The following is a 114,697-nucleotide window of genomic DNA, read 5'->3' on the forward strand; positions in this document are numbered from 1 at the left end:
GGTCGCGATCCTGATGCATAATTCGCCCGATCAAGTGCGTCTCACCTTCGCGCTGTCGTGGTTGGGCGTGACGGTCGTGCCGGTCAACACGCGGCTTGGTGCTGACGATATCGGTGCGCTGATCGAACTGGCGGACGTCGACATGCTGTTCTGGGATGGCGCGAATGCCGAGCTCGCTGCCGTTGTCGCATTTGGATGGTCGGTTTTGGTGGATACCGCGCTGCTCGATGCACTGTCCGAAGCGCAGCCTGCCAATCGCACCGCCTGGATGGACGATGATGTCGCCGCGCTGGTCTTCACTGGCGGCACTACGGGCCCGCCCAAAGGCGTCATCCTGACGTCGCGGGTGATCCACGGCATGGCCCGGCTGTTCGGTGCCGAAATGGGCTATGATACCGACACCGTCTACCTGAACGTCATGCCGATCTTTCACGTCGGCGGTCTGGGGCAATTGCTCGGCGTGACGGCGAAGGGCGGCTGTCATGTGTTCGATACCGAAGCGGGGCCACCTGCGATCTATCGCGCGATCGAGCGCGAGGGCGTGAACACGATCGTCGCAGTGCCGACGACACTCGCGATGTTGCTGGAATCGCCGTTGCGCGACGATGCGCTACTCGCCCGCATTCGGGCGGTCGGCTATGGCGCGGCCGGCATTTCGGTGCCGCTGCTCGAGCGGCTGTTGGTTGCCATGCCGAACGCCGGCTTCCGGCAATTCTACGGTCAGACCGAGACGGCGGGCTACGGCACCGCGCTGCGCCCCGAATATCATGTGCTGAGCGGCCCGAAGGCCGGCCATCTGGCGAGTTGCGGGCAGCTATGCCCCGGCATGGTGGTCGAAACGCACGATGCCGACGGCCATGCGACGCCGGTCGGCGTGCCGGGCGAGGTGGTCATACGCGGCGATGCGCTGCCGCCGGGCTATTGGCGCGATGCAGACAAAACTTGGGCGCTGTTTCGCGGCGGCTGGCTGCACACTGGTGATGTCGGCGTGTTCGATGCCGATGGTTTCCTGACGATCGTCGATCGCTTGAAGGACATGATCATCACCGGAGGCGAAAACGTCTACTGCAAGGAAGTGGAGAACGTCATCGCGCGTCATCCGGATGTGGCAGACTGTGCGCTCATCGGTCTGCCCGATGACCGTTGGGGCGAAGCGGTGCACGCAGTCGTCGTCGTGCGGCCGGACGTAACCATCACTGAAGCGGAGCTCAAGGTTTTTTGCGGCCAGACGCTCGCCCGCTTCAAATGCCCGAAGAGCTTCGAGATCACCGCGGAGCCGCTGCCACTGAGCGGCGTCGGCAAGGTGATGAAGACGACCCTGCGCGAACGCTGGCTGGCCAAGCGATCCGCACAATCAAATCCCCTGGAGAATGATCATGCCGCATGCAGCCTTCATCTTTGACGCCCTTCGAACGCCGCGTTCAAAGGGCAAGGCGGACGGCGCGCTGCATTCGGTGAAGCCGGTCCGGCTGATCGCGGACGTGCTGAGCGAACTTCAGTCGCGCCACGACCTCGATACGTCGATGGTCGATGATGTCGTGCTGGGATGCAGCCAGCCGACGGGGGAGCAGGGCGGCGCGATCGGCAAGAGCGCGGCGCTGCTGGCCGGTTGGGACGACCGGGTCGCGGGATGCCAGGTCGACCGCTTTTGTGGCTCCGGCCTGGAAGCCGTGAATATGGCGGCGGCGCGCGTCATGAGCGGGACCGAGGATCTGCTGGTCGCGGGCGGCATCGAATCCATGTCCCGTGTACCGATGGGGGCGGCGGGCGGATCGCTGTTCTTCGACAGCGAATTGATGACCAAGACCGGCTTCGTTTCGCAGGGTGTGTCGGCGGACCTGATCGCCACGCTGGGCGGCTATTCGCGCGAAGACGTCGATGCATTCGCGTTGCGCTCACAGAAAAAGGCGGCCGCCGCGCGCGAGGCCGGCCATTTCGCACGCAGCGTGGTGGCCGTGCGCGATGCCGCAGGCAGCGTGATCCTGGATCAGGATGACTTCATCAAGCCGGCGACCACGATCGAGGCGCTGGGCGGACTCAAACCATCCTTCGCCAAGCTGGGCGAGATGGGCATGGATGCGGTCTGCCTGTCCAAATATCCGCAGATCGCGAGTATCGACCACGTTCATACGCCGGGCAATTCGTCCGGTATTGTGGATGGCGCAAGCGCGGTTCTGATTGGATCGGCAGCGATCGGCGAGCAGTTGGGCCTGACGCCTCGCGGCCGCATCACCTGCATGGCGACGATCAGCACCGAACCGACCATCATGTTGACCGCGCCTGGCCCTGCGGTGCGCAAGCTGCTCGATCGCGCAGGATTGAGCGTCGAGGACATCGACTTGTTCGAGGTCAACGAAGCGTTCGCGTCCGTGGTGCTGCGTTTCCGTGACGAACTGAATGTCCCCGAAGAGAAAATCAACGTGAATGGCGGTGCGATCGCGCTCGGTCATCCGATCGGCGCGACCGGCGGGATGCTCGTCGGCACGCTGCTGGACGAGCTTGAGCGGCGTCAGCTCAAGCGTGGCGTGTGCGTGCTGTGCGTCGGCGGCGGCATGGGCGTCGCGACGCTGATCGAACGCGACTGATAGAAGCGGAGTTACAACATGGAAAATGCCATTTACGACCTCCGCCCGGATGGTGTCGCGCTGGTCACGATCGACATTGCGGACTCGCCCGTCAATGCGATGAATGATGCGTTCTCGGTGATGCTGGACGCGATTCTGGCCCGGCTTGAGCAGGACAAGGCGCGACTATCGGGCGTCATCCTGACTTCAGCCAAGGGTGTCTTCGTCGCGGGCGGGGATGTCGCCAAGGTACTTCAGCTACGCCGTGACGGCGCCGATGCCGGCTATCGCTTCGTGCAGGGTCTGAAGGCGCAGTTCCGCAAGCTGGAGACGCTGGGCGTGCCGGTCGTCGCCGCGCTCAACGGCAGCGCGCTGGGCGGTGGGCTGGAACTGGCGCTGTCGGCGCATCGCCGCATCGCGCTCGACAATCCTAAAAGCCAGTTCGGCTTTCCCGAAGTCGGCCTGGGCATCCTGCCGGGCGGCGGCGGCATCGTCCGTTCGGTTCGCATGCTGGGGCTGATGAAGGCATTGCCACTGCTGACCGAAGGGCGTCGCCTGAACCCCGCCCAGGCGCTGGCGGAGGGGCTGGTAGATGAACTCGCCGCCTCGCCGGCCGAGATGATCGAACGCGCCGAAGCGTGGATCGCCGCCAATCCCGATGCGACCCAGCCGTGGGATCGCAAAGGGCACCGCATCCCGGGCGGCGACATGTTCGCGCCCGCTAACGCCGGATCGATGGCGGTGTTCCCCAGCATGATCTTTAAGAAGACCAAGGGGCTGCTGCCGGCCGCTCAGCGCATCCTGAGCGTCGCAGCGGAAAGCACGCAGGTCGGCTTCGATGCGGCGAGCGAGATCGAGAGCCGCGGCTTTTGCGACCTGTTGATGACGCCGCAGTCGGAAAATCTGATCCGCACGATGTTCCTGCAAATGGGTGAGGTCGCGTCGGGTGCCAGTCGTCCGGCGGTGTCGGACAAAGCGAAAGTGGCGGTCCTGGGCGTCGTGGGCGCCGGCATGATGGGCCGCGGGATCGCCTATTCGGCGGCAGCGGCCGGCATCAAGGTCTTCCTCAAGGACCTGAACGTCGAGGCAGCGGAGCAAGGGAAAAGCTACAGCCGCGACGTCCTGGAAAAGGAAGTGGCGCGCGGGCGGCGGACGCAGGAACAGCGAGACGAGATTCTCGCGCGCATCGTGGCCACCGCCGACATGAGCGATCTGGCGGCCTGCGACCTTGTGATCGAGGCGGTGTTCGAGGACGTCGACCTGAAGCACGCGATCTTCCGCGATATCGAAGCGGCGCTGCCGGCTTCTGGAATCCTCGCGACGAACACATCGACGCTGCCGATCTCGCTCCTTGCCAACGGGTCGCAGCGCCCGGCCCAGTTCATCGGGCTGCACTTCTTCTCGCCGGTGGACAAGATGCACATCGTGGAGATCATCTGTGGCGAGGCGACCAGCCCTGAGACGCTGGCGAAAGCCTATGACTTCGTACAGCAGATCAAGAAGACGCCGATCGTCGTCAACGACAGCCGTGGCTTCTTCACATCGCGCGTGTTCAGCGTCTTCACCGACGAGGGCGACCGCCTGCTGAAGGAAGGCATCGATCCGGTCCTGATCGAAAATCTGGCGCGCCAGATGGGCATGCCGGTCGGGCCGCTTGCCGTTCAGGACGAAGTGATGATGGACATGCTCCTGCGCTCGTTCCGGGCCAACCAGTTGCTCGATGCCGAGCTAGGCGACGACTATGCGCGGACGTACGAGGTGTGTGGCGATCTTTGCGACATCATGTCGTCGCGCGGGCGGCCGGGACGCAGCGCTGGCGCGGGCTTCTACGACTATGCCGCCGATGGGTCGAAGGCGATCTGGCCTGGTCTGGCCGAGTTGTTCGGCGGGCAATCCCAATTGCCGACAGACGATATTCGCGACCGGATGATGTTCCGCATGGTGGTCGAAGCGGCGCGCTGCCTCGACGAGGGCGTCATCATGAACGTGCGCGACGGCAATATCGGGTCGATCCTGGCGTTCGGTTTCCCAATGCACACGGGCGGCGTGTACCAGTTCGTCCATTCGATGGGGCTGGATGCATTCCAGGAGCGCGCCGCTGAATTGGCCGAAACATATGGCGAGCGCTTTGCGGTGCCAGACAATTTCGGGGCCACGCTTAGCGGGGCGACGACGGCGAAACTGGCAGCGTGAAGGACGAAGCGATGACGGGAACGATCGAAACTTCGCTGGCGGACCGCATCTGTCGGATCACGATCAGCGACCCCCAGCGGTTGAACGCCATGACCCCTGCGCTGGCCGACGAATTGCGTGCGGCGCTCCGGATGGCAGAGGCGGAGGCGCGCGTCGCGATCCTGTCCGGCGCGGGCCGGGCATTCAGCGTCGGCGCTAATCTGGACGACGTCATGCAGGACAAGGCGGGGTTGGCCGATGGCGGCATCATCCTTGAGCGGCACTATAACCCGCTGATCCGCACGATCCGCGATCTGAAGGTGCCGCTGATCACCTGTGTCAGGGGCCCTGCGGCCGGCGTCGGCGCATCGCTGGCCTTGCTGGGCGATGTCATCATGGCCGGCGAAAGCGCCTATTTCATCCAGTCTTTCCGTCGCGTCGGGCTGGTCCCCGATGGCGGATCGCCGTTCATCCTGTCGCACGCGGTCGGACGTGTGCGCGCGATGGAGATGATGCTGCTGGCCGAAAAGCTGCCCGCGGCCAAGGCGTTGGAATGGGGCCTGGTGACACGCGTCGTACCGGATGAGCAACTCGATGCGGCGGTCGATGCCGTTGCGAGCGAGCTTGCCACAGGGGCGGGGTTCGCGATCCGGCAGATCCGCAAGATGGCTTGGGCTGCGCTGCACTCCTCGCTTGAGGAAGCGCTTGACCTGGAAGTCGCGACGCAGCGCCGCACAGTTGCGACCCGCGACTTTCACGAAGGCGTGCAGGCTTTCATGGAAAAGCGCCCGGCCGTCTTCACCGGCAGTTGAGAAACAGGAGCGACCTGATGACCGAACTGGTGCAACGCGAGGATCGCGAAGGTTGGACGCTGCTGACGCTCAACCGTCCCGAAAAGTTTAACGCGCTGTCCGAGGTGCTGTTCGCCGAACTGCGCGCGCATGTCGAGGCACTCGGGCAGGACGAAGCGATCGCCTGCGTGGTGCTACGTGGCGCGGGCAAGTGTTTTTCGGCCGGGCATGACCTGACCGACATCGCGGCGGGCACGGAAACCGCGCCGGCGGGGTGGCACAGCGAAACGCTGCGCATGATGGAGGTCTTGCCGCAACCGGTGATCGCTGCCGTCCACGGGCATTGCTATACCGGCGCGCTCGAAGTGGCGTTGGCGTGCGACATGATCGTCGCGGCCGACAATGCGCGCTTTGGCGATACGCATGCCAAATTCGCGCTGGCCCCCTTATGGGGCATGAGCCAGCGGCTGCCGCGACGGGTCGGCACGGCGACGGCCAAGCGGCTGATGTTCACCGCAGACATCATCGACGCGGCGGAAGCGGTCCGTATCCGGCTCGCCGAATACAGCGTTCCGATCGACGCCTTCGATGACGAGATCGAACGCCTGGCCACGCGGATCGTAGCCAACTCCCGCTTTTCGCATGAAGGGAACAAGCGCCTGATCGATGGCAGCGACGCGATGACGCTGGAGGAAGGGTTGAACTGGGAAACCGCAAACAGTCCGGTGGAAGGGCCCGATATGCTCAAGCGCATCGAACGTTTCAAAACCAAGTCGAAATAATGCCACGGTTGGCGAAATATCTTCACCTGTTTCCGCAAGCTATTTGCGCTTATCGGCGAGCGGGGCGAACGGCTAATCCTACCATCACATACTGTCGTCGGACATCTTTCTTGACGACCGATCGGAAGGGGCGATCCTGTAATGAATAGCTTGGTGAACGACGCGGACATGTCTTTATGGCAAACTGCCGATCGTACGCTCTTGCGGTACATGGGTGTCGGTGGTCAGTTTGCCCCGTTCGTGCCGGAACGCGCCGTCGGCTCCTGGCTTTACGATGCCTCGGGCCGCAAGGTGCTCGATTTCACGTCGGGTCAAATGAGTTCGGTGCTGGGACATGCGCACCCCGATCTGGTCGAGGCGTTGCGCGATGCCGCGGGCACGCTCGACCACCTGTTCAGCATGATGCTGTCCAAGCCGGTCGTCGATCTGGCAGCAAAGCTGGCCGAATTGCTGCCGGGCCTGCCGCGCTCGATGTTCCTCTCGACCGGCGGTGAGTCGGTCGAGGCGGCGATCCGTCTGGCGAAGGTGGTCACCGGCAAGTGGGAAATCGTCGGGTTTACCCAGTCCTATCATGGATCGACCGGCGCGGCTGCTTCAGCGACCTATTCGATCGGCCGCAAAGGGCATGGGCCGCTGATGCCGGGGTCGTTCGCGATCCCCGCCCCCAACGCCTTCCGTCCGCGCTTTCCGGGCGTCACCTGGCAGCAGGAACTGGACGACAGCTTCAACCTGCTCGACCGCCAGTCGACGGGCAATCTCGCGGCATTCATTGCGGAGCCGGTATTGAGCACGGGCGGTATCCTCGATCTTCCGATCGGCTATCTCGCCGCGCTCAAGGCGCATTGCGAGAAGCGCGGCATGTTGCTCATCATCGATGAGGCGCAGACCAGTCTGGGTCGGACGGGCGAGATGTTCGCGTACGAACGCGACCAGATCAAGCCGGACATGCTGCTGTTGTCCAAGACGCTGGGCGCGGGCATGGCGATGTCGTCGCTCTCAACCACCGAGGCGATCGCCCAAGCGGCCGAAGAACTTGGCTTCATGTTCGTGACGACGCATGTCAACGATCCGCTGCCGGCCGCGGTCGCGCTGAAGGTGCTCGAAGTGATCGAACGCGACAATCTGATCGAGCATGCGCAGCTGTTGAGCAGCCGGTTGCTCAAGGGACTGCAGAACTTGCTGCAGAAGCACCAGTGCGTGGGCGACGTGCGCGGGCGCGGCTTGCTGATGGGGCTGGAGTTCGTTCCGTTCGGCGGCCAAAGCGCCGTCGACATTACCTCGAAGGTAACGTCGCTTGCGCTCGAGCTCGGCGTGTCGGCGAACATCACGGGCGCCTATTCGGCGGGCACGATGCGCCTCGCGCCGCCGATCACGTCCACGGTGGAAGAAATCGATTTCGGCCTTGAGGTGCTGGACACCGCGATCACGCGCGTGGTGGAAACCATCGACGCCTGATACACCAGTCAGGAACTCGGGAGAGGGGCGGCCGCAACGATTGTTGCGGCCGCATTTTTTTGTGGCGCTCAGGTCGTCGCATCGCCGGCCGTCATCGCGACCAGCCAGTCACGCACCGCCTCGACGCTGGGGCGCAGGCTATGGGCCGCGGGAGTGTAGATCCAATAGCCCAGCCCCGGCCGGGCCAGGTCGGCAAAGACCGGTACGAGGTTCCCATCCTTCACTTCTTGCGCGACGAGCACGTCGCTTTCCAGGATCGCGCCGGCGCCGTTGCGCGCCGCGCGGATCGCAAGGTGGGAGGGGTCCATCTGGATCGATCCGATCGGCGTATCCGTCACATCGATGCCCTGTGTGTTCAGCCATTCCTCCCAACTCACCACATTTTGCGCAGTGTTGATCAGCATCTTCAGCGGCAATTTGTCTGGCGTGTCGATCGCATGTTCTTTGAGAAACGCGGGCGAGCAATAGGGCTGGATCACTTCCGAAAGGATCAGCGACGCGCGATCCTCCCAGATATCGCGATCGCCATAGACGATCTGAATGTCCGCGGGCGCATCGGCGAGCTGCTGGAAAGGCATCCGGTCACCTTGCAGATGGCTGCCCTGCGCGTTGACGCGGATATCGATGTCGGGATACTGCGCGACCAGGTCGGTCAGGCGCGGGATCAGCCAACAATGAGCGAAGGACGGCGGCATCTCGATCCGCACCACTTCAAGGCTCGCCCCCTTCTTGCCGCGTGCGCGTATTTCGCTGGTCGCGCTGCGCAGCTTGCGAATGCCCTGTCGCACCGAGCGCGCATATTCGGCCCCCTCCGGCGTCAGCGTCACGCCACGACCAACGCGGTCGAACAGGCGCACGCCGAGAATATCCTCGAGCAACCGTATCTGATGGCTGATCGCCGATGGCGTCAGGTTTAATTCGTCAGCCGCAGCCTGAAAACTCGACGATCGCGCCGCCGCCTCAAATACGGCGATCCCGCGCAGGGGCAGCACACGTTCCGACATCCAATTATCTCCGATTACTCCTCGCTCGCCGACCTGGTGAGCGGCAAGGCATTGCGGCCGAAGAAAAGGGAAAAGCGCAAGAGCGCAAAAGCGTCAAGAGCAGGGGCGGCGCACTTACTCGCCTGATGACGGTCCAAGGCGGGCTCTCACCACGGCCGCAGCACTCGTGAAGAATTTTCGCCGGTTCCATCGAGTTCTTTGAGCTTATCTGGGTTCAGCGTCTCGCTATTATCGATCTACCATGTGACCCTAGCAATGTTAGGAGCTGCGATGGAACGAGGACGGCCTGGAGTTGAGACAGCGGCGTATCGCGCGGGGTTTTGCGCGGGCGAACCTGTCAGGCCGTCGCGGAGCGCGTCCCTACCTGAAGGACCATTCGGCATGAACAAGGTGGCTGCGATCAGTGGGGAGGGATCGGCGAAGTCTTCAGGACTTCAAAAGTCAATCAGCCCCGCCCAGTTCGCGGTCTTCGGCTTTGGCAGCGTCGTCGGCACTGCATGGGTGCTGCTGGTGGGCGGATGGCTGTTTCGCGCCGGTCCGATCGGTACGTTGATCGGCATCGCGCTGGCCGGCACCGCGATGGTGCTGATCGCCGCGATGTATGCCGAGCTGGCGTCGCGCTTCCCCCGGACCGGCGGCGAGATCACGTTCATCAACGCGGTGTTCGGCAAACCGGCGGGGTTCGTCGTCGGCTGGTTGCTGACACTCGCTTATCTCAGTAATCTGGTGTTTGAAGGGGTCGCGCTCGCCTGGCTGGTCGGGATCCTGTGGCCGCCGCTGACCGGCCCTACACTCTACGTCATCTTCGGCGAGCCGATCGGCGCTGGCGGACTGTTGCTTGCGCTCGCGGCCAGCCTGACGATCGCCGTCCTCAACTATCGCGGCGCGCGCTCCTTCGTGCTGTTCCAGAACGCGCTGACCGTCACTTTCCTGCTGATCGTCGCGGTCGCGGTGATCATGGAATTGTCGTTTGGATCGGCCCAGAACATGCGCCCCTTGTGGCAGGCCGGAAATGGCGAGTCGTGGGCCGTCGGTATCCTCTGGGTCTTCGGATCGGCGCCGATGATCTTCAACAGCTTTCAAAGCGTGTTGCAGACGATCGAGGAGCGGTCGCCCACGACGTCGAAGGAAACGGTGGTGCGTATCTGCTTCGCCGTCGTCGGCGTCGCCGCGCTGTTCTATCTGCTGATCGTGGTTGCCGCGATCCAGGCGGCGCCGTGGATGCGCCTCGCCACCAGCGGGCTGCCCGCCGTCGATGCGCTGGCCGATCTGCCGGGCGCGCGCATCCTGACGGTCGCCTTGCTGATCGCGCTGATCGCTTCGCTGCTGAAGGCCTGGAACGCGGTGTTCATGACGAGCGTGCGCTTCCTGTTCGCGCAGTCCCGCGACGGCATGATCCCGCCGATCTTCGCCAATGTGAATCCGGCAACGGGGGCGCCGGGCAAAGCCGTGATCGCGGTTGCCCTGTTCAACTTCGTCGGCATGTTCCTGGGAAAGGGCCTGCTGGAGCCGATCGTCAACATTATGTCGGTCTGCGTCGCCTCGACCTTCGCGCTGATCTGCACGGCGACGCTGGTGATGCGGCGGCGCGATCCTGGGCATGACGGTTTTCGGCTCGCGGGCGGCACGCCGGTCGGGCTGATCGCCCTGGCGTCTGCGGTCGCCATGATCGTCTTCGCGCTGGTCCAGCCCGCCGCGACGCAGGCCGCCAGTGCTTTCAAATGGGTGTTGCTGATCTCGTGGACCGTGCTCGGCCTCATTCTCTACCTCTCGCAAAACTCGAAATTGCCTGTGAACGGCCACATGGGAAGCAGTTCAGCGGCAGAACCCTGACCGCTCAAGACCAAGTCAGATTGTAATCCGCCACGAGCGTGTCGCTTCGGGCCGTGGTGACGTGCGTCCACAAAAGATGAAAACTAGAACCGATGGGGAGTTAGCATGACGTATCGTAAGACCTATGCCTCGGCGATCGCCTTGGCCGTGTGTGCCGTGTCGCCGGCCATCGCGCAGTCGGCACCAGAGCGCAGCGAAGCTCCCGCTGCGGACGCGCAGTCGGGCGACATCATCGTCACCGGCACGCGCCAGACCGGCATCACTGCCGCCGAAAGCGCGGCCCCGATCAAGCTGGTCGGCAAAGAGGCGATTTCGCACGTTGGCCAGCCCAACCTCAATCAGGTGCTGACCCAGCTTGTCCCTTCGTTCCGGACTGCCGCGTTCGGTTCCGACGCGGCGCAGTTGACGCTCAGTTCATCGTTGCGCGGGCTGAATCCCAATCACACGCTGGTGCTGGTGAACGGCAAGCGTCGCCACGGAACGGCCAACCTGCAGGTACAGGCAAGCGCCTCGCAAGGCGGCGCAGCGCCCGATCTGGACTATCTGACGCCCGCATCGGTCGATCACATCGAAGTGCTCGAGGACGGCGCGGCGGCGCAATATGGATCCGACGCGGTCGCCGGGGTGATCAACATCATCCTCAAAAGGCGCGCGGGCGGCGACATTTCGGTGACCGGGGGGCAGAATTACACCGGCGGGGGCCGCACCGTTTCGGGTAGCCTCAATTACGGGATCGAGGACGAGCGCGGCTATCTCAACTTCACCGCCTTTTATCGCGATAACGAAGCGACGCGCCGCGGCCTTCAGGACATCCGCGTCCTCGGCCCGAACGGCGAAACGCCCGCCAATCTCTATGGCGCGCTGTTGACGGACGTGCGGGGGGCGGTGAACTATCCGTTCGTCAATCCAGCCTATGGCCGAGCAAAGTCGCAGTTCGGCGTGCTGTCGTTCAATGCGGGCCACGACCTGACCGATGGCATCGAACTGTACAGCTTCGGTACGGTGGGCTTCCGAAACGCCAAGTCACGGGCCAATTACCGCACGCCGAACGTCGCGATCGCCCAAGCCAACAACACCTATACCGGGCCGGTCGGGACCGACCAGTATAATGCGATCGTCGCGGCCGATCCCTCGCGCATCTTCGCGCGGAACGGGTTCGCGCCGATCCTGTCCTTCCGCGAAGTGGATACCGCCATCACCGGCGGCCTGCGCGGCACCTTGGCCGGATGGCGCTGGGATCTCAGCACCACCTATGGCGAGGACCGGATTCGCTCCTATACGCTGAATTCGGTCAATGCTGACCTGTTCGGCGAGTTCCGCAATCGTCAGACGGACTTCTATAACGGTGCGTTCAGCGCGAGCGAATGGACGAATAACCTCGACGTCTCGCGCGACTTCGGCGAGATGGCGACAATGTCGGTCGGTGCCGAGTATCGCGAAAACACCTATGACCTGACCGCGGGCGAGCCGAACTCCTATTACAAGAGCGGCGCGCAATCCTTCCCGGGCTTCAGCCCGCGTACCGCGCAGGATCGCGGACGGCATAACTACGCATTTTACGGGGATCTGGCACTGACCCCTGTCGAGGGGCTTAAGCTGGATGGTGCAGTCCGGTATGAGGACTATTCGGACTTCGGCAGCACGACCAATTGGAAGATCACGGGTCGCTACGACTTCTCGCCGCAGTTCGCCGTTCGCGGCACGGCATCGACCGGCTTCCGCGCGCCGACTCTGGCCGAACAATATTACACGCAGGTCGGCGTCGGGCCGGGGATCGCCATCGTGCAGCTGTCGGCCAACTCGGCCGCCTCAAAGATCCTGGGCATCAACGACCTGAAGCCGGAAAAGTCGAGGAGCTTCTCGGCCGGCTTCGTGCTGCGTCCGGTGCCCAGCCTGACGGTCACGATCGATGCGTATCAGATCGAACTGCGTGACCGGATCGTGGGGACCGCGTTCATCTTCTCAAAGAACACGGCCAATCCCAACGACCTGATCCTGCGATCGATCACGACTGCGGGCCTCGGTATCGACGTGGTTCCGCTCATCGCCGCGTCGACCTTCATCAACGGGCCGACCACCCGTACGCGGGGCGTCGATGTGACCGCCAGTTACAACACCGACCTTGGCGATTTCGGGCGTGCCAGCTTCACCCTTTCGGGAGCGTACAACAAGACCGAGATCACGCGCGGAACGCCGACGCCAGCTCCGCTCGCGGCCTATGGTGCGACGCTGACCGATGCGCAGTCGGATAGCTTCCTGACTACGGTCAATCCCGAGCTGAAGGTCATTGCAGGGATCAATTGGAACCTGGGCGACCTGTCGCTGACCGCGCGGGAAACTTATTTCAGTAAGTCGAAGGCGGTTCTGAACGGCGGCGCGCTGACTCCGACCGAGATTCATGCGGCTGCGATAACCGACCTGGAGCTCGGCTATAAGTTGACGCCGAAGATCAAGCTGGCGATCGGCGCGCAGAACCTGTTCGATATCAAACCGGACAGGGTCGCGCTTGGGCCCAACGGTCTGTCGGATGGCGGCGCAGTAATCGGTGCGCCGCTGACCTACGGACCTTACGGCATTGATGGCGGCTATTACTACGCGCGCGTCGACGTGAGCTTCTGAGTCTTTCGTCCGCCCGGCCTCGCGCTTTCGCGGCGCGATGCCGGGCATCTTTTTTGCAAAAATCACATGACCATGTTGCATGAAGGTGCTTCATCGGTTTGCAGCAATTCTATACGCTTGTTATTAGCTCCGGGCGCTCGGTAAGATAAAATTCTACGAAATTGAGAACAGTGCGCGATTATCGTCGCGGATTTGGCGTTCGCCTGTAATCGAGTGATGCGATGGTCGAGGTGGATATCTAACCGCGGTCGCGATGAATGCTTCGGGCCCGTCTCAAGGTCGTCAATGAACGAAATATATTAAGGGATAGGATCGTGACGGCTGCACCCAGGATCGAACCGCACAAGATCAAGCAACGCTACGCGCAGGAGCGGGACAAACGGATGGCGGCGGCTGGGCGCGGGTATCGGCTCGCGAAAGACTTTCACGATGCAGTGATGAAGGATCTGTGGACCAAGGACGCGGTCGCGCGCGATGCGCTGAACGAAGAGTTGGACGTGCTGGTTGTCGGCGGCGGCATGTCGGGCATCATGACGGCCGGGCGGCTGGTGCGGCATGGCATCACCAATCTGCGCCTGATCGAACGCGGCGGCGATTTTGGCGGGACCTGGTATTGGAACCGCTATCCCGGTGCCGCCTGCGACACCGAATCCTATATCTACATGCCGTTGCTGGACGAGACCGGCTATATCCCCTCGCGCAAATATGCCGGCCAGCCGGAGTTGCAGGGCTATCTCAAGCAGCTCGCCGATCAGTTCGGAGTGACCCCGCGCACGCTGTTCAATACCAAGGCGGACAGCTTCGTCTGGGACGAGGCGAGCCAGCGCTGGATCGTCAAGACAGACGAGGGTGACACGTTCCGCGCGCGCTTCATCGCGCTGTGCGCCGGTAGCCTGTCGCAGCCCAAGCTGCCTGCAATCGAGGGAATCGAGAGCTTCAAGGGCAAGATCTTCCTGAATTCGCGCTGGGATTATGACTATACCGGCGGTTCGGCCGCCGATCCCCAGCTCACCAAATTGCGCGACAAGCGCGTTGCGATCGTCGGTACGGGCTGTTCGGCGGTCCAGGCCGTGCCGCACCTCGCCGAAGGGGCGCAGCTGTTGTACGTGTTTCAACGCACGCCATCGATGGTCAACTTCCGCGGCAACGGCCCGACCGATGCGGACTGGGCTAAGTCGCTCGAGCCCGGCTGGCAAAAGGCACGAATGGACAATTTCGAGGATTGTCTGTTCAAGCCGCGCGACGTGGCGCAGGATCTGGTCGCGGATGGCTGGACCGCAATGGCGCGCTCGATGACCGATTTCGACGCTGCCAAGGCCATTCTGGGCGAGACGGTCGAGGATATCGCACAACTGCTGGAAGTCGCCGACTTCATGACGATGGACGAGTATCATCGCCGCATCGACGGCATCGTGGCGGACCCCGCGACGGCCGAGGCGCTCAAGGCCTACTACAACGTCAACTGCAAGCGGCCAACCTTTCACGACGAGTATCTGCCGGCGTTCAACAAGCCGAATGTGCAGTTGATCGACGTGTCGGACGGCGGGGTCGAGCGTATCACCGCGGAGGGGATCGTCGCGGGCGGCGAAACCTATCCAGTCGATTGCATCATCTTCGCGACCGGGTTTGAAGCCTTTTCGTTGACCTATGTGACCGGCGAATACAGCGTCACCGGGGCCGGCGGGCAGACGCTTGAGGACAAATGGTCGAACAACTTCAAGACGCTACATGGCGTGACGACGCACGGCTTCCCCAACATGGTGCTGGTCGGTCACATGCGTGACGGTGGCGGCAGCACCAATGCGAACTTCCCGCTGACGCATCAGGCGACCTATGCTGCCGCGCTGATCAAGAAAGTGATGGACAGTGGCGCGGCGAGCTTCGACGTCAAGGAGGAAGCCGAACGAGGCTGGCGTGAAACGATGCGCGCCAAGGCACCGCCGATCCACGACTTTCTGGCCGAATGCACGCCGGGGTATCTGAACAACGAAGGGGTGGTTGACGACAAGGCGCTACGCCTCAGCATCTATGGCGGCGGATCGATCGAATATGCGGAGATTCTGAAGGATTGGCGCGAAGGCGACGGCGTCGAGCGCGACATGGAATTGCGTCCCGGGCAGCCCTGATGACCGGGTGGGAACGGCAATAGGCCGCGGGACCGGCGGAAGACCGGACGGCGGATCGGGCAGTGGCGCGGCGTCAGCCTGCCCTGCCCCTGTTTTGGAGGTACGGATGCTCGAGACGCGCACCAAGAGCTGGACGCAGCGCGCTGCCCCCCTGATGCCGAGCAATGCGGCTTGTGTCGCGGCACTGGGCACGCAGCGCTTTCACATCGCCTTTCGCGAATACCTCCTGTCGGTATGCGGCGCGGACTATTTCGCGCTTTATCATGCCGCCGAAGATGAATTGCATGACATTTCGGCCGGCGGGGTAGGCCAGGGCGATGTCGCGCCGAAACAGGCGCGGCTCTACGCCAATGGCGGTTTCTGGCGGCACGATCCCTGGCTCGCGCCGCTATGGCAGCTGGAACCGACCGGACGCCCGACGATCGCGCATATGAGCATCGATCGCATCGAACATGCCGAAACGCGCGAGCGCATCTATCGACCCTACCTGGTACGTGAACGCGTGGTGATCAGCGCGCGGACATCCGGCCCAGCGGTTGCGATCAGCCTGATGCGGACTGAGCGCAAGGGGCCGTTCTCGACCGAAGATCTGGCGGCGCTCGACCATATGGCGGATGACATCGTCGCGCTGGCGAGCAAGCACGTCACGCTCGAGAAAGTCGTTGCCGAGCCGCTGCAGGCGCTCACCTCGCTGCCGACCATTAAGGCCTGTCTGGCGAGAACCGCGCCGATGCTGACACGGCGCGAGGCGGAGGTCTGCGCGGGTGTACTGTATGGGATGACGTCGATGGGCATCGCGCTGGAACTCGGCATCACCGAGGAAAGCGCGATGACCTATCGCAAGCGGTCGTACAATCGCCTGAAGATCGGCAGCCAGCGCGAACTGCTGCTCTGGTATCTCGATCGCTGGTCGCGCGACCGAGTGGAAGCGGACCGCCTTAGCTGACTGTCAGCCCTGATAGGGACCGATGATCGAGATAGCGCAGACATTCTGTGACGGCTGCCCGCCCAGATTGTGTGTCAGGCCCAGGGTCGGTGACCTCAGCTGACGCTCGCCCGCACGGCCCTGTAGTTGCAGATACATCTCGTACAGCATGCGGATGCCACTTGCCCCGATCGGGTGCCCGAAGCATTTGAGGCCGCCATCGATCTGCGCCGGCAGCTTGCCATCGGCGTCATAGAAGCCGTCGAGCACGTCACGGATCGCGCCGCCTTCGCCCGACAGGAACAGATCCTCGGTCGTGACCAGCTCGGTGATCGAGAAACAGTCATGCACCTCAATCATTCCAATCTGTTCGCGCGGGACCGTAACGCCGGCTTCGGCATAGGCGCGCTTGGCGGCAAGCCGGGTCGTTTCGACGTAGCTGCCGTCCCAGGCGTTGCCGTGCATCTCCCACCCGTTCGAGGTGGCGACTTGCAGCGCCTTGAACGTAACGAGGTCGGTCTTGCCCAGAGCCTTGGCGACCTCCGGTGTCGTGACGATGCACGCCGCCGCGCCGTCCGACACACCGCAGCAATCGAACAGGCCAAGCGGTTCGGCGACGATCGGTGCCTTCAGCACCTGTTCCTCGATGATCCGTTTGCGCAGATGCGCCTTGGGATTGAGCGCGCCATTGTCATGACTCTTGACCGAGACATGCGCGATCGCACGCTTGAGGTCGTCGCGATTGACCCCGTGCTTTGCCATATAGCCGCTGGCCAACTGCGCGAAGTTCGCCGGCGCGACGGCATTGGGATACCATTGCGGGATCAGCGTGCCGCTGGACGGCAGCGGTAGCCCGGCATAGCCTGTGTCCTTCAGCTTCTCGACTCCCAGCGCCAATGCAATGTCGCACGCGCCGGAAGCGACCGCGTACACCGCGCCACGGATCGCCTCTGATCCCCCGGCGCAGAAGTTTTCGACGCGTGTCACGCCGATGAACGGCAGGCGTAGCGCGATCGCCATCGGCGTACCGCCACGGCCGACCCCGACATCGTCCATGTGCGTTGAAAACCACGCGGCATCAATCTGGTCCGGCGTGATGCCGGCATCGCCCAGCGCCTCGGTGTAGGCTTCGACCATCAGGTCTTCCGCGCTTGCATCCCAGCGTTCGCCAAAGCGGCTGCATCCCATGCCCAGGATCGCAACCCGGTCCTTGATCCCCGTCGGCATCAGTCGGCTCCCTTCACCGTCGCGGCGACGGCCTTCCAGAAATAGCGGGTAAAGCCGCGCACCGGGTCCCGGTCCTTGACGCGGAACACCAGTTCCATCTCGGCCCCGGTTTCGATGTCGCCCGGGAACACGTCGGTGAATTCCATCAGGATTCGCCCGCCGCCCTCGAAATCCAGTTGTCCGTAGTGATGCGGCGGGGCGGGGTAGGCGGACAGGCGCTCGGCCGACCAGCTGACGATCGTCGCCTTGCGGTCGGCCATCGGATAGGGATCCTGCGTATCCAGTGCCGCCCCTTGCGGGTCATAGCTGAACCGAGACGGCGGATAGTGAACGCTGCCGGTGACGCGGCACTTGCCGCCGACCAGCGCCATGATCGCCTGACGATGGCGGTAGAACGTCGACAACGCGGTCTTCTTGTCCTGCTCACCGCGCATTCCCTTTTCCAGTTCCAGGACGCCGCGATAGGCGAGCAGGCGCGTGTAGTTCTGATCCTCGCGCCGTCGCGTCAGCCATTGGGCAAGGCCCCGGCGCGGCTTGAACCGGGCGATCCGGTCGGTCGTGCGAAACACCGTCGCTTGCGCGCCCGCACCGAATTCGACCATCAGCACGACCTGGTTGGGCTGGGCCTCGGCAAGGACACGGCCCAGCATCAGCAGGCCATGACCCGCACCGGTATCACCGATCTGCCCCGCCAGATTGTCCGCTACGGCCTCGGCACGGATCCCGACGGCCTTGGCGATCTGCGTGTCGACGCCATTCAACGTCGTGGGGAAGATGAACCGATCGACCGCTGCTGCCCCGATGCCGGCCTGTGCCAATGCGGCTCGTATCGCGCGGGGCGCGATCTTCGAGACGCCCTCATCCCGGATCCAACGCTCTTCCCAGCCATAGTCGACTTCGGCACCCGCTGCGCGAAAGTGATCGACGAAATCGACCGTAATGGTCGCTGTCGCGAGATGTTCGGCGAGGACGTCGTCCGTCCCGATGATGACCGCCGCCGCGCCGTCGCCAAAGTCGAGCTCCGCACTGCTGGCCGGTCGCGCCTGACGCAGGTCGGAGGCGACGACGAGCGCGCGCCCGCTCTCGGCACGACAGCGCAGCACGGCCTGATCGATCGCGCTCAGCGCTGCGCGGCGGCTGCCGGTCACGTCGCCGGCATGTATGGCTTCATCAAGGTCGAGCGCGGCCGCGAGGATGCCGGCATTAAGCCGATCGGCGAAGGGCAGGGTCGTGGATGCGAGATAGATGCTGGTCAGGTCGGGACGCGCGTGCGTGACTGGCAAGCTGTCGCGCGCGGCGGCGACGGCCATCGTGATCGCATCCTCGTCCCAGCAGGCGAGCGAACGGGTGCCGACCGCTTTCAAACCCGGCGCGTACCAGGCGTTGGCGGCATGAATCGCCTGCCGGCTGAGCCGCAGCAAGGGGACGTAGGCGCCATAGCCGACGATACCGACGGTCATCGTAAACTCCCCGATCGTTCGAATGCGCTGGACAGGAAGGCGCCGATCGCGGCGATGGCGTCGCGGGCTTGCGGCAGTTCCTGCGCGAATTGCTGGAAGACGTGAATCATGCCGGGCCAGACCGTAAGCGCGGCTTCGACACCTGCCTTCGCGGCGCTGGCCGCCAGCGTATCGGCATCACTCAACAGGATCTCGTTGTCACCGACCTGGATGAGCATGGGCGGAAAACCGTGCAGGTCGGCGTTGATCGGTGAGGTGAGGGGGCCTGCCGCATCCACTTCGCCCACATAGCCTTGCGCCAGATTGACGAGCATTTTCCGGCGATGAATGGGATCGGCAGTCTTGCGCGTCTCGTAGCTGGCGCCGCTCATCGTCAGGTCCAGCCACGGCGATAGCAGGACAAGCGCGGCGGGCAGGAGCGAACCACGGTCACGCAGCGCCTGGGTTACGGCAAGCACGAGGTTGCCGCCGGCGGAATCGCCAACCAGACACGTCGTGTGCAAATCGACGCCACGGGCTTCGAGCGCCGTACAGACCGCAAGGATCGCCTCGATCTGCGCTGGGTAGCGATGCTCGGGTGCCAGCGGGTAGTCGATCACCAGGGCGGTGGCATTGCTCGCTTTCGCGATCCGCTCGATGAGGTCGCCATGCGACCGGAACGACCCGATCTGAAAGCCGCCGCCATGAAGATAGATGAACAGGCGCGCATCGTCGGATCGACACTCGCCGACCCATTGGACGGAGATGCCATCGAGCACATCTGCTCGAGTCGGGGCTGTGGGGGCAGGAAAGAGGCCATCCCAGTCTTCCCGCATCTGCTTGACCGGTGTGTCGCGATTCCAGCCACCATAGACAGCGAGGACCCTGGCCGCCACCTGCTCGACGGCGCTCATGACATGCCGGCTTGCAAGGCTTCGTCCCACGCGAGATCGACGAAGGTTTCGAGCACCGGCGCAACCTTCTCGGCGCGTTCCGCCGACGCGGTACCGCGCAGCGCGCGCCCCTTGATGCCGTGAATGATCGCCGCGAAGCGATAGAGATTATAGGCCAAATGGAATTGCAGGTGCGGAATGGCCGTGCGCCCCGTCCGCTCGCAATAGGCGGCGACATAGTCGGCCTCGCTCGGAATGTCCGCGGCCGCGAGATCGAAGCCCTTGATCCCGCCGCCCTCGATGCCCGGGGCTACGCGGTACATCATCATGTGGAAGGCGAAATCCGTGATGGGGTGGCCGAGCGTCGACAGCTCCCAATCGAGGATCGCGGCGACCGCCGGCGGATCGGCATCGAAGATGAGGTTATGACTGCGAAAGTCGCCATGCACGATCGCGACTTCATCGTCGTCCGGTATATTGGCGGTCAGCCATTCGCCCAGACGATCCATCCGGGGATAGCGACCTGCGTCAGGATCCGCCTCATATTGCCGCTTCCAACGGCTGATCTGCCGGCTCAGATAACCGCCCGGTTTGCCATAGTCGCCCAGACCAACGCGCACTGGATCGATACGATGCAGCTTGGCGAGCGTGGCATTCATCGCGTCGAAATATTGTGCACGGTCGGCGCGTGGCACGTCGGGCAGGTCGGCCTGAACATGAATCGCGCCCGGCACGAAATCCATGATGAAAAATGCGCGGCCGATGATGGTGTCGTCGTTGCAAAAGACACGCACCGTCGGGACGGGCACGTCACTGTCGCCCAGCGCCTTAAGCACCTTATATTCGCGATCGATCGCGTGCGCGCCGGCGATCAGCGGACCGGGCGGCTTGGTCCGCATCACATAGGCACGGTCGCCGACTGACAGCTTGTATGTCGGGTTCGACTGGCCGCCGGCGAACCGGTCGATCTCGATTCTCGTGTCGATGCCCTCGATATGGTGCGACAACCAATCGGTCAGGCGATCCCTGTCGATCACGCCGTTGGCGCGGTCTGCCATTGCTTGGGTCATTCGCGCTTGTCGCCTGCTTCTCTCGCGCGTGCTGTCCCCCCGTGCGGAACAGGCGCGCGGGCCGCGCGCAACTGCTGGAACCGCAGGACGTGCGTTTCGGACGATCCGAACTGCGCCTCAATGGCGACGGCGCGCTTGAAGAGCTGGCCGATCGCCAGTTCGTCGGTAACCCCCATGCCGCCATGCAATTGTACAGCAGCCTGCGCAACGCGATGCGAGGCGCGACCAACAAATGCCTTGGCCGCCGAAATGACGAGCGCCCGGTCGCCATCCCTGGAATCGAGCGCATCTGCCGCCCGGAAGACCTGTGCCGCAGATAGTTCGATCGCGACCAGCATGTCGGCGATTTGGTGCTGTAGGACCTGGAAGCCTGCGAGCGCCGCGCCGAATTGCTTGCGCGCATCCAGGTGCGCGCTCGTTTCGGCCAGTAGACGCCGCATCAGGCCGACCGCCTCGGCGCAGATCGCGACCGTGGCATGCGCTTGGGCTTCGTCGATGGCGGTCTGGGCATGCTCCCCGCTCAGCAGCAGCGCGTCGCCGTCGAGCACGACATCTTCGAACTCGATGTCTGCCGCGCGGCGACCGTCGATTGTTCGATAGTCGCGACGGGTCATGCCTGCTGCTTTCGTCGCGACCAGGAAAACGGCGCGGCCCTGCGTCGTCGTGCGGGCGATGACGAGCAGGCGATGCGCCCAAGGCGTCGCCATCACGACTGCGGCGCGCCCGCGCAAGCGCCATCCGGCCCCATCGTGCGGCGCTGCGCTGATATCATCGCGGTCCGCGCGCGTCACGGCGAGGCGAAGCTCGCCCGCTATTATCGATGCGATCAGGTCGGCAGCAGCGGCCTTATCGGAATGCCGGAGCAGCCGACCGGCCAGGATCACCGTCTCAAGATAGGGTTCGACGACGAGCGCGTGTCCGAACGCTTCCATGATCGGGATCTGGTCCAGTGCTCGCCCGCCATAGCCGCCTTGCGCTTCGCTGAACCCCATGCCCATCAGGCCCAGTTCATTGGCCATCTTGTGCCAGATATTGGCAGACATACCGGGATCGCATGCGATGATCGCGCGGCGCGAGTCGTCGCCATAGTCCTTGCGAAGGAACCCCGCGATCGCATTCCGGAAATCGAGCTGGTCGTGCGTGAGATCCAATATCGCGTCCTTCATGCCTCGTTCGATACCGGTTGCAACTGCGCCCGACACGTCCCCACGGCGGGGACGTCACCGCGCGCGAAACAAGGGTAACATCGTGCCCTGACAAGCCTGCGGGAGCGCGCGATTGGGCACGAACGACCATATCGTTGAACAGCAAGAAGCCGGCATGACGAATTTTCGTGCGATGGTCCGCGCCTTCCTGGCCGCGGAACTCACCCCCGACCTCGCCAACGCGCCCCGTACCAGCCAGCTGATCAGTGCCGAGCCGCAGCAGCGATGGCACCGAATTCTCGCACGGCGTTGCTGGGCGGTGCCGAGCTGGCCAGTCGAATTTGGCGGTACGGGTTGGAGCGTGAACGAGCGTGCGATCTTTCGGCAGGAACTGGACGCCGCCAACGCCCCGCCCTTGAGCCCGTTCCTGGAAATGCTTGGGCCGGTCCTGTACAGGTTCGGCACGGCGGAGCAGGTCGAACGCCATCTCGCGCCGTTGCGCGACGGGGCGGTGCTTTGGTGCCAGGGATTTTCCGAACCCGGTGCCGGGTCGGACCTCGCCGCGCTCGCGACGCGGGCAGTGCGGGACGGCGCCGATTATGTCGTCAACGGGCAGAAGATTTGGACGACCAATGCGCATTGGGCCGACTGGATGTTTGCGCTGGTCCGCACGAGCAGTGAGGGGCGCCTTCAGGCCGGAATCAGCTTCCTGTTGATCGACATGCGCTCGCCCGGCATCGAGATTCGCCCGATCCACTCGATCGACGGTCTGCACCATCTCAATGAAGTGTTCCTGACCGATGTTCGGGTCCCGATCGCCAATCTGGTCGGACAAGAGGGCGAGGGCTGGGCCATCGCCAAGTTCCTGCTGGAGCATGAACGCAGCGGCAGCGTCGGTTCGCCCGCGACCCTCGGCAAGCAGATCGCGCAAGTTCGCCGGATCCTCGACACCGAACTCGACGCGAGCGATCCCGAACAGCGCGATGCGCGAAACGCGATCGATTTCGCTCTGTGCGAAGCGGAGATCAAGCTACAGGGCCTGGACGCGCTCGAGCGGCGGCAAGCGGTGCTGGCGGTGCGCGGGGCCGCACATCCCATGAATGCATCGATCATGAAGCTGCTGCTTACCGAGCTTCAGCAGCAAATCGCCGAGCTTGGCGTGCGAGCGTTGCGCGAGGATGCGTTACGTGACCAGTCCGGTCTGCTGGAGGCGGATCGCCTCGATCAGACGCAGGGGGCGGCGGACGGACCGCAGGTCATGCTCAACTATCTGTTCGGGCGGGCGTTCACCATCTTGGGCGGTTCTAGCGAAGTGCAGCGCAGCCTGATTTTCCGTGGCCGCGCTGCCTCCTTTTGGGCGCCATGAGCCATGCTGCCTAATCCCTGCAGACGCTTTGTGAGCGTAAGAACTTCCGGCGCTGGAGGCGGCAGTTGTTGCCAGGTCGGTTCGCCCTATGCGGTGAAGACCGAGGCGGACGACGCAAACGCGACCGGCGAGGGTGGCAAGGATCGCAAGGGAGGCCGATGACCATTGCCCTATACGATGCGGCGGCGGTTCATCGCCTGCTCGATTACCCCGGATGCATCGCTGCGATGCGTGACGCGATGCGCGCGCTCTCGCAAAGCGGTGACGCGCAGCCGCTGCGCCAGATCCTTCGCATTTCGGACCAGATGCTGTTCGGACTGATGCCAGGCAGTTTGCGCACGATCGACAGTTTCGGTGCGAAGCTGGTCAGCGTCGCGGGTGATCCGGCGCGGCCGGGACGATCGCGACATCGCGGTGTCGTCGCGCTGTTTTCGGGGGACCAGGGAAAGATCGAATGTGTCGCCGATGCCGAGGCGGTGACGGAAATCCGCACCGCCTGCGCCACGGCGGCGGCGACTGATGCGCTCGCCCGCGCCGACGCGGAGACGCTGGCCGTGTTCGGCACCGGCACCCAGGCCGATGCGCACGTCAGGGCGCTGGGCCAAGTGCGCAACTTTCGGCGGGTTCTGATCTGGGGCCGATCGCCGGCCGCTGCCGAGGTGCTCGCGTCGCGGCTGTCGTCCGACCTGGGGCTGTCGATCGAAGCGGAGCCGGACGGACAGCGCGCGGCGCGCGCTGCGGATGTCATTTGCACGGTCAGCGGGTCGGTCGAACCGATCCTGTTCGGCAACTGGGTGCGCGCCGGTACGCACGTCAATCTTGTCGGTTCAAGCTATCTTGGTCCGGTCGAAGTGGACAGCGCACTGGTCGTCGCGGCGCGGTATATTGCGGACTATCGCCCAGGCGCGCTCGCACAAGCTTCGGAATTGCAGGCCGCGCAGGAGGCGGGGCTGCTGTCCGACGCGCATATCGCGGGCGAGATCGGCGAGGTGTTGGCCGGCACGATCGCCGGTCGCGAACGGGCTGATCAGATCACGCTCTACAAGTCGCTCGGCCATGTCGTGCAGGATCTGGCGGCGGTGGCGTATCTGCATGGACAGAGCTTGAAGCTCGCGGGTGACGCGCGTTGAGCAACCGCAAATTTTGCAGGCAATGATGGCGAACGCATACGATCTTTCCCTAAACGCGTTCACGAACGCCGCGCAGCGCATCCGGGGACTGGCGATCCGCACGCCGCTGCTGCGGCTGCAGGTGGACAGCCAGCATCCGATCTATCTGAAGCTTGAAAGCCTGCAACCCATCGGGTCGTTCAAGATTCGGTGTGCCGCGAACGCCCTGCTGGCTCGCCGGCACGCGGTCCAAGGCCTAGTCTCGACGGCGAGCGCCGGCAATTTTGCACAGGGTCTGGCTTATGCGGGCCGCCAGCTTGGCATTGCAATCCGCACCTTCGTTCCGGAAACGGCAGCCGGCAGCAAGCTGGACGCGCTTGAGCGGCTCGGCGCGACGGTCAAGCGCATTCCGTACGCCGAATGGTGGGCGATGATGGCGCAGCCGCCGGCCGACCCATCTTTCATCCATCCCGCCGCCGCGCCCGAGGTGCTTGCCGGCAACGGCACAATCGGCCTGGAAATCCTGGAAGACTTGCCGGAGGTCGAGACGGTACTGGCCCCCTATGGCGGGGGCGGGCTTTCCGTGGGGATCGCCGCAGCGCTGCGGGCCGCCGGTTCGAGAGCGAGCACGATCGCCAGCGAGAGCGAAGCCGGTGCGCCGCTGCTTGCCGCCTTCGAAGCCGGCGAGCCAGTGCGGATCGACTTCAATGACACCACCTTCGTTACCGGCATGGGCGGCCCAGAAGTGCTACCCGTCATGTGGCCGCTCGCCTGCGACTATATGGCCGGTTCGCAACAGGTCACGTTACGGCAGGTAGCTGATGCGATCGACCTGCTGGCCCGGCGCCATCACGTCATCGTCGAGGGTGCAGGCGCTGCGCCCGTCGCTGCGGCGATCGCGACCCCCCGCGAAGGCGCGACCGTTTGCGTCCTATCGGGCGGCCATCTAGACCCCCAGCATCTGACGACGATTCTACAGGGCGGGGTGCCCTGATCGGCGGCTTGCTCACTCCTGTCTTCGAAATGACAGGTGGCTGTTCTCGCATCTGTTGTTGGCCCAGCGTCCCACCTCCTGCTTCTGCGATTGCCTAGTTCGTTCATCGCCGCACTATTGCTGCGCAGGCTGGTTTAAGTCGCTCTGGAGCGATTCTCACGAACTGAGTTGAAGGAGCGGAACGGGCTATACGGCGTGCAGGGACGGGACATTCCGTTGCCATATCGTGCGCCCATTAACGGATGTTGCAGTTGGTTTGACGGGGTGCAATTATATACGGAAAGACGTATTAAACGTAAAAATACGTTTTTCCGTATAAGTCCACCTTGCTATGGAAATGCATCAGATCATTGCTTCTTGCTTGCTGATGGCCGTTTTTGTTTTTGTTTGATCAGCGAATTTGGCTTGCGTCCCAGCCCAATCTTCTTCGCAAAAGCGCTCCTTGCCTCAGCGTAGGAGGGGGCAACCATCGGGTAATCGGCTTTGAGCCCAAATCGCTCTCTGTATTCCTCAGGGGTAAGCCCGTTGGTTGAGAGATGGCGCTTCAAGGTCCTGTAGGGCTTGCCATCCAGCATCGAGATGATGTGATCCTTGGAGGCAAGGGACTTCCTGACTGAAACGGCAGGGGTGAATTCGGGCCGAGACTCAGTGGCAGCCTCACCTGATGACGTCACACCTGTAAGGTCAACGACTGCCCCATGCATGGCTTTGAGGGCCGCTGGAACGTCATCAGCGTCTACTCTCGTATTCGGATTGCTCAGCCATGCCATGACAAGCTCAGCAGCTAATTCGACGGGGCTAAACCCCTCATCAACGTCAACGATCATGATCAGTACTCCAGAGCAGCGCGCTATGCCTGCATCCATAGAGGCCTGCTTGCAAGCTCTAGAGGGTCAAGCTGTCGTGTATGTCTGGATGGGTGAAGTCCTGGAAGAATCCTGAAGTGCTGATTCCAGCCGATTTACAGTGATCGATCTTGAATAATCACGAGCAATTGTGAAGAAAAGTAGCACCAGTGCCGAGACGTTTTGCGTCGCGCTCGTTGCCGTGCGGTCCCGTGAGCGAAACCCCGCTGCCGGGAAAATCACACAGCTCCAAGCCGACCCAACGATCGACATGCACGCTGCGATGCAAATCTATCTGGAATGGATGAGCTGATGGATACGCGCTCGCCGGGCAAGCGCTTTATCGACAGCTTCGCCGAAGAAATGGGTCGCTGGTCAGCGGACGTCTGCGCTGCGAGCGTCACGCTGATATTCGGTCTGCTGCCCGCGTGCCTCATCAGATAGCATCGGCAGCAACGTGCCGTGCAAAGGGCTCGCTAGTCGAGCAGCCCAACGCCCGCGATCTGTGCTCAGTAGGCACTGTGTTCGTATCGCAAGATACGCGAATCCGCTCAACCGCTTCACTCTTAGCCCGCGGGACCCGCTCAAATACAATAGCGATGGTTTCTTGACGATCTATCTGCAGAACCGGTCGCCGGGCCGGGACACAGAAGCGAACTGGCTTCCCACGCCCAAGGGTTTCGTTCCGATACTGCGGATGTTCCAACCGCGCGTAGCGGCGCCCTCGGTGATCGCCGGAAGCTGGCAGCCGCCTGCAATCGTGCGGCACGTCCCGTCGAAACTCCCGCCGGACGCGGCGGGCCTTCGAAAGTGAGGTGGCAGACGTCCGGCAGCGGTCCTGCAATGCCTGCTCAGCCTGGTGGCAAACTTGCGGCGCCCGCATCGCGCAGAAAGACCGTCAGGTCGTTCGCGGGCGAGACGGCGGGCACCTGATACAGCATGTCTCCCACAAAGCCGCGATGATAGGTGCCGTGATTGACGACATGCAGGAGGATTTCCTCGCGCGTCATTGCGCCCGGGGTGCCGTCGACGAACTGGAAATGGACAATTTCGCGGAGCGCCGATTGCGTTAATCCATCGGCATAGGACACATACCAGCGGTCCATTGCCTGAACCGCCTCCCACAAGTCCATCAGCTCGGGCGGATGCTCTGCATTGCGCGCGGTGTAGCCGTGAGGACGGCCCTCAAGATGGGCCCGGAAGATATCGTCCACGACATAGACATGGTTCAATGTGTGGACGATGTTCCCGAACCGCGTTGGCCGCGGGCGCGTGGCCTCGCCCTCGGGCAGCGCGATAACCGTTTGGAAGGCAATATTATTTGCCCACGCCTTGTAGCGTGTCAGCAAGCGCACGCTGGCGCTCGCGGCTCCGTCTGTTGCGCTTTGAGCGTGGTGGGGCGGGCATAAGCGAGTCATCGGGATGCGCGCGCGTCGAGCTTCGCCGCGACTTCCGCGATTGCCTCGACAATCGCCATCGGTTTGTCGATCTCGATATTGTGGCTCGATCCTTCGATTACGCGCTGGGTGCCTATGCGCGAGAGGTGGGCGGTCGCCTGGTGAAAATAGATGCCCACGGCCTGGTTCATTTCCTCGAGCCGATCGCGCCTGTCATAATCGCCATGCGTCAGGACGATGAGGGGCTTGCTGCCGAAAATCCCGGGTCTGAACAGGGCCGCATAGACGGGATCTCCTGCCGGGTCGCCATAGACGCTGTAGAGGATCTCCGACGCTTGCGCGCGCTGATAGCCCGGCATCACCTGGATGCGTTGCCGTTCGGCGGCGATCAGCGGGCCGAGTTGGGGGCGGACGGGGTCCGAACAGCGGCGATAGGTCGTCGAAGCAGGATCCATCACCGTCTCGTCGCCGAGACGCGCGCATTCGCGGTAGCGATCGAGCAGCCAGCCGAGCCAGGCCTTGTCGAGCAGTTCGCTTCTCGCAACCAGCAGCCGGTCATATCTTGCCGCGAGAAAAGCCCGCCCCCGTTCGGACTGCCGTTCCTCGGCAGGGTCGATGAGCACGAGTCCGGCGACGTCCTCGGGATAGAGCGCGGCATAGAGTTTCGCGTTGAATCCGCCGAGCGAGTGGCCGACGAGGATCAGCGGCTTCGGTAATTTCGCTGCGGCGATCAGGGCATGCATGTCCTCGACGATGGCCGCGGGCGTGCGCGGAAGCATCGCGGGATCGCTATAGCCGAGACCCGCGCGGTCATAGGCACAGGCGCGGAGATTTTCCGCGACCTTCGGCTGCACCAGTGCCCAGATCACCGACCAGTCGCTGCCCCCGGCATCGAACAGGACCGTTCGGTTGCCCGATCCCATGCAATGGAGGTTGAGTACCCGGCCGCCGATATCGACCCGGTCGTGGGGGATGACGAACTGGCGAGCCATATCGTCGGAGAGAGGCGGGGCTTCATCCGCCGCTGCCGAAACGGGTGGCAAGCCGGCAAGCATGAAAATACCGAAAGACCGCAGTGCCGTTTTCCAAAATCTGTCTCGGCTTGCTCCCATCGACTTGTGCCCTTGTCCGTTGCCGGCCCAAAGGGTCGCCGATGGTCGTTCGCTCGAACAGTGGCTTATCGGTCAATTCCAATGGCGTTTTCGCCAAATATTGGCGAATTAGCCTCTAAACTTGTCATTCTGGACACTGGTCACAGGTGGTGAGCGCCGTAAGAAGCCGGAGGAGACACGCCGATGCTGGCAACGACGATACTCGCGCTCGACGGCGCGCTCGCGTCGAGTGTGACACTCACGATCGACGTTCTCGCAATGGCAAATCGAAGCTGTGCTACCCTTGGGCGGCCGCCCGCGTTCGACGTCCGCCTTGCCGGGTCGGGGGCCGCGCTGTTCCGGCCATTTCTCGCCTTTCCCGAAGCGCGGCATGAAACGCCATCGCTGTTCATCATCCCGGCACAGGGCTTTTCGAAAGCGACGTCCTACAGGGACCGGCTTGCGGCCGCCGATGCGGAGAAGGCTCGCGAGTGGGTCCGCACGGCAGCGTGTGCCGGAGCGGAGATCGCGAGTTCCTGCACGGGAACGCTGCTGCTTGCGAATAGCGGTCTGCTCGACCAACGGCATGCAACGACAGCCTGGTGGCTCGCGCCGGACTTTCGCGAGATGTTTCCGGACGTTCTGCTCAACAGCGAAGACTTGGTGGTGACCGACGGAGCATTCACGACGGCGGGCGCTGCGATGGCGCAGATGGATCTGATGGTCGGCATCGTCGCAAGGCACGCGGGTGCCGAAATCGCCCAGGCCTGCGCGCGCACGATGGTACTCGACGAGCGGCGTTCCCAGGTCCCCTATATGGCGATCGGCCTGCTTGCCGCGGCGAATGAGAGTGTCGCTCGCGCCGCTGCGTGGGCCCGGCCGCGCCTTCATGACGAACTGACCGTGCGCGAACTCGCCGCCGCCGTGGGGCAAAGTTCGCGAACTTTTGCGCGCCGGGTCCATGGCGCGACAGGACTATCGCCGATCCAGTTCCTGCAGCAGCTCAGGGTGGAGCGGGCGGTCGAGCTTCTGGAAACCACTGCGCTGCCTTTCGAGGAAGTCGCTTTCCGCGTAGGCTATCGCGATCCCTCGACATTGCGGCTTGTCATTCGCAAGCGTCTGGGCGTGGGCCCCCGCGAGCTGCGAACGCGCGCGGGGCCCGTCAAACCCTCACCTTTCCCCGCCTGGCGTCGCGGGTGACCTTGCAGGCCGATTGGCGAATTCGGCCCGGAATTTGTCCATTGCGATGCTGGTATCCTCGCCTGGCGCCGCCATCGTGAGCGGCGAGGAGGAACTGATGAGCGAGCGATCCGGATCCCGCGATCTTGTGGGCAGCTGTCTCTGCGGCGCCGTCACCTATTCCGCCCGCGGCCGGCCCGACCGCGCCTATGCGTGCCATTGCCGCGACTGCCAGAAGCGCAGCGGTAGCGCCTTTGCGATCATGTTGCCCGTTGCGATGGCCAGCTTTCATATCGAAGGTGAAACCTTTGTCGTCGATCGGCAGGAAGCGAACGGTGTCGCCGCGAAACTGCATCTCTGCGGCCGCTGCTTTACGCGGCTCTATACGATCAATCCCATCTGGGGCGGTCTTGCCGTCCTGCGTGCGGGCACTTTGGCCGACACATTCGAGGTCCGCCCCGCCTTTCATATCTGGACGCAAAGTCGGCAGCCTTGGTTCGCGCTGCCCTCCGATGTACCGCATTTCGAAACCCAGCCGGCATCGCCCGAAGAATGGCGGGCGTTGCTCGGCTGACAGGGCAGGATAGCGGCGCGTGTAAAACGGTCCAAACGGCGCTAGCGAATGCCGATTGCGCTCGAAATGGCGAGGGCGGATGCCGGCGATGCGGACTCGGTAAAAAGAAGTGGTTTTTGACCGCAGACGCCTGCGCCGGTGTCAGGGTTGGACAACGGCTTGTCTGCGGGCTGTGGGCGAAATGACGTTTGATCGGCGCGCGATGTTGAAAACCGGCCTGGGGTTTTCCTATCTTCAGGCCGCATCCCACACGGATGCTCACATCCTCACTTGGCATGGAGATGACGATGTCCAATCACATGAACTATCTCAGGCGCGAGCATGCCCGCCTCGACGCTGAACTCGCCCGGATCGCGCGAGAGCGATGCCCGGACGAAATCCTGGTCGCGCGGCTCAAGAAGTTGAAGCTGGCAGTAAAGGACCAGATGTCCGCGTATCGCGACATCGGCGGCAGCCGGGCCGCCTGATGGCAGCGGCGAAGCCAGTACGGCTTCGCCGCTTTCTGCCACACCATATCTTGAATCAATCGGTCGGACGTCCATCTGGGCGCCGATCAACAGGGGAGATCATTGGACCCGCCCATGACGACGACCGTCACCAACGCACCCGACGCCGCCGCGTCCGAACCCCGGTCCTTCGAGGCCGACGTCGCGAAATTGCTGCACCTGATGGTGCACTCGGTCTATTCGGACAAGGACGTCTTCCTGCGCGAGCTCGTCTCGAACGCCGCCGACGCGGCGGAGAAGCTGCGCTACGAAGGATTGAGCGACCCGGCGTTGCTCGGCGACGACGGCCAGCCACGCATCACCGTCACTCTCGATCCGGAGCAGCGCCGGCTGACCATCGAGGACAACGGTATCGGCATGAGCGAGGCAGAACTCGGCGAGGCGCTGGGCACGATCGCACGCTCGGGAACCAAGGCGTTCATGGAGCGGGTCGCCGGTTCCAAGGATGCCGAGGGCAGCCAGCTCATCGGCCAGTTCGGCGTGGGCTTCTATTCGGCCTTCATGGTCGCCGATCGGGTCGAGGTCACCTCGCGCCGCGCGGGAGCAGACAGTGCCGCGACCTGGTCGTCCGACGGCCTTGGCACCTATACGATCCAGCCCGCCGACCTCGCCGACGCGCCGGCGCGGGGCACCCGCGTCGTGCTCCAACTAAAGGAGGATGCCGTCGGCTACACCGATCGCTTCACCGTGGAGCGCACGATCAAGGCGCAGTCGGGCCATGTGCCGGTGCCGATCCTGTTGAGAGAGAAGCCGGACGCCGAGCCCCAGCAGGTCGCCGACGGCGCCGCGCTCTGGACCAAGCCGAAGTCCGAGATCAGCGCGGAGGATTACAGGGATTTCTATCGCACCGCGGCCGGCCAGTTCGACGAGCCCGCTCTGACCCTCCATTACCGCGCCGAAGGCCGGCACGAATATACCGTCCTCGCGTTCATTCCGGGCATGAAGCCGTTCAACCTGTTCGACCCCGATCGAGCCGGGCGGATGAAGCTCTATGTCCGCCGGGTATTCATTACCGACGAAGCGCAACTCCTGCCGCGCTATCTCCGCTTCGTGCGCGGACTGGTCGATTCCAGCGACCTGCCGCTCAATGTCTCGCGGGAGATGATTCAGGAGAGTCCGACGCTCGCGGCGATTCAGAAAGGCGTGGCGAACCGGGTGCTGGGCGAGCTTGAGAAGCTCTCAACGAGCGATGCCGATGCGTATCTGAAGATCTGGGACAATTTCGGCGCCGTGCTGAAGGAAGGCCTTTACGAGGATCCCGGCCGGCGCGAGGCGCTGCTCGGCCTTGCGCGCTTCCGCAGTTCCGCAGTTCCGGGCGAGTGGCGCTCGCTCAAGGATTATGCGGCTGGGCTCAAGGAAAACCAGACCGCAATCTATTATGCCACCGGCCCCGATCTGGACCGGCTGGCATCCTCGCCGCAGCTGGAGGGGTTCCGGGCCCGGGGCATAGAGGTGCTGTTGCTGACGGACCAGGTCGATAGTTTCTGGGCCGGGGCCGGAGCCGAATATGAAGGCAAGCCGTTCAGGTCGGTCATGCAGGGCCAGGCCGATCTGCAACTGATCCCCCTGGCCGAGGGGGAGAAAGCGCCAGCGGCCGCCTCCGAGACTCTGGAGGCCACCATTGCCTATCTCAAGAGCGTGCTCGGCGACGCGGTCTCCGATGTGCGTGCATCCCAGCGGTTGACCGAAAGCCCGGTCTGCCTGGTCGCATCCGACAATGCGATGGACCGCCAGCTCGAAAAGCTGCTGGCGAGTGCGGGACAACTCGGCACTGTCTCCAAGCCGGTCCTCGAGATCAATCCGCGGCACCCGCTGATCGTGCGGCTGGGCGAGGGTGGGGATGAGCGGGCCGCGCTGCGCGAGGATGTCGCCCACCTGTTGCTCGATGAGGCGCGCATCGCGGATGGAGAGCTGCCCGCCGATCCGCGCGCCTTTTCCGCGCGGCTGGCGCGCATATTGGAACGCGGGCTGGACTGAGGAATGGTCCGGCCTGTCCGGTCGGGGAGGGATGAATGATGCGGAATGCGGCATTTGCACTGGCGGCATTGCTCGGCGCTACCACGCTAGTGCCCGCCTGCGAGAGACTGGGCGGCAGCAACGAAGCGCAGAACGGCGTTGCGCTAGCCGCCTCCGGCGAGCCTGTACCGCTCGACCGCCTGAGCGTGGCGCCGTTGGTCCGCCGGGTCTCGCCTGCGGTGGTCAATATCGCGGTCGCCCATCCATCGCCCTATGCGCAGAACCCGTTGCTGCGCGATCCATATTTCCGCCGCTTCATGGGGGTGCCGGACAATGCGGTTCAGCCACGGCTCTCCGCCGGATCGGGCGTGATCGTCGATGCCGCGCGTGGGCTGGTCCTCACCAACAATCATGTGGTCGGCGAAGGATTGGCGATCATCGTGGTCCTGCAGGACAAGCGTCAGTTCAAGGCGGAGTTGGTGGGGGTCAGTCCCGGAGCGGACCTGGCGGTGCTGCGCATTCCGCCCGAGCGACTGACCGCGGCGCCGCTGGCAACCGCCGACAATGCCCAGGTCGGCGATTATGTTGTCGCGATCGGCAACCCTTTCGGCCTTGGCCAGACGGTGACCGCAGGTATCGTCAGCGCCTTGGGGCGCGGACTGACTCCGGAAAGCGGCATGGGCCTGATCCAGACCGACGCGCCGATCAATCCCGGCAACTCGGGCGGGCCGCTGATCAACATGCGTGGTGAGGTGATCGGGATCAACACCGCGATCCTGGCACCGGGCGGAGAAGGCAATGTCGGCATCGGTTTTGCGGTCCCCGCCAGCGTGGTGCGCGCCGTACTGGCGCAAGCCGATCGCGCGATCTGAGCCGATCATGCGATTGACAAATCCAAGACCGATGGCAGGAGCTGCGCTGGACTGGCAGCCCTGATCGCACCGACCGGTAAAACATGGCTTTAGGGGCAATGGGGACCGCTCGCGCCCTATTTTGCTGGACAAGCCTCTCCTGAGCGAAGTTCGAAACGGTTGAAGCGCAGCTGCCTCAGCGCCTCTCTCTGCCTGTTGAATATGCGCATTTTCTTTTCAGATAATTGGCGCTGCGACCCAGGTCATCGCATCTTCAACTGCCGGCTTCGATATTGATGGGGGGCGCCAGCGGGTTGACGTCCTTCGCCTTGGGATCGCCTTTTTCGATCCGCTGTGTGGCATTGGTGGATGCGGTTCCGGAGGCGTCCCGATCCTCGTGATTGTCCTTGGCGGTTTTGGAAGCACTCTTTTCGGGCTCAGTTGCGCTGCGATCATTCATATCGGTCTCCATTGGTGCGCTGCCGGCCGGAGCGCCGGCAGCAACGCAATCATCGAGCCCCACCGTATCGGGCCGGAATCGCTCATGGCGGGGAAGCGTGTCATCAGCGTCGAACCAGCTGATGCGGCTGCGTGTCCAGATATGAAAACCTGGTGCTACGAGCCCGGGATCATCGAGCGTTGCGATCGCAAAATCGAGAGTTTCGGGCTGATGCTCGACGAGCATCGCGATCGGACTGCCGCAGTCGTGGCAGAACCAGCGCTCGCCAAAATTTGAGGAGGCCCGGTGCCTGGGCTCGCCGCGGAGCATGACGAAATCGCCGCGCGGGACGGTCGCGAAGGCCATGACGGGACTGCCGCTCGTGAGCTGGCAGATTCGGCAATGGCAATAGCCCGCGTCCGATGGCGGCGAAGCCAGGCGATAGCGGATCGCACCACAGGCACAGCCGCCTTCGAGGCCGGTCGCCGTTTCGGAGGGCTGCCGTGTCAGCGCACCGACCCGCGCCGGACCAGATTGACGATGCCGAGCAGCACCACCGCGCCGACGAAGGACGCGATCAGCGAACGCGCATCGAAACCGGCATTATTGATCGACCCGCCGCTAATGACGAGGCCGGCCAGGAATGCGCCGGCGATACCCACGACGATGTTGAGAAAAATGCCCTGCTGAGCGTCGGTCCGCATGACGATGCTCGCGAGCCAGCCAAGCACGCCGCCGACGGCAAGCCAGATGATCAGATTCATGAGATCCTCCCGGTATTTGTGGGTTATGCGATGGTCATGATACCGATGGCCGAGGTCATTGGTTCCATCCATGAGGCGACGATCGCCGTTCAGAGGAAATCGCGGCTGCGGATCCGTATGCCCCTTGCACCAGCTGCACATTGATCCACCTGGGGTCGGGGTATGCGGAGGCTGGGAGAAAGCTCTCCACCTCTTGCTGCAAACGGGTTCAAAAAGTCGCTATACCGTTGATCTGGATCAATGATTTCGGTGCTGCGCCGAGCTAGATGATTTGCGCCCATAGCCGGGGGGGAACCGGAAATGGAGACGCACCATGACAGAAGATGATGTGAGATATTTCCAGCGGCGGGCGCAGGAAGAGCGCCAGCGCGCCCAGGAGGCGGCAGACAAATGCGCCAAGCAGGCGCATCTTCGCATCGCCAACGAATATGAGCGGATCGCCCGCGAGGGAAATCCTGTCGAGCTGCGGGTGGTGGCGTAATGACAGATGTGACGCCGATCCGTGAAACTCGCGATGTGCTGATTATGCGTGCCAAGGAAGCGATGCGTCGTGCGGAAGCTGAACCATTGCCGCAGCGCGCCCGCGTCCATGTCCAGGCCGCCGAGACGTGGTTGAGGCTGGCTGCACGAAGGCCGAAAGGCGAGACTGCCAGAGCGTAAGCGGCCACCTCGAATGCGGCGCCGAATGTGCGCCGGAAACTTCCGGCCTCCTTGAGCGTATCGCCTGCCTCCCTCGATCTGTTTGCGCATACAGATCGAACTTGGCCCCGGATTGTCACGCGATCCGGGGCCTTTTTCGACACTGCAGGTAAAAGCGCCCAATCTTCGGGATCGGCGTCATTGCTGGCGACGCTCACCGACGATCCGCCGCAATGCTGCTGGTCTCGGAGGAGTGGTCGGCGGCGGCCGTACGATGAGCACTGGCCTCTTTTGACTGTCGGAATTCATGGCGGCCCTCGCGCGACCTCGCCAGACCTATGCTCATAAATAATTGTACATGTTGGATTTTACGTGCAAGTTCTCCTTTTGTTCTCGATCAAGAGGACAAGGAGAATATCATGTCCGCTGAAGGTGAAATCATCGTCATCGCCAATCTTGGCTGGGTCGCAGCCGGAAATGTTGACTCGCCCTCGGGCGCCGTCGGCACACAAACCCAGGTCACGCAAATCGCAGCCGCCTTCAACTCGCAGACTTCGGTGACGCAGGATGCCGATGTGACCGATCCGGAGATCGTGGTCATTGGGCAGCGCCTGAAGGACATCATGACCCAGGCCTATGTGAACATGGCACTCAGTTCGTCCTCCTCGACGAACCTTCCATGCATCGGCCTGACGAGCCATGGCGAGATTGCCGGTATCCTCTGGAACATGTGCTTCAACGCGACCAATGCCGATTTCGGACCCGGACGAGCGGGCGAAAACCTTATCAGTCCCGTCAATTCGACAGTCGTGGTCAATGTGAACGCGGCGTCCCTCAAGGGGTATGACGCCTTGAGCGGTGGCCTGGCCTATCTCGTCGCTCATGAGGTGGCTCACGCCCTCGTCTCGATGCAGGCCTATGACAAACTCATGTGGGAGAATTACATCGCCGGTCCCGGCGCAGGTCTTCCGCCGGCACAGCAGCGGGCCGAATATCCGAACAGCGTGCAGTTCACGCAGAATGAAGCCCGCGCCAATACCGTTGCGAACGCACTGGTTGCAATGTGGCTCCTGCCGCCCCTGTCGGTCGATCCGCTTCACGGTTATCAACCTTGTTCCCTGATATGATCGGGCACCCCGGGCCCCAAAAATGTGTGCCGGGGGTGTTTGAAAAACATGAGCGGTCGGGAGCGGTGGCATGAATCGGAGGCATTTCGCGGCCTGCGTCGCGGCGGTGGCAGGCGGTTCATCTGCCAATGCGGCTCCACCCCCGCCGCCGTCACCGACGGTCGTGCGGATCTCGCATCAACTGGCGGAAGCCTATGACCGGAGAGATGTGGGAAAATACCTGTCCTTGTTGTCACCCGAACTCGTCGTCTCGGTTGACGGCAAGATTGTTGCCTCAGGCAAGAGGGCATATTCCAGGCGCGTTGCTGAGGAATTTCCACGGCAGGTCGTGAGCTACATTGCTGACTCTGTCAGTTTCAACGTGATATTGCGGGCCGAAGCAGTCGATACGAGGGGATTGGGGTCAAGTAGCGGCAAGCCCCAGGACTGCTGCAAATGGGCGCGCATGGCCGCTTACAAAATTGGTAAGGACAATCTGATCCATTCCATTGAATTCGTGTCCGGCCAATCGGATTGGAAAGTAAAGCAAGGGCGATAGTAAACTCCTTTTCGCTGGCCGCGCGAGCCGCGTCGCGGACGCGCGATGTTCGAGAAACTGAAGGACGCCTATGTGAAGGCGCGCTACTCGAAACATTATCGCATCGCCGGGAGGAGCGTGCTCTGGCTTGGCGAGCGGGTCGAGGCGCTTGGGCAGATCGTACATACCATTTGCAGTGAACGGATCGCCGAGCTCGAAAAGGCGGCATCTTGAACATGTGTCTGCGTCGGCTGACCAATTGCGCGCATGTCAGCCTCTTACGTCCGGTGGCCCTGCATCGAAAAAGCTCAGCGCATAGGCGCGTTCGATCTGCTCGATCTCGTCGGCCTCGAGTGCCGCGAATTCGCGTGCGTGCGCGCGCTGCGAGAGCCGTCCGTCATTTTGCGCGAGAAAAGCACGAAGGAGCTCGACCTGGGCATTGGGCATGTCGATGATCTGCTGGACGCGCTCGTTGAACGCATCGAAAGCGACGAGGAACCGGATTTCGCCAGGCATGATCCGCTCGACGGTCTGCTCCACACAGGCATAGAGAAATTCGGTATGCGCGGTCGCATCGAAGAAGCGGTAGAAATCCGCGGTGTCGTTGAGCACCTCGACATTGCCCGCCGGTGTCGGCCGCCATTCGATCAGCGGCAGCAAGGGGGCTGAATAGGTTTCGAGCACGAGCCGGTAAGCATCCATCATCTGGTGGATGGCGACGCTGATTGGAAAGATCACTCCGGGCGGATTGAAGCGGGCGAGTGCGAGGGCATGATGGAACAGCCAGCGGTGCAGGCGTCCGTTCCCGTCGATATAGGGGTGGATATAGACGAAGCCGAACGCAATCGCCGCCGCGGCGGCGACAGGGTTCATGCCGCCGTCGATCGCGCGTGCGGTATAGGCGATCAGGCCGTCGAGCAGTGAGCGCAGATCCTCGGGCCGGGCACTGATATGATCGGGTACCGGCATGTTGGTGTCACGGTCATGCACGCCGACAAAGCCGCCTTCGTCGCGCAGTCCCAAGCGCACGAAACGGGCATCGCCGATGACCAGACGCTGTAGCCTGTCCAACTCCTCGATGGACAGCGGGCGTGTACCGGCCTGTGCGATCGCCTGTCCCCAGCGCGATGCGCGGGTGCCAGAAGGGCGTTCACCTTCGATCGCGAAGGAAGACTTGGAATCGTTCAAAAGGAGAAACGCGGCGGCTCGCGCCATGAGATCGGGGCGGACATGTCCGACAGCGGCGCGCGCTTCTTCTTCGAATGCCCGCTCACGATATGCGTCGATCGCGGCGGTGCGACGAACCATCGGGCAGAACAGGGGGGTGCCGGGCAGGTTGTCGGCGACCCTGTGCCGGGCCGATACCGTGCCAGTGGCGAGCGTGAGTTGGAGCATGGGATCCACAGCAAGGACAGCGCGGACCGTGCCGGCATCAGGTAGGTCGAGTCGTTGTCCGCCCAGCCATTCATAGAGAAACCAGATGCGCCGCGCATAGGCTCCGGTGGGGGTTGCGCGCACGATGTCGGAGATCGTTGCCGGCGCGGCCGTCCTGAACAAGGGGGCCAGGATCGACAGGTCGACGCCTTCGTAACGCAGCGCGAATGTGAGCTGTGCCGCCAGGCTCTGTTCGGGCGCGTGCCGCGGCGTCAACATATGCCATTCGTCATTCGAGACCGGATGATGGCGCCCGGCGATCGCGGCGAGACGCGCGGGAAGTGGTACGGCAAGATCGTAGCGGTGGATCAGCGCGGCATAGCCGGCAGGGATTCCGGGCTCGGGAAGCGGACGGGTGTGAAACTCGGTCAGCGGCTGTGAAATCCAGTCAAGCATGCCGATTCCTGTGAAAAGCTGTAAGGCGACCTTTGGCTGCTGTGTGAAAACAGGTCAGGTTTCGCGAATTATTATCACGGAATATGATTTTTGTGAAATTTTGTCTGCGGACGGGGTTGTTTCCAGGCATCGTGCGCTATGCGGACCGCCTGACAGCTCTTGAAGAAGCCTGCGCTATCGCCCCCGGCGCTTGTGCTCCCTCGATCTCGGTCAACTATCGCAGACCGTCCATCGGACTAGGCAGCATCCATCCGCTCATTCGCGCAAACGCAACTTCCATGAGTTTCATGAATCGGCGGGGATGGTCAAAGCTGATTCGAGAGCGACTCGCGCCACATCGCGGATTGTCGGAGCGGTTATGCCCGTCGACGATGATGGCAAGCGGCTTCTTGGTCGCCTCCTGCGCATCGAAAACGCCGCCGGTCGGATGGCCTTCATTCCGTTTTGATGATGACGCCGGGCCAGGATATCCGAACTCCCAAACCGGCCAGGTGCGCCGCACGTAAAGCTTTGCGGTCCGTCACCAGAGATTCTTTCCGTCGATCACGGCGACGGGCCAATCGGCAGCTTCGAAATCATCGATGAGGCGGGCGTTGAGCGCGATCCGGCGGGTCTGGCCATCCCATGATCCGTCGAGCTCGAACGCCGGGCTGTCGGCGTAGGTGTCGCAGCCGCAAGCACTGCAGAAATGATTGGCCACCTGCCTGGTGTTCCAGCGATAGATGCCATCGCTGTCGGCCTGCTTCACCGTGAACTTCTCGGGCGCGAAATAGGCAAAAAGATGCCCCCGCTTCGAACACAAGGAACAGGTGCATCGGGTCAGCTCTGCGGGAAGTTCGCCATCGACCTCGAGTATCGTGCGGGCACAATGGCATCGTGCGGTAATCGCCATGATCGCTCCTTTCCGTCAGACGGATCAGACGCCTCCAACGCAGCAGGGCGACCAACGCTCCCATCAGCGGGTCAGGCGAGGAATTCGCCGAGCAACCGCGCGATCAGGTCAGGCTGCTCCTCGGGAAAGAAGTGGCCGCCCGCAATCGCCTGCCCGCACACATCGTCGGCCCAGCGGCGCCATAAGCCCAGGGGGCCACCCGCGTCGTCGTACCAGCTCGCCAATCCACCGCGATCACTCCACAGCGCCATTAACGGGCAGGCGATGCGGCGCCCGGAAGTGAGGTCGGCACGATCGTTCACGCGGTCTATCCCGGCGGCCGCGCGGTATTCTTCGCAGATCGTGTGTATATGCGCCGGATCGCGGAGCGCTGCGACATAAGCCGCGCGTAGCCAGTCAGGGAATGTTTCCGGCGGCGATCCCCAATGCATCAGCGCGTTGTCGATCACCGCCTGGGGATCACCCGCGATCAAGCGTTCGGGAAGCGGCGCCGGCTGGGCGAGCAACGAGAACGGCCAGAACGATAATGCCAGACGCGCATCGGCGCGCTCCCACACTTCGGCGGTCGGCACGATGTCGAGCACCACCAATTTAGCGACCTTGGCCGGCGCGTCGAGCGCAGCGCGGTAAGCGACCCGCCCGCCGCGGTCATGTCCGACGATAGCGAATCTGTCATGGCCGAGCATGTGCATCATCACGGTCAGCGTGCGCGCGATCTCGCGCTTCGACATGGCGGCATGATCGTCGCTATCAGCCGGACAATCGCTACTGCCATAGCCTGGCAGATCGGGAACGATGACTTTGAAGTCGACCGCCAGCAACGGCGCGACCGCGTGCCACATAAGGCCCGTTTCGGGGAAACCGTGCAGAAGCAGCACGGCACTTCCCGACCCGCCTTGCCGGACGAAAACTGAACCGCGTTCGGTTGGTATGGAGCAGCCGTCGAAGTCGGCGATGCCGGGATCATCGATCGCAGACGGCTCCGCCGACACTATGAACGCGCCACGAGTTCGCGGATATATTCCTCGAGCGTCGTCTCGCCCCGAACCGGCTCCTCGTCATAATCGAAACCGCTGTCGAGGCTGACCGCGGTCATCCGCGCGTAGGAATTGGCGGCGGGTGCCGAGAAGCCGAACTTGCGATACGCTTCTTCCCACTCTCCACGCGCCGTCACGACAACCTCCACCGTGCGGCCGAGAGCATGCGAAAAAGCCTTGGCCACGTCGGCCGAGGAGTAGCGTTTGGGGCCTTCAAGATACCGAACACCGGCATCATCGACCGGCGACAGCAGCCGTTCTGCAGCTATCCTGCCCAGGTCGCGCGGCGCTGCCATCGGCAACGACAGATCGGCAGGATACATGGTCTGCAGTTTTCCGGTCTCGCGTACCGCATCGAGCTGCTCGTCCCAATTGCTCATATAATAGGGTGCGCGGTTGATCGCAGCTGGAATGGTCTGGCCGCGCAGGCCTTCCTCCAACTCCCATAGGACATTCAGGTCACCAATGCGCTCGCCCGATTGGGCCCCGGCGGTTGACTCCGCGACCACCTTGGTGAGGCCAGAACCTTCGAGCGCCGCGAGGATGTTGGCCACTGTTCGCCGCTCGACAACATCGGTATCCGTCTTCGTGTCGGCAGGTGGGTTGAGGAGGAAGGCACGGCGTCCGCGGCGGAATGCCGCTCGCAGCGACGATACGTCGTTCACGTCAGCTTCGACGATCTGGGCATTCTTTCCCCGCCAGGCGTCGGCATGGCGAGGATCGTGCGTAACGATCGCGACTTGCTGGCCACGCGCAATCAGCGTTTCGGCCACCGCCGATCCGACATGCCCGGTAGCGCCCATGACGACATGCATCGGCCTGCCTCCAATCTTCGGCGTCAACGAATGGAGGCGGATTGGTTTCCCTGCGTTGAGGGCAGGAGCCGACGCCCTTGGAATATCGGGTTGGAATGCCGCTCGCGATCGCACAGCTTGAGTGTGAGCTTATAGGCGTCCGCGGTTTGAGACCGGTCCGGCCGAAGACAGCAGAAACCACCTCGGAACTCTGCCGATGTCCATCAATCTGGCGGATTGTCCGATAATCCAAAAGTCTCCACGTCCTGGTTGGGATCTCGGGGGCCGACGTGGATCGGCCTCGACAGCCGAGGCTACAGGGTGTTTCCGACTGTCGCACAGTGCGTCGCGTCCAGAAACGCGGCAAGGCTCGTCCCGCCTGTGCCATTTGGCGGGCTGGAGCCGACGGCGATCCTCGTGATATAGCGTTGCGCCATATCGCCATGTCCGCGCCGAAATTCAGCGACCTGGTTCAATGCCGCATTATATGCCGATCTGAGTTCGGCCGAACCGTTGCGCGCGCGTTCACGCACGCATGAGCATCGTTCGACGTCCTCGACGAAGCGCCGATGCTCAACGGGCATGTAGCGCCTGAGCATCCGCAGATAATCCCGCGTATCACCGGCGTGATGCGCAATGCCGAGCACGGCATCCACGGCCTGGATCAATGAACTCTGACCCGCACTGCCGCCGACATATTCACGCGGTGTCGCCGAGACACCCTCATAGATGACGCCCGGCGATGGCCAGCCGGTCAGGAACGGGCGAACGCGGTGGTAGAAGATATGCGGATCACACCATTCTCCCATTCTGTGCAGCGCCGCGATTACCTGCTTCATTGCGGCTGCGATCGCGCCCAGAACGGCCGCCAGTTCACCGTCCTGCACTGTTCGGGACGCGATCGCGGCCATCCGGATCCGGTCGAGCAAAGGCGCGCCCGCCAGTTCGACACCCAAGGACGCGATGAAGAACCAGTCCTCATCCACGCCGCCGAGAAACTGGACCTGCATCCGCATATTTTCGGTCGACAGGGGACCTTGGGGATCGATGCGCTGCCAGTTGTGAAGCGCCATCGAGGCATAGTGGACGATCGGCGGCCGATCCATCGCCTCGGCCAGAGCGCAGAGCGGTCGGGCCAGCTGGTGCGGAATCACCAGGTCGGGCGCATCGCCGCCCCATACCCAGGCATTGGCGAAAACGCTCAGCAACAGCAGCGCGCGTTCACGCTCGGCCCGCGTTTCGAGCATGATGGGATCGCACGACGGCAATCGCTTGATCGCCGAACGGATCCGGCGTGATCTGATCGCCGCGGACAGGTCGGGGACGAGTGCTTCCCAGGCCGCATATCTTTCGTCGAGTCGTGCGAGAGGATCGCAGCCGGGCACGAAACCTGTCAATTTATCGATATCGTAAGCCACGAGCGGCTGTAGCGCTCCCGGCTCGGGCGCACTCGTTGCGACTGGATCAGCAGTGACCACGAGATTTCCCCTCATGACAGAGGCGCCGCGACCGACATAGTCGAAGCCGGTCTGGTTCTGTTGCCGGCGTGAAGCCCGATCGCTCCGGCCGTGCAGTCTGGAGCGACATTGGGGCTGATTGACGGCTGCGATTCACCATGCTCGTCCGACGGTGCTGAAACTGCATGGACTGTCGGTGCAAATCATCTACCCCACGCCATCCACCACACCCATAGCAGCAGAGCGACAAGCACACCCGTTCCGAGCCCGGCCGCGAATTGCTTCACGGGCAGCGTCGCCCGCGCCAATACCGATCCCACCGCAGCGCGAAGCCGCTCTTCACCATCGCGCAGGACAGGTCCATGCGACCGACGCTGCACCAGGCCGCGGTCCGATCACCTTTGCCGGAGCCATCCGACCGGCAGATCAGCGCCGGTCCACTGACGAGCACATGTCCTTCGCGCGATCGGCCCCGGGCACCGCCCAGGAGCCTGACCAGATGATCACGCGCCTCTTCGCCATTCGCCGACGGGCATGGATGACCGGGTCGGCATGCACCGTCGATCTCGCGCGCAGCGATACCCGCCAGGCGGATCTTCGGGCCTTCGGCGCACCAGATCGGCCCGTCGCCGTCCCAAACCCGGGTCGGGGTGCATGTGAAGGTCGATCCGACCGCCATATATGCCAGCATCGCCAATATCATTGTGTCCAGGCCCCTTCGTCCGGCCCGAACAACTGCATCACTTTGTCGGCGATCGCGACCCAAAAGCGTACGCCGTCGTGATCACTGGCATCAGTCAGCTCGGAAATCCGGCGCATGACATAGGTGCCGACGTCATCGCCGTGCATCTCCAGCAGTTTCGACGCGAACGCCCATTGCTCCTGCTCGGGCGTCACAAGAGCGCGCCTCAAGACGCTGTGGCGAGCTTTGGCCCTGAGCGGTCGGAATGCATTTTCTCTCCGTAGCATGCGCTCAGGGTTTCCGCCTGAAAGCCGAGACCAGCGTTGCGACGCTGCCGTTCGGGAGAGAGAAGGCGATTGGCAATGAGGAAGCGAGATGGATCATGAGGCGACTCCATCGTGTTGGTGCTGGTTCGCTGCAGGATAGCGCCGGCTTGCCGGCTTCATGCGCTACCGTGGCAGGGTGACCGCCAGCATGGCCCGCTTGCGCGCTCACCCAGCAAACTCTTCGTCAGGCTCGAACGCCCGATCGCGTTGCATGTGTTGCCCACTTGACGGCGGGCCCGCTGCTGGCGACTCTATTGGAGGTGAGAGACAAGCCGTGATTCTGGGTTCGGACCGCGCAATATGGTTGTCGCGCAACGTGGTGCCGCATGAGCCGGCGCTGCGCTTATGGCTACGTCGTTGGCGCGGCCACGGCATTGAAATCGACGATATCGTTCAGGAAACCTATGCGATTCTGGCGGCGAAGGAGTCGGTCTCCGACATTCGCGATACGCGATCCTATGTGTTTCAGACCGCACGGTCGATTATCCTGACGCAGACACGCCGTGCGCGGATCGTCTCGATTCAGGCGGTGGAAAATCTCGAGCGCCTGAAAGTCGCCTCGCAGGAGCCGAACCCGGAAGAGCAGGCGTCTCATCGCGATGGCCTCAGGCGTTTGGCCACCCAGATTGCGAACCTTCCGGATCTTGCCCGCCAGGCACTCACCCTGCGGATTATCAGCGGCCTCTCGCAGCGCGAGATCGGCGAGCGGATGAGTATTTCGGAGAATGCGGCGCAGAAACACATCTCCAAAGGCCTTCAATACCTGATGAAATATTTTGCCGAAGGCGGATATGAGGCTCCCGGCGCGTCTACAGAGGCGCAAGACCGGACCAATGAGGCAGATGAGCGGCACACGGGCAAATATGGAGATTGACGCGCAGGCCGCCGACTGGGCGACCCGCATCGATCTTGGCCCTTTGTCGCCGGCCGATAACGATGCGTTCAACGAATGGGCTGCCGCCAATGTGCTGCACCGCGGTGCCTATGCGCGCGCTGCCGCAATGCTCGAATATGCAAAGCGGGCAAAAGCGCTCGGTGACGATTATGATCCGGCCGAATTTCGCGAGGAAGAGGCGGCGCAGGAAGATGCCGTGCCGATCGATCGCCCGACGAAATTTTATGCTCGCCGAGGTTTTCTGGCCGGTGCTGCCTCGATGGCGGCGGCCGGCGTCGCGGTGGTACTGGGGTACGACACCCTGTTCAAATCGAGCGACTATCAAACCGCCACTGGCGAAATGAAACGCATCTTTCTGGACGATGGCTCGGTGCTGACTCTCAACACGGCGTCCCGGGCAAGGGTCGCGTTCAGCAAGGCCCAGCGCCGTGTCGAACTGATCGAAGGCGAGGCATTGTTCGACGTCGCCAAGGACGCGGCGCGCCCGTTCACAGTCACCGCCGGCCCAACCAGCGTGACCGCGGTCGGCACCAGCTTCACGGTGAGAAACCTTGCCGATGCAGCCGTCGGCATCATCGTGCGCGAAGGTGTCGTGAAGATCGGCGGCAGCGACGGGGGCGGGCGAACGATCCTGGCGAAGGCCAACACCCGCATCATCAAGCCGAGCGGAACGGCTGCGGAAGTGACGCGGCTCGATGAATCACAGGTGACGCAGCAACTTGCATGGGAAACCGGCATGTTATCGTTCGAATCCGTCCCGTTGAGCGAGGCGGTGGCAGAGTTTCGCCGCTACAGTGTGACCCAGATCGCGATACCCGACAGTGCCATCGCGAAGGAATCGGTAACCGGCCGTTTCGCCGCGAACGATCCGGAAGGCTTCGCGACTGCCGTGGCGACCAGTCTCGGCGTCCGTGCCGAAAAGCGCGATGGCCAGGTCTTCATCGAGCGCTGAGCGCAGTGTTTCAAATTTATTTCTAGCCCGAAGGCGACTTTCCGAAAACCGTACGTCTACCCTCCAAGGCCACGCGGCCGAACGATGGAGGGGGACTTATGAAACATCTCACGCGGAAGGCATTGTTGGCTGGCGTCGCGGTGCCGCTCGCGCTCCTTTTGCCTGCCACAGCGCAGGCCCAGACGCGCAACTTCAATGTGGCCGCCAAGGATGCGGCCAGATCGATACCGGAGTTCAGCCGCCAGGCCGGCGTCCAGATCATCGTGGCGGGTGGACAGCTTCGCGGTGTCATCACGCCGACGATACGCGGCCGCAAGGACGTGCGCGCGGCATTGCGGGAACTGCTGGCAGGAACCAATCTCGTCATCGCCAGCGACAACGGGAGCGTGATCACGCTTCGCGCCGGGGAAGGGGAAGCGGTCCCGCGGCCTTCCACGGTCGTAAGCGACACCGCGGACGCCGCCCAGGGTGACGACACGGACATCGTCGTCACCGCCACCCGGCGCGCCGAAACCGTGCAGAATGTGCCGATCAACATTGCTGCCGTCACCGGCGCTCAGATTGAGCGCGAAGGACTTCGGACATTGTCGGAAGCGACGCGGTCGGTGCCGGGCGTCAATGTCATCGATCAAGGCGGGCGCGGCGGTAGCCAGATCGTCGTTCGCGGCCTCAATGCCGAACCGCTCGTCAACAATGACAACAGCAATGACGGGGGCGGTACCGTCGCCACCTATCTTGGCGAAACACCTGTCTTCATCGAGCTCAAGCTCAACGACATGGAGCGGGTCGAAGTACTGCTGGGCCCGCAAGGGACGCTATATGGCGCGGGAACGCTCGGTGGGGCGATCCGCTACGTGCCGCGGCGGCCGAAGTTCGACGCTCTTTCGCTCGAGGTGCGCGGCGATACCTATCGCTACGACGCGGCCGGAAGCATGAGCTTTGACGGAGGTCTGACGCTCAACCTGCCGATTACCAGCAATTTCGCGTTGCGCGCATCCGTCGACCGGCTCGATGATTCAGGCTTTATCGATCAGAATTATGTGCTCAAACAGCCCGGCGTTTCCCTGCCCAACGCCTTGAACAGCCCGGCAGCCATTGCGGCGAACTTCCGGCAGGTCAAAGACGTCAATTTCGAAAAGGCCTGGTCCGGTCGCGTCGCCGCGCGCTGGCAGCCGAGCAATGCCGTCGACCTCAATCTCACTTATTATTTCCAGTTCCAGGACGTTGGCGGCCGGCAGGCATCGTCAGCCCGGCTCGATCATCTGCCGGTCTCGATCGGTCGCTACGAGTCTGCGCTGCGCGTGCTCGAGCCCGCCAAGCGCGACAATCAGCTCATCGCCCTTGAAGGTACGTTCGACCTCGGCTTTGCCGAGCTCACATCGGCGACCAGCTATTCCAAATATTCGCAGCGGAGCCGGCGGGACCAGACCGACCTCGCGATCGAGCTTGGCTTTGGCTATGAACAGTTTCCCGCTCTTGTCGATTTCACCGATGAACGGGTCAAGGAAGAGCGGATCAACCAGGAAATCCGCCTGGTCTCGCGCGGCACCGGTCCATTCAGCTGGACCGTCGGCGGCTTCTACAACCACTTCAAACGGCGGGTCGAATATACCGAGTTCACGCCGGGCCTGCATGATTTCTTCGACTTCGACACCGGCGACGACGATCGTGATTTCCTGTCGGTCGACCGGGCAAAAAGATCGGAATATGCTTTCTTTGGCGAAGCCTCCTATCGGATCACCGACGCTTGGCAGCTCACGGTCGGCGGCCGTTACTTCAACTATGATCTGAAGATCGGATCCGCCTACGCGTTCCCGCCCTATCCCGCGGCTGGGCCGGCGCTGGTCTTCACGCCCGGTGGTCAGAAGGACGATGGCGTCCTCGGCAAAATCAACACATCCTATCGGTTCTCGCCGGACGCTCTGGCGTTTGCGACGATCAGCCAGGGTTATCGTGGCGGCAATTCCAACGCGGTGGCGCCATGTCCGGTGCCATTGACGCCGCAAACCTTTGTCTGCGGCCAGCCCAATGAACTGCTCTACAAGCCCGACAAGACGACCAACTACGAAGTCGGCGTCAAAACCCAATGGTTCGACCGGCGGCTGACCGTCAACGCATCCGTTTTCTACATCGATTGGAAGGATGTGCAGCTCGCCTCGTCCACTCAGGTCGGGGCCGTGGGAATTACCGTCAACGGCGAAGGCGCTTCGAGCAAGGGCGTCGAGCTTGGTATCGACGCGAAGCTGACGGACAAGCTCCGGTTCCAGGGTAGCTACGCCTATACCGACGCCCAGCTCGACGAGCGTTCGGTGGATCTCATTCGCACGATTGTCCCGCCGGGTTTCTCCGGCGTCTATGTCGATGGTGAGGCGGGTGACCGGCTGCCGGGATCACCCAGGCATCGCGCCAGCGCTACGCTGTCCTATCTGCAGCCGGTGAGCGACACTCTCGATCTCGACCTGGGTTGGAGCACAATCGTCTCCGGCAATGTGCTCAGCACCGCCGGCGCCCGCGGCGACAGCCTGACACTTCCAGCCTATTCGCTGAGCTTCGCGCGCATCGGTCTGGTCAATGCCAAAGACCGATGGTCGGTCACGCTCTACGCGGACAATGTCTTCAACGAATTCGTCGAGGTCAGTACGCGCGGCACGGCGCTCTACAATCAGAGCGTACCCGACATAAACGGCGATCCGGTCTATAATCGCCGGTTCTCGACGGGCGTCGCCGCGCCTCGCCGGGTCGGCTTGCGCTTCACCAAAACCTTCTGACCTAGCCATGAGCCGCATTGCGCGACCGACCCCGGAACCGGCGGTCGAACCCCGGGCGGAGGCGCCACACCGGATGAGACGTGTCGGTCGCGCATTGGCGGCTTTGATCGGGGGCGCCACCATTCTGGCGGCGGCTACCGGCCTGTTCGCCCCTTATGTCTATTCCGAACTGACGCCGTGGCGGAAGAGCTACGACCTGGTTTCCAAGGCACCGGCCAAACTGGCCAAAGGCCGGATGTTCGACAGCTATTTCGCGGTGGAGGATCTTGGCGCCGATACTTATGCGATCGGTGAACCGCGCTACTATCAGGCCAATTACGCCTATCTGATCGTCGGCCGGAAAAGGGCTCTGCTCTTCGACGCGGGATCTGGCACGCGCGACATGCGACCGGTGGTCGCATCCCTCACGTCGCTCCCGGTCACGGTGCTTCCGTCGCATCTACACTATGATCATCTGGCCGGCGCGAGCGTGTTCGAACGCCTGGCATTGCCCGATGAGCCGGGCATCCGCGCAGAAATGGCCGATGGGCGGTTCACCCCGGGGCGCTATGAATTTCTGGGCATGTTCGATGGCCTGAAAACGCCGTCGCTGCGTGTGTCGGAGTGGATCAAACCGGGGCAGGAGATCGACCTGGGCGGCCGATCGCTGACATTGCTCGCCACGCCCGGACACACACCCAATTCCGTCGCGCTGTACGACCAAAAAGCACGGCGCCTGTTCAGCGGCGACTTCATCTATCCGACGATGCTTTACGGCTTTTTGCCGGGAGCGAGCCTGTCCGCTTACAGGCAGACCGCATCGCGACTGAATGCCGAGCTGCCGCGCGATACGGTCATTTGGTCTGCGCATTGCTGTCGGCGTGGCGAAGGCTTTGCTGCGCCGTGGCTCACCATGCGCGACGTCGATGACCTCGCTTCGAGCCTGACGAGGATTCAGGACGAGCGGCCGGATTCAGTCGGTTTCTTTCCCCGCCGATTCCCGGTGAACGCCCAAATGGAATTTGCCGCGGGTTTCCCGTGGAACAATCGATGACCGAGCCGATGAACATGCACCGCCGTGCGCTCCTCAGGAACGGCGTAGCCACGATCGCTGCTACCGCCATTCCGTCGGCGTCGATGGCCGCTCCCCGGACCACAGGGAGCGGTGACGCCCGCGCCAACGCTGCTTTTACCGATCGGCTCCACGCGATGCGGGTGGCGACTGGCGTGACGGGCGCCTCCTTCGCCTATTGGGACGGTGCGACATTGCACACGGCCGTCTCCGGACTGCGCAACAGCGTGACCGGCGATCCAGTCACGCCCGATACGGTCATGCATGTCGGGTCGATCACCAAGCTGATGAACGCGGCGCTGCTGATGCAGCTGGTGGATGATGGGAAGATCGCGCTCGACGATCCAGTCCTGCATCATCTTCCGGACCTGCGCCTGCGCGACACCGATGCGCTGAAGAAAATCAATTGCGCGATGCTGGTCAATCATACCAGCGGCATCGATGGGGAATGGTTCCCCGAATATGGCCCGGACCAGGAGCGGATCCTCGATACCGTGATCCGCAGCGCGGATCTCGGCCAGCTCTTTTCGCCGGGCACGGAAACGTCCTACTGCAACGTTGCGACAGTGATTGCCGGCCACCTCACTCAGACGGTGCGCGCCAAGAGCTGGTACAGCCTGGTCAAATCCCGCCTCTATGAGCCGCTCGGCATGCGGCACGCATTGGTCGATCCCCTGGAACTGCCGCGCTTTCGCGTCAGCATCGGCGATCTGACCAATTCCGCGACAGGCAAGATGGTGCAGACCACGCGGCCTTTCCTCGCGCCGAGCTTTGCCCCGGCGGGATCGACTCAAATGACCAGCGCCGCCGATCTTGTGACATTCGCACGCGCGCTGATGGAGGGCGGTATCGGTCCGAACGGGGGGCGGATATTGTCCGGCGGATCGGCGCGACGCATGTTCCAGCCGACGGCGTCGTTCGTCCCGGTTGGCGGCATCGAGACCCGCGTCGGCCTTGGCTGGATGATCATGCCCGGCGGGCTCGTTGGCCATGGAGGAAGCGGTCCGGGCGTGCGGTCGAACCTGTTCGCGCATCCGGCGAGTGGCCGCGCCCTGGCCCTGCTCACCAATTGCGACAAAGGCGAGGCGCTAAGGGCCGCCTTCGTCGATCCGATCCTGCAATCCTGGACCGGCCTTTCCCCTGTAATGCCTCCACCGCGCAGGAGCGTCGCCGATCTGGAGCCTTATCTCGGGGTCTATGAGACCAATGCCGATCGCTACACGGTCGTCGCTCATGGCGGTCTGTTGAGCCTGCAGGTCCAGGACAAGCTCAGCACCTACGATAATAGCAACCAGGATGTGCCGCCGCGTATTTTCTATCCGCTCGGCGACGACAGTTTCGAGGAGGGCGCCGATAGGGTCGGCGGTCAGCCGCAAACGATCCGTTTCATCCGGCCGGGTGCCGGTGGGAAGATGCATTTCCTGTCGAGCGGCAATCGCCTGCTGGCGCGCATATCATGAAGGATACCAGCCGGCGCGCCTTCATTCGTGACACCCTGGCGCTCTGCGCGACAGCCGCCATCACAGTCCAGGCGTCAGCCCAGGACAAGGTCGCACCGGCGACGGGGCGGGACGACGCCGTGCGAAGAGTCCAGAAGGGGGCCCTGGTCGTGAACGGGCTCGATCCGTCCAGTCGCTCCGAAAGCTATCTCGACATGCTGGAAACGGGCGGAGTCGATTGCTGGCACCAGACTGTCGATGGCGATTTTGCAGGCTTTGCGTCGCTGCTGAGCTTTTGCGACGCGAACAAGGCCCGGATCGGTCGCGCGGGGACCGTCCGGGAAATCCGGGAGCTCCGTCGACAGAATAGGATCGCGCACATTGCCGGCTGGCAGTCCGCCGAAGCCCTGATCGTCGATGGCGAACCGACACCGACGAACCTGCGCGCCTATCATGAGCTCGGGCTACGCATCTGCGGCATCGCGTATAACGATGTCAACGAGTTCGGTGGGGGATGTTTTGATCCCGACATCGGTCTGACGCGCGCCGGTCACCGCCTGGTGGAAGAGATCCACAGGTCGCGTATCCTGCTCGATGTCGGCGGCCACACCAATGAGAAAACCTCCTTCGAGGCCATCGCGCTTTCCTCCGGCGTGCCGGTGATCTGCAGTCACACCAATCTCCGCGCGTTGAACGACAATCCGCGTTGCTCGACCGATCGCCTCCTCGAAGCCATCGCTGCGACCGGCGGCGTCATCGGCTTGTCGGCATTCAATGATTTCCACGCGCGCCGCGCGCAGGACCGTAATGTGCCGCGCACGCCCCAAATAGGCTTGGAGCGCCATCTCGACCAGTTCGATTATCTCAAGCGCCTGGTGGGTGCCGATCATATCGGGCTCGGCCCCGATTTTATCGAGGGACGCAATACACCCGGGTCCTTGTCCGCCAGCGATCGGGTCCTGATGGCGGCGGAAGCCTACAGTCAGGAGATGCCCTGGTTCTATGTGAAAGGCTTCGAAAATATCGGCGAATTGCCCAACGTCACGCGCGGCCTGATCCGGCGGGGCTGGTTGGAGGCTGACATACACAAGGTGCTCGGCGGCAATTGGCTGCGGGTCTACGAAACAGTCTGGGGAGCTTGAAAAATGGGTGTTGCGAACGCCACCGGGTCGAGTGGCGGGGCGGTGCCTGCCGGGCTGCCTCGTCGCCAGATATTCGCCGTCGCGTCGGGCAATGCGATCGAGTTTTACGATTTTGTCAGCTATGCCTATTTCGCGGCTCAGATCGGCCGAACCTTCTTTCCGTCCGACATTCCTGGGATCAGCTTGCTGGCGTCGCTCGCGACCTTCGGCGTGGGCTTTCTCGCCCGGCCGCTCGGCGCGCTGGTGCTGGGCCGGCTTGGTGATCGGGTCGGGCGCAAGCCGGCGATGCTCCTCTCCTTCGGCCTGATGGGGCTCGGCTCGGTCGGGCTGCCACTCATTCCTTCCTATGCCACGATTGGCGTCGCAGCGCCCATTCTCGCCGTCTTGTTCCGCCTCATTCAAGGCTTCGCGGTCGGCGGTGAGGTCGGGGCCAGCACGGCATTTCTGATGGAGGCAGCGCCTCCGTCCAGACGTGGCTTCTATGTCTCGTTGCAAGCGATGAGCGCAGATGCGGCGGCACTCGTCGCCGGCCTGGTCGGCGTCGCGCTGGCGAGCATGCTGGATGCGCCGGCACTGGATGCCTGGGGCTGGCGCGTGGCGCTGTTGCTGGGGGCGATCATCATCCCGGTCGCGCTGGTCTTGCGCCGGACACTGGTCGAGACGTTGCAGCGGTCTTCGGAGGAAGGCTCGCCGCCGACGATCGGTTCCTATCGCCGCATTGCCGTGGCCGGCATCGGCCTGATCGCTGCTGCGACCACCACTAACTACCTGCTCAAATATATGACGACCTACGCCAATTCGACGCTCGGCATGTCGGCCAAGGTTGCTTTCGGCGCGACAGCCATTGTCGGACTGTGCGGCGTCCTATGCGATCCGCTCGGTGGATGGCTGTCCGATCGATACGGACGAAAGCGGGTCATGTTGTTCCCCTGGATCGTGTTGGCCCTGCTGGTCTTTCCGTGCTTCTTCCTGATCGAACGGGAGCGAACGGCGGCGGCCCTCTATATCGGCTGCGCAAGCCTTGCCGCAATCTCGACATTGTCGACCTCCGTCTCCCTGGTCGCGATCACCGAGGCTTTGCCGCAACGCGTCAGGTCTGCGGCATTGGGCCTGATCTATGCCTTGGCGGTGTCGGTCTTCGGGGGCTCGGCCCAGTTTCTGGTCGCCTGGATCACGCGGATGACCGGCGATCCGCTGACACCTGCCTGGTATATGATCTGCGGGGTGGTCGTCGGCCTGATCGCAATTCGCGCGATGCCTGAAACCGCACCGATCAAGCTTGGTACCCTTGCGCCGAAGTCGAGAGGATAGTTCGCCATGAGCCGATGGACCACTCCCGTGTTGCTCGGCGCCCTGGCCATGTGCGCCCTGGGGTTCTGCATAAGGTGGTGGTGGGTGGAGACGCGCCCGCCCAGACCCGGTGAGGGCAAGAGCCTTTGGTCGCCGGTCGACACGGTGATCGGCTTCGTCACCAACTTCCTGGACACTCTCGGGATCGGGTCGTTCGCGACCAGTACCGTGTTGTTCAAGCTGAGCGGCCGTGTTGCCGACGAGCAGATACCCGGAACCCTCAATGTCGGGCATGCGCTGCCAACGATCGTCCAGGCATTGATCTTCATCACGATCGTAAGCGTCGACCCGATCACTCTCCTCGGCATGATCGGCGCAGCGGTAACCGGTGCCTGGACTGGCGTCGGCTTCGTCTCGCGACTGCCGCGCCGCGCAATCCAGATCGGCATGGGAAGCGCGCTGTTGATCGCCGCGGGGTTTGTCTTCGCGAGCCTCTTGCATTGGATGCCGGGCGGCGGCGAAGCACTCGGTCTCGACGGTGCGAGGCTGCTCGTCGCCATCGTCGTCAGCTTTTTCCTTGGGGCAATGATGATGCTGGGTATCGGGCTCTATGCCCCGTGCCTGATCCTGGTCAGCTTGCTCGGCATGAATCCGCTTGTCGCCTTTCCGATCATGATGGGCTCCTGCGCCTTTCTGATGCCGGTTGGCGGCGCGCGCTTCATCGTGACCGGACGCTATAATCTGCGCGCCTCGCTCGGGCTTGGTCTTGGTGGCGTCCCGGCCGTGCTGATCGCTGCCCTGGTGGTGAAGACATTGCCGATCGATTGGCTGCGCTGGATGGTCATGATCGTCGTCATCTATGCCGCCGCGACCATGCTCGCCTCCGCATGGCGCGGCCCCGCCGCCGCTCGAGGCGATGCGACACCGGCCTCCAGCTGATCCTGGCCTCATCCAGCATTTGAACCACACAGGAGCGGAAATGCGCGACTATCTGAAATTCTACATTGGCGGCGACTGGGTCGATCCGTTGGAGCCGCAATTCATCGACGTGATCGATCCGGCGACCGAAACGGCGTGCGGCCGGATCGCGAGCGGCGCGGCTGCCGATGTGGACAGGGCCGTAATGGCGGCTCGTGGAGCCTTTGCCGAATGGTCTCGCACCACGCGGGAAAATCGCCTTGAGCTCCTTGAGCGCATCGTCACGATCTATCGCCGCCGTGAGCCGGAGATCGCCGATGCGATCAGGGAGGAGATGGGCGCGCCGAACGCGCTGGCGCGATCGGGCCAGACGAAGAGCGGACTTTCCCATCTCGAGGCCGCGATCGAGGTGCTCAAGCGCTATGACTTTGAAGAGCAGCGCGGACCGACGCGGATCGTGAAGGAGCCGATCGGCGTCTGCGGCCTCATCACTCCCTGGAATTGGCCGATGAACCAGATCGCCTGCAAGGTCGCGCCTGCGCTCGCAACCGGTTGTACGATGGTGCTGAAGCCGTCCGAAATCGCGCCTTTCTCTGCCTGGCTGTTCGCCGAGATACTGGATGAGGCGGGCGTCCCGGCTGGTGTCTTCAACCTCGTAAATGGCGGCCCCGTTGCCGGCGCAGCACTCTCCTCCCATCCGGAGGTCGATATGGTTTCGTTCACCGGATCGACCCGCGCTGGCGTCGAAGTGGCGATTGCTGCCGCGCCCACCGTCAAGCGGGTGGCGCAGGAACTCGGTGGAAAATCGCCTTTTCTCATTCTTGAGGGCGCCGATTTCCCGAAAGCCGTCGCAGCATGCGTGCGGCATGTGATGCTCAATTCCGGGCAATCCTGCAATGCGCCGACGCGGATGATCGTCCCGACGGAAAGGATGGATGAGGTCGTCGCGTTGGTCGAACAGGCGGTCGGCACTATCGTTGTTGGCGATCCGCAGGGAGAGGCGACGATGGGGCCGGTCGTTTCGTCGGTCCAATGGAACCGGATTCAGGACCTTGTCGGACAGGGCATCGATGAAGGCGCGACACTGGTCTGTGGCGGTCTTGGCCGGCCGGACGGGCTCGATCGCGGCTATTATGTCCGGCCGACGGCATTCGCCCATGTGACGAGCGAGATGGCAATCGCGCGCCAGGAGATATTCGGCCCGGTCCTCTCCATCCTTAGCTTTCGTGACCTGGACCATGCCGTGACGATCGCGAACGACAGCGAATACGGGTTGGCGGCTTATCTCTGGGGGGAGGAGTGCGACCAGCTCCGCGAGACCGTCGCACGGCTGCGTGCAGGTCGCGTTGTTCTGAATGGCGCCGCCGGCGACATCATGGCCCCCTTCGGCGGATACAAGCGCAGTGGCAACGGTCGCGAGTGGGGCGAATTTGGCTTCGATGAGTATGTAGAAATCAAAGCAGTGCTGGGCGATGCGCCGAGTAAGTGACGAACGCCGCCGAGAGGCCCGCTCGCGATACGCTCGGGTGAAAGACCGCGGGAAGATCCATAGTGCGATCTTGCAACGGGCACCCTGGCGAGACCGACGCGGAAACTTCCAGTCGAATCTAGTTGCCGCAGGCAAGGGATGAAGTCGGACGTCATCGTCGTCGGAGGGGGCGTAATCGGTCTTGCCTGTGCGTTTGAGCTGCAGCGGCGTGGTCGCACTGTCATCCTCATGGACATGGATGAACCAGGCCGCGCTTGCTCCTATGGCAATGCTGGCATTATCGCGACATCCGAGATCTTTCCGCTCATCACTGCCCGGCGGGTGTTGTCTTTGCCGGGAATGCTGATCGACCAAGCCGCACCGGCCGCAATCCGCGCCTCCGCGTTCCCGAGCCTCTTGCCATGGCTTGCGCGCGCGGCTGCCACGCTTCTGCCATTGGCGCAGGACCGGATCATCAGCGGACTCGCCGCGCTCAATCGGCGTGCATTGCCGGCCTGGCGTGAATTGCTCGACTCCTGTGGCGGGCGGACATTGTTGGCCGAACGTGGCATGATCGAACTTATCCGCTGGCCGGCTTTGCCGGCCGCGTTTGCGGCCCGTTGCGAGCGACTCAAAGCAGCTGGGTTCCCGACTCAGATTCTTAACGCAGAGCAAGTGGCTGCCCTCGAACCACATCTCGCCGGAAAGGTGAGCGGCGGCCTGTTTCACGAGAATAGCGCGCATGTGCACGATCCCTATGAAGTCGCGGTCACTTTGCGCCGTGCATTCCAGGCCATGGGAGGCACGGTGATCAAAGATAAGGTCAATGCCATCGACGCTGCCGCGGATGGTTGCAGAATAGATGGTGCGGCCGCCTCCTATCGTGCGAAAAATGTTGTTGTCGCAGCGGGGCTGACATCAGGACATCTTCTCCGCCCACTGGGTGTTCAGGTGCCGCTTCAGGCGGAGCGCGGCTATCATATGATGCTGCGAAAGAGCGCCGGACTGCTGACTCGTCCCGTTACATTCCACCGCGAATCCTGTGTCGCTACCCCGATGTCGGGCGGTTTGCGCCTCGCGGGGACGGTCGAATTTGCCGCGGCGGACGCCCCACCGTCTTGGTCTCGCGCCCGGCACCTTGCCGCCTTTGCTCAGCATTATTTCACGAGCGTGTTACCAACCGAGGGAGACAGTATCTGGATGGGAAGCCGCCCCTCGTTGCCGGATTCGCTACCGGCGATCGGTTGCCTGCGCGGACAGTCCGCAATTGCTTATGCTTTCGGCCACCAGCATCTCGGTCTTACTCAGGCCGCGATTACCGCCAAGATGATCGCCGACCTGATTGGGTGTTCCGATCCCGGAATCGATATGGGCCAGTTTGGAGTCGAGAGGTTCGGCATCAGAGCGAGATAAGGGGCCGGCCGCATTGATCCTGGACGACCGGCCCCGCGCAATACTGATCCCATCGCAGCGCGAAGCCGCTCTTCACCATCGCGCAGGACAGGTCCATGCGACCGACGCTGCACCAGGCCGCGGTCCGATCGCCTTTGCCGGAGCCATCCGACCGGCAGATCAGTGCCGGTCCACTGACGAGAACATGCCCTTCGCGTGATCGGCTCCTGGGCCTTCGGCGCACCAGATCGGCCCGTCGCCGTCCCAAACCCGGGTCGGCGTGCATGTGAAGGTCGATCCGACCGCCATATATGCCAGCATCGCCAATATCATTGTGTCCAGGCCCCTTCGTCCGGCCCGAACAACTGCATCACTTTGTCGGCGATCGCGACCCAAAAGCGTACGCCGTCATGATCACCGGCGTCGGTCAGCTCAGAAATTCGGCGCATGACATGGGTGCCGACGTCATCGCCGTGCATCTCCAGCAGTTTCGACGCGAACGCCCACTGCTCCTGCTCGGGCGTCACGGAAGCACGCCTCGAGACGCGGTGGCGGGAACGCAATTGCCCATCATTTCCTCTCCGTAGCACGTGCTCAGGGTTTCCGCCTGAAGGCCCAGACAAGCGTAGCGACGCTGCCAATCAGGGTAGCGAGCGCAATGACCAATGGGGAATCGAGATAGATCATGAAGCGACTCCTTTCCGTGTTTATGTACTTGTTTTGTTCCATGTAGGACAGCCTGGAAGCCGTGGGCAGGATCCGATGGCAAGGCAGAAGCGCTACGATGTCCAGGCGGCGCGGATGATCGCTTTTTGCGCCTCACGTCAGCAGCGCGAGCTGTCGGCTCGGATCGTCGCTGCGATAAGCGCTGAATTTCGCGATCAATTTTTTCGTAAAGTAGGTCCGCCCAGGCCGATCGAATATGTGCCGCGGCAGGAGCAGATATTCGAGGACCTTGCGATCGCCTGGGCCCAGGCACACCACGAGGGTGAAATCGGGTTTCAGGCTGGCCTCGAAACGCACCCTCCAGTCCGGCCGGCCATGCTTGTTGGCGGCGTGCGGCGCGATGACGACGGAAATCCGCTGCCCGCCCTCAAGGATCAGCAACTCGCTGTCGGCTTCCACCCGGGCTTTGATCCCTCGCTTCCTGCACAGAGTTCGCAAGTCGGCCATGATGTCGGGATGCTCCCGGCGCCGGACGGAATTGAGTCTAAGATTGCGAAAATCCGAGGGTGGCACGTAGCCGATGCGCGCGTAAACATTTGACAGATTTCCGAAGCGCTTGTTGTAGGTCGTCAGCGCCGGGACGCTTTTGCTGCGCGTAATGATGGCCGTCGAGAGCCCGCCGCAGCGCTCCCAAAGGTCGACGAGCTTGGAGAGCAACGCCTCGTCGCTCTCGTGCTGGTAATATCTGCGCGCCGCTCTCACCCGCTGGGCTGCCGCGAATTGCCTGGGATCGATGATCGCCTCGAACGCGCCTTCGACGCGAATCCATGCATCCGGCCCGATGAACACCTGTTTGCTGGCCAGTTTGCTCGACGTCCTGCCGAACACGTTGTTGCCCATGTATTTTTCGTTCGAGATCACTTCATAGATCGAATCGCGGTCCCATCGGGAGAAGGGGCGGGGTGGGACGCCTTCCCGGTTAAGCTGGTCTGCTATCGCGCGCGGGCTTTTCCGGCCGTTGATATACATACGGTAGATGCGGCGCACGATGTCGATCTCGTGCTGCGGACCTGGCACAAGAATTACCCGGTCAGTCTGGAGACTCTTGTGCTCGCCCTTCTGGAGTATGAGGCGGGGGCGGCCCTCGCTGTCGATAACCAGTCGGCGCAGGCCATATCCCGCTATGCCGCCCTGTCGATAGCCTAGGCCGGCGAGACGACATTGGCCCACATAGACCTTGGTCGACAGCTCCCGGCTGAATTCAGCGGCCATCATCCGCTTGAGATGCTTGAGGATCATCGCGGTCAGGCTGCCGTCATTGTCGAACTGCTCTGCGCAATAATGCACCGCGATGCCCGCCTTCCGGCAGATGAATTCATAGTGGGCGCTTTCGTCGGTGTCCTGGAAGCGCCCCCAGCGGCTGATGTCATAGACCAGGATGGCCTGGAAATCGGCCTGTCGCGTCATCACGTCCTCAATCAGCCGTTGGAGTGAGTCGCGCTTATCGAATGAAAGGCCGCTGCGTCCTTCGTCAGCATAGGTTTCGACGATCTCGAAACCATGGCATGCGGCATAGACGGCGATCGCATCCGCTTGGTTGCGCGTCGAGTATCGCTGAAAATCGGTGGACATGCGCACATATTGCGCTGCGCGGACGAGCGGGCGCTGGAGTTCTGGATCCTCGGTAACGCCGCTGTGCATGGGCATCGTCGGTCCTTAGCCGACTGCTTTTGCCGGCCTGATATCTGTATATGAAATCCGTGATCCGGTCATTTCGGCTTTCGGTCGTTCGATCTCAAGCATGGCTCGTCGGCGTGTTCCGGCAGTTATCGGGCGTATCGGGCGCCGTACCTCGCGCATTTCGCTGTCGCCGAATGGCTGGGTTAGGGGACAGCGCCGGGCCGCTTGTCCGGGCGGTTCACAGCCGCCGCCAGGGCGCCGGTTTCTGCCGGATCCCGCCCGCGCTCTTGTCGGCTCGCGCCTGTGCCGCCATGATGGTCGGCGGACGCGGGCAGGCAATCGCGTCCCGGGATAATCCCGCCAGGCATCATTGACGCCCGTCCGGCACAGGACGGCCGGCCGCACTCCAGGGAGACCGCGGCAGCGCTTGGGACATGACGATACGCCGGCGTGACGCACCGGCGTGAGCGCATGGCCGCGCATGGTGCGCAGATGAGTTTCTTTTCCATGGGGCGCGTGGCCTTCGGCCGCACGGCATTCTCGTGACCGGCGTCGCCGGGCGTCGCGACCCGGCACTGGCCGCCGACCCCCTGGCGGCGCCGCCGGCCGGGGGAACCGCCTCCGCGGCCGCGGTGGAGCGGCTCTACCGCGACACCGCACCCATGCTCCGGCGCTTCTTCCGCAACCGATTGCCGGACCGCGAGGAGGCCGACGACATGGTGCAGGAGGTGTTCGTCCGTCTCACCCGGGGCGATGACGTCTCCCGCCTGCGCAATCCCGCCGCCTGGTTGCAGCGTGTCGCACGCAATCTCCTGTTCGACCGCGCGCGCTCCGGCGAGGCGCGCCAGGCGCCGTTGCGCGTGCCGCTCGACGAGGCGCAATTGCCCGCCATGGCGCCCGCACAGATGGCCGGTCTCGAGGCGCAGGACATGTTCCACCGTTATGAAATCGCGCTCGCCGCGCTTGGCGAACGCACCCGCGACGTGTTTCTGCTCCACCGTATCGACGAGCTGACCTATCGCGAGATCGCCGGCCGGCTTGGCATCACTGTCGCCACCGTGGAATATCACATGATGCGCGCCCTGGCGCATTTCGACCGCGCGCTCGAGGACCGGTAGAACATACGCGATGACCAGCCCAGACGATCCCGCGACCGATCCGGCCGAAGCGCTTCGCGTGGAAGCGGCCGGTTGGTTCGCGCGCATGCGGCGCGACGACGCCGAGCGCTTCCGACCCCAGTTCGAGGCCTGGCTGGCGGACGCCGATCACCGCGCTGCCTATAACCGCATCGCGACGCGCTTCACCGACGCGAAGATCCTCCAGCGCGGCAGCGGGATATCTGCGGGTGCTGTTCCGCAATTCCATCGCGCACCGCGCATCGGGCGTGTCACGGTGCTCGCCGGCGTCGCCGCGCTCATGCTGGTGCTTTTCGTCGCCATGCTCGGACCGCGATTTGGCTGGAGATCCCCCGATGTGCCGCTGAGCCTGGCTCGGCTCGAGGCCGTGAACGGTGCGGTCACGCGTTTCCGGCTGCGCGACGGTTCGGTGGTGACGCTGGACGGCGATGCCCTGGTCACGGTCCGGCTGGACGGGCAAGGCCGCGACCTGCGCCTCGAACGTGGCCGGGCGCGGTTCGCCGTCGCGCATGACGACCGGCCCTTCACCGTCATGGCCGCCGACGGCAAGGTGACGGCACGCGGCACGATCTTCGACATGGCGTTGACGGCGGGCGTCGCCGACGTTGCGCTGATCGAGGGGGCAATCGATGTCGTGGCCGGCCCCGGTGGAAACGGGCAGGTCGCGCGACTCGCGGCCGGCGAGAGGGTCGCGGTCGCCCATGGCTGGATCCGCGAGAAGCCGGCCTTCTCGCCGCGCGCCGCGCCCGACTGGCCGCGCGCCATCGTCGAGGTGCGCGACATGCCGCTCGACATGCTGCTCGCCCGCGCGAACCGCCTGAGCGTCATCCAGCTCGAGGCGGGAGACCCGGCGCTCGGCCGGACACGCCTTTCCGGGCGGTTCCGTCTCGACGATCCGCTCCATCTCGCCGCCATTCTCGCGGGGCTGCTCGACCTGGAGCAGCGCAAGCAAGGCGCGCGAATTCTGCTTGTTCACCGGGATCCATAAAAAACTCCGGTCGCCCCCTAAGGTCCCGCCGATCCGTCTCGTCGAACTCCCTGACGACGCTGCCGCCGATTGTGAGAGCGGCCCGTCAAGGGGAGAGGATCATGATCATATTGAACACAGGCCGGCTGGGCCTGCTCGCCGGTATCGCCGCGGGCGGGTTGCTGGCGGCGATGCCTGCCAATGCGCAGGCCGGTCCCGCCACCGCGATCGGCTGGGATCTAGCCGCCCAGCCGCTGGCCGATGCGCTCGTGGCGATCGGCAAGGCCTCGGCTATCGAGGTGATGTTCACGAGCGACGATGTCGCCGGCAAGCGCGCGCCCGCGCTCCAGGGGAACCATAGTGCGCGCGACGCGATCGCGCTGCTCATCAGCGACAGCGGTCTCGTCGCCGAATGGCGTGGCGCGACCGTGCTGGTCCGCCGCCCGGGCGATCGCCGCACCGAGACCGGAGAAGGCGAGGGATCGGACATTGTCGTCACCGGCTCCCGCATTCGCGGCGCGCCACCCGCTTCGCCGGTGATCCGGGTCACTGCAGAGGATATCCGCAATGCCGGCCACTCCGATCTCGGCGAGACCTTGCGCAGCATCCCGCAGAATTTCACGGGCGGGCAGAATCCGGGCGTCGGCGGCGGTTCGCGCGGGTCGGAGAACGCCAATATCAACTCGGGCTCCAGCCCCAATCTGCGCGGTCTCGGCCCGGATGCGACGTTAACGCTGCTCAATGGCCGGCGCCTGGCTTATGGCGGCGTCCAGAACGCGGTCGACCTGTCCGCCATTCCCGTCGACGCGGTCGATCGGGTCGAGGTCGTCGCCGACGGCGCCTCCGCGCTCTACGGCTCGGACGCGGTCGCGGGCGTCGTCAATATCCTGCTGAAGAAGCGTTACGAAGGCCTGGCCGTGAGCGGTCGCTGGGGTGCCGCCACCGACGGCGGTGATGTCGAGCGGCAATATGGCGCGGTCGGCGGCACCCAATGGGGCTCGGGCAGCGTGATGGCGGCGGTCGACTGGTCGCGCAACAGCGCCATCCTCGCCCGGCAGCGCGACTATGCCGCGCGCCAGGACGACAGCGCGACCCTCTATCCCAGCCAGAGCGCGCGCAGCGGGCTGGTCAGTTTCAACCAGCGGTTCGGCGACAGCGGCATCGGCTTCGCGGCCGATCTGCTCTACAATGTGCGCCGGCATCGCATCCAGGCACCCTTCACCGCATCCGCGCCTTTCGACGTCAACGGCACGGTCAACAGTGCGCGTTCGGAGCGCTTCTCGATCGCGCCGCAGCTGACGGCCATGGTCGGCGGCTGGTCGCTCGGAGCCGGTTTCGTCCGCGCCGAGGATCGTGCCCATCTCTCGACCATCTATGCGACGGGTGGGGTGGCGCAATATGATACGCGCATCTGTCTGTGCAATCGGCTGACCAGCGCCGATTTCAGTGCCGACGGCAAGCTGTTCGACCTGCCAGCGGGCAAGGTTCGGGTGGCGCTGGGGGCGGGCTATCGCGAGAATCGCTTCGAGCAGCGTCGCCGCCGGCTGAGCTTTGTCGGCCTGCCCGATCAGCAGTCCAACTTCACCGCGTCGCAGGAGAGCTGGTACGGCTATGCCGAGCTGTTCGTGCCGGTGGTCGCGCCTGAGATGGCCGTGCCAGGGCTCGATCGCCTGAGCTTGAGCGGCGCGCTGCGCTACGAAAATTATCAGGGCATGGGCGATGTCGTGACCCCGAAGCTTGGCCTCGTGGCATCACCGACGCCGGGGATTACGCTCTCGGCGAGTTGGGGAAAGTCGTTCAAGGCGCCGACGCTTTACCAGCAGTTCCTCGACCAGCAGACCTTGCTGCTCAACAGCGGCACGTCGCCTGCGGGCAGCACGATGCTCTATCTCTCCGGCGGCAATCCGGATCTGGGACCCGAGCGCTCGACCAACTGGACGGCGACAGTGACGCTCGAGCCGCGTGCCCTTGACGGCCTGTCGCTCGAAGCAAGCTATTTCGACATCCGCTACACGCAGCGAGTAATCGAGCCGATCGCGTCGTCGACGGGCGCCCTGACCAATCCCGCCTATGCGCCTTTCGTCACGCTGTCGCCGACGCGCGCCCAGATCGATGCGGCGATCGCGGCATCGGCGCTCGGCCTCAACAATCTGACCACGCGCCCTTTCGATCCGGCCCTGGTCGTCGGCATCGTCGACAACCGCTTCACCAATGTCGCGCGTCAGCGCGCGCGCGGTGTCGACATCGCGGCGCGCTATCGCGCCGAGTTCGACGGCGGAGCATCGCTGACCGTTTCGGCGGCCGCGAGCTATATCGACAGCCGGCGCAAGCTGATCGACGCCCAGCCCTATCGCGACATTTCGGGGACGATCTTCAACATCCCTCATTGGCGCTTGCGCGGCGGCGCGGTGTTCGAGCAGGGCGGGCTCAGCCTGTCAGGCTGGGTGAGTCATATCGGCGGCGTCACCGACGACCGGACTGCGGTTCTGGCGGACGTGGCGGGCCAGACGATGGTCGATCTCATCCTGCGGTATCGGACGCCGCCGGGGTCGGGACTGGCATCGAACATGGAGTTCGCGCTGACCGCGCAGAATATCCTCAACGACAAGCCGGCGATCATCCGCACCGATCAGGTCGCCTATACGCCGTTCGATTCGACCAACTATTCGTCGATCGGCCGGTTCGTCGGGCTCACCATCACCAAGCGCTGGCAGTGATGCGGCACATCGCCGCCATGACGGCGTTCGCAGCGCTAAGCGTGACGCCCGCGCTGGCAGCTTGCGAGGATCTGCTACCTCAGGCCATGGAAGGGCGCGCTTCGGTGCGCCCGGTCGCCGCCCGCGACCTGGCGCTGCTACGCGATATCGGTCAACCCGGCGATCGTGTCGATCTCGAGAGCCCGCTCGGACCGTCGCCCGATGGCCGCCGGGCGGCCTTCGTGCTGCGCCGCGCCGATCCCGTGGGCAACGCTTATTGCCAGGGACTGGTTGTGCTCGACCTCGCCACCGGCACGCCGCGGCTGGTCGATCGGGGCGGCGATCTGATCCGGGACCGCTATCCGCTGTTCGGCCACGCGCTTCCCGAAAGTGGCGTGCCCAGGGTCATCGTGCCGCGCTGGTCCCCCGACGGCCGTCGCATCGCCTATCTCAAGCGGGAGGGTGCCAAGGCACAAATCTGGTTGGCGCATGCCGATGGCGGTGGTGCCACCGCGCTCAGCCGGATCGAGGCGGGCGTCGAGGCATTTGCGTGGACGGCGGATGGACAGCAGTTGGTCTTGTCCAGCCGTACCGGCGAGATCGCCGCCCACGTCGCTTTCGCGACCGAAGCGCTCGGCGGATATCTGGTCGACGCCCGGTTCAGGCCGCTCAGCGCCAGGCACCCATTTTCGCGCGAAGCGACGATTGCGACGCACGCATTCACGATCGATGTCGCAACCGGCGTAGCCCGGCCGGCGACCGAAGCGGAGCAGGCACTGCTCGCGCACGTTCCCGCTACGGTGCCGGCCGAGGCGCTGGCGGCAGCGTCCGGATCGCAGGGTCGCATCGCCTGGACGGTCCAGCCGCCCGGCGAGACGCTCGAACGCCGGCTGGTCGCCCGGGTCGATGGCGAGGAACGCATCTGTGCCGCCTGCACGGGCGAGATCGTCAATCTCTGGTGGTCGAACGCCGGTTCGCTCTTCTTCCTCCGGCGTGAAGGCGACGCGCGGCAAAGCCTCGCCCTGTATCGCTGGTCTCCGGCCAAGGGGGCTGGGCCTCGGCGACTTCTGTCGACCGAGGATCTGATCATCGGCTGCCGGCCCGTCGGCCAGGAGGACTCGATCTGCCTGCGCGAGGGATCGCAAATCCCGCGGCGCATCGTCCGGATCGACGGGGAGACCGGTCGGTCCGTGCCGGTCTGGAATCCCAATCCCGGCTTCGATCGTCTGGAAAGGGCGCGTGTCGAGCGGCTCCTCTGGACGAATGCGAACGGCATCGAGACTTTCGGCGATCTTGTGCTTCCGCCCGGCAAGAGCGGCGCACCTTATCCACTGGTCATCGTTCAATATGGGTCACGCGGCTTCCTGCGCGGCGGGACGGGCGACGAATATCCGATTCTCGCGCTGGCGGCGCGCGGCCATGCCGTCCTCAGTTTCCAACGCCCGCTGCATCTGTCGCTCTTGCCCGGCGAATATGGGAGCAAGCCAGTCGCGGAAAGCAGCATTCACGCCGAGCGCCGCAGCGTACAGTCGGCGCTCGAACGCGGGATCGCGCTCGCGCTTTCGAAAGGGGAGATCGACCGGCACCGGGTGGCGATCACCGGCCTCAGCGACGGCGCCGAGACCGCGCAATGGGCGCTCATCCATGGCGGTCCCTTCGCCGCCGCGGCGATCAGCAGCTGCTGCGTCGATGCGAGCCTGATTCCCTTGCTGGGCGAGGCGCAGATCGATGCCTTCGCCAGGGCCGGCTTTCCGCGACCGGGCGAAGCGCGATCGGATTTCTGGCGACCGCTCTCGCTCGCGGCTAATGCGTCGGGCATCACGACGCCGATCCTGATGAATCTGGCGGATGACGAGTTTCTGGGGGCGCTCAACGGATATTCGGCGTTGAGGACTGCCGGCCGTCCGGTCGAGATGCATGTCTTTCCCGGCGAACATCACATCAAGTTCCAGCCCGCGCACCGGCTGGCCATCTATGAGCGCAATCTGCAATGGTTCGATTTCTGGCTGAAGGGTCGGGAGGATCCTGCGCTATCGCTTCGACCCCAATATGCGCGGTGGCGGGCGTTACGGACACTTCGATCGGGTGTGCGGCCCGGATGACGGCTCAGCTCCAGCTGCGCACCCATGCCTCGGTATCGACAAGAGCAAGGATACGATGGACGTCGCCCCGTTCCGCATCGCCGCCATCGAGCGACCGGGTGATCGCCGCCCGGTCGAGCAATGCGTGATCCGCCAGCAGCCCCCCGAGCAGCATTTCCCGGATCTCCCGGCGATGGCGTTCGATCAGTGCGACGCAGAAGCTGTCGGGACCGCCTTTGGTGCGGCGATGGGCGATCTCGGGCGGCAAAATAGACGAATAGGCGGCGCGTGCGACAGCCCGGTTCTCGCCGCCCTCGCACCAGCGCCAGCTCGGGATCGACAGGCAGGTCTCGACGATCGGCTGCGCGAGAAGCGGTAATACCGCCTCGGCTTCGCCCGGCGCATAGGCGTGCCGGTATCTCTGAGTGCGCATGAGGTTCGCGATATGCGCCGCCTTGCCCGGCGGCAGCGCGATACCGGGCGAAAGCCAGGGATGATCGGGCACCGTATCCGCCATCGCAACGCCGGCGACGCTCAGGAAGCTCGTATCGCGCGCACCCAGCGCGCCGCCGCCCCGCCAAAGCCGCGCAAGCGCCCGGCGCCAGACCATGGGCACGCCGCATGATGTGAGGCGTGCGATATCGACCGATGTGGCGATCGCCGCGGCCAGGCCTTCCGCGCGCAGCCGGTCGACCACCGGGCTTGCCGATATCGTGAGGCCGAAGACATTGTCGCCGCCGTCGCCGCTGAAGATCGCATCGGCGCCGATCGCCGCGGCATGATGCTGGCGGCGGCGATCATAGCCCTGCGCGAAGGTGCGCGCGCTCGGCCAGGGCTGATGGGCGCTCGTCGCCTTGGCGATGTCGATATCGTCATGGTCGTAGTTATCGCTCACGAAGCCCAGGTCGAGCGCCTCGGCGAGAATCCGCACATAGGGGCGCTCGTCGCCCCGCGCGTCCGCGGTCGCGAGCGTGAGCAAGGCGACGTCGCGACGCTGCGATGCGAGACTTGCGGCGATGATCGAGGAATCGAGCCCGCCCGAGACCGTCACGAGAATGCGGCGATGACAGCCGGCGAGCGCTTCGATCGTGCGATCGATTACCCGCCTGAGCATAGGGGCGCAGACCGAGGGGGCCCCGATATGATCCCAGGGCCTCCAGAATGGTTCGCTCCGGCTCGCACGGCCAAGCGAAAGCGCGAAGCCCGGCAGCAACTCGGTCACGCCAACGAGTCCGGTGCGGCTGCAATGATGTCCCGGCCGTGCCAGGCGTGCCGCGACCGAGGCATAATCCACTTTCGGTCTCGATGGCGCGAGTGCTGCGAGCAGTCGCGCGTCGCCCGCCATCGCCCAGAGGCTCGGCCATCTGGCCCAATAGGCAGGAATGGTTCCGGACGGATCGCGCAGGATCCGGAGTTCGTCTGTTACCTCGTCCTCGACGATGGCGAGATATGCGCCCCAATGCGATCCGCCGAGATGCGCACCCGGCTCTGAAAGGATCGCCGAAGCCATGGCGTCATCCAGCGCGAAGATGCGCGCAGAGCCGTCATGCGCGAACAGCCGGCCGATGATCGCGATGCCGGCGTTGATCATGATCGGCGTGCCGGGATCGGCAAGAAGCGTGAATGCGCTGCACGCATGTCGCCGAACCAGGCCCAGTGTCTCGGCATTCGTCTCGACAGCCCTGCGCCCGCCATGATCGGCACCGGTCAGCATCACCCAACGCTCCAGCATCACACCACCAGGATCGGTGTGAACAAACGCGTCAGCGCGACATCGCCATTGAGTACCATGCCGTCCGACTGGACCCAGCAATGCGCGGCGAAGGGGCGGGCGGTGACGCCGAAGATCAGATGGGCATCGACCTTCGAACGGCGAAGCGCCGCGAGCAACGCGATCGACTTGGCGAGACAGCGATCATGCGCAGAATAGAGCAGGTCGGCCTGGGCATGCGCCCGCACGATCCCGGACATCGCGCCGGCATCGATCGTGCCGTTGGGACGGATCGAGCGTAGCCGCGCAATGATCGAGCCCAAGCGGCGATGGCGGGTGAGCCATGATGCGTGAACTTGATCCGCCAGGGCGCGGAGGAGCGAATGGGCCGCCGGCCGGCCCGTGGCGTTCGGGACGAAGGTGCCGTTGCATGCCGGCGCTATGACGGGAACAGGGCGCCCGGGCTCGGGCACGTGGCGGATCAGGCCGCCTATCGACACATTCGATCGCGGATCGGTGTCCTCCGGTTCCTCGGAGCCGGCGATCAGCCGGCGGAATGCCTGATCCGCGTCCGCGTCGAGGCGGAAGTAGCGATCATGTTCGAGGTCGAGGAATATGATCCGGTCCTCGACAAGGCAGAAGGACAGGCCGGGCGCGAGCTGCAGACCCATGATGCTCTCCAGGCAAAGGGTGCACGGGCGGGGCCCGTGCACCCGATGCGGCTCAGTCGTCGCTGAGGCCCGAGATCGGGAACTGCTCGTCGGGCAGGTCGCGCGCGCCCTTGCCCACGCCGCGGGTCTCGATGCTGGCGACGCCGAGCGCGATGGTGTCGTTGGTTTCGTTCGGATGGTCCATGACTAGGTTCCTCTCTTCCCGCAGGGATTGCGGTGGAGGAAAGGCTGAACCGGAGCGACCGATACACGAAATCTATAAAGTCGATATTGGACGATTGTTGAGCGGGGCGCTGCTGGTCTCGACGACCGAGCCCGATCGCGAAGAAGCGATTTGGCGGAGAGGACTGGATCGGGGCGCAGGCCCATGAAAGAAAGAGCGGAACGACGCCAAATCCTTGGCCTCCGCAAAGATAGCAAGGGCGGTAATTCCCGAAATGGAGCGTTGGGGAGACATCGACGGCTTTTCGGGCGAGCGGCACGTCTGGGTGTCATCGGCGCAGGTCTGGCGCCAGAACATGCGCGAGGACAGCTTGCGTCAGCCCGTCATGGCCGACGACGGCGCAGCGCGTCCGGATCGCGCGTAATTTCGACGGCTGATATGATGCATTCGGCGCGAGGTCCGGCGAACGGGCCTATCACGCGCCGACGGATCGCGTGCGCATCTGGTCGGCGGCACGGGCCGTGCCGAAGGGATGCGGGCCGGGTTGAGAGGCCGATGAGGCGTTTCGATGCTGGTGGCGGATCCGTCCAGCCGTTGGGAGGCAATCGGCGACACGTTGTTGCCGCACATCCAGGCCGCGATTGCGCAACCGGCCGATATTGATCGTCTGCCTGTTGGTGACCGGCTCGCAATTTCCGGCGCATCGAGCATCTGCGGCGCGGCAATTATACCCACCATTCCGGACTTATCTCTGGCTTGGCCTCCGCATGCCCGGTGATAGGGTCATGCGCCCGGGTGGTCAGTGCTATGTCCAGGCCTTGCGGCTAAAGGCACCGGCTCGTCCCCTCAAAACGACTCATCGCCCGGGGCACCGACGATGCGCCATCCGGCCGGTACCCATTCGGTTCGGGCCCGCCTTTCAGCTGCGAAGCCGATCCCGCATGAGGCCGGCAATCTGCGGCACCAGCTTTACCCGCAGGCGATGATATACGGCGAGCTGTCGCCGCAGGCTCGTCATGTCTCCGGCGCGCCAGCTTTTCTCCAGCGTTTGAAGTTCCGATTCGCCATCTGGTATGACGCGTCCTTCGATCACTCGGAACGGGTGAAGCCGTGCATTGAGATTGGCCATGGCCGCCCGGTGCTCGTAATTGCCCGATCCGGTCGCGATCGCTTCGAACAGCACCGCGACCCTGTCGGCCAGATCGGTAACCGTCGATGATCCGGCGATGCGTTCGGCGCCTGGACGCAATACCGCTATCGCGGGCTTCAGTGCCGCGAGCAGCAGGTCGAGCGACCAGGCATGAAGGTCGCGCAACGCCGCTTCGGAAAATATCGGCACATGGAAACCGTCCTGCGGCCGGGCATCGACCAGCCTTTCGCCAAGCAGGCGATGAAGTGCGTCGCGCACCGGCGTTGCGCTCGCATTGAGATCCTCCGCCAGTCGGGCCGGGTCGAGCCGGGCGCCGGGCGCGAGCTCGGCATGGACGATCCGGTGTTTGAGCGCGTCATAGACGCGCTCCATCGTGACGCCCGGGCTCATGCCGGCGGTGGCGAAGGGGGCAGGGCCATCTGCTCGGCGCGATAGGCCTCGATCATCGCTACCTGCTCCGGCAGTAACGCATCCGTCGCGGCAAGCGTGTCGGGGATGGTGTCGCCGAGCAGGATCGACGGACATTGTCCCTCGAAATTGCCGAGATTTGGCCGGTGCTGGCGATAGCCGACAAGGCCGGCCAGGTCCGGCGCGAAATGGCGCGCTATGTCGGGCGGATAGGCCAGATAGGGATTCTCATAAGCCTTGAGCCAGCCGAGCGAATAGCCCGTGACGATGCCGCGCCGTGGGCGGTCGCTTGTGTTCGCGCCGCCCGAATGGAGCGTTGAGCCCAGGAACAGGATCGCGTCGCCGGGCTCGGCTTCCGCCATGATCGGCTCGCCGAGGATCTGGTCGCCGAGCGCCTTGCCGCCATGCGAGCCCGGCCAGATTCGGGTGGCGCCATTGTCCGCCCGGAACGGGGTCAGCGGCCACATGACGTTGACGACATATTCCATCCGGCCTTTCTCGGCATGCCACATATCCTGGTCATCGAATTCCCGGCGGCAATCACAATGATGGAGGCGCCGCCGCTGTTCGTCATTGGAGCGGGTGGAGAGGCGCAACTCGTCAACTACCGTGTTGCGGGCCGATTCTATGGGGTGGACCGGCTCTTCGATGCTGCCGAGTTGCGCTTGGGTGAGAAGCATCAGGAGATCGTGCGGATCGCTCGACAAGGCGAGGCTCAATCGTATCGACGGAACAAGCCGTGAGCGATGGTTCGACCGAGGCGATTGGGCTGCCCAAGGCTGATCCGGAGACGCTCGCCCTGCGTGGCAGGCCGAGCCGCGTCGTGCGGTTTCGGCGTGAAGCTGTAATCGCCATTGCGGCGCTTGGGTCGACGGCGCTTGTCGGTGTGACGTGGGTCGCTCTGAAGCCTGCCTCCCTGCGGCTCATCGCCACCAATGAGGAATCTGGCGAGCCCGATGCCAAGGCTCCCGCGGATGCCTTGGCCAATGCACCTAAATCCTATGATGACGTGCCCCAACTCGGGCCGCCATTGCCGGGTGATCTCGGGCGGCCGATCCTCGAGCATCAGCGATCAATCGGTGCAGCGCCGGCCGTTGGTGATGACGCGATCCAGCGCGCCGCCCAGGCTGCGGAGGCCGAACGCCATAGGCTCGCGGCCGAGCGTGTCGCGGCGCGCGAATCGGGCATCATGATGCGTGTCGCCGATCGAAGTGGGGCAGGTGCTATGCTGTCCGAACCTGCCGCTACGGCCGCGGACGATCGTGAAGAGGACAGGCCGCAAGCCGCCACGGATCTCACGCGAGGTCCCAATGGTCAGCAGCGCAAGACCGATTTCCTCGGAAGATCCGGCGACGACGAAGTGACCAATCCGCATCGGCTGATGGAACCAGTCTCACCTTTCACGCTGAGCGCCGGAAGCGTGATTTCCGCCAGCCTGATCACCGGCTTGAATTCCGATCTCCCAGGTCTGGTCACCGCACAGGTGACCGAGAATGCCTATGACAGCGTGACTGGGCGGATTCTGCTGATCCCTCAGGGGGCAAGGCTGGTTGGCAGTTACGACAGCGTCGTGGCGTTCGGACAGCGGCGCGCGTTGGTCGTCTGGCAGCGGATCATTCTGCCCGATGGATCGTCGCTGCGAATCGACAATGTTCCTGCGACGGATCTCGCGGGCTATGCCGGTCTCTCCGACAAGATCGACAGGCATAGCTGGCAGCTTTTGAAAGGCGTTGTTCTGTCGACGCTGCTCGGCGTCGGGACAGAATTGAGCTTGGGAACCAACGAAAGCGATCTTGTCCAGGCACTGCGCGAATCGGTTCAGCAAAGCGCCTCGCGTGCCGGCGATCAGCTCGTGGCGAAGAGCCTCGATATCCAGCCGACGTTGAAGGTGCGTCCCGGCTGGCCGCTGCGAATCGTCGTCCACAAGGACCTCGTCCTGAGACCATGGCAAAGCGGAGGGCGTTGAGAATGGCTGAACTGAAGCTCAGGAAATTGCCGGATCGGACGCCGGTGAGGATTGCGATCACGGTCGCGCCGGACCTCAATCAAGCTCTAGCCGACTATGCGGCTGTCTATGCCGCGACCTATGGCCGGGAGGAACCGGTCGCCGAACTCATTCCTGCGATGCTGGAAAGCTTTCTTGCCAGCGATCGCGAGTTCAGCAGGCTGCACAGGCTCGGAACCGGGAAGCCCTGACATGAAAAAATCCAGCGAATCACATCCGGCTCCCAGTCCGGAGCCGATCACCGTCAGGGTTCCCGTTGCAGTGCAGATGCTCGGGCTCAGCCGCTCGAAATTCTACATGCTGCTGAGCGACGGTGAGTTCGAGATGATCAAGGTCGGTCGCTGCACGCTCGTGGTGGTCGCGAGCCTTCAACGATTCGTGGACCGCCAACGCGGCTGACCGGCACCAGTGAATCGCCGGACCCATCGGCGAAATCGATGTCGGCTCCTCAAGCGTAGGCTCACGCTTGATCATTTCACGCTACTTATCGGAAAAATCGTCCAGTGATGGTCAGGTCTGATCATCACCGTCTATGGACCACGTATGGACCATGTTCTCGCTACGTTCGCACGTCATTCGTGCTAAGTCATTGAAAACATTGGTGACCCCTACGGGAATCGAACCCGTGTTTCAGCCGTGAAAGGGCCGCGTCCTAACCGCTAGACGAAGGGGCCGCGAAGGCAGGGCGAGCAACTAGGCGAGGATGCGGCGTCGGTCAAGCATGTCGGGAAAGAGAATTCAGGCCCAGGCGGCGTCGTCGATATGGAGCTCCGCCGCGGGGCGGCTGCCCCAGTCGTCGATCCTGGCGCGACCGGCGATCCACAGCTTGCGGTCGCGCGGCGCGGCAAGGATCGCCTGGCCGAGTTCGGTCTCGGCGGCGCGAAAGGCGACGGCCTTGAAACTGCGTCCGTCATCGCCGCCCATGATCGCGCGGACATGGTTGGTGCCGACGATATCCGCCTTGATGATCCTGACGGGCCCCGCCGCCACGCGCGGTGCCGGCCAGCCCATGCCATAGGGGCCGCCTGCCTCCAGCGCCTCGACCAGCGCGGGCGTCATGCCGCCCGGCGCGATCACCGCGTCGAGCAGCAATGCGCGTTCGCCTTGCGCACGCACCACGTCGCTCGCCAGGCGCTCGTCGAGGAAATCGGCAAGCGCATCGATCCGGTCGGCGGCGATGGTGAGGCCGGCCGCCATCGCGTGTCCGCCGCCCGCGGCCAGCAATCCGCTTTCCTTGGCGGCCAGCACCGCCGCGCCCAGATCGACGCCCGAGATCGAGCGGCCCGATCCCTTGCCGACGCCGTCCTCGTCGATCGCGATGACGATCGCGGGGCGGCCGAGCTTTTCCTTCAGCCGGCCTGCGACGATGCCGATCACGCCCGGATGCCAGCCGCGCCCCGCGACAAGCGCAACCGCGCGGTTGCCCTGACCGATCGACGCGGTTTCGGCGGCTTCCTGGACCAGCGATTCGATCGCGCGGCGTTCCTCGTTCAGTCGGTCGAGTTCTTCGGCGATGCCGCGCGCTTCTTCCGCGTCCTCGGTGACGAGCAGGCGGACACCCAGATCCGATTTGCCGACGCGTCCGCCGGCATTGATGCGCGGCCCGAGCGCGAAGCCGAGATCGGTGCAGGTCGGCGCACGGTTGAGCCGCGACGCGGCGATGAGCGCATTGAGCCCGATATTGCGACGGGCCGCCATCACTTTCAGCCCCTGCGCCACGAACGCGCGATTGAGCCCGCGCAGCGCCGCGACGTCGGCGACGGTGCCGAGCGCGACGATGTCGAGCAGGTCGATCAGCCGTGGTTCGGCGCGGGTGGCGAAATGGCCGCGCTGACGCAGCAGGCGGAGCAAGGCGGCGCCGAGCAGGAAGGCGACGCCGACCGCGGCGAGATGGCCGTGCGCCGCGCCCTCATCCTCGTCGAGCCGGTTGGGATTGACCAGCGCATAGGCGGCGGGCAGCGCGCTGGCGCATTTATGGTGATCGACGACGATCACGTCGACGCCGGCCGCCTTGGCCATGTCGAGCGCCTCGAACGCCTGTGCGCCGCAATCGACGGTGACGATCAGGGTCGATCCGGCCTCGGCGATGCGGACCAGCGCCTCGCCCGACGGGCCATAGCCCTCCATCAGCCGGTCGGGGATATAGGCGCGGGCGTTGAGCCCGAGATCGCGGAGCAGCCGGATGAGCAGCGCGGCGGAGGTGGCGCCATCGACGTCGTAATCACCGAAGATCGTCACCGTCTCGCCCGACAATACCGCCGCGGCCAGCCGTTCGGCGGCGCGATCCATGTCACGGAAGATCGACGGATCGGGCATGAAACCGCGGATGCTGGGTGTGCGATGGGCATCGAGCGCGTCGCGCGGGCAGCCGCGCGTCAGCAGCAACTGGGTGACGAGATCGTCCGGCTCGAAATCGACATCGCGCGCGCCGGTCTCCCGCCCACGCCAGCGCCAGGGCTGGCCGAGAATCGATCGCGAGATGTTGAGTGCGGGAGTCATCCCACCGTCCTAGACCGTTCGTAGCGCAAGGTGAATCCCGCGCTTCCCACTCATTTCGCGATGGGCGTCATTTCACGACGGGCAATATGATCCGGGAGGCCATGTCGGGCGTCGAGAAGACGCGTTGGGTCGCGACCTTATAGGCTTCGGGCGGCGCCTTTGCGATATTGGGGACGAAGGTCTGCGGATTGCGGTCGAGCATCGGGAACCAGCTCGACTGGACCTGCACCATGATCCGGTGCCCCTTCAGGAACACATGGTTGCGGTCGCGCAGGGGGAATTGCCAGGCCATCGCCTTGCCGGGCGTCAGCGCCGCCGGCTTCTCGCGCGAGCCCAGCCAGCGCCCGCGCTGAACCTCCATCGCGATCGGCAGCTGATAGCCGTTGATCGTGTCTCCATAGCCGCCGATCGGCGGCGCGCCGTCGCCCCAGGGCGCCTTCTGCGCATCATTGGGATAGACGTCGATCAGCTTGACCACGAAATCGCTGTCGGTGCCGCTTGTCGAGGCGAAGAGCGTTGCGGCAACTTCGCCGCTGACCGTCAGATCCGCCTCCAGCGGCGCGCTGACATAGGTCAGCACATCGGGGCGGCCGTCGACGAAGCGCTGGTCGCGGGCTTCCCACCAGCACCAGTCGCCGCACGGATAGGTGGGCGAGATCGGGCGCGCGCGGAATGGGACCGGTCGGGCCGGATCGGAGACATATTCGCGATAGCCGCTGCCCGCGGGCACGACGCCCGGCGCGGTGAAGGACAGCGTACCGTCGGCATGGAAATAGAGATTGGTCGGCTTTGCGTCCCTGGGCGGCCAGGCGGCGTAGCTCTTCCATGTGTTGGAGCCGCTCTGGAACATGCGCGCTTCCCATGCGGGCTTCGCGCCCTTGCCGTGCAGCCAGTAGCGGAAGAAGGGCGCCTGGATGTCGGTCTGGAATTGCGTTCCGGTATCGGTGCCCAGCGGCACGACCGGGCCGATCATATCGCCCTTGCCACTCCAGCTGCCGTGATTCCATGGGCCGGCGACCATCACGTTGAGGCCGTCGGGGTCATTCCGTTCGGCCTTGCGATAGATTTCCCAGCTGCCCCAGGGATCTTCCTGGTCCCAGAAACCGGCGACGTTCAGCGTCGGCACCTTGGTTTTGCCGAGATGCTCGGTCCAGCGCTCGCGCTTCCAATGCGCGTCATAGTCGGGATGGTCGATCAGCGCCCGGAACGCAGGCACGCGGCCCTTCATATAGCGGGCCTCGATGGTCTCGACATTTCCCTGCGCCAGGAACCAGTCGTAGAGATCCCAGGCATCGTCATAGGGGAAATCGGCATTGTCCATCTTCTCGGCCTGGAGCCCCCATAGCCAGTCGGTCGCATAGCTCAGCCGGATCGCGCCGTAGCGATGGAGATCGTCGTTCATCCACCAGTCCGACCAGGCGGCCTGCGGACTGACCGCCTTCAACGCCGGATGCGGGTTGATCAGCGCGATGGCGGCGCCCAGTCCGGGATAGGAGACGCCGAGCATGCCGACCTTGCCGGTGTTGCCGGGCAGGGTCTTCACCAGCCAGTCGATGGCGTCATAGGCATCGGTCGACTCGTTGATCGCCCTGGGATTGTCGGGATCGACCGCCATCGATGCGCTGAAAGTCCCGTCCGACTTGAACCGCCCGCGCATGCTCTGCAGCACGACGATATAGCCATCGTCCATCATCGCACGCAGATAGCCCGGTGCCTGGCGCGGCGCAGCGGCGGGCAGGCCATAGGGCGTGCGGACGAGCAGTATGGGAAGCGGGCCGCTCTTCGCCCTGGGCCGCAGCACGACGGTCTGCAGCTTGGCTCCGTCACGCATCGGCACCATCAGTTCCTGATAGGTGAAGGGCGATTGGACGGCGGCTTCGGCAGGCGCGGTCTGGGCCGGAAGCGGGGTGGGGCAGGCAAGGAGCAGCGCCGTCGCGGCTGCGGCTGTCGAAAGCAGGACGCGAAGCATGACGTTCCCCGGTGCAGAGTCGATCCATCGACCATCCACCAACGTCCCGTCGCTGTCCAGCATGGTGCTGGGCTGCGTGTCGCAATCCGGAAGGATCAAGCTCCAGGTCCGGCTACTCTCCGGCCATGGTCTCCGCCTCGATCACTTCGGCTTGCGGTGCTCGCCCCTTACCCAGCGCACCGTGCCCGAGCTGGCGCGCATGACGACGCTTTCGGTGGTCATCAGTCCGCCGCGCTTGCGCTTCACGCCTTCAAGCAGCGAACCGTCGGTCACGCCGGTCGCGGCGAAGATGCAGTCGCCCTTGGCCAGTTCCTTCAGGTCATAGACCTTGTCGAGATCGGTGATGCCCCATTTGCGGGCGCGCGCCTTCTCGTCCTCGTTGCGGAACAGCAGGCGGCCCTTGAACTGGCCGCCGACGCAGCGCAGCGCTGCGCAGGCGAGCACGCCTTCGGGGGCGCCGCCCGATCCCATATACATGTCGATCGTGGTTTCGGGATCGGTGGTGGCGATGACGCCGGCGACGTCGCCGTCGGGAATCAGCATGATGCCGCAGCCGATCGCACGCAGCTCGGCGATCAGCTTCTCATGGCGCGGGCGGTCGAGTACGCAGACGATGATCTCGGACGGATCGACGCCCTTGTGCGCGGCGACAGCGCAGACATTGTCCTTCACCGAGCGGTTGAGGTCGATGATGTCGTCGGGATAGCCGGGGCCGACCGCGAGCTTCTCCATATAGACGTCGGGCGCGTTGAGCAGGCCGCCTTCTTCGGAGATGGCGAGCACTGCAAGCGCGTTGGGGCCGGCCTTGGCGGTGATGGTGGTGCCTTCGAGCGGGTCGAGCGCGATGTCGATCTTCGGACCGGTGCCGATCGCATTGCCGACCTTCTCGCCGATGAAGAGCATCGGCGCCTCGTCGCGCTCGCCTTCACCAATGACGACGGTGCCGTCCATATAGAGATCGTTGAACGCCATGCGCATCGCTTCGACCGCGGCGGCATCGGCCGCCTTCTCGTCGCCACGACCGATCAGCGTCGACGCCGCGATGGCTGCGGCTTCGGTGACGCGGACCATTTCGAGCACCAGGACGCGGTCGAGAATCCGGCTTGCTTCAACCATCGGCTTCGTGTTCCCCTTTATCGGCTGCGAAAGCGCGATAGGCGAGGGTTGTTGCAATGTCGAGAATCGCTGTCGGTGCTTTCTGCCTTTCGGCGATTCTGATGTTCGCTCCGCCGCTTATGGCGCAGGCCAGACCGGTGACCGCCGAAAGCGCGCTCGACAATTACAAGGACATGGTCGCGGTTGCGGACGCACGGTGTGCGGGCGTCGATCCGATATCAGGTGAAATCCTGGTGTGCGGCAAGCGCGACGATCAGCGCGCACGCCTGCCGTTGCGCGGCGAACGGGATGGAGCGCGGCGGGCGACCGGCGATATGCCGGGCGCCTCGGCGGCGCGGATGCGCACCGGATCGTGCGGTGTCGTCCAGACCGGCGAATCATGCACGGGCGGACTGCCGGTATTCGCGGCGGCACGCGCCGCGGTCCAGGGAATCAAGCGGCTGATCGATCCGGACGGCGCGATCGAACCGCCGCCGATTCCCGGGCGGAAATAGAGGGCTATTCTCCCCAGAAGACGCGTCATTCGGGCGAAAGCCGGAATGACGTTGGCGTTCAAAGATCCAGGATATGCATCAGCATCGGCTGGCCGGTCAGGCTGTCCGATCCGGCAAGCCGCTCCAGCGCGTCGGTGACGCAGCGTTCCGGGCAGGCATGGGTCACCAGCACGATCAGCGCGCCGCCATCCTCGCTTGCGCCGCGCTGAATGAAGCTTTCGATCGAGACGCCGGCATCGCGCATCGCGGTCGCGATCTCGGCGAGCACGCCGGTGCGGTCCTGCACCGTCAGGCGCAGGAAGCTGCGGCCGTTCCGGTCGCCCGAATCGGCGCGGGGTGGACGCGCCAGCGATCCGACGGGCATGGCGAAGGCCGGCCCATATTCGTTGCGCGCGACATCGATCAGATCGGCGACGACCGCCGATGCGGTCGGACCGTCGCCGGCGCCGGCGCCCTGGAAGAACAGCCGCCCGACGAAATTGCCTTCTGCCACCACGGCGTTGAGCGAGCCCGAGACATGCGCCAGCGGATGCGCCATCGGCACGAGGCAGGGATGGACACGCTGGAACAGCCCGTCGCCGTCTGCCTCCGCCAATCCGACCAGCCGGACACGGAAACCAAGCGCCTGTGCTTCCAATATGTCGGCCGCGATCAGGTGGCGGATACCGGTGGTCGCGACACCGTCGAAATCGAGCTCGCTGCCGAACGAAAGGCTGGCGAGGATCGACAGCTTGTGCGCGGCATCGACGCCGTCGATGTCGAAGCTCGGATCGGCCTCGGCATAGCCCAGCGCCTGCGCTTCGGCGAGGACATCGGCAAAGTCGCGCCGGTCCTTTTCCATCGTCGTCAGGATATAGTTGCAGGTGCCGTTGAGGATTCCGTAGACCCGCTTGATCTCGTTGGCGGCCGCGCCTTCGCGCAGCCCCTTGATCACCGGGATGCCGCCGCCGACCGCGGCCTCGAATTTCAGCGGAATGTCCTGCGCGTCGGCGATGCCGGCCAGGCTCAGGCCGTGATGCGCGATCATCGCCTTGTTGGCGGTGATGAACGCCTTGCCCGCGCCCAGGGTGCGGCGCGCGAGCGCAAGTGCCGGCCCGTCCGATCCGCCGATCAGCTCGACCACGGCATCGACGCCCTCGATCTCGCCGAGTGTCGTCATGTCGTCGACCCATTGGAAGCCCGAGATATCGACTCCGCGATCCTTGCTGCGGTCGCGCGCGGAGACCGCGACGATCTCGATCGCTCGGCCGGCCCGCCGTTCGATGAGTGCGCGGTTGACCTCGAGCAGGCGAATCACGCCGCCGCCCACCGTGCCAAGTCCCGCCATCGCCACTCTCAGCGGTTCCGCCATAACGCTTCGTTCCCCTTGATTTGCGGCTCTCCTAGAGCCTGATCGGCATCGGTGGAAGCACTTCGTGTTCCGTCATGGTGCGGCACACTCCGTCCACGTCCTGCTGCGGCCCATCTCGAACATCGCGATAAGACCTTGACTGGAGGGCGCCGTGATGTTGCCCTCCATGTTCGCCCTGGGGGGCGAGTCCCCCGGGGCGTGGATCAACCTGTTTGCAGGGAGAGAGACTGTGCCGCCCCGAAACACCAATATTCCCGCGCATGCCGCGCGCCATCCCAATGAAATGCTGATCGGGCTCGATTCGACGCTTGATGGCGTCGACGGCGATCTCGACGATTATGATCCCCGTCAGCGCGACGAGATCCTCGCGGCGACGGGGGACGGCGAGACCCGCCATGTCTTTCTGCTCGATCAGGGCGAATAGGGGCGATCCTGACCCGGGAGCATTTTCTTTGATCGCTGCAAGGCAATAACGCCTCGCTTGCGCGGCCGCGTCTGCTAAGGCGCGCGGCATGGATGCGCGTACCTCGCATGGCCGGACCGGACTGTTCTACGGATTGTCGGCATATCTGATCTGGGGTTTCCTCCCGGTCTTCTTCAAGCAGCTTGGATCGGTTTCGGCCGGGGAAGTCGTGGCGCAGCGCATCCTGTGGTCGCTGGTGCTGTTGGCCGCGCTGATCACGTTCGGCCGGCGCTGGCCGCATATGCGCACGGCGCTCCGTAATCCCGTCGCACTGCGTTATCTGGCACTTTCCGCCGCGCTGATCGCGGCGAACTGGCTGGTCTATATCTGGGCAGTTCTCAACGGCCATGTCCTGGCATCGAGCCTCGGCTATTTCCTCAATCCGCTGATCAATGTCGCGCTCGGCGTGATCTTCCTGAAGGAACGGCTCGGCCGGGTGCAGATGGTCGCCGTGGCGCTGGCGGCCGCCGGCGTTCTCGTTCTCGCGGCGGGCGCGGGGTCAGGCCTGTGGATCAGCCTCACCCTTGCCTTCAGCTTCGCGGTCTACGGCCTGCTGCGCAAGATGGCGCCGGTCGAGGCGATCGAAGGCCTGTCGATCGAGACGATGATCCTCTCGCCGTTCGCACTCGGCTGGATATTCTGGCTGTCGGGCACGGAAAAGGCGGCGTTCGGATCGGATTCCACCGTCACGATGCTGCTCGTGATCAGCGGCGTGGTGACCGCCGTGCCTCTGCTATTGTTCGCGGCAGCGGCACGGCGCATGCCCTATGCGACGCTCGGCCTGCTCCAATATGTCGCGCCGACGATCGTCTTCCTGCTCGCCGTTTTCGTCTATGGCGAGCCGCTGACAGTCTCGCACATCCTCTGCTTTACGCTGATCTGGACGGGGCTTGCGGTCTATACGGCCGGCACGGTCGCCGGAATGCGCCGTGTGCAGGTGACCGAACCGACCTGAACGCGGCCGGCTCCGGCAGGATCATTCGGTGATTTTGATCGTGCCCGCGCTGTGGCCGGTCGCAGCGGGCGTCAGTGTCAGCGTGAAGGCGTCGCCATCGTCGGTTTTGCCCGACAGCCCGGTCGCGGCCTCGGCCACGGCAAAGCTCTCGGCCTTCATCTTTTCCAGGAACCATGCCTTCACCGTCGCCGCGTCGGCGGGTGAATCGAACGCGATCGTCACGGCATCGCCGACCTTGCCCTTCTCCGCCGCGTCGATGTTCATCGACGTCACCTTGGAGCCGGGATAGAGCTTCACTCCGCCGATATCGAAATTGTCGGCGTCGAGCTGGACCTTGGGCAGCTTGATATTGGCTTCGAATCCCGGAACGTCGATCTTCACCTGGCCGCTATTGCCATCGACGCTGGCGACCGCCGGCTTGCCTTCGCTGTCATTGCCCTTGATCGAGATGCTGGTGCCGGTGTCGTCGCCGCCACAGCCGGCGAGCAGCGTCAGTGGGGCAGCCAGGGCAAGAAGGGAAGCGCGCATCGGATCGTCTCCTACTGTATTAATGCAATAATACAGCTCTGATGTTCGGCGGTCAAGCGCGGGCGATCATAGCGGCTCGAACCGGATCGGCAGTCCGTCCCTGGGTTTTGGAATCGGCCAATATTGCCACGCCGTCTCGCCCTGGTGCGTGCGCACGATGCGATGCGTGGTCAGCAGATGATAGAAGAAGGTCTTGGCCTGCAGATAAGCGAAGTGGAGCCCCAGGCACATATGCGCGCCGCCGCCGAACGGCACCCAGGCGAATTTATGCCGTCCGCGCGCCGCGTCTGGCGCGAAGCGCATCGGATCGAAGCGTTCCGGATCGGGCCAGATCTCGGGCATTTTGTGGGTGAAGGCGACAGCCGCGGCCACATAGGTGCCTGCCGGGAAATCATAGCCGCCAAAAGAGAAGTCACGCACCGCGCGGCGGGGGATGGACGGAACGGGCGGGATCAGGCGAAGCGTCTCCTTGAAGGCGTAGTCGGTCAGCACGAGCTCATCGACGCGCTCATAGGGCAGCGAATCTCCGTTGAGCCCGAGGCCCAGCATCTCTTCACGCAGCCTTTCCTCCCATTCGGGATTGCGGCTGAGTTCCGAGATCATCGACGTGACCGAAGAGGTGATGGTGTCGTGCGCGGCCATCATCAGGAAATTCATGTGATCGACGATCTCGTCGTCGGTCAGCAGGCTGCCGTCCTCATGCGTTGCGCGGCAGATCTGGCTGAACATGTCTTCGCCATCGCCGGCGCGCCGCTTCGGCACTTCGCGTCCGAAGTAGTCGAGCAGATATTCGCGGCCCTTCACACCGCGCCGCATGTCGGTGAAGGGCAGGGGGATGCGCACCACGCCGACCGTTGCCTGCACCATGTCGACAAATGCCTGATTCACGCGCTGTGCGTCCGGCCCCAATGGAATGCCCAGAAAGGACGAGGCGGCCAGGTCGAGGGTCAGTTGCTTGATCTCGCGATAGAATAGGATGTCGCGTCCGCTCCAGGCCGGAATCCGTTCGGCAATGCCCTGATTGAGCGACTCGGCATAGCGGCGCATCGGCTCCGGCTTGAAGGCGACGGAAAGCACGCGGCGATGCGCGCGGTGCTTTTCGAAATCGATCAGCATCAACCCGCGCGGGAACAGCAGATTGAGCATCGGGCCCCAACCCTGTTCCGACGAGAAAAGCTTGTCGCGATCGAACAGGATCAGTTCATTGGCGTCGGGACCAAGCAGCGTGACGGTCCGCCCGCCAAAACTGCGGATACGATAGACCGGACCATATCGCGCGTGCATCCGGCGGGTGAAGGCATGGGGGTCGCGGAGCTGGTCGAGCGTCGAGCCGACAAGGGGGCGTCCGTCATGCCCCGGAATATGATCGATTGCCTGGCCGACCCCGCGGGGCAGCCAATGCGGATTGGCCTCGAAGCTGTGGGCATAGGCCATGGCACGACTCCGCCTGTGTTACTGACATTCAAGTTAGTAACGCAGGCGAGCGGTCGGTGGCAAGCGCGAGATCGGCACATAAGCGGTCGGTCCGGCGGGCGATACGCAGCCCGCCGGACCCTCCTGCCGCACAGATGCTGTCCGCGATTAGCGGCAGGAAACCCCACCGCGATCGATCTCACGGCCAAGCAGCGCCCCGGCACCGGCGCCCAATATGGTCTCGAAGGTGCTCGAACGGCCCGATGCGAGCGAATTGCCGAGCAGACCGCCGACCGCGCCACCGATGATCAGGCCGGTCGTGCCGTCGTTGCGACGACAGTAATAGCGACCGTCATTGCCGCGGTAGATGCGATCGTGCCGGCTCAGGCGGCGGGGCTGATAATAGCGGCCGTCGCGATAATAGCGGGCGGCGTCGTAGCTGCGATAACCACGTTCCGGACGATTATAATCGTAGTTGCGATAGCGGCGCCAATCGCGGTTCGCCTGGCGTCGATCACGCCGTGCGTCGCGGACGTCCTCACGATAGTCGCGCCGCGCTTCGCGCCGGTCTTGCTGATATTCGCGCTGACTATAGCCTGGGGGCTGCGCCAGTGCCGGCACCGCGGGTGCGGCAAAGGCCAGCATGACCGACGCTAGAATGAGCTTTCTCATCTTATCCTCCTCAATGTTCCCCCTCTGGCGGAACGGATGCTAAACGGGTGGGAGGGAAGAGAGTTTCGTGAACGGGAAACTACCGCCCGTTCATGTGGCAGACATCGGATGGGAGATCGTTCCATGACGAAGGATGATCGCGTGGACGCCTATATCGCTCGCCAGGCCGGGTTCGCCCGCCCGATCCTCGAAACGCTGCGCGACAGTGTCAGGCGTCATTGTCCGGACGCACAGGAAACCATCAAATGGGGCTCGCCGGCCTGGATCCATCGCGGACAATTATTGTGCAGCATGGCCGCATTCAAGGCGCATGCGACCTTCGGTTTCTGGCGCGGCGCCGAAGTGACGGGCGACACCGGACGCGCGAAGGATGCGATGGGCCAGTTCGGCCGGATGACGTCGGTCGACGACCTGCCCGATCAGGCCGTGCTTGGCGATCTGATCGGGCGCGCAATGGCACTGATCGAGAGCGGAGTCAGCGCGCGGCGTGTGCTGAAACACCCCAAGCCGGCGCTTGTCGCGCCGGCCGAGTTCCTGGCGGCGCTGGGCGGCGACGCCGCGGCAGCAGCGACATTTGCGGGCCTCAGCCCCAGCCATAAACGCGAATATGTCGAATGGGTGGTCGAGGCCAAGCGACCGGAGACACGCGCGCGCCGCATTGCCCAGGCGATCGCATGGATGGCCGAGGGCAAAAACCGAAACTGGAAATACGAGCAATGCTGAGAGTCTGTTCGAGAAAGCGGGCTGGTACTGCCAGAAAGCGCTCTTTCGCGCTTTCTCAAACGGACTCCGAGCCGCAAACTGCGGCCGGATCACATGCGGATATAGCGGCGCTTGCGCTTCAATATCGCGGGCTTCGGCATGCGAATGTCCAAAAATGGTGCCGCCGAAGCGATCGGCGCGCCTTTGCGCTCTTCGCACTCGTCAGCGCCCGACCGGGGAGACGTCGAACGCGCAGCCATCGCATCGCCACCGGCGTACAGCCACCCGATCGGCGCGAGCGCAGTTGCAGCGATGATGAGAGCGGCCTTCCCCATGCGCCAACGTTGCCCTACCGAAACTTTACCGCAGATGAATGAACCTGCTCGACGCTACGTCATCGGGCCGAATCCGGTTATGAGACGAGCTTTGGCCGCCGGTCGCGCTTCGCCGGTGCCGCGCCGGTGACCGCAAGCACGGCACGAAGCCGCTGCAGGTCGATCTCGTGTTCGAATTCCGCGCCGATCTGGCCGTCGCGCGTCCAGGCCACGCGTGCGCTGACCGTGCCCAGCGAGGGCAGGCGAACGCGGACCTGATCACCCGGCTCGAAATCGCCCGAGGCATCGGCCATGAAGCCGAGCGTCGAGATGTTGCGGATCACCACATCCAGCCCATGATGCCCCGACGCGCGCAGGGTGGTGGAGACCTCCACCGCTTGCCGTTCGGCCCGCCGCCGATTGGAAGCGGGGACGTCGACGGCCATTTTCGCTGCGATATGCATGCGGATTCTCCATTTGGGCGGCCCAAGGCTAAGACCAAGGAGTAAAGATTGGGTAAGGATTGCATATCGGCAGCCCGCGTCTCGACGCGGGCCGAGGCGGCGACTAATCAGGGCTGGAATCGGGAGGCGTATCTATATGGACATGTTGGTTTCCACCGAATGGCTGGCGGGCGAGCTGGGCGCGCCGGATCTGCGCGTCGTGGACGCCACATATTTCCTGCCGGGCGGCGGCGACGCCGCGGCGCTGTACGAAGCGGGGCACATTCCGGGCGCGGTCTATATGGACCTCGAAAATCTGATCGATACCAATACCGATCTGCCCAACATGCTGCCGCCGGCCGAGAAGTTCGCCAGCCGCATGCAGTCGCTTGGCCTGGGCGACGGCAGCCGCATCGTGCTGTACGACGATTCACCCTATCGCACCGCGGCGCGGGCCTGGTGGATGCTCAAGCTGTTCGGCGCCCATCACGTCGCGATCCTCGATGGCGGTCTCGCCAAATGGAAGGCGGAGGAACGCGAGATCGCGACCGGCAAGGAGAAGCTGCGCCATCGTCACTTCACCGTATGGAAGGATGATGCGACGCTGCGCAGCCTCGACCAGATGAAGGACATCGTCGCGTTCGAGAAGGAGCAGATCGTCGATGCGCGTAGCGCCGCGCGTTTCACCGGCGAGGAGCCCGATCCGCGCCCGCGCACGCATGCCGGCCATATCCCGGGTTCGAAGAATCTGCCCTATGGCAGTCTGTTCGAGGCGGATGGGCGGTGGAAGAGCGCTGAGGGGATCCGTGCTGCGTTCGACGCGGCGGGAATCGATCTGGAGCGGCCGATGGTCACCACCTGTGGATCGGGCATCACCGCGTCGGTGCTGTTCTTCGGTGCGCTGCTGGCGGGGGCGGAGAAGGTTTCGCTCTATGACGGCTCGTGGAGCGAATGGGGCGCCGATCTCACCACCTCCAAGGCGACGGGACCGGCGTGAGCGGCGATGGCGGCGCAAAGGGCCGCGGTGACGCGACGCGGCTCGTCCAGGCCGGGCGGCGCGCCGAATGGACGGGCGGTGTCGTCAATCCGCCGGTCTGGCGCGCCTCGACCATCCTCTATGACAGCGTCGGCGAGATGCGCGCGCGTCAGCGCGACACGCACCATATGCTCTATTATGGCCGGCGGGGCACGCCGACCCAATGGTCGCTTGCCGATGCGCTGACCGAAATGGAGCCGGGCGCCGAGGGCAGCTTGCTCTATCCATCGGGCGTCGCGGCGGTCACCACGGCATTGCTCGCGGTGCTCAAGCCCGGCGACGAATTGCTGATGGTCGACAGCGCCTATGAGCCGACGCGCGCTTTCTGCAACGGCCTGCTCAAGCGTTACGGCATCACCACGCGCTATTATGATCCGATGATCGGCGCGGGGATCGAAGCGCTGATCGGCGACGCGACGCGGGCGATCTTCATGGAAAGCCCGGGCAGCCTGACCTTCGAGGTGCAGGATGTGCCCGCGATCTGCGCCGTGGCCAGGGCGCGGGGAATCGTGACGCTGATCGACAATACCTGGGCGACGCCTTTGCTGTTCCCCGCGATCGCCCATGGCGTCGATCTCACCATCCTGTCCTGCACCAAATATATTGTCGGCCATTCGGATGCGATGCTGGGGTCGGTCACCGCGACCGCCGAATATTGGCCGGCATTGCGCAGCACCACCTATGCGCTGGGCCAGCATGTCGGCCCCGACGATGCCTGGCTGGGCGCGCGCGGCCTGCGCACGCTGGGCGTCCGGATGGACCGGCATCAAAGCAGTGCGCTGGCGGTGGCCGAATGGCTGGCGGGGCGCGAAGAGGTGGCGCATGTGCTTCATCCGGCGCTGCCCGGCTGTCCGGGGCACGAGATCTGGCGCCGCGATTTTTCCGGATCCTCCGGGCTCTTCTCCTTCATTCTCGCCGGCGGCGACGATGCCGCGCGCAGTGCCTTGATCGACGGACTGGACCTGTTCGGGATCGGCTTCTCCTGGGGCGGTTATGAGAGCCTCGTCATCCCCGCCGATCCTGGCGCGCTGAGGACCGCGACGCGCTGGTCGGCGGACGGGCCGCTCGTTCGCCTCCAGATCGGGCTCGAGGATCCCGACGATCTGATCACCGACCTCGCTGCCGGGCTCGATCGCTTCCGGGCGGCGCGCGGATGACCGGATCCCGGATCGGCCTTGCGGCGGTCGGCCGTTGGCTGGTCGGCGTCGCCATCATCACGCTGCTTTTCGTGCTGCTGTCGGGCCAGGTGCCGGCGCTCGATCCGGTGATCGTCCTTATGGACCGGATCGGCTTCGAGGCAGGCCGCAACCGCATCTCGCTGTTGAGCGGCAGCCGGCTGATCGTGATCGGCGTTGCGCTTTATGTCGGCGTGCGGCTCACCCATCGACTGTTGCGCCGCTATATCCGGCGGACGGGGGCGCTCGATGCGACGCAGCGGCTGCTCGCCGAGAAGATCCTCGGCATCACGCTGGTCGTCATCGCTTTCTTCGTCGGTATCGATCTGGTCGGGATCGACCTGACCGCGCTCGCGGTCTTTTCCGGCGCGCTGGGCCTTGCCGTCGGTTTCGGCCTACAAAAGACCTTCGGCAACCTGATCGCCGGCATCATCCTGCTGATGGACCGCTCGATCAAGCCGGGCGATGTGATCGTCGTCGGCGAGAGTTTCGGCTGGGTGAACAAGATCGGCATCCGCGCCGTCTCCGTCGTGACCCGCGACGGCAAGGAGCATCTGATTCCCAACGAGAATCTGATGACGCAGGAGGTGGAGAACTGGTCCTATTCGGATCGCAACGTCCGCGTCCATGTTCCGGTCAGGGTCTCGTACGCCAGCGATCAACGACTGGCTCAGGCGCTGATGATGGAGGCGACCCGAGAGGCGCCGCGCGTGCTGGATGAGCCCCAGACCAATGTCTGGATGTCCGCGTTCGGCGAAAATGGTGTCGAATACGAGATTCTCGTCTGGATCAGCGATCCGGAAAGCGGCGTCGACAACGTCAAGTCCGACGTGCTCAACCGGTTGTGGCGGCTGTTCCTGGAGAATGGGATCGAAGTGCCGCTGCCGCAGCGCCAGGTGACGATGAGGCCCTTGCCGCCCGCCGGTTGAGGATCGGCAAGCCGGAGCCGTTCAGTCCAGCAGCATTTCCATGCGGCGGATCGACCGCTCCATCTGACGCGCCAGATATGCAGCCCCGCCGGTCACGGCACCGCCGGCACCGCGGCCCGCGATGAGGGCCGACAGGCCGGCTGCGGCATAAGCCGCGGTTTCCCCGGCCAATGCGTCGAAGCGCCGCTGCGCGATCGACGGTGCCCGATCATAGCGGCGGTCGATGTCGGGCCCGATGGACAGGGCATCGGCGGGCACATTGCCGGCCAGTTCGTCCACCAGCGCGCGGATCGCACGAAGCTGTGCGATCTGCTCGGCGGGTGCCGGCCGCGTCTCGGCGACGGGCGAGGAAGCGAGATTGGACATGTGGAAATCATAGTCGGGCCATCCCTAACAAAGGCTTAGGGTTGGACGTTGAGATTGGTGTTGCGCTGCGGCAACACAAAGCCCCGATCGTTTCGAGCGCTGGTACAATAATCTTGTGCGCCGCAGCACAATCGGTCATCTTTACCGCGTTTCCACGGTAATTCGCTCCGGTCCGTCCAGAGAAGCGAAGCCCGAAACGCAGGCGGGACGAACGCATTGAACCAGAAAGGAATATCATGCGCACGTCCATCACCGGCCTTACGGCCCTGGCTATCGCCATGCTCGCCACGCCCGCCTTCGCGCAGGATGCGCCCGAGGAGGAAAGCAGCATAACGCTTTCGGGCAGCGCGACGCTGGTCTCGGATTACCGCTTCCGCGGTATCTCGCAGACCGACAAGGAATTCGCGGTCCAGGGCGGCTTCACCGTCTCACATGATTCGGGCTTCTACGCCACGGTCTGGGGTTCCTCGATCGACGACTATGTCGCGGCCGGCGGCGACCAGGAGATCGATTTCATCGTCGGCTGGAAGAAGACCTTCGAGGGCGGCACGACGCTCGATATGGGTGTCCTCTATTATTATTATCCCGGCGCCGAGGATATCGTGCCCGGCTATGACAGCGACTTTTTCGAGCCCTATATCTCGGTCTCGCATACGTTGGGCCCGGTCACCGGCAAGCTGACCGCCAACTATGCGCCCAAGTCCAACGCGCTGTCGATTGGCGGCGGCAAGGAGGACAATCTCTATCTCGCCGCCGATCTGTCGACGGGCATTCCGAACACGCCGGTGTCGCTGTCGGCGCATTTCGGTCACAGCTTCGGTCCGAGCTTCCTGACCATCGGCAAGGAATATAGCGACTGGAGCGTGGGCGCGACCTACGCCTGGAAGAATCTGTCGTTCGGCCTGTCCTATGTCGACACCGACGGCACGTCGTTCAATGCGATCAGCGGGAAGAACATCGCCAAGGCCGGCATCGTCGCCTCGGTCGGCGTTTCGTTCTGATGCCGCTGGAGCGCCGTGCGAACGGATGGAAATCCGTCGATCGCAGACGGTGCGCGATGACAGGCAATTGTGAGCATGTCGTGATCCCATCCGGGCACGGCATGCTCCATGGCCAAGGTTTGGGGAGGGCCTGATAGCTGCTCGCGCGGAGGCGATGTCGCAATCCGCAGCGGGCGCGCAGGCTCAATGGGGGAAGGGGCCGGGCACCGGGGGGTGCGCGGTCCCTTTTCCGTTCAGATGGATAGAGGCCCGCCGGATATCCGACGCATGCCTTATTTCGGCGTGGTCGCGCGTGCGTCCTGACCGTCGCCCTCGGGCGCGGCGATGATGTCGCGGGTCACGGCGCCCTTGTCGACGACGTCGGTCTTGGGATCGCCCACGTCCGAACGGATGCCCGGCGACGAGCGAGTGCCGCCCGCCTGGCTGACGACGCCGCTTTCTGCTGCGCTGCGAGCCGACGGGCCGCCGAACATCGCCTGAAGCGCCTGGGTGCTCGAATCCGCCTCCGATGCGCGCGGGGCGCCGGGGGCGGGGGGCAGCAGCGCGAAATCGGGTGGAATCACCAAAGGCGCGTTGCGCGTGACGGCGAACTCGTCCGGACGTTCACGGTCCAGATAGCCGCTCGATCCGCATGCGGACAGGCCGGCCACAGCCATCCCCAAAATTGCGATCAATGCCGGCTTACGCATCCACAGTCTCCGTACCATTCGCCACATCCCCGGTCTTGTCGCGTATCAACAGCGCGCGAACCAGCAGGATGAGCACACCGATGGTAATAGCAGCATCGGCGACGTTGAAAATCAAAAAGGGACGGATCTCGCCGAAATGGAGATCCGCGAAATCGACGACATGGCCAAAGCGCACGCGATCGACGATATTGCCGAGCGCGCCGCCCAGAACCAGCCCCAGGCCGAGGATATCGGCGCGGCGCTTCTCCTTCCACATCCAGATCGTCACGCCCACGCTGATGCCGATGGTCAGCGCGACCAGCCCCCAGCGCATCGCCTCGCTGTCGGCGCGCAGAAAGCCCATCGAGACGCCGTAATTCTCGACATAGGTCAGGTTGAAGAAGGGCAGGATCTCGAGCGACTTGCCATAGCCGTCGATCCCCAGCGGACCGGTGACGACATATTTGACGATCTGGTCGGCGATGAAGATCGCAAGCGCCAGGAACAGGCCGAGACGGCGATGGGATCGGATGGCTTCGGTCATCACGTGCCTTTTACTGCCATTCCCGCGAAAGCGGAAATCGGAGATGTCGGACGGCGCGGCGGATCGGCCGATCCCCACCAAGCGGATCAGCCATTCACCACCGTTTCGCAACGCCCGCACAGATCGCCATCCTCGACGACCTCGGGCAGATGGCGCCAGCAGCGGCCGCATTTCGACTTTTCGGTGCGCTCGACGGCGACGGCATCGCCGGCGACGGCGCTTGCCACGATGCAGATCTCCGCGAAATCATCGGCCGACAGGCCGGCGAGATCGGGAACGACCACTTCGGCCTCCAGGCTCGATCGGACGACCTTGTCGCGGCGCAGCGGTTCGATCGCCTCGGTCACGCTCTCGCGTCGTGCGCGCACATTCTGCCATTTGGCGCCCAGTGCCGCGTCCACCCAGCCGGCGTCGACTTCGGGCCAGACCAGCATGTGAACCGATGCATCCTCGTCGGGGAAGCGGCTCTGCCAGACTTCCTCGGCGGTGAAGGGGATGATCGGCGTCGCATAGCGGACAAGCGCGTGGAACAGCGTGTCGAGCACGGTGCGATAGGCGCGGCGCTTCGGATCCGAAGCCGCGTCGCAATAGAGGCTGTCCTTGCGGATATCGAAGAAGAAGGCCGACAGGTCCTCATTGGCGAAATCGGTCAGCGCGCGGATATAGCGGTTGAACTCGAAGCCATCGGTCGCGGCGCGAAGATCGGCGTCGAGCGTCGCGAGCAGATGGAGGGCATAGCGCTCCAGCTCGGGCATCTCCGAAACCGGAACCGCCTCGGCCGCGTCATAGCCGTCGAGCGCGCCGAGCAGGTAGCGGAAGGTGTTCCGAAGCTTGCGATACGAGTCCGACGTGCCGGCCAGGATCTCCTTGCCGATGCGGACATCCTCGAAATAATCGACCGAGGCGACCCACATGCGCAGGATATCGGCGCCGCTCTCGCCGATGATCTTGAGCGGATCGACGACATTGCCGAGCGACTTCGACATCTTCTTGCCCTGGCCGTCGAGCGCGAAGCCGTGGGTGAGCACTGCATCATAGGGCGCGCGACCGCGCGTGCCGCTCGATTCGAGCAGCGACGACTGGAACCAGCCGCGATGCTGGTCCGATCCCTCGACATAGAGATTGGCGCGAACGCCCTCGCCATAACGCTGTTCGATCACGAAGGCGTGGGTCGAGCCGCTGTCGAACCAGACGTCGAGAATGTCGGTGATGACTTCGTAGTCGGCAAGATCGTAATCGGGGCCGAGCAGCGCCTGGTGATCGGCCTGATACCAGGCATCGGCGCCGCCGGCCTCGAACGCGGCGACGATACGGGCGTTGATCCCCGCGTCGATCAGATATTCGCCGCTCTGGCGATGGACATAGAGCGCGATCGGCACGCCCCAGGCGCGCTGGCGGCTGATCACCCAGTCGGGGCGTCCCTCGACCATCGCATTGATGCGGTTGCGCGATTTCTCGGGCACCCAGCGCGTATGCGTGATCGCATCGAGCGCGATCTGACGCAGCGTCGCGCCATTGCCCTGGGCATGGCCGCGAACCTCCTGTTCGTCGTCGAGCTCGACGACGGGCGCAGGCGCAGTGCCGGTCTGTGGCTGGTCCATCGGGATGAACCATTGCGGCGTGCAGCGGAAGATGATCTTGGCCTTGGACCGCCAGCTGTGCGGATAGCTGTGCGAGAAATCGTCGGACGCGGCGAGCAGGGCACCTGCGTCGCGCAGATCGTTGCAGATCGGTCCGTCGCTGGCGACGAACTTCTTGTTGATCACGCTGCCCTGGCCGCCCAGCCACAGCCAGTCGTCGCGGTACATGCCCGCACCGTCGACCGCGAAGACCGGATCGATGCCGTTCGCCTTGCACAGCAGGAAATCGTCCTCGCCATGGTCGGGCGACATGTGGACCAGGCCGGTACCCGCATCGGTGGTGACGAAGTCGCCCGCCAGGAAGGGGCGGGGCTTGGCGAAGAAACCGCCGAGATGATGCATCGGATGGCGTGCGATCGTGCCCGCGAGATCCGAACCCTTGACGGGCATCGTGCCGACAAGCGTCAGGCCCGTACGCTTCTGGAAGGTCTCAGCCAGTTCCTCGGCGATCAGGAGTCGGGTCGAGGAATCCGGCGATTGATACAGATCATACTGGATGTCCGGCCCATAGGCCAAAGCCTGGTTGACCGGGATCGTCCAGGGCGTGGTGGTCCACACGACCGCATGCGCACCGACCAGTTCGGGAATCGCGCTTTCGACGATCTCGAATGCGACGTCGATCTGGGTCGAGATCACATCCTCATATTCGATTTCGGCTTCGGCGAGCGCGGTCTTCTCGACCGGGCTCCACATCACCGGCTTGGCGCCGCGATAGAGCTGGCCGGTCTCGGCGAATTTGAGAAGTTCGCCGACGATCGCGGCCTCGGCCTCGAACTTCATGGTCAGATAGGGATCGTCCCAATCGCCCATCACGCCCAGCCGCTCGAACTGCTTGCGCTGCACCGCGACCCATTTTTCGGCATAGGCGCGGCATTCGGCGCGGAACTCGGCCGGGGGAACCTCGTCCTTGTTCAGCTTCTTCTTGCGATATTCCTCTTCGATCTTCCATTCGATCGGCAGGCCGTGGCAATCCCAGCCGGGGACATAGGGCGCATCCTTGCCGAGCAGCGACTGGCTGCGGACGACGATGTCCTTCAGCACCTTGTTCATCGCATGGCCCATATGGATATCGCCATTGGCATAGGGCGGGCCGTCATGAAGCAGGAAACGTTCACGGCCGGCACGCTGCGCGCGCAGCTTGCCGTACAGGTCCATCTTCTCCCAGCGCTCCAGAATCGCCGGTTCCTTCTGGGCCAGTCCGGCCTTCATGGGGAAGTCGGTCTTCGGCAGGAAGACGGTGTCGCGATAGTCGGGTTTTTCAGTCATATCGGGCGGCTGCTTAGCTGAGGAGGGGAAGCGGGGAAAGAAAATCCTCCCTGAGTGGGAGCGGTCGGGGGTGGGGCTCGGTGCATGACCCCTCCACCATGCTGCGCATGGTCCCCCTCCCCTCCAGGGAGGATCTAGGGTGTCAGGATTTCTCGGGCGGCTGCGCAGTCGCGTTCGATCTGCGTGACAAGCGGCTCAAGGCCATCAAACTTCATCTCGTCGCGGATGAAATGGATCAGTTCGACCTCGATCATCTGGCCGTAAAGGCTCTCGTTGAAATCGAAGAAATAGGGCTCGAGCAGCTCCTTGGGCGGATCGAATGTCGGCCGGATGCCGAGATTGGCGACGCCGTCGAGCAGCCGGCCGTCGGGCAGGCGACCGCGGACCGCGTAGATGCCGTAGCGCGGACGCAGATAGGGGCCGAGCGCGATATTGGCAGTGGGATAGCCGATGGTGCGACCGAGCTTGTCGCCGTCGATCACCACGCCCTGGATGGCGAAGGGACGGGTGAGCAGCCGCGCGGCAGTGTCGCAGTCGCCCGCCTGGAGCGCTTCACGGATGCGGCTGGAGGATACCGGCGCGCCGTCCAGGCTCACCGGGCCTACCGTCTCTGCGATCATACCGAGCGCGGCGCCCAGTTGGGCCAGCGTGGCGACATTGCCGCTGCGGCCCTTGCCGAACGTGAAATCCTGGCCCGTCACCACCGCCGCCGCGCCGGCATCCTCGACGAGGATCGCGGCGAAATCCTCGGCGCTCTTCGCGGCGAGCATCGCGTCGAAGGTGAAGACCAGCATCGCATCCGCGCCCGCTTCGGCGAACAGCCGCTCGCGCTGGTCGAGCGTGGTCAGACGAAAGGGCTGGGCATCGGGCCGGAAGAAGCGGACGGGATGCGGATCGAAAGTGGCGACGAGCACCGGGCGGCCCTCGGCGCGCGCGCGCGCGACGGCGCGGCCAACCACGGCCTGATGGCCGAGGTGGAATCCGTCGAAATTGCCCAGCGCGATCACGCCCCCGCGATACTGCTCGGGAACGGGCCGCTCACCCGAAAGCCGCTCCATGCGCGGGGCTGTAGCGTTGGGCGGAGCGGGGGGCAATGGCTTGGCGGACGTCGGTGCCGTCAGCGGACGGGAAGGGGCACGAGACCCTGAGTCAGCAGGCGCAGGACGTTGCCGCCCATCACGGCACGGATCTCGTCATCGGTGAAGCCGCGGTCGACAAGCGCCTGGGTGATCGCGGAAAGCTGGCTGACATCCCAGCGCGTCGTGACCGCGCCGTCGAAATCGCTGCCCAGTCCGACATGCTGGATACCGACGAGGTCGCGGACATGCGCCACCGCCGCGGCGACCGCCTCGGCGCTGGTATCGCAGATCGCGGCGTCCCAATAACCGATGCCGATCACGCCGCCGGTCCGGGCGACGCCGCGAATCTCGTCGTCGGTCAGGTTGCGGTTGACCTTGCATGTCGCCTGGACGCCGCCATGGCTGGAGACGACGGGCCGCGTCGCCATCGCCAATATCTCGGCGACCGCCGCATGGCTGGCATGCGCGATGTCGACGACCATGCCGCGCGCTTCCATCATCCCGACGATCTGCCGGCCGAGCGGCGTGAGGCCACCCTTTTTCAACCCGTGCATCGATCCGGCGACTTCATTGTCGAAGAAATGGGCGAGGCCGGCCATGCGGAAGCCGGCCTTGTAAAGCACGTCCAGATTTTCGGCCTTGCCTTCGAGATTCTGAAGCCCTTCGATCGACAGCAATGCACCGGTGACCGGGCCGCCGGCGCGGCGATCGGCGAGCAGGCGAGTGACGTCGTCGCCCGTGCGGATGATGCGCAGCCGTCCGCCGGATTTCAGCTCCGCGCGGCCGAGCTTTTGCGAATGCCAGAGCGAGCGCTGGAGCAGCGAGGTCCAGGTGCGCGGTGGTTGAAGCTGGGCGACGGTCAACATCGTGATGTTGTCGGTGTCCGCACCGTTCGCGTCGTAATTCTGGTTCTTCGGGCTCTTGGTGACCGACGAGAAGACCTGAAGCGCGACATTGCCGGCCTCCAACCGCGCCAGATCGACCTGACCCTGCGCGCGCGTGCCTGTCAGGCTGCGCTTCCACATCAGCGTGTCGGCGTGGAGATCGGCGATCTGGAGCGATTTGTGCAGCGATTCGGTATGCGGCGCGATCGTCGGCAGCGGGCCGGGAACGACGATGTTCATGCTGCGCTCGACCATGCCGGGGGCCACGCCGAACAGGCCGATCGCGGCGATGATGAGGATGGCGCCGAGCCCGATCCACACCCAGCGAATCATGCGCGGACCAATGTCACGAAGCTGTAGGCCGGGCGACCGCCCTCCGCATCGTGGTGCTCGCGGCGCAGTTCGCGCCAGCCGGCGCCGGGATGGTCGATCCTGGCATCGCCTTGTGCGTCGAGATGCACTTCGGTCAGCTCGATCCGGTCGGCGCGGGGCAGCAGCAGGCGATAGATTTCGGCTCCGCCGATCACCGAGACATGTGGCGCATTGGCGAGCTTGAGCGCTTCGTCGACGGTGGCGGCGCGTTCGGCGCCATCCTCCTGCCAATCCGGATCGCGGGTCAGGACGATATGGCGCCGGCCCGGCAGGATGCCCGGCAGGCTGTCGAACGTCTTGCGTCCCATGATCATCGGCGCACCGACCGTCAGCGACTTGAAGCGGCGCAGATCGGCCGGAAGCTGCCAGGGCAGGGCGCCGTCATGTCCGATGACGCCATTGTCGGCGCGCGCGAGGATCAGGACGATCTCGGGATGTGCGGTCACGCGGCTGGAGGCCCGAAGGGCGCAGGATGTGGTGTGCGGGTCACCGTCTAGACCGCCACCGGCGCCTTGATGTGCGGATGCGGCTCGTAGCCGACGATCTCGAAATCCTCATATTCATATGCATCGATCGACTCGGGCGTGCGCAGGATGTGGAGCGCGGGCAGGGGACGGGGATCGCGGGCGAGCTGTTCGCGCGCCTGATCGAGATGGTTGAGGTAGAGATGCGTGTCTCCGCCCGTCCACACGAACGTGCCGGGCTTCAACCCGCATTGGTCGGCGAGCATATGGGTCAGCAGCGCATAGCTCGCGATGTTGAAGGGAACCCCCAGGAACACGTCGGCGCTGCGCTGATAAAGCTGCAGGTTGAGCCGGCCGTTCGCGACCTGGGTCTGGAACAGGCAATGGCACGGCGCCAATGCCATGCGATCGACTTCGCCGGGATTCCAGGCGGTGACGATCTGGCGGCGCGAGCCGGGATTGGCGTTGATCTGGTCGATCAGCGCGGCGATCTGGTCGATATGACGGCCGTCCGCGGTTTCCCAGTCGCGCCATTGCTTGCCGTAGACGGGGCCGAGATCGCCGTCCTCATCGGCCCATTCGTCCCAGATGCTGACCCGATTCTCCTGCAGCCAGCGGACATTGGTCTCGCCCTTCAGGAACCAGAGCAGCTCATAGACGATCGAGCGCAGATGCAGTTTCTTGGTCGTGAGCAGCGGAAAGCCCTGCGCCAGGTCGAAGCGCATCTGATGGCCGAACACCGCGAGCGTACCGGTGCCGGTGCGGTCGTCCTGCCGGGTACCTTCGTCGAGGATTCGGCGGAGGAGGTCGAGATAAGGCTGCATGGTCGCCGACTTATGGCGGGGCGCGGCGCAGTCGCCAAGCCCTAGAGTTGATCCATATGCGGGACCGGGCCGTCCCGGTGCGAATATCGATCCGGTTCACCCCTTGCAGGGCTTGATCTCTTCGGGCCGGGGGCGCGTGCCCGATGCTTCGAACTGGGCGATATAGCCGTCGACCGCGGGCAAAGGCGTGTTCTCGACCAGCTTGTAGCCGACCGCGGCGAACTCGCATTGCAGCAGGGCGATCGGCGTGCCGTGATTGGGCGTCGGGCGCTCGGCGTCGACCACCACCACGCGGCCGCGGACACCCAGCGACGGACGCATCCGCCACAGGAACTCATAGGGCTGCTCGATCTCATGATACATATGAACCATGAAGATCCGGTCGAAACTGTGCTCGGGCAGCTTGGGATCGGCGGGTTCGCCCAGACGGACGCTGACATTGTCGAGGCTTTCGCGGGTGACGCGTGCCGCGAGTGCGTCACGAACCTGCGGCACGATATCCTCAGCGAGGACGCGCCCCTTCTCGCCGACGCGCTGGGCAAGGCGAATCGTGTAATAACCTTCGCCCGCGCCGATATCGGCGACGGTCATGCCCGGCTTGATGCCGGCCAGATCCATCACCGTGCCCGATTCGTTGACGCGATCGCGCGCCTCCTCGGTCGAAAAGCGACTGGCGGTGATCGGCGCGACCGGGCGGTCGGCCGCCGGGAATTCGGGCGGTTGCTCGCTCGGCTTGCACGCGGCGAGCATCAGCAGGAGCGGGACCGCCCGTCTCAATCGACATCCTCCACGACGACCGTCTCGCCGGTGACGCGTTGCGACAGCGCCGCGGCCATGAACGGATCGAGCGCGCCGTCGAGCACGTCGTCCGGTGCGGTCGAGATGACGCCGGTCCGCAGATCCTTCACCAGCTGATAGGGCTGGAGCACATAGGATCGGATCTGGTGGCCCCAGCCGATCTCGGTCTTGGCCGCATATTCGCCGCTCGCCGCGGCTTCGCGCTTCTGCAACTCGGCTTCGTAGAGACGCGCCTTCAGCATGTTCATCGCGGTGGCGCGGTTCTTGTGCTGCGAACGGTCGTTCTGGCTGGCGACGATGATGCCGGTCGGAATGTGGGTGAGGCGCACCGCCGAATCGGTGGTGTTGACGTGCTGGCCACCCGCGCCCGACGCGCGATAGGTGTCCATCTTGATGTCGCCTTCGTTGAGCTCGATGTCGATATTGTCGTCGATCACCGGGTAGACCCATACCGACGAGAAGCTGGTGTGCCGCCGCGCCGACGAATCATAGGGGCTGATGCGCACCAGGCGGTGGACGCCGCTTTCGGTCTTGGCATAGCCATAGGCGTTTTCGCCCTTGATCTGGAGCGTCGCGGATTTGATTCCGGCCTGTTCGCCCGCCTGATATTCGACCAGCTCGACCTTGAATCCGCGCTTCTCCGCCCAGCGCTGATACATGCGCTGGAGCATTTCGGCCCAATCCTGGCTCTCGGTGCCGCCGGCACCGGCATGAACCTCCAGATAGGCATCATTGGCGTCGGCTTCGCCGGCGAGTAGCGCCTTGATCTTGTCCTCATCGGCGCGCGCCGACAGTGCGGCGAGGCCGGCGACGCCCTCGTCGACCATCGCGTCGTCGCCCTCGGCCTCGGCCATCTCCATCAGCTCGATCGTATCGCTGAGTTCGGTCTGGATCGCGCGCGTCGCGCCGATCGCCTCGTCGAGGCGGCGGCGCTCGCGCATCACGTCCTGCGCCGCTTTGGGATCGTCCCAAAGCGTCGGATCCTCGACGCGTGCGTTCAACTCGTCGAGCCGACGCAGCGCGCGATCCCAGTCCAGGAAACGGCGGAGCAGCGCGAGCGCGTCGTTGATCTTGTCGGCATGTGCCTGCGCTTCGGCGCGCATTTTCGAAACTCCAATGACTTGCGATACCATCCGGCTGCACCGGCATGACGCCGTGGGTTAGTAAATCCCGTCCTGCTTTTGCAAGAACTCGCTGTCGTTTCTCGGCCGGGCGGCTCCGGCGGCGACAGCGGCGGGATCCTTTTTCTTGTCCTTGGCGATCTCGTCGCGGCGGATCGAGCGGCGCGGTTCGCTTTCGGGCTTGAAGGCTTCCCAGATCACCGCTGCCTTGGGATCGCCGCCCGACGGCCACGCGCCGAAGACCTTGCGGCCCGACCGGCGATCGATCCGCACCATGCGGATGCCCGGCGGCGCGCGGAACGGAACGACGGGCATATCCTTAAACGCTTTCTGCGCGAATGCCTTGAAGATCGGCGCGGCCAGCGTGCCGCCCTGCGCATAACCGCCCATCGGTCGCGGCTGATCGAATCCCATATAGACGCCGGCAACGACATCCGCGGAACCGCCGACGAACCAGACATTGGTCGGGCCGCTGGTCGTGCCGGTCTTGCCGAAGATCGGACGGCCGAGCTCGCGCAGCGTGGTCGCGGTGCCGCGCTGCACCACGCCTTCCAGGATATGGACCATCTGGAATGCCGTCATCGGATCCATTGCGAGCTTGGTGCGCGCCGGCGGACGCGGCATCGCCTTTCCGTTCCAGTCCTTGGCGTTGCAGCCCTCGCACGGCCGCGTGTCGGCGCGATAAACCGCCTTGCCATGGCGATCCTGGACGGAGTCGATCAGCGTCGGCGTCATCGCCCTGCCGTTATTGGCGAGGATCGAATAGGCATTGGTCAGGCGCAGAACCGTGGTGTCGCCCGCGCCGAGCGCGACCGCCAGCACCTGCGGATAATTCTTGCCGGGCAGGCTGACGCCCATTGCGGCCGCCATCTTGACCACCTTGTCCATGCCGGTCTGGCTGGCGGCGCGGACGGTCATCAGGTTGCGCGACTGTTCGATGCCCCAGCGCATCGTCTGCGGTCCGGCGCCGGCGCTGCCGCCGAAGTTGCGGAAGCATTTCTGACCCAGCCGGGCGCCCTGATAGACGCAGAAGGGACCGTCGACGATGATCGATGCCGGGGTCATGCCCGTGTCGAGCGCGGCGGAATAGGCGATCGGCTTGAAGGTGGAGCCGGGCTGGCGTTCGGCTTGCGTTGCGCGGTTGTAGCTCTGCAGCCGCGCGTCGAAGCCGCCCTGCATGGCGAGCACGCGGCCGGTATGGGGATCCTCGACCACCATGCCGCCCGAAATCTCGGGGATGTTGCGCAGGCCCCAGACGCTGCCTTCCGGCGCGACGGCGATGAGGTCGCCCGGATTCATCACCGAGAAGGCGGTCTCCGCCGTGCCGCGCTTGGGCATCGCCGCGAAGCCGGCCGGCATCGTGCCCGTCGCGCCGTCGGGGAAACCGATTTCGGCGGCACTGGCCGATTTGGACAGCACGGCGGCGATCCGCCAGTCCTTGTAATCGACGCCGATATTGCGCAGCGCCAGATTGGTGCGCCAGCGCTCGCCGACCTCGATCTTGTCGATCGGGCCATGCCAGCCGCGGCCGCCATCATAACGGATCAATCCGGCGCGCAACGCGTCCTGGGTGTAATCCTGATAGGCCGGGTTGAACGAGGTGCGGACCCACAGTCCGCCGCCATAGACGCTGTAGGGATTGCGGCCGCCATCGGCATTCTCGCCATATTTGTCGATCAGCTGGCGGCGGACCTCTTCCATATAATAGCCGCCGACATATTCGTAGCGCGCGCCGATATTGGGCCGGATGCCGAGCGGCGCGGCCTGGGCGGCGCGCATCTGGCCTTCGGTGATGAAATTGTTGCGATGCATCTCCGACAGCACGAAATTGCGTCGTGCGGTCGCCTTGGCGACGTCGCGGCTATAGGTCGAGGGCGCCTTGGGGAGAATCGCGAGAAACGCCATTTCGGGCAGGGTAAGCGTCTCGACATCCTTGTCGAAATAGGCGCGCGCCGCTGCCTGGACACCGAAGCTCTGCCGTCCCAACGCGATCTGGTTGAGATAGAGTTCCATGATCTGCTGCTTGGTCAGCACCGATTCGATGCGCTTGGCGAGGATCGCTTCCTTCACCTTGCGGACATAGCTGAGCTCGTTGGTCAGCAGCAGGTTCTTCGCCACCTGCTGGGTGATGGTGGAGGCGCCGACCGGACGGCCGTCGCTGGTCAGATTGTTGATCATCGCCGCGACGATGCCTGGATAGTCGAGGCCGCCATGCTCGAAGAAGGTGCGGTCTTCCGCCGCCAGGAAGGCGCGGACGAGCAGCGGCGGATATTCGGCATAGGACAGCTGGACGCGGCGTTCGCGGGCATAGCTGTGGATCGGCGTGCCGTCGATCGAGCGGACATTGGTCGGCAGCGGCGGCTCGTAGGTCAGCAATGTCTCGGCCGAAGGCAGGTTGCGCGCGAAGATCACCCAGATCAGCAGGAAGCCGAGCAGCATGAGCAGCGCGAGCCCCAACAGCCATTGGACCCAGCGTTTGGCGCGCCAGCGTGCGAGCAACGCCCATGCGCCGCTCGCCTCGCGTCTGAGACGATAGCTGAAATTCTGGTCCGAGGCCTCGGTCATGCCTGACCGGCTCTAGCAAAGATTTGGCGCGATGCCAGCCGGGCTGCGACCAAATTCCTTTCGGCCCGGCGTCAGCGCGATGCCAACTGGCGCGCGAAATGGGTTTCGATCGCGCGCGCCGCGCCGGTCGCGATCCGTTTGCGGCCCTCGGTGGAGAACAGGAATTTCATATCCGCCTCGTTGCTGAGATAGCCGGTCTCGAACAGGACGGAGGGAACGTCGGGCGCTTTGAGCACGATCAGCGACGCGAAACGGTGATAATCGCTCCGGAAGGGGACGAGCGGCGCCGCCTCGCGCTTGAGCAGGCTCGCGAATTTGGACGAGATGTTCATCGTCTCGCGCTGGGTGAGGTCGATCAGGATCGAGCTGACGTCGTTCGTCGCGCCGCCCAGATTCACGCCGTTCAGCAGATCAGCCTTGTTCTCGCGTGCCGCAAGCCGTGCGGCTTCGCGATCGGAGGCGACTTCGGACAGCGTGTAGACGGTGGCGCCGGTGGCGTCTTCATTGCCCGCGCTGTCGGCGTGGATCGAGATGAACAGGTCGGCATTCAGCCGCCGGGCGATCTCGTAACGCTGATTGAGCACGATGAAGCGATCGTCCTCGCGCGTCAGTGCGACGCGCACGCGGCCCGAAGCGACCAGCTCGTCGCGGATGGCGCGGGCAATGGCAAGCGTCGCATCCTTCTCGCGCGCGCCGCCATGCGGAGAGATCGCGCCGGGATCATGGCCGCCGTGCCCCGCGTCGATCACCACCAGCGGCCGGCTATCGGGGCCCTGCACCCGCGGCAGCGACAGGCGCTTGGGCGGATCGAGCGGAATCGTGACCGAATAACGCCGCTTCGGCGGCGTGTTCATCGCGAGCTGCGTCCCCGACATTTCCCAGCTGCTGCGGCCGGCGCGCGCGGCCCGCGCGAATTCGGCCTGCGCCACCGGCTTGAGCGACAAGGTGAGCGTGCGCCCGTCCGCGCCGAATCGCGCGTTCGAGATCAGGGTAGGGCGGGCAAGGTCGAGCACGATGCGCGCTGTGTCGGCGTCCTGGCGCCCCTGGCGAACATGTTCGATCGGGCCGCCCGCGGCGGAGGCGGTGCCGGGTTCGACCCCCGGAATGTCGACCGCCAATCGGCGTGGCCCGTCGAGTGCGAAGGTCGAGGCCTTGTCGATCGCTTCATCGAAGCTGAGTACGACGGCGTCGCTGTCCACCGCGATGTTCTGCACGCGCGCAGCATCTGCCGAGCCGAAGGGCAGCAGTGTCGCAGCCAGGAGAAGTGTGGCGGTCATGACGCCATATTGCCAGCTCGGCCATGGGCTGGTCCATACCCTCGATATACGCAACTGGTTTCCACCCTTGGTTCACGCTCACCCGACGGACTAGGGAAAACCGTTCAAATGACGGTAAAGGATCATAGTTAACGGGCTGTTAGCTATTGAGGGCGCAAAGGGTGAGGGGCCGCGGACTTGCTTTTTGTTGCTCCGGAGGGGCGCGGGTGCTAGCGAAGTTCCGCCGGATGCGGGACAGGTTCCCCGCTGGCTTACGCATGTCGCCTGAACCGGCGATATTAACAGGTTGACGCTGCATGAGGCATTTCTCCCCTGCTCCGCATTTCGCCGAAAGGATCGGCGATGCGTTGCCGCTGTGGGGGGTTCCGGTCCGAATGGCCGGACGTGTCGACGCAGCAGAGGCGCATAATTTAATCACATCAACCCGGATGCCCGCGACACACCGACCGGCATCCGCATCATTTGGCGCGCCGCGGCTCGAACGAGACCGCACATGGCGCGCCCGGAGATTTTTCAATGACAACGCGCATGCTGATCGACGCGCGCCACCGGGAAGAAACCCGCGTGGCCGTCGTCAAGGGACACCGAATCGAGGAGTTTGATTTCGAATCCGCCGAGCACAAGCAGCTCAAGGGGAACATCTATCTCGCCAAGGTGACACGCGTCGAACCGTCGCTTCAGGCGGCGTTCGTCGATTATGGCGGCAATCGCCACGGTTTCCTCGCTTTCAGCGAGATCCATCCCGACTATTACCAGATCCCCAAGGAGGATCGCGAGGCCCTGCTCCGCGAGGAGGCCGAGCACGCCGCCGAGGAAGAGGCGCTGCGCGCCGCCCATGCCGACGATTATGACGACGACTATGATGGCGAGGCCGAGGATGGCTCCGGCGTCGAGGTCGTCGAGGCGATCGATCATGGCGACGAGGGCGAAGGCGAGGCCGATACGGGCGCGGAGGGGGACAGCCGTCCACGCCGCCGCGGCAAGGCGATCGATGACGGTGCGGTCGAATCGCTGCGCCAGAAGCGGATGAATCTGCGCCGCCGTTACAAGATTCAGGACGTGATCCGGCGCCGTCAGGTGCTGCTCGTCCAGGTCGTGAAGGAAGAACGCGGCAACAAGGGCGCGGCGCTCACCACCTATCTCAGCCTCGCTGGCCGCTATTGCGTGCTGATGCCCAATACGTCGCATGGCGGCGGCATCAGCCGGAAGATCTCCAACGCCGGCGATCGCAAGCGGCTCAAGACGATCATGGCGGAGATGAAGCTGCCGTCGACGATGGGCTGCATCGTCCGCACCGCGGGCCTCCAGCGCACCAAGACCGAGATCAAGCGCGACTTCGACTATCTTGCCCGGCTGTGGGACGAGATCCGCGAGAAGACGCTGCAATCGACGGCCCCCGCGCTCGTCTATGGCGACAGCGATCTGATCAAGCGCGCGATCCGCGACATCTATAATCGCGACATCGAGGAAGTCGTTATCGAGGGCGAGGAGGGATACCGCGCCGCGAAGGATTTCATGAAGCTGCTGATGCCCAGCCATGCCCGGCGGGTGAAGCCCTATTCGGACGCGGTGCCGCTGTTCCAGCGCAACGGCGTCGAGGATCAGCTTGCGGCGATGTACCATCCGACGGTGCAGCTCAAATCGGGCGGCTATCTGGTCATCAACCCGACCGAGGCACTGGTCTCGATCGACATCAACTCGGGCCGCTCGACGCGCGAGCATGGCATCGAGCAGACCGCTGTCGCCACCAATCTGGAAGCCGCCCACGAGATTGCGCGCCAGCTCAGGCTGCGCGACATGGCCGGACTGGTCGTGATCGATTTCATCGACATGGAGAACAACTCCAACATCCGTAAGGTCGAAAAGGCCATGAAGGGTGCGCTCGCGAACGATCGCGCGCGGATTCAGGTCGGCCGGATCAGCTCGTTCGGGCTGATGGAGATGAGCCGCCAGCGGCTGCGCACCGGCGTGCTCGAAGCGTCCACGCGTCAATGCCCGCATTGCGAAGGCACCGGCCTGGTCCGCACCGCATCGTCGGCCGGCCTGTCCGCGCTGCGCATGCTCGAGGACGAAGCGGCGCGCGGGCGTGGCAGCAAGCTGACCTTGCGCGCCAGCCAGGAAGCCGCGGTCTATGTGCTCAACCGCAAGCGCGCCGAGCTGGCCGAGATCGAGGATCGCTACGGCGTCGCCATCGATATCCTGCCCGATGGCGAAGCCGAGGGCGCACGCATGAGCGTCGAAGCGAGCGGTCCGCCGCCCGAGCACGCGCCACGCTTCGCGCCGGTGATCGTCGAGGATGAGGACGACGATCTGCCGTTCGAGGACGAGATCGACGAAGAGGAAGAGGACGAGACCGAGGAGCGTCGCGAAGGGCGCGAGGGCCGCGAGGAGCGTAGCGATCGTGACGGCAGCCGTCGCCGTCGCCGTCGTCGCGGGCGCCGCGGGCGTCGCGACGAGGAAGGCGAAGGCCGTGAGCGCGACGGCGAGGCCGGCGAGCATCAGGGCGAAGCCGAAGAGGCGCACGATGAGGCCGAGGGCGAAAGCCCGCGTGATCAGGACGGCGATTCCGAGGCAGAGACCGAAACCGAGGCCGATGATGGATCGGACGACGGTGGCAAGCGTCGCCGCGGTCGCCGCGGTCGCCGGGGCGGCAAGCGCCGGCGTGAGGGTGGCGCACCGCTGGAAGCCGGCGATGCCGGGTATCAGGCTGACGAGGGCGGCGCCGAGCCGGCCGAAGAGAGCGCGGAAGCGCCGGCACCCGAGTCCGTCGTGGAAGCGCCCGTCGAGAAGCCGAAGCGTACGCGCCGCCGGCCGAAGGCCGAGGCTCAGCCCGATCCCGTGGCCGAAGCGTCCGTTGTCGAGGCAGCACCCGCCGAGGTTGCCCCCGTCGAGACCGGACCTGTCGAGGACGCACCCGTCGAGAATGTCGCCGAGACGCCGGTCGAAAAGCCCAAGCGCACGCGCAAGAAGGCGGTCGCCAAGGTGAAGCCCGTAGCCGAAGAGGCGCCGGAGCCTGTCGCTGTCGAACCCGAGCCCGAACCAGTTGCGGAAGCGCCGGTGGAAGAGGTTGCGCCGGCAAAGCCCAAGCGCACGCGCAAGAAGGCGGCCGTGGCAGCCGAGGCGACAGCCGCCGAAGCGGTGACCGCCGACGCGATCCCGGGCGACGCGGAGCCGATCGCTGCGAACGACGCCGATGGCACGCCCCGGCGTGGCTGGTGGCAGCGGACGTTCGGCGGCCAGGAGTGATCCGGGCCGCGCAGCGGATACCGGCACGCTGAGGCCGTGAGGCCGCAGCGTATCTTCAGCCGGGGTTCAGTCGCCGGGGGCAAGGAGCAGATGGCCATGGCCAGCCCGTTTCGTTCCCCCGGCGTCGCCCTGCGCGCAGCGTTTGCGCTGCTCGTCTCGATCATGCTCACCGTTCAGCCGGCGATGGCGCAGTCGATCCTGCGCGATGCCGAGACCGAAGCGGTGCTCCACGAAATGTCGGAGCCGCTGATCCGCGCGGCGGGGCTCGAACCCAAGAACGTGACGGTGGTGCTGGTGGGTGATCCCAGCATCAACGCGTTCGTGGCCGGTGGCCAGATCGTCTATATGAATTCGGGCACGATCATGCAGGCGGATAACGCCAATGAAGTGCAGGGCGTGATCGCGCACGAACTCGGCCATATCACCGGCGGGCATATCATCCGATCGTCGGAAGGCATGAAGCAGGCGACGGGCATCACCTTGCTGAGCCTGCTCGCCGGCCTTGCCGCGGTTGCGGCGGGCGCCGGTGATGCGGGCATGGGCATCATGATGGCGGGGCAACAGGCGGCACTCGGCAAGTTCCTCGCCTTCACCCGCACCCAGGAAGTGAGCGCGGATGCCGCGGGCGTCAAATATCTCGCCGCCGCGGGGATCAGCGGCAAGGGTTCGATCGCCTTTTTCAAGCGCATCCAGAACCTCGAATACCGCCTCAATATTCCGCAGGAAGACAGTTACGGGCGCACCCACCCGCTGACCGGCGAACGCCTGTCGGTGCTCGAACATCAATATGAGGCGTCGCCGGCCTGGAACAAGCCGACCGATCCCGGGCTCGAGGCGCGTTTCCAGCGGGTGAAGGCCAAGTTGCGCGGTTTCGCCTGGGAAGCGGCGCAAACGCTGCGCGAATATCCCGAGCAGAACAAGACCGATGCGGCCCGCTATGCCCGCGCCTATGCCTGGCACAAATCCGCCTATCCGGACAAGGCGATGAGCGAGGTGGATGCGCTGCTCGCAAAGGCACCGCACGATCCCTATTATCTCGAGCTCAAGGGCCAGATCCTCCTTGAATCCGGCCAGCCGGTGGCCGCCATCCCGCCGCTGCGCGAAGCCGTGCAGGCGACCCGCGCGCAGCCGCTGATCGCGGCTCTGTTCGGCCATGCGCTGATTGCGACCGAGGATCCCAAGAATTTCGACGAAGCGCGCAGCGTGCTCAAGGCGGCGGTCACGCGCGACAACGACAATCCCTTTGCCTGGTATCAGCTCGGCGTGGTCTATGAGCGCGAAGGCGATCTGCCGCGCGCGCAGCTCGCGACCGCCGAACGCTATAATCTCGAGAATCGACCTGAGCTCGCACTTCCCAATGCGCGTCAGGCGATGCAGGGGATCAAGGAAGGCACGCCCGACTGGCTGCGCGCGCAGGATATCGCGATGGTGTCGGAAGCGGCTATGTCGAAGAAGAAGAAGCGCTGACGCCACCGTCGAAAGATCGAAATGACCAAACCGAATTCCAGGAGAAACACCATCATGATCGGCATCGCCGCTTTTCTGGCGGGCGCCGCCGGCACCGCGCTCGCCACGGGCGTGCTCGGCACGCCGCAGGTGAGCGACACCGAGCGAGCGAAGATCGAGCTGGTCGTGCGCGACTATATCCTCGCACATCCGGAGATCATTCCCGAGGCGATGGAGAAGCTCCAGCAGCGCGAGATCAGCAAGGTGGTCGATACCAACCGCAAGCGGATCGAGACGCCCTTTGCGGGCGCCTGGGCGGGCAATGAGCGCGGCGATGCCACGCTCACCATCTTCTTCGACTATGCCTGCGGCTATTGCCGGGCGAGTCTGCCCGATGTCGAACGGCTGCTGAAGGAAGACAAGCAGCTCAAGATCGTCTTCCGCGAACTGCCGATTCTGAGCGAAGACAGCGACCTGGCCGCGCGGGCGAGCCTTGCCGCCGCCGCGCAGGGCAAGTTCAAGGCGTTCCACGATGCGCTCTATGCAGCGGGTCGGCCGACGCCGCAGACGATCGAGCGTGTCCAGAAAGAGGTCGGCATCGACGCTAGCGCCGCCGCCAAGGTCCAGACGTCGCCCGAGGCGCAGCGCGAGATCGAAGGCAATGTGCAGCTTGCCCGCGACCTGCGGTTCAGCGGTACGCCGAGCTGGGTGGTCGGAGACCAGATCCTGAACGGCGCGGTCGGTTACGACACGTTGAAGAAAGCCATCGCCGAGGCGCGCAAGAAGGGGTGAGGAGAAGCGGGGCCACTCGCCGTCATGCCAGCCTGCGCAGGGTCTTTGTATAAAGCTCGATACTATGCCCTCACGGCGTCATCCCCGCGAACGCGGGGATCCAGCTTCTTCTTCTTTTTGATGCTTCACGCAAAAGCTGGATCCCCGCGTTCGCGGGGATGACAAGTTGGAAGCTCACCAACCCGATACGCAAAGACTCTGCCTGTGCTGGCATGACGGTGGGGTAGGCTAAGCCTCCCCAACCCCTCAGGCCCGTCCCTTGAACCCCTGCGCGATCACGTACCATTCGGACGAATCCTTGCGGCTCGCTGGCGGTTTGGCGTGTTTCACCGTCGTGAAATTCTGCTTGAGGATGGTCAGCAGCTCACGATCGGTGCCGCCGGCGAAGACCTTCGCGACAAAGGCGCCACCGGGTTCGAGCACCTGGATCGCGAAATCGACCGCCGCCTCGACCAGGCCCATGGTGCGCAGATGGTCGGTCTGGGGGTGGCCGACGGTGTTGGCTGCCATGTCGGACAGGATCAGGTCCGCAGGGCCGCCCAGCGCCTCTTCCAGCCGCTGTGGGGCGTCGTCGTGCATGAAGTCCATCTGGAGGATCGTCACGCCCTCAATGGGGTCTGTGGGCAACAGATCGATACCGACGATCGTCGCACGCGGCGCCGCCTTGCGCGCGACCTGGCTCCAGCCGCCCGGCGCGATGCCGAGGTCCATGATCCGTTTTGCGCCCCGTAGCAGCGTGAATTTCTCGTCGAGCTCGATCAGCTTGTATGCCGCGCGGCTGCGATAGCCCTCGGCGCGTGCGCGCTTGACATAGGGGTCGTTGAGCTGGCGTTCCAGCCAGCGTGTCGATTGTGCGGTGCGACCCTTGGAGGTCTTGACGCGCTGGCGTCCGCCCGATCCGCCGCGGCTCATCGGTCGCGCGCCATCAGCAGGCGCAATATGCCTTCGCGAATGCCGCGATCCGCCACGCCGAGTCGTTCGGCGGGCCAGATATCGATGATCGCCTCCAGGATCGCGCAGCCCGCCACCACCAGGTCGGCGCGCTCGACGCCGATACAGGGTTGCCGTTGCCGCTCCTCCATCGACATGCGCGACAGGCTGGTGCTGATCTGCTGCATCGCCTGCGCGGGCACGATCAGGCCGTCGATCGCGCTGCGATCATAGGATGCCAGGCCGAGATGCAGGCTGGCGAGCGTCGTGACGGTGCCGCTGGTGCCGAGCAGGCGGATGCCCTCCATGTCGTCGCGGGGCAGGCGTTCGGCGAAGGCGGCGAAACTGTCGGTCACGCGGCGCTTCATCCGGGCATAGGCGTCGAGCCGGCTCGCCTCGCTGTCGTCGGAGACGGGTTCGCTTTCGGTCAGCGAGACAACGCCCCAGGGCGCGCTCAACCAGTCGCGGATATGGGGGTGGCCTTCGCGGGTATCGATCATCACCAGTTCGGTCGATCCGCCGCCAATGTCGAAGATGAGTGCGGGGCCGTCGCCCGGCTCGAGCAGTGCGTGACAGCCCATGACTGCCAGTCGCGCCTCTTCCTCCGCGCTGATGATGTCGAGCGCGATACCGGTTTCGCGATAGACGCGGTCGATGAAAGCCTGGCCGTTGACGGCCTGGCGACAGGCCTCGGTCGCGACCGAGCGCGCCAGCGTGACGTGGCGCCGTCTGAGCTTGTCGGCGCAGATGGTCAGTGCGGCGATGGCGCGCTCGATTGCGATATCGCTCAGCCGCCCCGTCGCGGCCAATCCTTCGCCCAGGCGGACGATCCGCGAAAAGGCATCGATCACCACAAAGCCGTCGCCTTCGGGCTTGGCGATCAGCAACCGGCAATTGTTGGTGCCGAGATCGAGCGCGGCATATGCGCGCCGATGTGGCCACCGCGCGGACGCGGTACGCCTATTGGCCGCAGGGCCCGCATGCGGGGCGGGCTGTCGCGGCGATGGCATGGAACGCTCCACCATGGCCGTCAAATCACTCTTATGTTCTCCGGAAAACGGAATGCCGCCCGGTGCTTGAGGAATAGACTAGGGATTGCAGCCACGAACCGCAAGGCGGGCATCCCCGATACGGTCGATCACGAAGGCCCTTGACCCGGACGAACCCCCCGCCTATTTCGCGCCCCTCGTTGCCCCGTCGTCTAAAGGTAAGACTACGGACTCTGACTCCGTCAATCGAGGTTCGAATCCTCGCGGGGCATCCATATTATTGTTCCTAAAGCGTTGAAGAGCTTGCCGATTGTGTTCGATCGGCAAGCCCGTGCGATCGTCCATCCCGTTGCAGGGCCCAGGATGCGCGCGGCGTGTGCCGGGCAGGATTCGGCCATTCGGAACTGACGCGCGGATCCACGCCCATGTCGCTTTGACGGGGGCGGTTTATCGGATAGCATCGGCGTCGAATAATGGAAAAATCCACGAGAAATCCGTCAAGGGGGAGCATTGGCACGGCTCAAGCAGAGCGCCTGCCACGCGGCGGCCATCGTCATCGCGTCGATGGCATTTCCTGCGACCGGGCATGCGCGCGAACGTTGCGTTCATTTCACCAGCTCCGGAGGGTCGCTTTCGAAGGTTCTGCGCGACTATGCCCGCGCCGCCGGCATCCAGATCATCTTCAATGAAAGCGATGTCGCCCGGCTGAGGGCGCCGCCGTTCGACGCGACCGCCTGCCCCGGTGAGGGGCTTGCCATGCTGCTCGAGGGAACCGGCATGGCCGCGCGTCGTCAGGCCGGCGGCATCTACGTGATCGCCGCATCGGCCGCTCTTTCGGCCTTGCGATCCGGCGTCTCGGAGCGCGACGACGATATCATCGTGACCGCACGCAAGCGCGCCGAGCGGCCCATCGACATTCCGGTTGCGCTGACCAGCATCGCCGGCAAGGCATTGGAGCGCAGGGGCACCCGCAGCGTTGCCGATGTCCTGCAGGAAGCGCCGGGCGTCGGCGTCTACGATCAGGGCAACGGCACATCCAAGGTCATGATCCGCGGGATCTCCACTTCGCTCGGCGCCAATGAGAATGGCTATTATCTCGATGATCTGCCCTTCACCGGCGTGACCGTGCCGATCAGCCCCGATGTGCGCGCCTGGGATCTGGACCGGATCGAGATATTGCGTGGTCCGCAGGGCACGTTGTTCGGTGAGGGATCGATGGGCGGCACCGTACGCATCCTGACCAAGGGCGCGGATCTCGACAGCTGGGAAGCCAAGGCGACGGGCTTCGTCTCCGGCACGCGCGGCGGTGGCACCAATGGCGGGATCAAGGGCGCGGTCAATGCGCCGATCATTCCGGGCGTATTGGCGGTCCGTTTCGCGGGTACGCATGAGCGTTTCGACGGCTGGCTGGACAATGATGCCGCCGGCATGCGCAACCTGAACGACCAGCGCTTCGATACCTTCCGGGCCAAGCTGCGCTTCGATCCCACCACGCGGCTCTCGATCACCGGCAGCTACTGGTTCTATGACGGGCACTTCCCCGCCGGGGGCGCCTTCGGAGCCGATGATGGGCAGCAATCACGCTCGTCCACGTTGAGGACCGCCCCCAGACACCGGCTGCACAACGGCGCGGTGCGCTATGATTTCGGCGGGGCCGAGCTGTTCTACGGCTATTCGCACAGCAATTACAGGCTGCCGCAAGACGGCCCGCTGCTCGGCGGCACGATCCTGGCCACGATCGCCATCAAGGTCGATGCACATGAACTGCGCCTGGCGTCCACCGCCGCCGGCCCGCTGCAATGGACGGTCGGCGGCTATCTGCGCGACGCCGATCGCAGCGACACCGTCGATTTCGCATTGTTCGGTGTGGACAATGTCGATTCCACCCGCAGCAAGGCGAAGGCGGTGTTCGGCGAAGCGACCTATACGCTGCCGGCCGCGCCGATCGATATCACTGCGGGCCTGCGCTATTATGAGGAAAGTCTGGGCGGCTTCGAAGTCAATTCCGGCACCGTCTCCAACGACCAGGGCGATACCTATCGGAGCGTCAACCCGCGCGTCAGCATCGCCTGGCATCCGCAGCCCGACACCACTCTCTATGCCAGCGCCGCCAAGGGTTTCCGCGCCGGCCAGCTCCAGCCCACTGTCTCGGTCGCGCTGGGCCGGCAGTTCGGCATCGATCTGCCGCCCGCGCTCGGCCAGGATTCGATCTGGACCTATGAGCTGGGCGGCAAGGCCGATCTGCTCGATCGGCGGCTGACGATCGAGGGCGCGGTCTATTACAGCAATTGGAAGAACGTCACCGTCCGTGTCCCGATCGCGACCACCGGCTTCAACGGGCTGATCAATTCGAACGGGACGCACACCAGGGGCGCCGAGCTGAGCGTCATCCTGCGGCCGACAAGGGGGCTCACGCTTTCCGCCAATGCCAGCTATGTCGACGCCGCCTATTCGGATGCGGTGGCCGGAACCGCGATCGTCAAGGGTGCGATCGTCGATGATGTGGCCCGATTCACCGCCAATGCGTCGATCGACTATGGTGCACGGATCGCCGATGGCGTGTTCGGCGTGGCACGTATCGGCTGGCAGCATAGCAGCCCGCGCAGCTTCGTCGCGTTCCCGGGCTATCTGCCTGGCGACACGATCGACCGGATCGACGCGCGCATCGGGGTGGATTTCGATCAGCTCAGCGTGGCGCTGTTCGCCGACAATCTGACCGGCGAGAATGGCGCGACCAGCTATCGCAGCGTCCAGCCGATCGCGCCCGGCGGCGACGACATCTCGTCATACCGCCTGCGGCCACGCACCATCGGCATCGAGGCGAGCTTCCGCTTCGGCGGTTCGTGACCAGAGCGAGATGCGCTTAGGTTGAAGTACATCTTGCTTTATTTATTGTTTATTTTCAAAATCTTGAGAGTCGTTATGTGATTCCACCTGACTTCAAAATGCTCTATCCCGGCCTTGCTGCAGGCTCAGCGCGCGGGGCCGGACCCCACCGAGAGCAATGTCTGACGGTCCTGCTGGCTGACAGTCAGGCCGTGTAATGCCGCCACCCCCTGTGCGAAGGCGGATATGTCGTTCGCTTCGAAGACACCGGTGATCCGGATGTCCGCCGGCACACCGGCCCCGATCACCAGCGGGCGTGCCGCGTAGCGATTGAAACGGGCGACTACGGCGGGCAGCGGCTCGTCGACGAATTCGAGCTGGCCCGCCTCCCAGACCGGCGTGTGCGCCGCATAGATTTGCGGCGTGCCTTCCACGTCCCCGAACGCGGGAAGCGTCAGGGCGGAGCCCGGCTTC

The 114,697-nt window shown here is 64.2% G+C and carries 104 protein-coding genes, 2 tRNA genes and 1 pseudogene (1 of these 107 cut by a window edge); 57 read left to right on the forward strand and 50 right to left on the reverse strand.

Going from position 1 to position 114,697, the window contains the following annotated elements; translation table 11 throughout:
* The 6 genes from AC3WN8_RS08630 to AC3WN8_RS08655 form a co-directional block, all read left to right on the forward strand.
* The coding region (locus AC3WN8_RS08630) for a class I adenylate-forming enzyme family protein (RefSeq protein ID WP_492668999.1) at positions 1-1,402 on the forward strand (1,402 nt) is incomplete at its 5' end.
* Entirely contained in the window at positions 1,377-2,585 is a 1,209-nt protein-coding gene (locus tag AC3WN8_RS08635; protein WP_492669000.1) for an acetyl-CoA C-acetyltransferase, read from the forward strand. The genes AC3WN8_RS08630 and AC3WN8_RS08635, both read left to right, overlap by 26 nt.
* 18 nt (positions 2,586-2,603) lie before the next feature.
* Positions 2,604-4,757, forward strand: coding sequence for a 3-hydroxyacyl-CoA dehydrogenase NAD-binding domain-containing protein (locus AC3WN8_RS08640; protein ID WP_492669001.1), 2,154 nt, complete (start codon positions 2,604-2,606; stop codon positions 4,755-4,757).
* Between the two features lie 11 nt (positions 4,758-4,768).
* The gene (locus AC3WN8_RS08645) at positions 4,769-5,548 is read left to right on the forward strand and encodes an enoyl-CoA hydratase-related protein (RefSeq protein WP_492669002.1); all 780 of its coding nucleotides are present in this window, start codon (positions 4,769-4,771) and stop codon (positions 5,546-5,548) included.
* Positions 5,549-5,565: 17 nt separating this feature from the next.
* Positions 5,566-6,309 (forward strand): enoyl-CoA hydratase/isomerase family protein, encoded by a 744-nt coding sequence (locus tag AC3WN8_RS08650; protein ID WP_492669003.1) that lies wholly within the window; start codon positions 5,566-5,568, stop codon positions 6,307-6,309.
* Positions 6,310-6,450: 141 nt separating this feature from the next.
* Positions 6,451-7,764, forward strand: a complete 1,314-nt coding sequence (locus AC3WN8_RS08655) for an aspartate aminotransferase family protein (protein WP_492669004.1) — start codon at positions 6,451-6,453, stop codon at positions 7,762-7,764.
* Between the two features lie 68 nt (positions 7,765-7,832).
* Here AC3WN8_RS08655 and AC3WN8_RS08660 read toward each other — a convergent pair whose 3' ends face one another.
* Positions 7,833-8,768 carry a LysR family transcriptional regulator gene (locus AC3WN8_RS08660; RefSeq protein ID WP_492669005.1) on the reverse strand — a complete coding sequence of 312 codons (936 nt, stop codon included), beginning with the start codon at positions 8,766-8,768 and terminating at the stop codon, positions 7,833-7,835.
* A gap of 381 nt (positions 8,769-9,149) precedes the next feature.
* Here AC3WN8_RS08660 and AC3WN8_RS08665 point away from each other — a divergent pair, with 381 nt between their 5' ends.
* The 4 genes from AC3WN8_RS08665 (at position 9,150) to AC3WN8_RS08680 (ending at position 16,292) form a co-directional block, all read left to right on the forward strand.
* Complete coding sequence (locus AC3WN8_RS08665) at positions 9,150-10,601, forward strand: APC family permease (protein WP_492669006.1); 1,452 nt, start codon at positions 9,150-9,152, stop codon at positions 10,599-10,601.
* Positions 10,602-10,706: 105 nt separating this feature from the next.
* Positions 10,707-13,220, forward strand: a complete 2,514-nt coding sequence (locus AC3WN8_RS08670) for a TonB-dependent receptor plug domain-containing protein (RefSeq protein WP_492669007.1) — start codon at positions 10,707-10,709, stop codon at positions 13,218-13,220.
* A gap of 314 nt (positions 13,221-13,534) precedes the next feature.
* On the forward strand, positions 13,535-15,346 hold the full coding sequence (locus AC3WN8_RS08675; protein ID WP_492669008.1) for a flavin-containing monooxygenase: 1,812 nt from the start codon (positions 13,535-13,537) through the stop codon (positions 15,344-15,346).
* 106 nt (positions 15,347-15,452) lie between these two features.
* Positions 15,453-16,292, forward strand: coding sequence for a helix-turn-helix transcriptional regulator (locus AC3WN8_RS08680; RefSeq protein ID WP_492669009.1), 840 nt, complete (start codon positions 15,453-15,455; stop codon positions 16,290-16,292).
* A gap of 3 nt (positions 16,293-16,295) precedes the next feature.
* On the opposite strand, the gene AC3WN8_RS08685 is transcribed toward AC3WN8_RS08680, so the two are convergent.
* From AC3WN8_RS08685 to AC3WN8_RS08705, 5 genes are read right to left on the reverse strand one after another with little or no spacing between them, the layout of a single operon-like run.
* Positions 16,296-17,498 (reverse strand): acetyl-CoA acetyltransferase, encoded by a 1,203-nt coding sequence (locus AC3WN8_RS08685; protein ID WP_492669010.1) that lies wholly within the window; start codon positions 17,496-17,498, stop codon positions 16,296-16,298.
* Positions 17,498-18,958 carry a 3-hydroxy-3-methylglutaryl CoA synthase gene (locus AC3WN8_RS08690; RefSeq protein WP_492669011.1) on the reverse strand — a complete coding sequence of 487 codons (1,461 nt, stop codon included), beginning with the start codon at positions 18,956-18,958 and terminating at the stop codon, positions 17,498-17,500. Before AC3WN8_RS08690 ends, AC3WN8_RS08685 begins: the two co-directional genes overlap by 1 nt.
* Positions 18,955-19,851, reverse strand: a complete 897-nt coding sequence (locus AC3WN8_RS08695; RefSeq protein ID WP_492669012.1) for an alpha/beta hydrolase — start codon at positions 19,849-19,851, stop codon at positions 18,955-18,957. The genes AC3WN8_RS08690 and AC3WN8_RS08695 overlap by 4 nt, the downstream gene beginning before the upstream one ends.
* On the reverse strand, positions 19,848-20,900 hold the full coding sequence (locus tag AC3WN8_RS08700; RefSeq protein ID WP_492669013.1) for a phosphotransferase family protein: 1,053 nt from the start codon (positions 20,898-20,900) through the stop codon (positions 19,848-19,850). The genes AC3WN8_RS08695 and AC3WN8_RS08700 overlap by 4 nt, the downstream gene beginning before the upstream one ends.
* A complete protein-coding gene (locus AC3WN8_RS08705; protein ID WP_492669014.1) occupies positions 20,897-22,066 on the reverse strand; it encodes an acyl-CoA dehydrogenase family protein in 1,170 nt (389 codons plus the stop codon). The genes AC3WN8_RS08700 and AC3WN8_RS08705 overlap by 4 nt, the downstream gene beginning before the upstream one ends.
* Before the next feature lie 154 nt (positions 22,067-22,220).
* Here AC3WN8_RS08705 and AC3WN8_RS08710 point away from each other — a divergent pair, with 154 nt between their 5' ends.
* From AC3WN8_RS08710 to AC3WN8_RS08720, 3 genes are all read left to right on the forward strand, one after another.
* Positions 22,221-23,411: an acyl-CoA dehydrogenase family protein gene (locus AC3WN8_RS08710; protein WP_492669015.1), complete on the forward strand. Its 1,191-nt coding sequence runs from the start codon at positions 22,221-22,223 to the stop codon at positions 23,409-23,411.
* Between the two features lie 158 nt (positions 23,412-23,569).
* On the forward strand, positions 23,570-24,541 hold the full coding sequence (locus tag AC3WN8_RS08715) for an ornithine cyclodeaminase family protein (protein WP_492669016.1): 972 nt from the start codon (positions 23,570-23,572) through the stop codon (positions 24,539-24,541).
* Positions 24,528-25,514, forward strand: a complete 987-nt coding sequence (locus tag AC3WN8_RS08720) for a threonine ammonia-lyase (protein WP_492669017.1) — start codon at positions 24,528-24,530, stop codon at positions 25,512-25,514. The genes AC3WN8_RS08715 and AC3WN8_RS08720 overlap by 14 nt, the downstream gene beginning before the upstream one ends.
* A 347-nt stretch (positions 25,515-25,861) precedes the next feature.
* Here AC3WN8_RS08720 and AC3WN8_RS08725 read toward each other — a convergent pair whose 3' ends face one another.
* Positions 25,862-26,341: a Ros/MucR family transcriptional regulator gene (locus AC3WN8_RS08725; protein WP_492669018.1), complete on the reverse strand. Its 480-nt coding sequence runs from the start codon at positions 26,339-26,341 to the stop codon at positions 25,862-25,864.
* A gap of 330 nt (positions 26,342-26,671) precedes the next feature.
* Here AC3WN8_RS08725 and AC3WN8_RS08730 point away from each other — a divergent pair, with 330 nt between their 5' ends.
* Positions 26,672-26,803 carry a hypothetical protein gene (locus AC3WN8_RS08730; RefSeq protein WP_492669019.1) on the forward strand — a complete coding sequence of 44 codons (132 nt, stop codon included), beginning with the start codon at positions 26,672-26,674 and terminating at the stop codon, positions 26,801-26,803.
* A 61-nt stretch (positions 26,804-26,864) separates the two neighbouring features.
* Positions 26,865-27,173 carry a DUF1214 domain-containing protein gene (locus AC3WN8_RS08735; protein WP_492669020.1) on the forward strand — a complete coding sequence of 103 codons (309 nt, stop codon included), beginning with the start codon at positions 26,865-26,867 and terminating at the stop codon, positions 27,171-27,173.
* A 37-nt stretch (positions 27,174-27,210) separates the two neighbouring features.
* Here AC3WN8_RS08735 and AC3WN8_RS08740 read toward each other — a convergent pair whose 3' ends face one another.
* The gene (locus tag AC3WN8_RS08740) at positions 27,211-27,714 is read right to left on the reverse strand and encodes a DinB family protein (protein ID WP_492669021.1); all 504 of its coding nucleotides are present in this window, start codon (positions 27,712-27,714) and stop codon (positions 27,211-27,213) included.
* 59 nt (positions 27,715-27,773) lie between these two features.
* Positions 27,774-28,811: an alpha/beta hydrolase gene (locus AC3WN8_RS08745; RefSeq protein ID WP_492669022.1), complete on the reverse strand. Its 1,038-nt coding sequence runs from the start codon at positions 28,809-28,811 to the stop codon at positions 27,774-27,776.
* Between the two features lie 240 nt (positions 28,812-29,051).
* Between AC3WN8_RS08745 and AC3WN8_RS08750 the strand changes: the two genes are divergently transcribed.
* From AC3WN8_RS08750 to AC3WN8_RS08770, 5 genes are all read left to right on the forward strand, one after another.
* Complete coding sequence (locus tag AC3WN8_RS08750) at positions 29,052-30,047, forward strand: GlxA family transcriptional regulator (RefSeq protein ID WP_492669023.1); 996 nt, start codon at positions 29,052-29,054, stop codon at positions 30,045-30,047.
* Between the two features lie 97 nt (positions 30,048-30,144).
* On the forward strand, positions 30,145-30,600 hold the full coding sequence (locus AC3WN8_RS08755) for a GFA family protein (protein ID WP_492669024.1): 456 nt from the start codon (positions 30,145-30,147) through the stop codon (positions 30,598-30,600).
* Positions 30,601-30,887: 287 nt separating this feature from the next.
* Positions 30,888-31,067, forward strand: coding sequence for a YdcH family protein (locus AC3WN8_RS08760; protein ID WP_492669025.1), 180 nt, complete (start codon positions 30,888-30,890; stop codon positions 31,065-31,067).
* Between the two features lie 114 nt (positions 31,068-31,181).
* Complete coding sequence (gene htpG, locus AC3WN8_RS08765; protein WP_492669026.1) at positions 31,182-33,083, forward strand: molecular chaperone HtpG; 1,902 nt, start codon at positions 31,182-31,184, stop codon at positions 33,081-33,083.
* A 35-nt stretch (positions 33,084-33,118) separates the two neighbouring features.
* Positions 33,119-33,934, forward strand: coding sequence for a trypsin-like peptidase domain-containing protein (locus AC3WN8_RS08770; protein WP_492669027.1), 816 nt, complete (start codon positions 33,119-33,121; stop codon positions 33,932-33,934).
* A gap of 253 nt (positions 33,935-34,187) precedes the next feature.
* Here the strand turns inward: AC3WN8_RS08770 and AC3WN8_RS08775 are convergent, their stop codons facing one another.
* On the reverse strand, positions 34,188-34,862 hold the full coding sequence (locus tag AC3WN8_RS08775; RefSeq protein ID WP_492669170.1) for a GFA family protein: 675 nt from the start codon (positions 34,860-34,862) through the stop codon (positions 34,188-34,190).
* Complete coding sequence (locus tag AC3WN8_RS08780; RefSeq protein WP_492669028.1) at positions 34,859-35,116, reverse strand: GlsB/YeaQ/YmgE family stress response membrane protein; 258 nt, start codon at positions 35,114-35,116, stop codon at positions 34,859-34,861. The genes AC3WN8_RS08775 and AC3WN8_RS08780 overlap by 4 nt, the downstream gene beginning before the upstream one ends.
* A gap of 313 nt (positions 35,117-35,429) precedes the next feature.
* On the opposite strand from AC3WN8_RS08780, the gene AC3WN8_RS08785 reads away from it, so the two are divergent.
* From AC3WN8_RS08785 to AC3WN8_RS08800, 4 genes and pseudogenes are all read left to right on the forward strand, one after another.
* Positions 35,430-35,597: a hypothetical protein gene (locus AC3WN8_RS08785; protein ID WP_492667625.1), complete on the forward strand. Its 168-nt coding sequence runs from the start codon at positions 35,430-35,432 to the stop codon at positions 35,595-35,597.
* Positions 35,598-36,174: 577 nt separating this feature from the next.
* Positions 36,175-36,882, forward strand: a complete 708-nt coding sequence (locus AC3WN8_RS08790; RefSeq protein ID WP_492669029.1) for a hypothetical protein — start codon at positions 36,175-36,177, stop codon at positions 36,880-36,882.
* Positions 36,883-36,952: 70 nt separating this feature from the next.
* Positions 36,953-37,420, forward strand: coding sequence for a hypothetical protein (locus tag AC3WN8_RS08795; RefSeq protein WP_492669030.1), 468 nt, complete (start codon positions 36,953-36,955; stop codon positions 37,418-37,420).
* 15 nt (positions 37,421-37,435) lie between these two features.
* Positions 37,436-37,633: pseudogene (locus AC3WN8_RS08800) on the forward strand (nucleotidyltransferase); the annotation flags it as partial.
* Positions 37,634-37,669: 36 nt separating this feature from the next.
* Here AC3WN8_RS08800 and AC3WN8_RS08805 read toward each other — a convergent pair.
* The 7 genes from AC3WN8_RS08805 to AC3WN8_RS08835 all read right to left on the reverse strand — a co-directional run bounded on the left by AC3WN8_RS08805 (position 37,670) and on the right by AC3WN8_RS08835 (position 44,306).
* A complete protein-coding gene (locus tag AC3WN8_RS08805) occupies positions 37,670-39,229 on the reverse strand; it encodes a Fic family protein (protein WP_492669031.1) in 1,560 nt (519 codons plus the stop codon).
* Between the two features lie 520 nt (positions 39,230-39,749).
* The gene (locus AC3WN8_RS08810) at positions 39,750-40,121 is read right to left on the reverse strand and encodes a GFA family protein (RefSeq protein ID WP_492669032.1); all 372 of its coding nucleotides are present in this window, start codon (positions 40,119-40,121) and stop codon (positions 39,750-39,752) included.
* A 71-nt stretch (positions 40,122-40,192) separates the two neighbouring features.
* Positions 40,193-41,113 carry an alpha/beta fold hydrolase gene (locus tag AC3WN8_RS08815; protein ID WP_492669033.1) on the reverse strand — a complete coding sequence of 307 codons (921 nt, stop codon included), beginning with the start codon at positions 41,111-41,113 and terminating at the stop codon, positions 40,193-40,195.
* Complete coding sequence (locus AC3WN8_RS08820; protein ID WP_492669034.1) at positions 41,113-41,973, reverse strand: NmrA family NAD(P)-binding protein; 861 nt, start codon at positions 41,971-41,973, stop codon at positions 41,113-41,115. Before AC3WN8_RS08820 ends, AC3WN8_RS08815 begins: the two co-directional genes overlap by 1 nt.
* 293 nt (positions 41,974-42,266) lie before the next feature.
* Positions 42,267-43,445 (reverse strand): PrnB family protein, encoded by a 1,179-nt coding sequence (locus tag AC3WN8_RS08825; protein ID WP_492669035.1) that lies wholly within the window; start codon positions 43,443-43,445, stop codon positions 42,267-42,269.
* 247 nt (positions 43,446-43,692) lie between these two features.
* Positions 43,693-44,100: a thermonuclease family protein gene (locus AC3WN8_RS08830; RefSeq protein ID WP_492669036.1), complete on the reverse strand. Its 408-nt coding sequence runs from the start codon at positions 44,098-44,100 to the stop codon at positions 43,693-43,695.
* 8 nt (positions 44,101-44,108) lie between these two features.
* Positions 44,109-44,306, reverse strand: a complete 198-nt coding sequence (locus AC3WN8_RS08835) for a DUF6961 family protein (RefSeq protein ID WP_492669037.1) — start codon at positions 44,304-44,306, stop codon at positions 44,109-44,111.
* A gap of 385 nt (positions 44,307-44,691) precedes the next feature.
* Between AC3WN8_RS08835 and AC3WN8_RS08840 the strand changes: the two genes are divergently transcribed.
* The 10 genes from AC3WN8_RS08840 (at position 44,692) to AC3WN8_RS08885 (ending at position 57,753) form a co-directional block, all read left to right on the forward strand.
* On the forward strand, positions 44,692-45,291 hold the full coding sequence (locus AC3WN8_RS08840; RefSeq protein WP_492669038.1) for an RNA polymerase sigma factor: 600 nt from the start codon (positions 44,692-44,694) through the stop codon (positions 45,289-45,291).
* On the forward strand, positions 45,260-46,264 hold the full coding sequence (locus AC3WN8_RS08845) for a FecR family protein (protein WP_492669039.1): 1,005 nt from the start codon (positions 45,260-45,262) through the stop codon (positions 46,262-46,264). Before AC3WN8_RS08840 ends, AC3WN8_RS08845 begins: the two co-directional genes overlap by 32 nt.
* Before the next feature lie 98 nt (positions 46,265-46,362).
* Positions 46,363-49,032, forward strand: a complete 2,670-nt coding sequence (locus AC3WN8_RS08850; protein ID WP_492669040.1) for a TonB-dependent receptor — start codon at positions 46,363-46,365, stop codon at positions 49,030-49,032.
* A 235-nt stretch (positions 49,033-49,267) separates the two neighbouring features.
* Positions 49,268-50,065 (forward strand): MBL fold metallo-hydrolase, encoded by a 798-nt coding sequence (locus AC3WN8_RS08855; protein ID WP_492669041.1) that lies wholly within the window; start codon positions 49,268-49,270, stop codon positions 50,063-50,065.
* Positions 50,062-51,543: a serine hydrolase domain-containing protein gene (locus tag AC3WN8_RS08860; protein ID WP_492669042.1), complete on the forward strand. Its 1,482-nt coding sequence runs from the start codon at positions 50,062-50,064 to the stop codon at positions 51,541-51,543. The genes AC3WN8_RS08855 and AC3WN8_RS08860 overlap by 4 nt, the downstream gene beginning before the upstream one ends.
* Positions 51,540-52,664 (forward strand): dipeptidase, encoded by a 1,125-nt coding sequence (locus tag AC3WN8_RS08865; RefSeq protein ID WP_492669043.1) that lies wholly within the window; start codon positions 51,540-51,542, stop codon positions 52,662-52,664. Before AC3WN8_RS08860 ends, AC3WN8_RS08865 begins: the two co-directional genes overlap by 4 nt.
* Before the next feature lie 3 nt (positions 52,665-52,667).
* Positions 52,668-53,975, forward strand: a complete 1,308-nt coding sequence (locus AC3WN8_RS08870) for an MFS transporter (protein ID WP_492669044.1) — start codon at positions 52,668-52,670, stop codon at positions 53,973-53,975.
* 6 nt (positions 53,976-53,981) lie between these two features.
* Complete coding sequence (locus tag AC3WN8_RS08875; protein ID WP_492669045.1) at positions 53,982-54,893, forward strand: hypothetical protein; 912 nt, start codon at positions 53,982-53,984, stop codon at positions 54,891-54,893.
* 40 nt (positions 54,894-54,933) lie between these two features.
* Complete coding sequence (locus AC3WN8_RS08880; RefSeq protein ID WP_492669046.1) at positions 54,934-56,361, forward strand: aldehyde dehydrogenase family protein; 1,428 nt, start codon at positions 54,934-54,936, stop codon at positions 56,359-56,361.
* Positions 56,362-56,499: 138 nt separating this feature from the next.
* Positions 56,500-57,753, forward strand: a complete 1,254-nt coding sequence (locus tag AC3WN8_RS08885) for an NAD(P)/FAD-dependent oxidoreductase (protein WP_492669047.1) — start codon at positions 56,500-56,502, stop codon at positions 57,751-57,753.
* Positions 57,754-58,061: 308 nt separating this feature from the next.
* Here AC3WN8_RS08885 and AC3WN8_RS08890 read toward each other — a convergent pair whose 3' ends face one another.
* A complete protein-coding gene (locus AC3WN8_RS08890) occupies positions 58,062-58,259 on the reverse strand; it encodes a DUF6961 family protein (RefSeq protein WP_492669048.1) in 198 nt (65 codons plus the stop codon).
* Positions 58,260-58,551: 292 nt separating this feature from the next.
* A complete protein-coding gene (locus AC3WN8_RS08895) occupies positions 58,552-60,105 on the reverse strand; it encodes a recombinase family protein (RefSeq protein WP_492669049.1) in 1,554 nt (517 codons plus the stop codon).
* 515 nt (positions 60,106-60,620) lie between these two features.
* Here AC3WN8_RS08895 and AC3WN8_RS08900 point away from each other — a divergent pair.
* From AC3WN8_RS08900 to AC3WN8_RS08915, 4 genes are all read left to right on the forward strand, one after another.
* The gene (locus AC3WN8_RS08900) at positions 60,621-61,196 is read left to right on the forward strand and encodes an RNA polymerase sigma factor (RefSeq protein ID WP_492669050.1); all 576 of its coding nucleotides are present in this window, start codon (positions 60,621-60,623) and stop codon (positions 61,194-61,196) included.
* Positions 61,197-61,206: 10 nt separating this feature from the next.
* A complete protein-coding gene (locus AC3WN8_RS08905; RefSeq protein WP_492669051.1) occupies positions 61,207-62,202 on the forward strand; it encodes a FecR family protein in 996 nt (331 codons plus the stop codon).
* Between the two features lie 101 nt (positions 62,203-62,303).
* Positions 62,304-64,898 carry a TonB-dependent receptor domain-containing protein gene (locus AC3WN8_RS08910; RefSeq protein ID WP_492669052.1) on the forward strand — a complete coding sequence of 865 codons (2,595 nt, stop codon included), beginning with the start codon at positions 62,304-62,306 and terminating at the stop codon, positions 64,896-64,898.
* A gap of 17 nt (positions 64,899-64,915) precedes the next feature.
* The gene (locus AC3WN8_RS08915; protein ID WP_492669053.1) at positions 64,916-66,979 is read left to right on the forward strand and encodes an Atxe2 family lasso peptide isopeptidase; all 2,064 of its coding nucleotides are present in this window, start codon (positions 64,916-64,918) and stop codon (positions 66,977-66,979) included.
* Positions 66,980-66,983: 4 nt separating this feature from the next.
* On the opposite strand, the gene AC3WN8_RS08920 is transcribed toward AC3WN8_RS08915, so the two are convergent.
* From AC3WN8_RS08920 to AC3WN8_RS08930, 3 genes are read right to left on the reverse strand one after another with little or no spacing between them, the layout of a single operon-like run.
* Positions 66,984-68,690: an asparagine synthase-related protein gene (locus AC3WN8_RS08920; protein WP_492669054.1), complete on the reverse strand. Its 1,707-nt coding sequence runs from the start codon at positions 68,688-68,690 to the stop codon at positions 66,984-66,986.
* Positions 68,690-69,340 (reverse strand): lasso peptide biosynthesis B2 protein, encoded by a 651-nt coding sequence (locus tag AC3WN8_RS08925; RefSeq protein ID WP_492669055.1) that lies wholly within the window; start codon positions 69,338-69,340, stop codon positions 68,690-68,692. Before AC3WN8_RS08925 ends, AC3WN8_RS08920 begins: the two co-directional genes overlap by 1 nt.
* A gap of 52 nt (positions 69,341-69,392) precedes the next feature.
* Positions 69,393-69,524, reverse strand: coding sequence for a benenodin family lasso peptide (locus AC3WN8_RS08930; RefSeq protein WP_492669056.1), 132 nt, complete (start codon positions 69,522-69,524; stop codon positions 69,393-69,395).
* Positions 69,525-69,777: 253 nt separating this feature from the next.
* On the opposite strand from AC3WN8_RS08930, the gene AC3WN8_RS08935 reads away from it, so the two are divergent.
* A complete protein-coding gene (locus AC3WN8_RS08935) occupies positions 69,778-69,927 on the forward strand; it encodes a hypothetical protein (protein ID WP_492669057.1) in 150 nt (49 codons plus the stop codon).
* A gap of 144 nt (positions 69,928-70,071) precedes the next feature.
* Complete coding sequence (locus AC3WN8_RS08940; protein ID WP_492669058.1) at positions 70,072-70,281, forward strand: hypothetical protein; 210 nt, start codon at positions 70,072-70,074, stop codon at positions 70,279-70,281.
* 141 nt (positions 70,282-70,422) lie between these two features.
* Here AC3WN8_RS08940 and AC3WN8_RS08945 read toward each other — a convergent pair whose 3' ends face one another.
* Positions 70,423-71,025 (reverse strand): GntR family transcriptional regulator, encoded by a 603-nt coding sequence (locus AC3WN8_RS08945; RefSeq protein WP_492669059.1) that lies wholly within the window; start codon positions 71,023-71,025, stop codon positions 70,423-70,425.
* Between the two features lie 14 nt (positions 71,026-71,039).
* A complete protein-coding gene (locus tag AC3WN8_RS08950; protein WP_492669060.1) occupies positions 71,040-71,549 on the reverse strand; it encodes a phytanoyl-CoA dioxygenase family protein in 510 nt (169 codons plus the stop codon).
* 15 nt (positions 71,550-71,564) lie between these two features.
* Here AC3WN8_RS08950 and AC3WN8_RS08955 point away from each other — a divergent pair, with 15 nt between their 5' ends.
* The 4 genes from AC3WN8_RS08955 to AC3WN8_RS08970 are packed head-to-tail and all read left to right on the forward strand — an operon-like array spanning position 71,565 to position 73,465.
* Positions 71,565-71,804, forward strand: coding sequence for a TrbG/VirB9 family P-type conjugative transfer protein (locus AC3WN8_RS08955; RefSeq protein WP_492669061.1), 240 nt, complete (start codon positions 71,565-71,567; stop codon positions 71,802-71,804).
* A complete protein-coding gene (locus AC3WN8_RS08960; protein WP_492669062.1) occupies positions 71,801-73,027 on the forward strand; it encodes a TraB/TrbI/VirB10 family type IV secretion system protein in 1,227 nt (408 codons plus the stop codon). Before AC3WN8_RS08955 ends, AC3WN8_RS08960 begins: the two co-directional genes overlap by 4 nt.
* A 2-nt stretch (positions 73,028-73,029) precedes the next feature.
* Positions 73,030-73,257 (forward strand): DUF2274 domain-containing protein, encoded by a 228-nt coding sequence (locus tag AC3WN8_RS08965; RefSeq protein WP_492669063.1) that lies wholly within the window; start codon positions 73,030-73,032, stop codon positions 73,255-73,257.
* Between the two features lies 1 nt (position 73,258).
* Complete coding sequence (locus AC3WN8_RS08970) at positions 73,259-73,465, forward strand: helix-turn-helix transcriptional regulator (RefSeq protein ID WP_492669064.1); 207 nt, start codon at positions 73,259-73,261, stop codon at positions 73,463-73,465.
* 200 nt (positions 73,466-73,665) lie between these two features.
* Here the strand turns inward: AC3WN8_RS08970 and AC3WN8_RS08975 are convergent.
* The 4 genes from AC3WN8_RS08975 to glpX form a co-directional block, all read right to left on the reverse strand.
* Positions 73,666-73,740: transfer RNA gene (locus AC3WN8_RS08975), tRNA-Glu, on the reverse strand.
* A 64-nt stretch (positions 73,741-73,804) separates the two neighbouring features.
* A complete protein-coding gene (gene recJ, locus AC3WN8_RS08980; protein ID WP_492669065.1) occupies positions 73,805-75,565 on the reverse strand; it encodes a single-stranded-DNA-specific exonuclease RecJ in 1,761 nt (586 codons plus the stop codon).
* 67 nt (positions 75,566-75,632) lie between these two features.
* Positions 75,633-77,534 (reverse strand): CocE/NonD family hydrolase, encoded by a 1,902-nt coding sequence (locus tag AC3WN8_RS08985; RefSeq protein ID WP_492669066.1) that lies wholly within the window; start codon positions 77,532-77,534, stop codon positions 75,633-75,635.
* A gap of 141 nt (positions 77,535-77,675) precedes the next feature.
* Complete coding sequence (gene glpX / locus AC3WN8_RS08990) at positions 77,676-78,650, reverse strand: class II fructose-bisphosphatase (RefSeq protein ID WP_492669067.1); 975 nt, start codon at positions 78,648-78,650, stop codon at positions 77,676-77,678.
* 101 nt (positions 78,651-78,751) lie between these two features.
* Here glpX and AC3WN8_RS08995 point away from each other — a divergent pair, with 101 nt between their 5' ends.
* Positions 78,752-79,144, forward strand: coding sequence for a hypothetical protein (locus AC3WN8_RS08995; protein WP_492669068.1), 393 nt, complete (start codon positions 78,752-78,754; stop codon positions 79,142-79,144).
* Between the two features lie 58 nt (positions 79,145-79,202).
* On the opposite strand, the gene AC3WN8_RS09000 is transcribed toward AC3WN8_RS08995, so the two are convergent.
* Positions 79,203-80,495 carry a homoserine dehydrogenase gene (locus AC3WN8_RS09000; protein ID WP_492669069.1) on the reverse strand — a complete coding sequence of 431 codons (1,293 nt, stop codon included), beginning with the start codon at positions 80,493-80,495 and terminating at the stop codon, positions 79,203-79,205.
* Between the two features lie 229 nt (positions 80,496-80,724).
* On the opposite strand from AC3WN8_RS09000, the gene AC3WN8_RS09005 reads away from it, so the two are divergent.
* Together AC3WN8_RS09005 and rarD are read left to right on the forward strand one after the other, a co-directional pair.
* Entirely contained in the window at positions 80,725-80,919 is a 195-nt protein-coding gene (locus tag AC3WN8_RS09005; RefSeq protein ID WP_492669070.1) for a hypothetical protein, read from the forward strand.
* A gap of 88 nt (positions 80,920-81,007) precedes the next feature.
* Positions 81,008-81,913, forward strand: a complete 906-nt coding sequence (gene rarD, locus AC3WN8_RS09010) for an EamA family transporter RarD (protein ID WP_492669071.1) — start codon at positions 81,008-81,010, stop codon at positions 81,911-81,913.
* 21 nt (positions 81,914-81,934) lie between these two features.
* Here the strand turns inward: rarD and AC3WN8_RS09015 are convergent, their stop codons facing one another.
* From AC3WN8_RS09015 to AC3WN8_RS09025, 3 genes are all read right to left on the reverse strand, one after another.
* Positions 81,935-82,441 carry a hypothetical protein gene (locus tag AC3WN8_RS09015; RefSeq protein ID WP_492669072.1) on the reverse strand — a complete coding sequence of 169 codons (507 nt, stop codon included), beginning with the start codon at positions 82,439-82,441 and terminating at the stop codon, positions 81,935-81,937.
* A gap of 66 nt (positions 82,442-82,507) precedes the next feature.
* The gene (locus AC3WN8_RS09020) at positions 82,508-83,875 is read right to left on the reverse strand and encodes a cytochrome P450 (RefSeq protein WP_492669073.1); all 1,368 of its coding nucleotides are present in this window, start codon (positions 83,873-83,875) and stop codon (positions 82,508-82,510) included.
* 147 nt (positions 83,876-84,022) lie between these two features.
* On the reverse strand, positions 84,023-84,526 hold the full coding sequence (locus tag AC3WN8_RS09025; protein ID WP_492669074.1) for a glycine zipper 2TM domain-containing protein: 504 nt from the start codon (positions 84,524-84,526) through the stop codon (positions 84,023-84,025).
* Positions 84,527-84,649: 123 nt separating this feature from the next.
* Here AC3WN8_RS09025 and AC3WN8_RS09030 point away from each other — a divergent pair, with 123 nt between their 5' ends.
* Complete coding sequence (locus AC3WN8_RS09030) at positions 84,650-85,249, forward strand: YdeI/OmpD-associated family protein (protein ID WP_492669075.1); 600 nt, start codon at positions 84,650-84,652, stop codon at positions 85,247-85,249.
* A gap of 89 nt (positions 85,250-85,338) precedes the next feature.
* Here AC3WN8_RS09030 and AC3WN8_RS09035 read toward each other — a convergent pair whose 3' ends face one another.
* Together AC3WN8_RS09035 and AC3WN8_RS09040 are read right to left on the reverse strand one after the other, a co-directional pair.
* A complete protein-coding gene (locus AC3WN8_RS09035; protein ID WP_492669076.1) occupies positions 85,339-85,563 on the reverse strand; it encodes a hypothetical protein in 225 nt (74 codons plus the stop codon).
* A gap of 77 nt (positions 85,564-85,640) precedes the next feature.
* A complete protein-coding gene (locus tag AC3WN8_RS09040; RefSeq protein ID WP_492669077.1) occupies positions 85,641-86,006 on the reverse strand; it encodes a PilZ domain-containing protein in 366 nt (121 codons plus the stop codon).
* 136 nt (positions 86,007-86,142) lie between these two features.
* Here AC3WN8_RS09040 and sseA point away from each other — a divergent pair, with 136 nt between their 5' ends.
* From sseA to AC3WN8_RS09055, 3 genes are read left to right on the forward strand one after another with little or no spacing between them, the layout of a single operon-like run.
* Positions 86,143-86,982, forward strand: a complete 840-nt coding sequence (sseA, locus tag AC3WN8_RS09045; RefSeq protein ID WP_492669078.1) for a 3-mercaptopyruvate sulfurtransferase — start codon at positions 86,143-86,145, stop codon at positions 86,980-86,982.
* Positions 86,979-88,178 carry a cystathionine beta-lyase gene (gene metC, locus AC3WN8_RS09050; protein WP_492669079.1) on the forward strand — a complete coding sequence of 400 codons (1,200 nt, stop codon included), beginning with the start codon at positions 86,979-86,981 and terminating at the stop codon, positions 88,176-88,178. Before sseA ends, metC begins: the two co-directional genes overlap by 4 nt.
* Positions 88,175-89,125, forward strand: coding sequence for a mechanosensitive ion channel family protein (locus AC3WN8_RS09055; protein WP_492669080.1), 951 nt, complete (start codon positions 88,175-88,177; stop codon positions 89,123-89,125). The genes metC and AC3WN8_RS09055 overlap by 4 nt, the downstream gene beginning before the upstream one ends.
* Positions 89,126-89,146: 21 nt before the next feature.
* On the opposite strand, the gene AC3WN8_RS09060 is transcribed toward AC3WN8_RS09055, so the two are convergent.
* A complete protein-coding gene (locus tag AC3WN8_RS09060; RefSeq protein ID WP_492669081.1) occupies positions 89,147-89,491 on the reverse strand; it encodes a hypothetical protein in 345 nt (114 codons plus the stop codon).
* A gap of 236 nt (positions 89,492-89,727) precedes the next feature.
* Here AC3WN8_RS09060 and AC3WN8_RS09065 point away from each other — a divergent pair, with 236 nt between their 5' ends.
* Positions 89,728-90,492 carry a TorF family putative porin gene (locus tag AC3WN8_RS09065; protein ID WP_492669082.1) on the forward strand — a complete coding sequence of 255 codons (765 nt, stop codon included), beginning with the start codon at positions 89,728-89,730 and terminating at the stop codon, positions 90,490-90,492.
* A gap of 272 nt (positions 90,493-90,764) precedes the next feature.
* Here AC3WN8_RS09065 and AC3WN8_RS09070 read toward each other — a convergent pair whose 3' ends face one another.
* The 11 genes from AC3WN8_RS09070 to AC3WN8_RS09120 all read right to left on the reverse strand — a co-directional run bounded on the left by AC3WN8_RS09070 (position 90,765) and on the right by AC3WN8_RS09120 (position 104,042).
* Positions 90,765-91,181 carry a DUF3035 domain-containing protein gene (locus AC3WN8_RS09070; protein WP_492669083.1) on the reverse strand — a complete coding sequence of 139 codons (417 nt, stop codon included), beginning with the start codon at positions 91,179-91,181 and terminating at the stop codon, positions 90,765-90,767.
* Positions 91,174-91,704, reverse strand: a complete 531-nt coding sequence (gene lspA / locus AC3WN8_RS09075) for a signal peptidase II (RefSeq protein WP_492669084.1) — start codon at positions 91,702-91,704, stop codon at positions 91,174-91,176. Before lspA ends, AC3WN8_RS09070 begins: the two co-directional genes overlap by 8 nt.
* An 86-nt stretch (positions 91,705-91,790) precedes the next feature.
* Positions 91,791-94,610, reverse strand: coding sequence for an isoleucine--tRNA ligase (ileS, locus tag AC3WN8_RS09080; RefSeq protein WP_492669085.1), 2,820 nt, complete (start codon positions 94,608-94,610; stop codon positions 91,791-91,793).
* 134 nt (positions 94,611-94,744) lie between these two features.
* Positions 94,745-95,668: a bifunctional riboflavin kinase/FAD synthetase gene (locus AC3WN8_RS09085; RefSeq protein ID WP_492669086.1), complete on the reverse strand. Its 924-nt coding sequence runs from the start codon at positions 95,666-95,668 to the stop codon at positions 94,745-94,747.
* A gap of 59 nt (positions 95,669-95,727) precedes the next feature.
* A complete protein-coding gene (locus AC3WN8_RS09090) occupies positions 95,728-96,906 on the reverse strand; it encodes a dipeptidase (protein ID WP_492669087.1) in 1,179 nt (392 codons plus the stop codon).
* Positions 96,903-97,391, reverse strand: coding sequence for a dihydrofolate reductase (locus AC3WN8_RS09095; protein ID WP_492669088.1), 489 nt, complete (start codon positions 97,389-97,391; stop codon positions 96,903-96,905). The genes AC3WN8_RS09090 and AC3WN8_RS09095 overlap by 4 nt, the downstream gene beginning before the upstream one ends.
* 47 nt (positions 97,392-97,438) lie before the next feature.
* The gene (locus AC3WN8_RS09100; RefSeq protein ID WP_492669089.1) at positions 97,439-98,233 is read right to left on the reverse strand and encodes a thymidylate synthase; all 795 of its coding nucleotides are present in this window, start codon (positions 98,231-98,233) and stop codon (positions 97,439-97,441) included.
* 96 nt (positions 98,234-98,329) lie between these two features.
* A complete protein-coding gene (locus AC3WN8_RS09105) occupies positions 98,330-98,983 on the reverse strand; it encodes a class I SAM-dependent methyltransferase (RefSeq protein WP_492669171.1) in 654 nt (217 codons plus the stop codon).
* A 23-nt stretch (positions 98,984-99,006) separates the two neighbouring features.
* Positions 99,007-100,134: a peptide chain release factor 2 gene (gene prfB / locus AC3WN8_RS09110; RefSeq protein ID WP_492669090.1), complete on the reverse strand. Its 1,128-nt coding sequence runs from the start codon at positions 100,132-100,134 to the stop codon at positions 99,007-99,009.
* Between the two features lie 57 nt (positions 100,135-100,191).
* On the reverse strand, positions 100,192-102,717 hold the full coding sequence (locus AC3WN8_RS09115; RefSeq protein WP_492669091.1) for a penicillin-binding protein 1A: 2,526 nt from the start codon (positions 102,715-102,717) through the stop codon (positions 100,192-100,194).
* Positions 102,718-102,788: 71 nt separating this feature from the next.
* On the reverse strand, positions 102,789-104,042 hold the full coding sequence (locus AC3WN8_RS09120; protein WP_492669172.1) for an N-acetylmuramoyl-L-alanine amidase: 1,254 nt from the start codon (positions 104,040-104,042) through the stop codon (positions 102,789-102,791).
* Between the two features lie 468 nt (positions 104,043-104,510).
* On the opposite strand from AC3WN8_RS09120, the gene AC3WN8_RS09125 reads away from it, so the two are divergent.
* The 3 genes from AC3WN8_RS09125 to AC3WN8_RS09135 all read left to right on the forward strand — a co-directional run bounded on the left by AC3WN8_RS09125 (position 104,511) and on the right by AC3WN8_RS09135 (position 109,478).
* Complete coding sequence (locus AC3WN8_RS09125) at positions 104,511-107,240, forward strand: Rne/Rng family ribonuclease (RefSeq protein WP_492669092.1); 2,730 nt, start codon at positions 104,511-104,513, stop codon at positions 107,238-107,240.
* 96 nt (positions 107,241-107,336) lie between these two features.
* Complete coding sequence (locus AC3WN8_RS09130; protein ID WP_492669093.1) at positions 107,337-108,707, forward strand: M48 family metalloprotease; 1,371 nt, start codon at positions 107,337-107,339, stop codon at positions 108,705-108,707.
* A gap of 54 nt (positions 108,708-108,761) precedes the next feature.
* The gene (locus AC3WN8_RS09135; RefSeq protein ID WP_492669094.1) at positions 108,762-109,478 is read left to right on the forward strand and encodes a DsbA family protein; all 717 of its coding nucleotides are present in this window, start codon (positions 108,762-108,764) and stop codon (positions 109,476-109,478) included.
* A gap of 246 nt (positions 109,479-109,724) precedes the next feature.
* Here the strand turns inward: AC3WN8_RS09135 and AC3WN8_RS09140 are convergent, their stop codons facing one another.
* The gene (locus AC3WN8_RS09140; protein ID WP_492669095.1) at positions 109,725-110,390 is read right to left on the reverse strand and encodes an RlmE family RNA methyltransferase; all 666 of its coding nucleotides are present in this window, start codon (positions 110,388-110,390) and stop codon (positions 109,725-109,727) included.
* Entirely contained in the window at positions 110,387-111,418 is a 1,032-nt protein-coding gene (locus AC3WN8_RS09145) for a Ppx/GppA phosphatase family protein (RefSeq protein WP_492669096.1), read from the reverse strand. The genes AC3WN8_RS09140 and AC3WN8_RS09145 overlap by 4 nt, the downstream gene beginning before the upstream one ends.
* 180 nt (positions 111,419-111,598) lie before the next feature.
* Between AC3WN8_RS09145 and AC3WN8_RS09150 the strand changes: the two genes are divergently transcribed.
* Positions 111,599-111,672 (forward strand) — tRNA-Gln (locus tag AC3WN8_RS09150).
* Between the two features lie 235 nt (positions 111,673-111,907).
* A complete protein-coding gene (locus AC3WN8_RS09155; protein WP_492669097.1) occupies positions 111,908-114,244 on the forward strand; it encodes a TonB-dependent receptor in 2,337 nt (778 codons plus the stop codon).
* 125 nt (positions 114,245-114,369) lie between these two features.
* On the opposite strand, the gene AC3WN8_RS09160 is transcribed toward AC3WN8_RS09155, so the two are convergent.
* A protein-coding gene (locus tag AC3WN8_RS09160; protein WP_492669098.1) for a FecR family protein crosses the window boundary here: on the reverse strand, positions 114,370-114,697 show its 3' end. Its footprint extends 743 nt past the window's final position; the window shows 328 of its 1,071 coding nt (coding positions 744-1,071); its start codon lies beyond the right edge, outside the window — the gene reads right to left on this strand; its stop codon occupies positions 114,370-114,372.

The organism is Sphingobium sp. FW305-3-2-15-F-TSA7, assembly GCF_058787155.1.

Coding starts and splice junctions, on each gene's coding strand:
- AC3WN8_RS08635 (WP_492669000.1), top strand. CDS start 1,377: ATGCCGCATGCAGCCTTCATCTTTGACGCCCTTCGAACGCCGCGTTCA.
- AC3WN8_RS08640 (WP_492669001.1), top strand. CDS start 2,604: ATGGAAAATGCCATTTACGACCTCCGCCCGGATGGTGTCGCGCTGGTC.
- AC3WN8_RS08645 (WP_492669002.1), top strand. CDS start 4,769: ATGACGGGAACGATCGAAACTTCGCTGGCGGACCGCATCTGTCGGATC.
- AC3WN8_RS08650 (WP_492669003.1), top strand. CDS start 5,566: ATGACCGAACTGGTGCAACGCGAGGATCGCGAAGGTTGGACGCTGCTG.
- AC3WN8_RS08655 (WP_492669004.1), top strand. CDS start 6,451: ATGAATAGCTTGGTGAACGACGCGGACATGTCTTTATGGCAAACTGCC.
- AC3WN8_RS08660 (WP_492669005.1), bottom strand. CDS start 8,768: ATGTCGGAACGTGTGCTGCCCCTGCGCGGGATCGCCGTATTTGAGGCG.
- AC3WN8_RS08665 (WP_492669006.1), top strand. CDS start 9,150: ATGAACAAGGTGGCTGCGATCAGTGGGGAGGGATCGGCGAAGTCTTCA.
- AC3WN8_RS08670 (WP_492669007.1), top strand. CDS start 10,707: ATGACGTATCGTAAGACCTATGCCTCGGCGATCGCCTTGGCCGTGTGT.
- AC3WN8_RS08680 (WP_492669009.1), top strand. CDS start 15,453: ATGCTCGAGACGCGCACCAAGAGCTGGACGCAGCGCGCTGCCCCCCTG.
- AC3WN8_RS08685 (WP_492669010.1), bottom strand. CDS start 17,498: ATGCCGACGGGGATCAAGGACCGGGTTGCGATCCTGGGCATGGGATGC.
- AC3WN8_RS08690 (WP_492669011.1), bottom strand. CDS start 18,958: ATGACCGTCGGTATCGTCGGCTATGGCGCCTACGTCCCCTTGCTGCGG.
- AC3WN8_RS08695 (WP_492669012.1), bottom strand. CDS start 19,851: ATGAGCGCCGTCGAGCAGGTGGCGGCCAGGGTCCTCGCTGTCTATGGT.
- AC3WN8_RS08700 (WP_492669013.1), bottom strand. CDS start 20,900: ATGACCCAAGCAATGGCAGACCGCGCCAACGGCGTGATCGACAGGGAT.
- AC3WN8_RS08705 (WP_492669014.1), bottom strand. CDS start 22,066: ATGAAGGACGCGATATTGGATCTCACGCACGACCAGCTCGATTTCCGG.
- AC3WN8_RS08710 (WP_492669015.1), top strand. CDS start 22,221: ATGACGAATTTTCGTGCGATGGTCCGCGCCTTCCTGGCCGCGGAACTC.
- AC3WN8_RS08715 (WP_492669016.1), top strand. CDS start 23,570: ATGACCATTGCCCTATACGATGCGGCGGCGGTTCATCGCCTGCTCGAT.
- AC3WN8_RS08725 (WP_492669018.1), bottom strand. CDS start 26,341: ATGATCGTTGACGTTGATGAGGGGTTTAGCCCCGTCGAATTAGCTGCT.
- AC3WN8_RS08730 (WP_492669019.1), top strand. CDS start 26,672: ATGGATACGCGCTCGCCGGGCAAGCGCTTTATCGACAGCTTCGCCGAA.
- AC3WN8_RS08745 (WP_492669022.1), bottom strand. CDS start 28,811: ATGCTTGCCGGCTTGCCACCCGTTTCGGCAGCGGCGGATGAAGCCCCG.
- AC3WN8_RS08750 (WP_492669023.1), top strand. CDS start 29,052: ATGCTGGCAACGACGATACTCGCGCTCGACGGCGCGCTCGCGTCGAGT.
- AC3WN8_RS08755 (WP_492669024.1), top strand. CDS start 30,145: ATGAGCGAGCGATCCGGATCCCGCGATCTTGTGGGCAGCTGTCTCTGC.
- AC3WN8_RS08760 (WP_492669025.1), top strand. CDS start 30,888: ATGTCCAATCACATGAACTATCTCAGGCGCGAGCATGCCCGCCTCGAC.
- htpG (WP_492669026.1), top strand. CDS start 31,182: ATGACGACGACCGTCACCAACGCACCCGACGCCGCCGCGTCCGAACCC.
- AC3WN8_RS08770 (WP_492669027.1), top strand. CDS start 33,119: ATGATGCGGAATGCGGCATTTGCACTGGCGGCATTGCTCGGCGCTACC.
- AC3WN8_RS08780 (WP_492669028.1), bottom strand. CDS start 35,116: ATGAATCTGATCATCTGGCTTGCCGTCGGCGGCGTGCTTGGCTGGCTC.
- AC3WN8_RS08785 (WP_492667625.1), top strand. CDS start 35,430: ATGACAGAAGATGATGTGAGATATTTCCAGCGGCGGGCGCAGGAAGAG.
- AC3WN8_RS08790 (WP_492669029.1), top strand. CDS start 36,175: ATGTCCGCTGAAGGTGAAATCATCGTCATCGCCAATCTTGGCTGGGTC.
- AC3WN8_RS08795 (WP_492669030.1), top strand. CDS start 36,953: ATGAATCGGAGGCATTTCGCGGCCTGCGTCGCGGCGGTGGCAGGCGGT.
- AC3WN8_RS08805 (WP_492669031.1), bottom strand. CDS start 39,229: ATGCTTGACTGGATTTCACAGCCGCTGACCGAGTTTCACACCCGTCCG.
- AC3WN8_RS08810 (WP_492669032.1), bottom strand. CDS start 40,121: ATGGCGATTACCGCACGATGCCATTGTGCCCGCACGATACTCGAGGTC.
- AC3WN8_RS08820 (WP_492669034.1), bottom strand. CDS start 41,973: ATGCATGTCGTCATGGGCGCTACCGGGCATGTCGGATCGGCGGTGGCC.
- AC3WN8_RS08825 (WP_492669035.1), bottom strand. CDS start 43,445: ATGAGGGGAAATCTCGTGGTCACTGCTGATCCAGTCGCAACGAGTGCG.
- AC3WN8_RS08830 (WP_492669036.1), bottom strand. CDS start 44,100: ATGCTGGCATATATGGCGGTCGGATCGACCTTCACATGCACCCCGACC.
- AC3WN8_RS08845 (WP_492669039.1), top strand. CDS start 45,260: ATGAGCGGCACACGGGCAAATATGGAGATTGACGCGCAGGCCGCCGAC.
- AC3WN8_RS08850 (WP_492669040.1), top strand. CDS start 46,363: ATGAAACATCTCACGCGGAAGGCATTGTTGGCTGGCGTCGCGGTGCCG.
- AC3WN8_RS08855 (WP_492669041.1), top strand. CDS start 49,268: ATGTTCGACAGCTATTTCGCGGTGGAGGATCTTGGCGCCGATACTTAT.
- AC3WN8_RS08860 (WP_492669042.1), top strand. CDS start 50,062: ATGACCGAGCCGATGAACATGCACCGCCGTGCGCTCCTCAGGAACGGC.
- AC3WN8_RS08865 (WP_492669043.1), top strand. CDS start 51,540: ATGAAGGATACCAGCCGGCGCGCCTTCATTCGTGACACCCTGGCGCTC.
- AC3WN8_RS08870 (WP_492669044.1), top strand. CDS start 52,668: ATGGGTGTTGCGAACGCCACCGGGTCGAGTGGCGGGGCGGTGCCTGCC.
- AC3WN8_RS08875 (WP_492669045.1), top strand. CDS start 53,982: ATGAGCCGATGGACCACTCCCGTGTTGCTCGGCGCCCTGGCCATGTGC.
- AC3WN8_RS08880 (WP_492669046.1), top strand. CDS start 54,934: ATGCGCGACTATCTGAAATTCTACATTGGCGGCGACTGGGTCGATCCG.
- AC3WN8_RS08885 (WP_492669047.1), top strand. CDS start 56,500: ATGAAGTCGGACGTCATCGTCGTCGGAGGGGGCGTAATCGGTCTTGCC.
- AC3WN8_RS08895 (WP_492669049.1), bottom strand. CDS start 60,105: ATGCCCATGCACAGCGGCGTTACCGAGGATCCAGAACTCCAGCGCCCG.
- AC3WN8_RS08905 (WP_492669051.1), top strand. CDS start 61,207: ATGACCAGCCCAGACGATCCCGCGACCGATCCGGCCGAAGCGCTTCGC.
- AC3WN8_RS08910 (WP_492669052.1), top strand. CDS start 62,304: ATGATCATATTGAACACAGGCCGGCTGGGCCTGCTCGCCGGTATCGCC.
- AC3WN8_RS08915 (WP_492669053.1), top strand. CDS start 64,916: ATGACGGCGTTCGCAGCGCTAAGCGTGACGCCCGCGCTGGCAGCTTGC.
- AC3WN8_RS08920 (WP_492669054.1), bottom strand. CDS start 68,690: ATGCTGGAGCGTTGGGTGATGCTGACCGGTGCCGATCATGGCGGGCGC.
- AC3WN8_RS08925 (WP_492669055.1), bottom strand. CDS start 69,340: ATGGGTCTGCAGCTCGCGCCCGGCCTGTCCTTCTGCCTTGTCGAGGAC.
- AC3WN8_RS08930 (WP_492669056.1), bottom strand. CDS start 69,524: ATGGACCATCCGAACGAAACCAACGACACCATCGCGCTCGGCGTCGCC.
- AC3WN8_RS08935 (WP_492669057.1), top strand. CDS start 69,778: ATGGAGCGTTGGGGAGACATCGACGGCTTTTCGGGCGAGCGGCACGTC.
- AC3WN8_RS08940 (WP_492669058.1), top strand. CDS start 70,072: ATGCTGGTGGCGGATCCGTCCAGCCGTTGGGAGGCAATCGGCGACACG.
- AC3WN8_RS08945 (WP_492669059.1), bottom strand. CDS start 71,025: ATGGAGCGCGTCTATGACGCGCTCAAACACCGGATCGTCCATGCCGAG.
- AC3WN8_RS08950 (WP_492669060.1), bottom strand. CDS start 71,549: ATGGAATATGTCGTCAACGTCATGTGGCCGCTGACCCCGTTCCGGGCG.
- AC3WN8_RS08955 (WP_492669061.1), top strand. CDS start 71,565: ATGCCACATATCCTGGTCATCGAATTCCCGGCGGCAATCACAATGATG.
- AC3WN8_RS08965 (WP_492669063.1), top strand. CDS start 73,030: ATGGCTGAACTGAAGCTCAGGAAATTGCCGGATCGGACGCCGGTGAGG.
- AC3WN8_RS08970 (WP_492669064.1), top strand. CDS start 73,259: ATGAAAAAATCCAGCGAATCACATCCGGCTCCCAGTCCGGAGCCGATC.
- recJ (WP_492669065.1), bottom strand. CDS start 75,565: ATGACTCCCGCACTCAACATCTCGCGATCGATTCTCGGCCAGCCCTGG.
- AC3WN8_RS08985 (WP_492669066.1), bottom strand. CDS start 77,534: ATGCTTCGCGTCCTGCTTTCGACAGCCGCAGCCGCGACGGCGCTGCTC.
- glpX (WP_492669067.1), bottom strand. CDS start 78,650: ATGGTTGAAGCAAGCCGGATTCTCGACCGCGTCCTGGTGCTCGAAATG.
- AC3WN8_RS08995 (WP_492669068.1), top strand. CDS start 78,752: ATGTTCGCTCCGCCGCTTATGGCGCAGGCCAGACCGGTGACCGCCGAA.
- AC3WN8_RS09000 (WP_492669069.1), bottom strand. CDS start 80,495: ATGGCGGAACCGCTGAGAGTGGCGATGGCGGGACTTGGCACGGTGGGC.
- rarD (WP_492669071.1), top strand. CDS start 81,008: ATGGATGCGCGTACCTCGCATGGCCGGACCGGACTGTTCTACGGATTG.
- AC3WN8_RS09015 (WP_492669072.1), bottom strand. CDS start 82,441: ATGCGCGCTTCCCTTCTTGCCCTGGCTGCCCCACTGACGCTGCTCGCC.
- AC3WN8_RS09020 (WP_492669073.1), bottom strand. CDS start 83,875: ATGGCCTATGCCCACAGCTTCGAGGCCAATCCGCATTGGCTGCCCCGC.
- AC3WN8_RS09025 (WP_492669074.1), bottom strand. CDS start 84,526: ATGAGAAAGCTCATTCTAGCGTCGGTCATGCTGGCCTTTGCCGCACCC.
- AC3WN8_RS09030 (WP_492669075.1), top strand. CDS start 84,650: ATGACGAAGGATGATCGCGTGGACGCCTATATCGCTCGCCAGGCCGGG.
- AC3WN8_RS09035 (WP_492669076.1), bottom strand. CDS start 85,563: ATGGGGAAGGCCGCTCTCATCATCGCTGCAACTGCGCTCGCGCCGATC.
- AC3WN8_RS09040 (WP_492669077.1), bottom strand. CDS start 86,006: ATGCATATCGCAGCGAAAATGGCCGTCGACGTCCCCGCTTCCAATCGG.
- sseA (WP_492669078.1), top strand. CDS start 86,143: ATGGACATGTTGGTTTCCACCGAATGGCTGGCGGGCGAGCTGGGCGCG.
- AC3WN8_RS09055 (WP_492669080.1), top strand. CDS start 88,175: ATGACCGGATCCCGGATCGGCCTTGCGGCGGTCGGCCGTTGGCTGGTC.
- AC3WN8_RS09060 (WP_492669081.1), bottom strand. CDS start 89,491: ATGTCCAATCTCGCTTCCTCGCCCGTCGCCGAGACGCGGCCGGCACCC.
- AC3WN8_RS09065 (WP_492669082.1), top strand. CDS start 89,728: ATGCGCACGTCCATCACCGGCCTTACGGCCCTGGCTATCGCCATGCTC.
- AC3WN8_RS09070 (WP_492669083.1), bottom strand. CDS start 91,181: ATGCGTAAGCCGGCATTGATCGCAATTTTGGGGATGGCTGTGGCCGGC.
- lspA (WP_492669084.1), bottom strand. CDS start 91,704: ATGACCGAAGCCATCCGATCCCATCGCCGTCTCGGCCTGTTCCTGGCG.
- ileS (WP_492669085.1), bottom strand. CDS start 94,610: ATGACTGAAAAACCCGACTATCGCGACACCGTCTTCCTGCCGAAGACC.
- AC3WN8_RS09085 (WP_492669086.1), bottom strand. CDS start 95,668: ATGGAGCGGCTTTCGGGTGAGCGGCCCGTTCCCGAGCAGTATCGCGGG.
- AC3WN8_RS09090 (WP_492669087.1), bottom strand. CDS start 96,906: ATGATTCGCTGGGTGTGGATCGGGCTCGGCGCCATCCTCATCATCGCC.
- AC3WN8_RS09100 (WP_492669089.1), bottom strand. CDS start 98,233: ATGCAGCCTTATCTCGACCTCCTCCGCCGAATCCTCGACGAAGGTACC.
- AC3WN8_RS09105 (WP_492669171.1), bottom strand. CDS start 98,983: ATGCTCGCCGCGTGCAAGCCGAGCGAGCAACCGCCCGAATTCCCGGCG.
- prfB (WP_492669090.1), bottom strand. CDS start 100,134: ATGCGCGCCGAAGCGCAGGCACATGCCGACAAGATCAACGACGCGCTC.
- AC3WN8_RS09115 (WP_492669091.1), bottom strand. CDS start 102,717: ATGACCGAGGCCTCGGACCAGAATTTCAGCTATCGTCTCAGACGCGAG.
- AC3WN8_RS09125 (WP_492669092.1), top strand. CDS start 104,511: ATGACAACGCGCATGCTGATCGACGCGCGCCACCGGGAAGAAACCCGC.
- AC3WN8_RS09130 (WP_492669093.1), top strand. CDS start 107,337: ATGGCCAGCCCGTTTCGTTCCCCCGGCGTCGCCCTGCGCGCAGCGTTT.
- AC3WN8_RS09135 (WP_492669094.1), top strand. CDS start 108,762: ATGATCGGCATCGCCGCTTTTCTGGCGGGCGCCGCCGGCACCGCGCTC.
- AC3WN8_RS09140 (WP_492669095.1), bottom strand. CDS start 110,390: ATGAGCCGCGGCGGATCGGGCGGACGCCAGCGCGTCAAGACCTCCAAG.
- AC3WN8_RS09145 (WP_492669096.1), bottom strand. CDS start 111,418: ATGCCATCGCCGCGACAGCCCGCCCCGCATGCGGGCCCTGCGGCCAAT.